Below are 115,343 nucleotides of genomic sequence, written 5' to 3'. Positions count from 1 at the left end.
AAATAGGTGTTCTCTAGATCACTTGTGCGTATTACAATATCGATAATAGCGACCTCTCCTATTTGTATTTCATCAGGAACAATGCTTGTTGTAATCTTCGCTTCTTGGCTATGTAGAGCTTGAGGGAGAAGCGTAAAGAGCAGTAGTACAACTCCCCAAAGATGCTTAGATAGGTTGTGTGTGTCTATTCATAAACCAATAACCTCGATACTCCGTATTCATCTTGCCTAGCGGTGCGAGAATATTTTGAGCAAAGCGCGTACAAAATCCTCTCCGGTGGCAACTTCGGCATAGTCTATGCCGTAGAGTTTCATGGAGTTCCTACGTTCCTCTTGTGCCATGGAAAAACCCTCGGCATAGGCACGACGCACTTTTTTCGAATGGGTGTCAATCCAGCGTGTAGCTCCGGTCTCGGGGTCTTCAAACTGTACCAATCCCATTTTGGGCAGTGCCTCTTCTCGGGGATCTCGCACTACAATGGCAATTAAATCATGCTTACGTGCAGCAAAACGCAGGGCATTACGATAGCTTTCTGCCTTGCCGTCGGTCATGAAGTCACTAATAATAAAAGTAGTGGAGCGCTTTTTGACAATGCGGCTGAGGTACGTTAGCGGGATCTCTAGGTTGGTACCACGACCTTGGGGGCTAAAAAGCAGTATCTCGCGTATGATGTAAAGAATATGTTTTTTGCCCTTACCAGGGGGTATATACTTCTCTACCGTATCGGTAAAGAGGAGGACGCCCACTTTGTCGTTGTTCTCAATAGCCGAGAACGCGAGGGTGGCGGCAATCTCGGCAACCAACTCGCGTTTGGTCTCCTCTTGCGTTCCAAAGTTGAGACTCGCGGACATGTCGATGGCAAGCATCACGGTCAGTTCACGTTCCTCTTCGAAGATTTTGATGTAGGGATCTCCGAGGCGAGCCGTTACGTTCCAGTCAATGTCGCGTATATCATCGCCCACTTGGTACTCACGTACCTCACTAAATGCCATACCCCGACCGCGGAACGCCGAGTGGTATTCTCCTGCAAAAAGCTCCTGAGACAAGCCACGCGCCTTGATTTCCACACGGCGCACACGTTGCAATATATCGCTCTGGAGCAATTGTGATTGGGTACTATTTGTGGGCATAATGCCTATCCTCGCCTCTTAGGGCACTACTACCTTATTTATAATCTCTGTAACGATGGTATCGCTGGAGAGTTCGTTGGCTTCGGCTTCGTAGCTCAGGGCAATGCGGTGGCGGAGTACATCGTGTGCCACGGCTCGTACATCCTCGGGGAGTACATAGCCTCTGCCATCTATAAAGGCATAGGCGCGAGCTGCGAGAGATAGGTTGATGGAGGCTCTTGGAGAAGCCCCACAAAGTATCATAGGACGGAGGTTCGCCAAACCTACTTGTTCGGGTTCACGTGTTGCAAAAACAAGGTCTACGATGTAGCGAAGTATCTTATCGTCTACATAGACCTTGCGTACTACTTCGCGCGCGTGGAGTATATCGTCGGTCGTCACTACGGGGCTGATCTTGGGGAGAGAGCCCTGCATATTGAGGAGAATAACGCGCTGCTCCTCTTCTCGGCTTGGATAGTCAATGTGTACTTTGAGCATAAAACGATCCACCTGAGCCTCGGGAAGGGGATAAGTACCCTCCTGCTCCAATGGATTTTGGGTAGCCATTACAAGGAATGGCTTAGGAAGAGGGTAGGTAGTATCTCCGATGGTTACTTGACGCTCTTGCATCGACTCGAGTAGCGCACTTTGCACTTTGGCAGGGGCGCGATTGATCTCATCTGCCAAAACGAAATTGGCAAATACGGGACCTTTCTTTACCACAAACTCCTCTTTATTACGGCTGTACATCATCGTGCCCACTACGTCCGCAGGGAGAAGGTCCGGCGTAAATTGGATACGACTATAATCGGCACGAATAAGGTCGCTTAGCGTCTTAATTGCAAGGGTTTTGGCAAGCCCGGGTACACCCTCTAGCAGGATATGCCCATCGGCAAGTAGCCCAATAAGGAGGGCGCGCACAAGATGATCCTGACCAACGATGGTCTGTCCCATACCTGTGATTATCTTTTCTACAAAGCGGCTCTCAGCCTTTATTTCGGCATTGAGTTGCTGCAAGTCTTGTTGTTCCATAATCAGAGTCTGGCTGTATTTTACAGAGAATGACAACTTCCGAAGAGGCAATGCTCACCGGTTACCACCCACAATCGTCTCTCCGAGAGGGGAGGTAGGAATGCCTCTTTCCGGATACAAAAGTACAAAAGTTATTGTGACTCTCGGGGCTTCGCTAGGGGAGACTTCCGAGAGAGGGAAGGGGTACCGTTAATACTTCCGAGGGAGGGAGAGAAGCGATATTCTCTCTCCTAGTTCATTGTAATAGGGGGATTCTCCTCTTTGGATACAAAAAAACTCCAAGGGAAATCCCTTGAAGTTTCTCTCTTGTGAACCGCCTGGGGCTCGAACCCAGGACCCCAACATTAAAAGTGTTGTGCTCTACCTACTGAGCTAGCGATTCAACCCTAAAAAGTGACTCTCGGGGCTGCATTGTAAGAGCTCTTACAGCACTATCTGCCGCCCAATCACCGTGCAAAGGTACTACTTAATTTGTAACTTGCAATACTTTTCTCTCTGCTTTTTCGTGATTTCTCTTCCTATCCATTTGCCTTTTTGGACTGTAAGTGTTTGTTCTCTAGGTTGTTATTTTTCTCTTTTGGGGCGAAAGAAGCAGTGCTATTGTAATAGAAAAAAGAGAGGAAGTGCGGCTGCCTCCCTCTCTTTCTATCTTTAGCGGAGCTAATTTTCCCCCTCTTGCCGGACTATTCTCTAGCAATCTAGAGAGACAAGAGTAGAGGAGAAAAGCTCATTGCATTACCTTAGTCGTGATGGTTTTCGTTGCGATCTTCGCGTGGACGGCGGTCTTCGCGGCGAGGACGATCCTCACGACGGGGGCGACGCTCAGGCTCTACATACCCTTCCGGTTTGGGGAGGAGTACTCGATGCGATAGCTTAAACTTGCCCGTCTTGGGGTCTATCTCTAGGAGCTGGATGCGGATGTTGTCACCTTCGTGGAGGTTGGTATCCTCAATCTTTTCGAAGCGACGCCACTCAATCTCGCTGATGTGGAGCAAACCTTCCTTACCGGGGAGGAACTCAACGAAGCAGCCGTAGGGCATAACGGAGGTAACTTTACCGTCGTACACTTCGCCTACCTCGGGCATAGCCACAATACCGCGTACCATAGCCAAAGCTGCATCGAGAGATTCTTTGTTGGCAGAGGAGATTTCTACATGACCTTCACCATCGATTTCTTCAATGCTCACCACAGCACCACTCTTTTCTTGGATTCCTTGGATGATCTTACCACCAGGGCCAATAATAGCACCAATAAACTCTTTGGGTACACGGAGCTTCTCAATGCGTGGAGCTTGGGGCTTGAGGTCGGGACGAACGGAAGGCATAGCCTCCTCTATCTTGCCGAGGATGTGCATACGACCCTCACGAGCTTGTGCCAAAGCACGCTCCAAGATTTCGTAGCTCAAGCCGTCTACCTTGATGTCCATTTGGGTAGCGGTGATACCATCGCGGGTACCCGTTACCTTAAAGTCCATATCACCGAGGTGGTCTTCATCCCCGAGGATATCGGAGAGAACGGCATAATTTGTTCCCTTATTTTCACTGATAAGCCCCATGGCAATACCCGAAACAGGCTTTTTGATCTGTACCCCGGCATCCATCAAAGCAAGTGTGCCGGCACAAACCGTTGCCATAGACGACGAACCATTGGACTCGAGAATGTCGCTGATTACACGTACTACGTAGGGATATTCGTCTGGGATCATACGCTTGAGGGCACGGAACGCGAGGTTACCATGACCGATCTCGCGGCGACCCGTAGCGCGTTGTGGACGAGCCTCTCCTGTAGAGAAGGGAGGGAAGTTGTAGTGGAGGAGGAAACGCTCTTTGCAGCGGCAGAGTACATCGTCTACCAACTTTTCGTCGGCTTTGGTACCGAGGGTTACCGTCGTGAGCGACTGAGTTTCTCCACGAGTGAAGACAGCCGAGCCGTGAGGCATAGGTAGGCAGTCGGTCTCAATCCAGATGGGGCGAATCTCCGTTGTCTTACGACCATCGAGACGTTTCCCCTCATCGAGGATGGCACGGCGCATTGCTTCCTTTTCTACATCGTGGTAGTAGCGAGCAATCATAGACTTCTTAGCGGCCAAATCCTCTTCTGAGAATTGAGCCTTGTATTCCTCAATGAGAGCCTCGAACGAAGCTGTACGCTCCTGTTTGCTTGTGCCACTAGTGGCAATGGCGTACGCCTTGGCATAGCACTTATCGTGTACGTCCTGGCGGAGAGCGTCGTCGTTTTCTTCGTGGCAATAGGTACGCTTAACGAGTTTACCTACAGCTTCGGATAGCTCAAGCTGGGCTTGGCACTGCTTCTTGATGGCCTCATGGGCTACCTTAATAGCCTCCAGCATATCTGCCTCTTGTACTTCGTCCATCTCGCCCTCTACCATCATGATGTTGTCGATAGTAGCTGCCACCATCATGTCAATATCAGCATTTGCTACTTGCTCATAGGTAGGATTGATGAGGAACTCACCATTGATGCGAGCTACACGAACTTCGCTGATAGGACCTTCGAAAGGAATGTCCGACACGGCAAGAGCAGACGAAGCTGCGAGTCCTGCAAGGGCATCGGGCATATCAACGCCATCGGCGGAGAACAACGTTATATTGACAAATACTTCTGCGTGATAGTCAGCAGGGAATAGGGGGCGTAGTGCACGGTCTACAAGGCGGCTGGTAAGGATTTCGTAATCAGAAGCCTTGCCTTCGCGACGGGTGAACCCACCCGGGAAGCGACCCACAGCAGAATATTTTTCTTTGTAGTCTACTTGTAAGGGCATAAAGTCGCAATCGGGGGCAGCATCAGCAGCTGCACAAACAGTTGCGAGCAATACGGTATTGCCCATGGTTACGGTAACGGCACCGTCGGCCTGTTTGGCCAATTTTCCCGTTTCGACCTTGATCGTACGTCCATCACCAAGGTCAATCGTCTTAGATACGGGTGTAATCATAATCTTTTTCTTTTATCTTGCATCTTAAATATATTCTAGGCAAAGGTACGCAAAATGCCCTTTCCGTAGTATATTTTCTCGGACTTATTCGCTGGTGCAGATTCCAGTATCAAGTGCAACGGTGTGACAAAAGTAGTGGTAGAGCTTCATTTCAGTAAGCCTACTAATCAAAAGTTTTGGCTCTAGAGGAGGCTTCTCCTTTGGAAAATTGCCCTCTAGTTATGTCCTAGATGATTAAGGGTTGCAGAAATCTGCATAGCAATCAGCTTAGCGGCAAGCGCAGAGAAACCACCCCACAGCCACGTCAATCTACACTTAAGACAGGCTGCAGTTTTTCTTAGGAAAGGCGGTAAACCACATATAACCAAGCAGTGTTACAACACCCCATGATATTATATTCACAACATCTCTTGTTGTATATCTCGTAAGCTCCTCTATAGGACGAATAGAAGCGATATAGGTATAAGTGACAAATGGCAAGTAAGAGCCGAGAGGATCATTTGTGACAAATAGGGCAATAGCTGTAAGGAGAATGCATGAAAGTATGGGCAACGTAAAATTTCGAGACAGCAAACTAATTAGCAATTGTATTGCCCCTACAGAAAATGAAGCTAGTAAGACCCTTGATGTAACCTGCATTGATGGCAACCAAATGGTGTACTCAACAAATCTATATGCCGGGATCAAAATACCCAGTAGATATCCTCCCAATACAAAGCACACCCACACAATAACACAAAGAATCATTATCAGTAATTGTAACACAAATACCTTTGATAAGTACGACTTCCATCTAACAATGGGAAATGAAAGAAGCGTTCGTATATTGTCATTTTGAAATTCAATCTCACAAATCAAATAGGATAATATCGTTACAGATAGAGGTAGCATAAACGAAAAAATGGGGAGCACATGGCGAGACCAAATTAGCATCCATGGATTTTCGGTATAACGAGGTTGAGCATAGTCAAATAGTCCACTCCACCCTTTGAAGGTCAAGTAGAGAAGAACTAATAAATAAACGATCAGAGGAGATAATAGGAGCATTACAACGAGCTTGTTGTGAAAAACCTTATAGATCTCTGCACTCAAAAAGTTTGAAAGAGAAATATTGGACTTCATAATTATCTATTCTGTAAGGTGGATAAAAGCAGTCTCAAGAGCCGATTCTTGATAGGTTATATTGTATATAGCAATTCTCTCTTGGCTCATTAATGCAATCAATTGAGCAAATTCATTTTCATTTCTAATTTCAAAGGATACATGATTCGCATCATGAATCTCCACCAAGGAGAACTTTGAATCATAGCCTAGTTGAGTTATAATGGAAGTGTTATCAATTTTGAACTTTACAATATTCGACTGTTTCTTTACCAATCCGCTGATATCTCCTTGATAAATAACTTTGCCTCCATGGATGATAGCAACGTGGTCAGCCAATTTCTCAAGTTCCTCTAAGATATGGCTAGAGAGGAATATGGTCACCCCCTCCTCTTGGTTTAATATCTTTAAGATAGATCTTAGTTCGTATATACCCTGAGGATCTAGTGCGTTGAGAGGTTCGTCTAAGATCAACATTTCTGGGCGATTGAATAAACACATCGCCAACCCGAGTCGCTGTTTTAGTCCAGAAGATAGAGATTGTGCCTTCTTATTGGCATGGTCATTAAGCCCCATCAAAGACAAAACCTCTTTTTTCCGACCTTTCCCCAATCTAAAGATATGATCAAGGTAGTCTAGATTCTCTGACACGGTAAGAAACGGATAAAAAAAAAGGATGCTCTATCATGCTACTGGAGTAAGAACGCAGCAGCAAAGGAGCCTCTCTAAGGCTAACTCCTCGAAAGAAGATCTCTCCTTCTTCTATTGGGAGAAGACCTAATAACAACTTGATTGTAGTAGATTTTCCCGCTCCATTTTTTCCAAGATAACCAAAGATTGATCCTTGAGGAATCTCTAGATCAACTCCCCGAAGAACTTGGTTACCCTGATAACCAAACGATAATCCCCTTACCGATAATATATTAGCCATAGTAGAATATCTAAGTCATACCAAGTATATGCAGCACATGTCTATGCAGCAGAGATAACTTAGAAAATCAAAATGGACAAAATCTAGCAAACTTTACAATTCTGCAGATTTCTGTATCAAGTGTAGTAGCGTCGCAGAGGGACGGTTTGAGGTGTGCTTGTCTCTCCTTTCTCCGTGAAAAACGGAAGAAATGGAGGCTGAATTTTTTTTCGTTGCAGCCCAAGAAATCTTTTCTTTTCACTCAAGAATGGAGGGTATCTCTGCCCTAGTTTTTTTTGTTTTAGGGCAGTAACTTTTTAGGGTATGGAGTCTGAGTAATAAATCTCTAGGAGATAGGTGGTTTAGAGATGGGGTGTGTTTCCCTCCCTCCCCCCCATGATTCTAGTGGGGGATATGGGGAGGACTGCAGGGGTGATGTCTTGAGGGGTGTCGGAGTCTACTCGTAACTCTGGGGGGGCTGTGGAGAGGGAATAGGAGGGATGTGCTTAAAGCGAGAGGAGCCCTTGGGTGATCTCTGCATCCTGCCGTAGGGCTTGTGATAGCTCTTCGTAGGAAGAAAAACGGGCTTCGCCTCGCGTATGGGCGATGAGCTCCACGGCTATCTTTTTGTCGTAGAGATTACCTTGGAAATTGAATAGATTTACCTCAATGGTGCGTTCCAACCCGTCGGCAATGGTGGGGCGATTGCCGATATAGAGCATCCCTCCGTAGCGAGCTTCGCCCAAATGTGCCCACACGGCGTACACTCCGAGAGGGGGGATTAGCTTATGAGCATCCTCCGGTTGGATATTTGCCGTGGGGAATCCTAGCGTTTTTCCTATGCCTAAGCCTCCTTTTACCTCCCCTGTGATGCGGAAGTTATACCCCAAGAGTTGATTGGCAAGAGAGAGATTATCGGCTCGTAGGAGCTTGCGTATCCGGCTCGAACTGTAGGGCTTCCCCTCCTTTTCGTCGAAAAAAGGCTCTTGAGGGAGCACGCGCACGCCCCATTTCTCCCCCAGACTTTTGTAGTCCGTTGGTGGATCTCCTGCCTTGGGAGGGCGACCGAAGTGATGGTCGTAGCCCATGAGGAGAGTATGAACGTGAAGTTGCCGGGTGATGATATGCCGGAAAAACTCTTCGGCAGAGAGGGCTGCCAATGCCCAATCGAAGGGGAGCAGGAATAGGAAATCTACTCCTGTTTTGGCAAGGAGTTGCTCTCGCTCGGTATTGCTATTGAGTTTCTCAAAGGGATGATCGGGGCGAACCACCATAACCGGTGGGGTATCGAAGGTAATCACGGCAGAGGGGAGCCGGAGCCGTTGTGCCTCGTGCTTGAGTTGCTCTATAAGGAAGCGATGCCCCCCATGTACCCCATCAAAAACTCCAATGGTGGCTACAACTTGCTCGGGAAGAAGCTCTGGGGATTCGCAAGATAGCTCTCCCGAGGGCAGGCGAATGAACTTTATCGTATCCATGCTTGGGGGTTTTGTTTGCTACGCTCGTGCCATACTTGGAAGTTGAGTATGGCCTTATTGCTAAAGCTATCAATAGCCACCTTACCTAAAACCTGATGCGCCTTTACTTGTTGTCCCTTGCGTACTGTTACGCCTGTAATGTTGGAGTAGACGGTGAGGTAATTACCATGACGGATAATAATGGCAGCCTTATTCCCTTCAATTACGAATACACTGGTGACCTTCCCCTCGAAGACGGCGCGTGCACTTGTGCCCTGGGGTACCTCTAGGTCTATACCGTTGTTATTGGTTTGTACTCGGCTCAATTCGTTGTGTTGTTGCACGCCAAAGGTGCCAATAATGCGGTAGTTGTTATTGACGGGTGCGGGTAGATTCCCCTTGTTTTGGGCAAAGCTCCCCCCAAGGCGACGCTCTTCGGCAGTCATGGGATAGCCTCCCTTGGTGGCTGCTTTGCGCTCTTCCGGGGCGGGTTCTTTGCCGGCGGTCGTCTTGTCTTTACCCTCGGCTAAGCGTTTGCGTCGCTCCTCTTCTTCGCGAGCTTTGCGCTCTGCCTCGGCTATTTCTGCCGCAATTTGTTGCTCAATCTTGCGGTTGAGGGCTGCTACTTGCTGCTGCTGCTGCTTGCGTTGCTGTTGCAGATCTTTTTCTTGTCCCTGTAGCTGAGTCACCTCACCTATGCGCTGCTTGCGCTCCTTCTCGAGCTGAGCCTTCTCTTGCTCACGCTGTACGAGTAGTTGCGATTTACTCTTTCGGTTTACCTCAATGGCTTGGCGAGTATGCTCAAGGGCGGTACGCGTCTCTTTCAGCTCTTGGGCTGCGCGCTTGTGGGCGTTGGCATATTGCGAGACAAACCTCATGCGTCTGATGGCTTCGTCGAAGGCAGATGCCGACAAAACAAAGAGCATTCTGTCTGTACTGCTCTTCCTCTTCTGTAGGGCGAGAACAGAGCGTTCGTAGGCCGCTTTACGCTCTTCTTCCTCTGTGCGTAGCACTTGCTCCTGACGTGCGAGAGAGTCAATATCCGAACTAAGCTCCTTGATTTCGTTATCAAGAGCCACTACTAATTCCTGTCGTTGAGCTACCTTCTTTTTGAGGAGTGCTGCCTCTTGCTGCTTTTTATTCTTATCGTTTTTTATGCGGCTGAGTTCTTTGTCGGTCTTTTCGATAGCCTTGATGGCCTCTTTGCGCTGCTGCTCTAGTTGTTGAACTTTCTTCGACTTCTGCTGTGCCACCATGGGGAGCGACGCCAGAAGCGTGAGCATGAGGAGTAGGGTATAGCGGAGTTTCATTGATGAGAAATACTACTGGAATAGGCTAGAGATAAGCTGTAAAGCTTCTTTTATAGTGAGTTGACGATACCCCGAGGGGATGGTCACAATAAGATGGTCGTGAGCCTGCTCGCTGCGACGATAAGAACTGCCTTCGACCTCCAAAGAGAGCGTACTGGCACCATCTTGTAGCACTCGGTAGGAGCAACGGTCGGGTAAAAGCCCTTTTTCGTGTGAGGTGTAGTGGGTGTACGTTGCTTTTAGTACACCTCCATTAACCGGCGAACTCTCCAGGGCATTGGGGCGCATATTCTCCCCTATCGTATAGAGAAGAGAGAGCTTATTTTGGGGGAGTTTTACTAAGGCTTGATGGGGCGTTACCATCTTTTCCACCTCAAGCTCTTGAGGGAGGTAGCCCAGAAGCAACCCCTCTAAGAGAGGGTAAGATAGGGGGAGGGGGAATTGATCTTGGCAGGCGGCGTTGAGCTGCTGGTAAGAGGCGCGCAGGTAGGTTTTATTGTGTTTGTCGATAACAACAATCTCCTCGGGGAGCAGATACACTCGGGCAATTTCGAATAAAACGAAGGGACGAAGAGAGGCGTATATCCCCTCTCCTACTACTACAGAAGCATTGGCATCAAGGGAGATAGAGGAGCCTTCTACCTCTAAAGTAAGATTCGCTTTGACTTGCCAAGGTGCTGCTATGGGGCGCGCCGAAGAAAAAGCCATGGCCTCCCTATTTTGCCTTGAGGAGCTATTGGGAGTTACACTCGGGCGACGACTACCACAGCCCCAGAGGAGCAAGACAAGCGCCAAAAGACTCAAAATGGATGGGATAGAGAGCGATTTCTTCATGATGGATAGTTACTTAGAAGACTCCATACGTCGCTTTATTTCTTCGATAGCAAGGTCAATCTCGTCCGTAGAGATAAGTTGTTTTACTTTCTGAAGAAAGAGAAGACTTGTTTGTAGGTTGCCCACTTCTTCTTGCACCTTTGCATAGTGGTAGTAATACTCCGCAAGGCTGGCTATGCTGACACTCGATGGTTCCTCTTTTTGGGCTGCCTCAGCTCTCTCAATAGCTTGGCGTAAATAAATCTCTGCTTGTAGATAATCTCGCTGCAAAAAGAGGGCAAAGCCATAGGTGTCTAGTAGTCTAAAATCGTTGGGATGCAGGGCAACCGCTTTAGAGGCCAGCCTCACGGCTTTTTCTATCAGAGCGGGTTGCTCTAGTCCGAGTAGGAAGTAGGCGTAGTTGTTAAGTGCCGTAGCATTTTTTTCGTTGAGCTTGATAGACTCTTCGTATGCGGCTATCGCGTCCTGATTTTTGTGCTGTGCCACGCAGAGATCTCCCACCTGACCATAAAGATCGCTTAGCACTTCGGTTTGAGTGGTATCGGCTTGAGCAATCCCTTGCAGGGCTGTCCTTTTTGCCAGCTCTAGGTCTCCGGAAGTCTCTTCTGCCAGGCTCTTAAAGAGGAATAAACTCCCCTCGTGCGGGTATTGCTTGAGGGCTTGGGGGAAGTATTTGTATAGCTCGTCGTACGCCCCTCTTGAGAGCAGGTCCTGGAATAATCCGTTCCAAAGCTCGGGGTGCCCTGTGGGGAATAGCTCGGTCATTCGCACCAGTTGCACATGACGCTCGGAGTGCTTATCCAGCATGTATAGCAGAGACTGGAGATCGAGTTGCGCATCGAAGTTGGTGGGGTAAGCCGCAAGAAACTCCTTGTAAATGGGGAGGAAAGGGGCTAGATCCAGGTCTTTGCTAACAAACTCTGAGAGGAAAGCATGAAGAGCCTCTTGCGAAAATTCGGGCGTCATACCATCTGCTTTCCAAATTCGTTGTAGAACGCTAAATACCTCCGGATAGCGGTTCAAATCTAAGAGAATGGAGGCCTCGGCATAGCTGATACTGCCCGATGCGCGTTGTGATTGGGGTATCTTTTGCAAGAGATTATAGGCGACCTCTGCACTCAGATTCTGTTTGACATTAAAGAGCAGGCTCGTCAATTCGTTGAGGGAATTGCCGTTGTACTCTAGGGCTACATCTAGGTAGCGATTCATCGCTTCTGTATCGTGCGTTTCGAAGGCAACTCGCTGTGCTACCTGTAGGGCATGGGCATAGTATGGAGTGCCACGTGAGGCCTCGAGTAGAGCCGGTAGACGCTGCGAAACTTGATCGTACTGCCGCTCCTCCAGTAGTACCCCTAGGGCGAGAAGTTGATTGCGGCTATCGGAGGGCGATAGTTTTATATGCCTATCCAGCATGCGGAGAAGCTCGTCGGTCTCTCCTTTGCTGGCAAGGGTATAACCGTATTGAAAGGCGTATTCGTCGTGACTTGGGTCTGCTTCGAATGCTTTGTGGTACCATTCGGTCGCTTGTTCCACCGAGATGGGGCGCAATAAGTTCCCCAACGCAAAAGCCGAGGCTCCCGAGGGATCCAACTGATACGACGCAAGGATCTGATAGTAGGCAAGGAGTGGTTTTTCGGATAATAGAGAGGAAGCCCCCTCTGCAAAGAGCCTATCGGATAATGCCTTTTGCGTGCTGACCTCTTGTGCCGAGGCTGCTCCCAAGGAGCAAAGGAGCAAAAGAAGGGTATAAAGATACTTCATAAACGGGGCGTCTGTAGGGCTTTACTTTGTTGTTTGCATGCCGGTATGCCCAAAACCGCCTTCGCCTCGTTCGCTCTCCGATAGGGTCTCTACTTCGTGCCAATCGGCTGTTTCGTAGCGAGCAATTACCATTTGGGCAATGCGGTCTCCCGAGGAGATTTGTACCGGCTCCTGTCCCAGATTGATCAAGATAACCCCGATTTCGCCGCGATAATCGGCATCGATTGTACCGGGGCTATTGAGTGTTGTTACTCCCGATTTGAGAGCCCAACCGCTGCGAGGACGGATCTGTGCTTCGTAACCTGCTGGCAGCTCTATGTGTAATCCTGTGGGGACAAGACAACGCGCCCCCGGAGCCAATTGGATCGGTTGGGGGAGGTATGCACAGAGATCCACACCTGCGGATTGGAGAGTCGCATAGCGAGGTAGAGGGTTATCGGATCGGTTGATTATGGCTATCTTCATACTTGTAGACATCTCAAAAAGGAGCGTGGCAAAACTCGCGTTCTACTCCGCACTTGGCACGAAGTTACTTATTTTCTGCCATTTGCCGGTCTTCTCTCTGTTTGGGTTCTACCCAGTCTCCATTCTCTCGGATGAGGGCAATAAGAGCATCTACGGCGTCTTCCTCTGCAATTCCCCGCCGCATACACTTTTGTCCTTTGTAGAGATCGATTTTGTGCGGCGCGCCTCCTACATAGCCATAATCAGCGTCGGCCATCTCTCCGGGGCCATTCACAATACATCCCATGATGCCTATTTTGAGGTTGGAAAGATGGCTCGTTGCCTTTTTGATGCGGGCAATTGTTCCTTCCAAATTATAGAGCGTACGCCCACATCCCGGGCAGCTAATGTACTCGGTGTGGGAGAAACGAAGGCGGGTTGCCTGTAGAATGCCTAGAGCCAGTGCCTGTAGAGAGGAAAGGGGAAGGTGTGGGGCTGTGAGCATAATGGCGGAGCCGGCACCCTCTAGGAGGAGCGTTCCCAAGTCTGTTGCAGCTGCAATCTGTACTTTTTCTAGGGATTCGTGCGGCGCAAATTGCGCTTCTAGGGCGATGGGGGCGGTTATTCCCATTTCGGCAAGGAGGGCGATCGTTCTACGCCATAGCCCAACGCGATTGGCTCCACTTGCCCTCAATATCAAGAGCCTATTGGGCTGGTGCGTGAGATTGAGAGCTTCTGCTTTCTCACGAGAGAAGCTATCCGTTTCGATCAAAATAGCAGGGAGGGAGGAGAGATCCAGTGCCTCTACCGACGTGCCTACCCTGTCGCCTCCTGCCAAAGGGAGCTGAGGAGTGCCATCATCTTTCCCCACAATAAGGACAGAGGGTAAGAGGTTGGCTCCGTAGAGTTGCCCGGCAATAGAAGAGGCATTGCGTGGGAGCATTTGTGCTCGGTAGGGTAGGGGGCATAGGGGGGATAGTTGGGGGGCAGCGGCTCGCTCGGCAATGTGCTCCATAAGGAGGCGTGCAACGGGGAGTTCTGCCTCGGGGGCTTCGCTTAGGGAGACACGCAGCGTATCTCCCAACCCATCGGTAAGAAGGGAGCCAATGCCTACGGCACTTTTGATTCGTCCATCCTCGCCCTCTCCGGCCTCGGTTACGCCAATGTGCAAAGGATAATGCACCCCCATTTCGTCCATACGCTCTACCAAGAGGCGTACTGCTTGGGTCATTACCTGCACGTTGGAGCTTTTCATTGAGATGACAATATCCTCAAAGTCCAAGCTGCGAGCCACGCGGAGATACTCCAGACAACTCTCTACCATTCCCTCGGGAGTGTCGCCATAACGCCGGAGCATACGCTCACTAAGAGAACCGTGATTTACCCCTAGTCGAATGGCTCTTTTCAGGCGTTTGGCTTCGCGTAAGAAGTCGCCAAAAAGTTGCTGTACACGCTCCCGGCCATGAGCAAAGTCCGCATCAGAGAGGCTCTCTCCGCTCCATTCTCCTTTGCGATCTGCAAAGTTTCCGGGGTTGATACGCACTTTCTCTACATGCTTTAGAGCCTCATAGGCAGCTTGTGGATTGAAGTGAATATCGGCGATGAGAGGGATGGAGTATCCTTTTTTGTCGAGTGTTGCTCGGATGGTTTGCAGGCATTCGGCCTCGCGTACCCCCTGCGCCGTAAAACGCATATAGTCCGCTCCTGCTAGGGCTACTCGCTCTGTTTGGGCTATGCCGGCCTCGGTATCCGGAGTGGAAACGTTGGCCATGGTCTGAATGCGCAAAGGGTACTCAGACCCTAAGGGTACAGTGCCTATTGAGACGCTACACGTACAACGTCTACGATAATTGAGCGCATCAAGAGGGTAGTGCAGAGGGGTGGAACTGAGGGGGGGCATAGGGTTATAGATCTATCGTGTGCACCATATAGAGGTGCGCCACGGACTGCTGTTTATTTCGACTTCTTTCGGGGACTTGTCTTGTATTATGTGCAGTATCAGGGGACTGCTACTGCCTATGGGAGCAATTCTTTAGTTGGTCTTGAAGCGGTACTTTACCTCTTTGAGGTCGGCATTGGCGCGCACTACTTTTTCCTTTAGCCCCTCTTTGAAGGCTTTGAGACGCTCCATAAGATCGGCGTCGCCCAGCGAGAGCATTTGTGCCGCTAGAAGAGCTGCATTCTGAGCTCCATTGATTCCCACGGTGGCAACAGGTATCCCCGGAGGCATTTGTACGATAGCGAGGAGGGCATCCATACCATCGAGTGTTGCTTTGATGGGCACCCCGATAACGGGCAGGGGCGTCATGGAGGCAATTACGCCACAGAGATGAGCAGCCATCCCGGCTCCTGCAATAATAACACGTACCCCTTTTGCCTCGGCTTCACGGGCAAATTGAGCCACCTCATCAGGGGTGCGGTGAGCCGATAGAGCCAAAATTTCAAAAGGAATCGCGAGTTCGTCTAATTGGCGTACAGCCTTCTCCATTACAGGAAGATCGGAGGTGCTGCCCATGATAATACTTACAAGCGGAGTCATATGTAATACGATTGTATTGTGTGATAGATCCAAATATCGTTCTGTCTAGGACAATGCAAGCGAGGGCGAATCAAAAGAATCCTCTTGACGCGCCCTCTATGTTTTAGCTATACACACAACCTGCCCCTCTTTTGTGTTGAGAGAGGTGAGGTGTATTAGCTTAGCTTTTGATTGTGCCTCTATTAGCCGAGGAATGAGCTGTAAGCAGCAGCATCCATAAGGGTTTCTACCTTAGCGGGGTCTGCCATCTTTACCTTAATAATCCAGCCTTCGCCGTAGGGATCGTTATTTACAAGCTCGGGTTGATCTTCAAGGGCAGCGTTGAGTTCTACCACTTCTCCCTCTACGGGCATAAGTAGGTCAGCCACAGTCTTAACGGCTTCGATAGAACCAAATACTTCACCGGCAGCTACAGTTTCGCCTTCCGTAGGTACGTCTACATAAACGATTTCACCCAATTCGCCTTGAGCATAATCGGTAATACCGATAAACGCCATATCGCCTTCGATGCGTACCCACTCGTGGTCTGTAGTGTACTTGAGTTGTGCAGGAATATTCATACTTCCGTATCTCTATAATTAATGTGTTACTATTGTCTTTTTCTCTTTTGGGGCGGTGCCTTTCGCGTTTTATGGCAATGGCTTTGCATTCTCCCCGAATACAAAGGTAATAGTTACCCCACAATATGCAGCATGTTTGTTGCTACAATCTCTATTCTTTCTTGTTGTGCGATAAAACAAAAAGAGCCCCGGCGCATTGCCGAGGCTCTCTCCGGAATTATTCATCTTAGGAAACAAAGTGCCCGGAGCCGGGATCGAACCGGCACGGGTGTTACCCCATTGGTGTTTGAGACCAACGCGTCTACCAATTCCGCCATCCGGGCTGTAGACATCTCGTTCCTCCGACAAACCGAGTGCAAAGGTAATGAAAGACCTCGGATTGTACAATACTTAGATTACACATTTGTTCTAACTTGCTACCGGCTAGGATCCTATTTCTTTTTTTTGTTGCACTCTGATATGGAGAGCCCTCCGAGAGTTTTCTTTTCGGCTCAAAAGGGGAGGAGGAAAAATGGCTGCCTAGATTCTTACTTTTTCTCGGGCAGAAACCTCTCCCCCTTCTGCCCAAAACTTTTTTATTTTTCAGGTAGAAATGGAGTGCAATTCCAGGCAAGAACGGAATTTATTTCACCCTGTACACTTCTCTCTTTTCTCCTAGGGAGCCTATCCCGATAGTCTCTCGGCAAAAACAATAAACCCCTATTCCTCTCAGGAGATAGGGGTGATTCGGGAAGCTTTCTGTGGTTGTTTGAGAAATCTGTGTACACAGAAATTTATGTGCGTGTACACTAGTCCAGCATTAGGTCAATGTAGAAGGGGTTCTCCGCAAATAGCTGCTCCAGCAGGAGCGAAGGGGTGAGAATATTTTTTTGTAGAGACTTCGGGGGAAGAGGCGTGAAGAGGCATTTCCCTTTCTCTAATCGGTAGCGACCTGTATTGGGGAGGAGCATTGTGTCGAAGAGATCGAACTGCCATTCTATATTCGGGTGCTTCTTGGCATAGAGAGCGAGGAGCTGTGGGATTTTGACTACCCGCATCATGCCGTGCAGCTCAAGCCCTTTGCCTAGTGGGGGCGTTACTACTTGATGGTAAGCTAATCCCTCCTTTATGGGGAGTTGTATGGCAATGAATTGTGAGCATTCGTCCCCTTGTAGTAATCGGACTACCCCCTCGTGCGTGTAGCCGCCCCCACTGAGCAGGGCATCTTCTATTACACACTTCCACTGAGGGTAGGTGTGCTCCAGGTGTCCCATAGTCCAGCCTCGACGTTGCCGGATATAGTGTAGATATCCTTCTGCACTAGCTTGCCTGCAAAGTTGAGGTGGGGGAGTGAGGCGAGGGGAGTTCGGTTGGGATACGCTACGATAACAGACTTTGGCGTAGCCGAATTTGCGTTGATAGTAGTCGTAGAGCCACGGCTCAGCAGGGATAAGAAAGGCGAGCAGTTTACCCGTTTGGTACATTTTAGTATGAGCAGAACGCAGCAGGGCTGGCATTAGTCCTCGCTCGCGCTCGGTGGAGAGGGTGGCAGCTCCGGATATATAGGCAGCTTCTACTCGCTCTTCCCACAGCCTAAAGGTGTAGGAGACGCGGCCTGTGTGTGCAGTGGCTTTGGGCGCACCTCCATAGTCAATCAGTAGATCGGTCTCGTCATCTTGGTACACACGCCCGAAGTAAAGGTCGAGGAACCCGTCGCCGTCTCCAAAGACCTCTTGCCAAATCTCACGAGAGAGCTGTCGCCTATCCAGGGGATTCATACTTGTGCGTGCCTCCTTAGCAGAGCCGTTCCCTTGTAGAGCCGCAACTCCGGTTGATAGGATTCTTTGGCAAAACGTAGTCCGGGAATCCCCAAATCTTCCTCTCTATTAATGTAGATATACTGTTCAGGAATTTGTTTGGCAAACTCGTTGTTGATCACAGTGTAGGCTCCCTCAATAGCCGGATTGGCCTTCTCCACATGTACGTCAAACGTATTGTGGTTGATAGGGGAGCCTAGGGTCATGGCTACTATTTTGCCCTCAATCCAAAGAGCACCTCCCTGCAACTGCAACACCTCACAAGCATCGAGAATGCGGTGTACCATCCTATTTTCCTCTTGAATACCATCGCGCTGAGTGGTATCATCAAGCCATTGATCGGCAAAATCTTTGTACAGTTCTTTCTGGTCGGGGGTGAAAGGCCGGTAGGTGTAGTCCGGATAAAGTTTCTTGAACTTATTGATATGGTTGCGTTTGGACTGTAGTTTCTTACCCGACAGCGAGACGAGTCTCTCCCGCAGGTAGACGTAGTCGGCATAGTCTTCGTCCCAAAAGAACTGGAAGTCCTGCCCGAAGTCTTGCTCGAGACTCTTGGCACAACCCTCGGTTACGCCCATGCAAACGAGAGGGAATCCCTCCTTCTCCGCGTAATGGATAAGTTCGTTGATAGCCCCCTGCCAGAGAGCACGCTCTGTACAATAGGGGAGGAGGAAAACGGGATGGGAGCGCAGAGGAGAGCGAAATCGGATGATGAGCACCCGCTCTTGAAAGATAGTCCAAGAGGTCTCGTAGCGTTCACTCCAGCCGTATAGGTTGGTAAACGCAAGGTCGCAGATAGCCTTATCGTCTTGGTAAATAAGGGGGAAGATAACGTCTCTATCCTCTAGAGTGATAGGGAGAAAGCGTAGTTGGCACATGTTTTATCGGGATAGATAGGTGCGCGCCGAACGATGGATTTGCTCAATCATGGCCACGAGTCCATTACTACGCGTGGGAGATAAATGCTCACGAAGCCCCATCCGATCGATGAAGTATAGCTCCTGCGATAGAATATCTTCGGGTCGTTGCCCATCGTACACACGGAGCAGTAGGGCAGCAATCCCCTTGACAATGAGGGCGTCACTATCCCCTCGGAGGGCTAGAGTACCGTCTTCGTTGGGGGTAATTACAATCCATACTCGGCTTTGGCATCCCTCAATTATATGCTCAGGAGTTTTCTCAGAATCCTCTAGAGGAAGCAGTGTATTCCCCATGTCGATGAGGAGGGAGTATTTGTCCATCCAATCATCAAAGGGCTCGAATTCTTCTAGTATTTCGTCTTGTATCTCGTTGATTGACTTGCTGTTCATTGCCTTTTATTTACGTTCGTTTTCTCTCTCTTCGAGGTAAGCCATAAGGGTCTCGCCTACTGCTTTTAGAACTTCTTTGTCAATTACGTCCATGTTGTCTCCGTGTGTGTGCCAGTGTGCACCAAAACCATTGCTCCGGGCAGGATCGTAGTTTACTATATCTATAGTGGGGATGGCGAGGTTGTCTATAATGGGTTTGTGGTCGTCTGTAAGAGCAGCCCCATCTGCCTGAATAAAATAGTGTCCATAACCAAGACTTGCAGCCTTATCCCATAGCGAGGAGACAATGCTTGGGGCGTGAACTTTGGAGAAATACTCCCATCGGAATTTTGCGTCGCGCGCACCTACCATATCGAGAAGGATACCAAACTCAGCACGATAGTGCTCTACATGGGGATGCTTACTCCAGTAGGTGGAGCCAAGGCACCAAGAGTCTTCCTGTTCGCTAACCCCCATGTCTTCTGCGTCGACAAAGAGGAAATCGACCCCCAAGGTGCTCTTGCGATCGGCCAATTGGCGTGCAACCTCAAGCAACACTCCTACGCCACTTGCTGCGTCGTCAGCTCCCAAGATCGGTTCGCTTTTGCGGCTAGGGTTGGGGTCGTTATCCGCTGTGGGGCGAGTATCCCAGTGTGCTAAGAGCAGGATACGACGCTCTGCCGAGGGGTTGAGGCGACCTATTATATTGGTAATAGGGAGGGAAACGCCCTCGTGGGTTGATATGTTCGCTTGCTGCAATACTATCTCCAAACCAAACTCTGTGAGCTTGCTTGCGATCCACTCGCCGCACTCTCGGTGAGTAGGAGTGTTGGGGACACGCGTCCCGAAGGCTACCTGCTGAGCAATGTAACTATAGGCACTATCCGCATTGAATAGGTTGTGAGCTTCGTCGGGTTGTGCCGCTGTGGTATCATCAGTTGCACTCTCTTTCTTTCCTCCCCTACAGCCAGTGGCTGAGACGATGACGAGGGAGACGGAGAGGGATACGAGTAGAGTTCTTAATAGCTTGGGGCTTGTCTTCATACTTTTATAGAGTAATGGATATAGTTATCTAGAGGAGGAGACTTGGAGAAAGGAGAGTAGAGGGTAACTCCCTAGAGAGGACGCGAAAAGGCCGCTGCGCACCCCAAAAAGGAACAACAGCGGCCCAACACACCAACACATGAAACATGAAAAGCCCTTTCACAAGGGGATAGGGCAAATTTCTCTATCCTAGAAGCAATTACGCCTGTTGGAGGGCGGCAATTGCTCGATCGTAATCAGGTTCATGGGTAATGTCGTCTACAAGCTCTGTGTAAACTACCTTACCATTCTTGTCTATTACCACAACGGCGCGTGCGAGTAAGCCCTGAAGGGGACCATCCGTCATCAAAAGACCGTAGCCTTTTTCGAAGGAATCTCCACGGAATGCCGAGAGGGTTTCTACATTTGCAAGCCCCTCTGCTCCACAGAAGCGAGCCTGTGCAAATGGAAGATCCTTGGATATACATAGAACGGCAGTATCTGCCATCTCCGATGCAACCTTATTGAAGCGACGCACACTAGCGGCACAAACCCCTGTGTCAATGCTTGGGAAGATATTGAGTACTACCTTTTTTCCTCTATACTCCTCGAGCTTTGCTTCTGCGAGAGAAGCCTTGACTGCTGTAAAATCGGGAGCTATAACTCCCACTCGGGGCATCTCTCCTAGGAGGTTAATCGTAAGATCGCCTTTGAGTTTAGTCGTTGCCATATTTACAAATCCTACGCGAATCTTCTAAATTCGCAGCTAAGTTACATATTAATTTTTATACTACAAACTCTCGTGGAGTTATTCTTTGCTTTTTGAGATTATTTCTTGTATGTACTCATTGATTGTACCCTCGGGGATATTGCCCAATGTCTGTATGGGCATCCCTTTTGTGGGGACAAAGAGTACCATCGGGATGCTTTTTACACCAAAGTGCGCAGCCAATACTTCGTCCTTATCTACATTGACTTTGTAAAGGAGAACTTTGCCTTCGCTCTCTGCCACAATGCGCTCTAGCTTGGGAGCGAGCTGACGGCAGGGACCGCACCAATCGGCGTAAAAATCGATGATAGCAGGCTTATCGCCTTTATAAACGAACTCTGTGGGATTTTTTTCAAAGTCGTAGATATGTTCCTTCATGTACTTGGCGTCGATCACCATTACGTTGGAGTGGGAAGCCTCTTGAGTAGTCTGTTTCTTGCTCTTCGACTGGCAAGAAGCCTGAGTGGCAACGCCTACAAACATGGTTGCTGATAGGAGTAGCACTCGGAATAAAGAGTGGCGGAGAAGTTTCATAGTCTTCGTTTATTTGTTTTCTTTCTTATAGGTGAGAGGAGTCTTGGCTATCCTCTACTCTCCAAGAATAGTGGGAACGGGCAAAGAGTTCACTCCGGATCAATTTTTTTTCTGTGTTACGATAGGATGGTACACCCCTCGCAACGATCCCGAATCTGCTGGAAGAAGTCGTTGCCTTTGTCATCTACGAGTATAAAGGCAGGGAAGTCTTCTACTTCTATTTTCCAAATGGCTTCCATGCCCAACTCGGGGTATTCGAGGCACTCCACTTTCTTGATACTGTTTTGTGCCAAGATGGCGGCCGGCCCTCCGATGCTGCCCAGATAGAACCCCCCCGTGTGCCTTGCACGAAGCTGTAACTTCTGCGCTTCGGTTGCCCTTGGCGATCATGATAAGACTTGCTCCATGCTCTTGGAAGAGTTGTACATAACTATCCATACGCCCTGCTGTTGTGGGGCCAAAACTGCCACTTGGTAAGCCATCGGGAGTTTTGGCAGGGCCTGCATAGTATATAGGATGTTGCTTGATGTAGTCGGGGAGATCCTCGCCACGATCGAGACGCTCTTTGAGCTTGGCATGGGCAATATCTCGCCCTACTACGATGGTACCCGAGAGGGAAAGGCGCGTAGATACGGGGTATTTGGATAGCTCCGCACGGATCTCGTCCATGGGGCGATTGAGATTGATTTTTACAGACTCTCCCTCTGCTTTCCCCCTCAAAGCTGGCGGAATGAGTCGAGCCGGATGGGTCTCAAGCTTCTCGAGCCAGATGCCTTCACGATTGATTTTTGCCTTTATGTTGCGGTCTGCAGAGCAGCTCACTCCCATGCCGATGGGGCAGGAGGCTCCATGCCTTGGTAGGCGAATAACTCGGATGTCGTGGGCGTAGTATTTCCCCCCAAATTGCGCTCCAAAGCCTATCTTATATGCCTCTTCGAGGAGTTGTGCTTCTAGCTCTGTGTCGTGGAAGGCGTGCCCGAGTTCGTTCCCCTGGGTGGGGAGGTTGTCATAATATTTTGCGGAGGCTAGCTTTACGGTTTTGAGGTTCATCTCGGCAGAAGTCCCCCCAATGACAAAAGCAATATGGTAGGGTGGGCATGCCGCAGTGCCTAGAGTGCGCATCTTCTCTACCAGATAGGGGAGAAGTTTTTCGGGCGTGATGAGCGCCTTTGTCTCTTGGTAGAGGTAGGTTTTGTTGGCAGATCCCCCTCCCTTGGCAATGCAGAGGAATTTGTATTCATCGCCATCTACGGCCATCAAGTCGATCTGAGCTGGCAGATTGCAACCCGTATTGACCTCCCGATACATATCGAGGGGGGCATTTTGCGAGTAGCGCAGATTTTCTTGTGTATAGGTGTCGAACACTCCGTGGGAGAGAGCCTCTTCGTCCCCTCCGCCTGTGTATACATTTTGTCCTTTCTTGCCTAGGATGATCGCCGTACCCGTGTCTTGACAAAAGGGGAGCTGCCCCAAGGCTGCCACTTCTGCATTCCTCAAAAACGTGAGGGCAACGAAGCGATCGTTGTCACTTGCCTCCGGATCGGATAGGATCTTAGCCACTTGCTCCTGATGCTCGGGGCGTAGGTAAAAGGCTATGTCGTGGAAGGCTTGACGTGCCAGTGTGCGCAGAGCTTCCGGCTCTACGACGAGCATTTTGCGCCCGCCAAAGTCTTCTTCGTGTACATATTCACTTGTTAGGTGGTAGTATTCTGTGGTATCTTCCCTTAGGGGGAACATCTCTTGGTATTTGAATTCTTTCGTTGCCATTATTCTCTCTTTCCTTTTCTAAACTGCCCCCTAAGATACAAAAAGCAGATGATCTTACGTCTAAGGTACACGCCTGTAAGAAGAGATGCGAGAGAGAGGTCGATTGGTCGCTCTTAATTTGTCCCCTCCCTCCTCGTGGCTTGTAGGGAGTAGACCCAAAAATGAAAAGGACTGACTCCATCGTGTGAAGTCAGCCCTTTACTCGAAAATCAGAGCGAAACGAAACGCTTTTGGACGTGTTTGCGTTTCCTTTTACCTAGGAGGATCGTATTACTACTGTACCCCACAGGATATAGATATGTAGAGAAAAAGCTATTTAGCGCATGTCTCGAAGGCTCTTTTGCAACGCTTTGCGAGCAAAGAAGATTCGGCTCTTAACTGTGCCCTCGGGGATTCCTATCTTTTCGGCAATCTCACTGTACTTGTATCCACTCAGGAACATCTTGAAGGGGGTACGTGTATGTTCGCTGAGGTTGTCAATTGCCGAGTAGATCTCTCGAATATTCATTGCGCCATCAGGGGTACTATACCCACCCTCTGTCACCAAAGGAACATTCAGTATATCCACGGTTGTATCGAATATCTTACGACGACGCTCTACCCGATCTTGATTGTTGAGGAATATATTGTACATGATGGTCATCATCCAACCTTTGAAGTTGATGTCGCTTACAAACTTGTCTCTGTGGGTCAGAGCGCGAAGCGAAGTATCTTGTACGAGATCGTCTGCATCGTTGGTATCTTGCGTTAGTTTGAGAGCATAACGACGGAGATTCTCCTGCACCTCTTGGAGGTTACTCTGGAATTGCGTTCTGGTCATACTGTCACTCCTATTATATTTATCCTTACTATCTTTGTTTTATTCAGGGGGAGAGGCGGAAAAATGGTCTCTCCCTTTTTCTTGTAAGCAAAGATAGCCTATACATGATTTCTTCTTGATAGATGAAATCATCTAGTATTATTGATATTTTCTATATAGGCCTGTTTCGGATAGAGTCCTGCCTAGAAATAAAAAAATTGCAGGGCAAGATTTTCGCGAAATTTAGCTGATTCTTAGGAGTGTTTCCACCTGATTCCCTTTTTAATTTCAGCCATAAACTTTTGACGATGTCTGCCCAAAAAGAAACTTCGCCCACCAACTCCCCAAAAGAGGAGAGCCGTGAGCGAAGTTGTAGGGTGAGGGGTAAAAGGGAAGACCTTAGCGGAAGCTCCACTTGAGAGCCAGCGTAGGGGCTACGATCCATTGAGGAGCATCTACATTGCGCGAGATGCGGATCTCGGAGCCGATGCTAAGGTTTATATCATTGGGTATAGCCTCCAATTTATTGAGGTTGCACCAAAACTGGGGTTGCATCATTAGCTTAAAACGAGTATTCCACCCGGGCCTTTTGTCGGTTTGTTGCCAAAAGCTGATGAATCCGGTAGCTGAGAAAAGCCCATCCCCGGGAGCATACTTCCATACCGTACAAAGCTCGAAATTGTGGGGCTGAGGGGTAAGTCGGATATACTTATAGAGTAGGGCAGCACTGAGCATTAGGCGTCGGTCGCCTCTGAGGTAGGTGTACGAGCCTCCTGTCATAAAGGCGTCGTTCATAGAGATGGCTGTGTTACTTTGGGTTGCATTGACGAAGCGAAGCCCCCCATCGTAGCGTACATGCCAAGCAACAGGAGCCTGCCAAAAGCGAAGGTTGCGCATGAACTTCCAATTAGCACTTACAGCACCCTGCTGCAAAAAACTCATGTCGACAAAGTAAAAGGTATCGCCAAAGCGGTCTACACCCTGTTGCTCAATAGTCGCCGTGAGGGTGGGGCGAGCCATTTGCGTCTCTGGGTATAGATACCGCCCGAGGTCGTAGTGGAATTGTAAGTTTTGTGCATTTACAAGCCCGATACTGCACCAAGCAAGTATTGCGAGGAGACCATATAGTAGACGTCTTTTCATCGGAATGATTATAAGTTGTGCGTGATGGATGTTTGTGATGCGAATAAAAAAGGTACATCCCTCCCTCTCTTGGGAGAGATGTATCTTTCTCTCTTGAAAGCCTTGTTAGGCTTATTGCATGAATTCGAAGCTACCCGTAATGTTGATTTTTACACTCACCATGGTGCCTTGTGCTGCCATAGTACCCGATAGAGGGAGGGTGAGAAGTCCATAGATGGGAGCCCCGGTAGCTTTGTGAATCTCGTAGTTGAAGAGACCGCTACCCGAGAGGGGTATACCCTGCATAGACTGCTCTGCCGTGATCTTTGAGTCGATTACGTAGGAGTTATCACCTATAAGGGTAAGGGTAGATTTGGCTTTATTGTCACCGAATACGGTATCCTCCCAAGTGTCGCCTTGGGCTACGGCTTGTTTGGGATATAAGCCGGAGAGTGTGCTCGAAACAGCTTCGAATACCTTCTTTGCTGTCTCAGGAGATACGCTCTCATCCAGAGCTTTAGGTTCCCCCACAAGCTCGAAGTAAGGAGTTACTTCTGCTCGTACTACCTTGCCAGTATAGGCCTTTAGCTCCTTGTTATACTGTGTCTCCGTGGCGTCGGTAGAGCTTGCTGTAATATTGCCTTGGTCGCCTTTTACTTCTAGATCTGAGCGGTTGATGATCGCATCAATGATAAGGTTTTCGCCATTGAGGGATACGACAGAGAAAGCAAATTCGGTGCGAATCGTTGTTTTCGATTTCATGGTTTGCCCACCAAATGCCACCTCTTGATCCATTATTTGTTGGTAGCGGAGGGGAATCTTTTGTCCGGGTTGAAGCTTCAGACGAATATCTTCCTTCTGTGCATGCAACATGGCAATTGCTGCTACCATTGTAGCGAGAGAGATAATTAGTTTGCGCATAACGTTGATATTTTAATAGGTATTTATAGAGTTGTCTTTGCTTACTTTATGTTGTGCAACTTGTGCCCCATTCGCTCTTTTTTGGTGCGAAGATAGGTCGTATTGTAGGGGTTGGGTTCGATTTCGATGGGAACATTCTCTACCACCTCTAGCCCATAGCTCTCGATCCCCACACGCTTAACGGGGTTGTTGGTGATAAGCCGCATTTTGCCCACCCCTAGCTCGCGCAAGATCTGTGCTCCCACGCCATAGTCGCGTTCGTCAGCAGCGTGCCCGAGGTGCAGATTGGCATCAACGGTATCCATCCCATTCTCCTGTAGTTTGTAGGCTTTCATCTTCTCCATGAGACCAATGCCACGCCCCTCCTGGTTGAGATACACGACCATACCTTTCCCCTCTTTCTCTATGAGTTGCATGGCACGATGGAGCTGCTCTCCACAGTCGCAACGCTTAGACCCAAATATATCGCCCGTAGCGCACGAGGAGTGCATACGTACAAGTATCGGTTCGTCTTTGCTCCACTCGCCTTTGAATAGGGCAACGTGCTCCATGCCATTGGACTTCTGACGGAATGGGATGAGACGGAAGTCGCCATACTCCGTGGGCATATGTACTTCCACTCCACGCTCCACTAGCGACTCCTTTTGTAGTCGGTAGGCGATGAGATCTTTGATGGTGATGATCTTCATATCCCATTGCTTTGCTACCTCTACGAGCTGAGGGAGACGAGCCATTGTCCCATCTTCGTTAATGATTTCTATGAGGGCTGCTACAGGTTGCATGCCCGAGAGGCGAGCGAGGTCTATGGCAGCCTCGGTATGCCCGGCACGGCGGAGCACCCCACGAGAGCGCGCACGAAGAGGATTCACATGCCCGGGGCGAGCCAAATCCGTAGGTTGCGTTTTGGGGTCGGCTAGAGCTAAGATAGTTTGTGCCCTGTCGTACATCGAAACGCCCGTAGTGCAACCATGCCCGATAAGGTCTACTGTAACGGTAAAGGGGGTCTCATGTAGGCTTGTATTGTCGTGTACTTGCATATCGAGCTCGAGACGTGAGGCTACTTCTTCGCTGATAGGTGTGCAGAGTACCCCCCGCCCATAACGCATCATAAAGTTTACCTTTTCGGGGGTTATGGTTTCGGCCGCAGTGATGAAGTCGCCTTCGTTTTCGCGATCTTCGTCATCCACTACAATCACAAACTTTCCTTCCTTAAAGTCTGCTAGAGCCTCCTCAATTGTATTCAATTTATAGCTATCCATAGATGTGGTTTATTATTCTTCTTTATTTGTGGTTTCGTATATATTGGCAAGTTCGTCTAGGGTACGCCTGCATAGCTCCCATTGCTCCAAAAGCACTTTGCGTCGCCTTAATAAATACCAAACGTAAGGCAAAGATAAGGGTAAGATGCCCAATAAAACAATATATATTGCTTTTTTCTTGGGGAGTAGAGGGGCGAAAAGGCGGGGCAATTGGGGTAGATCCATTAGTTTGGCCAAGACCAATCTATTGTCTGTGTCTACAAGGCGATCTACCAAGCGATCTAGGCTTCGTGAGGTCTGACCATAGTCTCTATTGAGTTGAGACAGGGTCGAAAACCCGATACGGCGATGGGTAAAGAACGGATTCTTTGCCACCTCTTGCATTTTCTCTTGAGCCGTCGAGATAAGTTTTTTTGCCTCCTCGGTGGAGACGTAGTTGAGGATAAGTTCTTTGGGAATTATATTGCGGATACGCTCCGGACGCAGGAACTTTTTGAGTCGGAACATCAGCTCGTCAAGGTTGAGAGCCACGGAGTCTCGGGAGGCTTCGTAGGTGAGGAAGGCTCCAATGGGGAGGAGTATAAAGGTCGAAAACCACATCCCCAACCACGTGGGCCAAGTGCCGTTGTAGCTCAGGTTGAAGCCCAGAGTGTCTATCATATAATAGACAACAAAGAGCAGGATGCTAGCGACCATAGGCATCCCAATGCCCCCTTTGCGAATGAGAGCTCCTAGGGGAACTCCAATGAAAAAGAACACAATACACGCCACAGGGAACGTGAACTTGCGGTGTCGCTCTTGGCTGTGTGAACGGAAGTTGTACGCCTCGGCTTGATAGGCTCCATCCCAGAAGGTGGCAAGTTCTGTCATGTTGTGCAGCTTTTCGGAGGCGTTTTTGAGAGCCGTCTCTAGCTGCTCGGGGCTTGCCATGCGGTAGAGACTATCGAGCGTTATCTGCTGCCGTTTTGCCCCTTGCTCCAAAGCTTGCAAATGTTGCTTCGCCTCCGGAGAGGGATCTAAGGGGCGTATACTTGTTTGGGTGTACCTATCGGCCAACGAACCGGAGAGTGCCTCTCGGGCATTGCTGCGGCCTACACTATCGAGGTTGTATATGGCAGTATCTCGGATATAGCGATTGAGTTGCAAAAGGTTTTTTCCTACGAATTGGCTACGTAGCCCCTCATCGTCGATCATTTTGAAGTTCGTATCGAACCAAATAACAATGCGTTTATGCGAAAAATGCTCCTTGAGGTAGGAGGCAGGCAGGTCTCTATCGTAGGAGGAGGCATTGCTGGAGCCCTCGAAGAATGAGCCCTGAGAGAGTTGCTCAAAGCTCTCGCCCTGGTAGAGATCGAGGGTAAGGAATGTTTTGGAGGCATCCATTTGTAGTTTTCCCGAGTCTGCTAGTACGATCCGTGGTTGGCTGCTCCCCCTGGAGAAATCATAGATCATGAGTTCGTGTAGGGTGCGATTTTCATGATCTTTTTTCTTGACAAATAGGCTATATCCGGGTATCTGATTGTAGAAAACTCCTTGGGGAATTTCCAAATCGGGGCGTGATTGTTGTGCCGAAAAGATGATCTGAAAGAACTTTACTTGGGCGTCCATCATGGCTGTATTGAGGTAGACAAAAAGAGCTAACCCAATAGTAATACCCACAACAAAGAGGGGAGACATGATACGATATAGGGGAACGCCTGCGCTTTTCATGGCAAGCAACTCGAGACGTTCGCCCAACCCCCCAAAGGTCATTACGGAGGCGAGCAAAATGCCCAGCGGAGTTGCCGTAGGGAGTGCCATTACGGCAGCATGGAAAAGCAACTGGATAAGAACCCAAGTATCAAGCCCTCGCCCCACGATTTCATCGGCACGAGACCAAAGCATTTGCATCAGTACGACAAACCAGCAGATCACAAAAGTCATAACCAGCAAGGGCATGAACTGCTGGATTATGTACGTGTACATCCGCTTGGGAGGGGCTATCTTCATCTTGTACTAATTCCAATACGTCCTACAAAAGTACAATAAATGCTGACCATCCCTCACTGTCGTATGTTTCTAAGAACCATAGTCTTGAGGTGTGGTATGGGGGTTAGATATTCATCTCAAACCCAAAACTCAAGAGCTGATTAACCTGTATGCGCGACATTAAATCCGCTCCGTGAGATGCAGCATCATCGAAGCGAAGATGTAGATTCACTCGTGTTGAGAAAAATTTGGAGAAGGCAAAGATGAGGGCATTCTCCCATTCTGTTTCTACACGCTTGTAACTTGTATTGTAGTAGAAGCGAGATTGCCAACGGAGGCTCTGCGAAAAGTCCCAGGTGAGGTCGGCTCGAAGCATCGAACCAATCGCGGAGTAGAGCGTCTTTCCGTCCTTAAAGCCGTGGCGAGCTAGGTCTATATCACGACGTTGTGTCCAGCGGAAGTCGTAGGCAATAGGGGCTAGATTGACTTCGAAGTGAGCCTTACGGCCATAGTGAGTACTCGACTTGTAGTTATAGGCATACTTGAGACCAAGCCCCACTGTGGCAACGATGGGAGAGAGGGGGCCGCTCAGAGCCAATGTTTTATTTTCCTCTCGCATGTTAAATGCTTGCGTGCGTATCTCGGCATCTAGGGTATAGAAAAGATTCTTTACGGCTTGGATACCTAGGTTGCTATGGAGGCGGATAAGATCGTCTGCTATGCGGTAGCGTCCCACTGTATCCGAGGGACTCGTGAAAATACTCAGCCGCCACTCAAGTTCATTATTCCAAGAGAGTTTTTCCTTCTTGTAGTCGAGTTTGAAGAATTGACGGCTATAGAGATTGAGATTGCTGCTCCCCCCTTTGTGCCAATTGCTGGAGATATAGTTTTGAGAGAACTGAATAACACTATTCCATCCCGGGGTCCAATATTTGCGCGGAGCCATAAAACGTCTCAGACCGGATAGGGGACCTTTGTCTAATACTCCTACGCTGGGAGTTTCTCCAATGGCTACACTTGTTAGCGCAATCTTCTCTGCTGTTATGCGGTGTGCCTCTAGATCGGTATGAGTTTCACGAAAGATCCGAGGGTAGCGAGATTGGATCTGTTGAAAGAGCTCTTCATCAAGCTTATACCCCTCGACCATAGACTCTATCCCTCTGGGTTGTTTGAGGGGATTGGCTACAGAGAGATGGGTAAGAGGGATGGGCTGTAGGTGTGTCGCGTACTCATGCCGGAGCTGTGCCGGACGTGTGGAGGGAGACATGGAAAACCAGCCTGCAAGCCAGGACCTGTAGGGCGATTTCGGAACGGGTATGACCCTACTATCTTTTGTATCTTCCTCTATTTGTGGTGATTGCTCCGGACGTTGATAGAGAGAATCTGATGTTACAGGCTTTTGTGCATAAGCAAAGGAGGGAGTGGTGAAGGTCAGTATCGTTGTCCCAAAAACCATAGTACAAAGGAGCAACGAGCGCAATATATTTCGTTTCATTGGGTGAGAAATTTTTCCTTTCTAGAGTAGTCTGAATAAGTAAGAAACCTTGGCAACACCTGCCATTTCGCTGGCTTTGCTGTAGGGATCGGATACGGTGGTGTTGAAGATATCATTGAATCCGTAGTAAAAACGCCCCTCTAGTTCGATGCGGTGCTGACCGATAGTGAGAGCAACAAGAGGCCCTCCTATCACCCCCCAAGCAAAGCGGTGGGAGGTTGCTATAGAGTGTCGTAATGTTTCGCCTTCGGTGAATGAGTCTCCTTGGGCATGACTTTTCTCCCCCAGCATATACCCGATTTGTGGCCCCACTTTAAGCCCTAGACGTACCCTGCCTATGGGGTAAAAAAGCTGACATAGTAGAGGCATCTCGACAAAGTGTAAACGGCGTGTATAGGCAGTACCTGCGCGTGATGCCGAGTAACGTTCCGTCCAGCCTCTCTGTGCATAGTTAAGCTCAAGAGATAGGGCTGTATAGGGACTATTCTCTATCGAAACAGAGGCCCCTATCGTTGGTCCCATGCAGATGTCTTGTAGCACATTAGGCATAAAAGCAACCTGAGAGAAGGTCATGCCTATAGAGCCGCCAAGATGTAGAGAGGGATCTACAATGCTCGGGGTTTGAGTTTGAGCTGAGAGAGAAAAAAACGTACCAAGGGTAATGACCCCGATGCGAATTGTGCGAAATAGAGACATATCTCGGCGCTTACTACGAGGCTAGAATATGACCTTATGTCGTGTACCTACGCCATTGGCAGAGTAATTGATGAAGAAAAGCCCCACGCTCGTGAAGTGATTTTCTCCATCGGCTTTGCGGAATACAAAGTCACTCTGCAAGCCATCATGAGGGATTTCTCCGAAGGCTTGAGGTATCTGTATGCCATGCCAAGTCCAAGCTTGTACAAAGTACCGTGCTACATCATAGCCCAAAACGGCATACTTTGGGTAGCCGTCGAGGCGAGTCCCATTGAACCATTTGCTATATTCTTTGGCAAACTGAATGTTTTCTGTTTGGGTCTCGTCGAAGTAGAAAGAGGAGTAAATAGTGCTCTCTAGGGCTCCTATTTTTTTCAGGAAGTCAGATCCGTACGATTGCCACTCTGGGTAACCGAAAAGATGAATATGAGACGAGCCCCCAAAGGCTTTCTCAATGGATTTGAGCACCATCTGAGTTGGCTCTAGACGACCATCATTGAGCATAATGATGGTCTCTTTATTGTCTTTTTCAAAGTTCCAATTGCCTGTTTTGGCATCGTAGAAACTGCATACTTTGTATGAGACTCCCTCTTTGTCTAGACGTTTTTTGAGGGCGTTGATAACAGGGATATGGTTGCCCGATGGGTGCTCTACAAATACAATCCTACGGCCATGAGCCTTGTCGGCAAAGGCAAGGGATAGGTAGGGGTAGAGATCTTTCTGGTCGGGATTGAGTTGATATACCGTATTGGAGTATTGGTTAGAATGGCTTTGAGCAATAAAGGGGGAGACGTAAATGACTTCTTTTCCTCTTACATACCGACTCAAAATCCGAGTGGTACCATCGGTGTGTCCTCCTATGATGATATTGCAGGGGTCGAGCTTCCCCTCGTTGATAAGCTGCTGGACGGTTTGCTCATTTTCGGCATGATATGTATCGATGTGAGCAGAGATACCCCCCCTCTTTGAGCTTCAAAAGCCCCATCAAAAAGCCTTCGTAGAAGTGGATATAACGCGCTGGTCCATTTTTGCCCACAGGTAACAACAGGGCAATATGAGCCTTGTTAGTTTGGGTTTGCTCCTGGGTTTTTGTAGGAGTAGTTTGCTTTTGAATTGTTTTATTCCCAGAGGGAGAAGGGGCAATATTGATTACACTACCCACGGCAATTTGATCTGCTTCCAATCCCGGATTTAGTTTTAGGAGGGCAGGTACTGTAGTGCCATACCGGCGAGCAATAGCGTAAAGAGTGTCCCCACTCTGCACTACATGTTGGTTTGCTTGTGCGCCGGAGGTGGTAGAGGATTGCTTTTGTGTTTTCTCCGATTCGGTCTTTTGTGGAGAAGGTATTTGTAAGCGTTCTCCGATACGAATACCATACTCAGAACCGGGGTTGAGCCTATATATATCCTCTTCGGATACTTTATATCGGCGAGAGATTGAGTATACCGTCTCTTTTTCTTGTACTATATGGACGTATGTTTTTGCTGTTTGAGCAGAAAGCCACGTGTACGAAAAAGAAAGTGTCACAAAGAAGGTTAGGAGGAAAAGTGACTGCCTGACACCTCTCAGTAGGGTTGTTTTCATATCTAGTTTACTCTAGTTTCCTATACGATTTGGCAAAGATACTAATCACTGAGCAATGAGCCTTCTTTTCTCCTTTTAGTTGAGTCTGTTTTCCCTTTTTCATTCTTTATTGATATTTCTCTAGTCCGTTGATGGATAGGAATTTATCCTTGCTGTGCAGACGAGGAGGTTAGAGGAATAGAAAAATGTAGGGAGAAATGAAAAATAAATAGGGCAGAAATAAAAATGTTTCTGCCCTAGAATTATTTCTTTTTTGCTGAAAATCTATCCCAAAGGTCCAAAAAATGGCAGAACAGTGCAAATGAATTGTGAGTCAGTCAATTCTGATTTTTAAGCCATTTGGCGGAAAACCTTGAAAAGACAGGTTTATGCCAACTTCGGACAGAGCAGCGTTACCAAAACATTACCTCCCCTTCTGAAAACAGGGATTAGGAAAAGTGGTAACGAATAGAGCAAAATCCGATCTGAACCCATAGGATTATCTTCGGCAAAGATACTTTGATGGCAGGAAAGAAGCAAATAAATTGCACACAGTTTCTTTACCATTGAACGACAATGTTTTGCGTAGCAACAAATAACCTGACAATAAATAGTTTTGTAACCCATAAAAGGTCAGAGTTATGCGTAGTACGTTTAAGGTTTTGTTCTACCTCAAAAAGAACGCTCCCAAGAAGAACGGTTCCGTTCCCGTGATGTGTCGCATCACCATTGATGGTACGATAGCCCAGTTTAGTTGCAAATGTGATATTCATCCCGACTTGTGGAACATCAAAAGCAACCGAGCATCGGGCAAAAGTACTGTAGCATTGGAAACGAACCGTTTCTTGGACAAGATCCGTGTCGGCATCAATGCCAAATACAAGGAGATAGCCGAGCGGGATAACTATGTCACTGCCGAGAAAGTGAAAAACGCCTTCTTGGGCTTGGAAATGCGACACGAAACCTTGCTGAAAGTCTTTGCCCAGCATAATGAAGATTTTTTCAAACAGGTCGATGCAGGCTTGCGATGCCCATCCACCTACAACAAGTATTGCACGGTCTATAAACATTTGGAGGAGTTCATCAAGACCCGCTACCGTGTCAGCGACATTGCGCTAAAAGAACTCACTCCGGCTTTCATCACCGACTTCGACATCTTCCTGCGCACCGAAAAGCAATGCTGTAACAACACGGTATGGATTTACATGATGCCCCTGCGCCGTATGATTACCATTGCCCAAAATCACGGCTGGATAGTCCGCGATCCTTTTGTGGATTACAGCATATCCGCCGAAAGTACCGACAGGGACTATCTGACGAAAGATGAAATCCGCCAATTATTGGATTTGAAATTCCGACGCAAGTCAATGGAACTTGCTCGGGATTTGTATGTTTTCTGTTGCTTTACAGGCTTGTCCTTTACAGATATGAAGAACCTGACCAAGGACAACCTTCAAACTTCCTTTGACGGGAAACTCTGGATTATGACCAAGCGGCAAAAGACGGGTGTGGAGTCCAATATCATGCTCTTGGATATTCCGAAGCAGATTATCGATAAATACGATGGTATGGCAAAAGACAACTTGCTTCTGCCCGTTCCGACGTATATAACTGCTTGTAAGAACATCAAGAAAATCATCGGACTCTGCGGTATTGAAAAGGAGATTACGTGGCACACCAGCCGCCATACTATGGCAACGGAAATCTGCCTGACCAACGGCGTGCCCATCGAAACCCTTTCCAAGATGCTCGGACACACGAATATCCGAACCACGCAGATTTATGCCAAAATCACCCACGAAAAGGAAAGTCGGGACATGGCGGCACTTTCCGATAAACTGAGTAAGATAGAGCAGTTCAATGGGATCACTATATAATAAGGAGGACGAACGATGAAAAGAGAAATCATAACCATTGAGGAGAATGGGAATGTACACGTTCCTACGGCTTCCATTTGGATGTCGGCTTGCGAAATAGCCGCCTTGTTCGGGGTATTCTCTGGTAAGGTAAACAGTCACATCAAATCTGTCTTCAAAGAGGGTTTACTCAGAGAAGATGAGGCGATGCAAACCCTATTGTTCAAGGGCGGTGCGGTGGATTTATACAATATTGAAATGGTAACGATGCTATCGTTTCGATTTGCCTCTCCACAAACCAAGAATTTCCGTCAATGGATAATCGGAAGACTGACCGAAAAGAAGAGGACAAGTCCTTCATTACTTGTGTGTTACGGCAAAGGTGGATGGTACAACTGAATATGAGAACAGGCAGTAAAAAAAATGTTTCTTACTGCCTGTTTCTCCGTCAAGGCTTCTCAAACCGAGGACGGTAATTCTCCTGCAATAGCTTTTCCACATCTTCTTCTCTGTAGAGAACTTTCCCACCCAGTTTAATAAAAGGGATTCTCCCTACATTCCGATAGTCTTGTAACGTGCGTCGGTTAATATGCAACAGGCGGGAGAGTTCGCCATCCGTCAGGTAACGATGCCCGCCCAATAAGGGTCTGTTCTTTTTCCTTAGAGCATCTATCCCTTTCATCATACGGTCGATGGCACTGAAAAAGAGCCTGATTTCTTCGTTGTTCTTTGTTTTTACGTCATTGCTCATCTGCTTACATTGGATTTAGTGGTGATAAATTCTTTGATTATGGAGAGGCGGATTGTTCTATCAACCGCTCTATATCTTCCGGTTTATAGTACATCTTATAGCCTATTTGCGTATAGGGTAAAGTGTGGTTATCCCGATAGGTTTGCAGGGTGCGCAAACTGATGTTCAGGATTTGGCAGACATCCTGATTGTCCAACCATCTGCCCATACGCCTTTCGTCGCATTCCCGACACAAAGCATCCACTTTGGCGGTCAAAATGCGAAAACGTTCCATTATGGCTTCATACGTTTTCTTCTCGATTGTTACAACTTCCATATTCTTGTCTGTTTTTGATTTTACACTTTGTGCAAATGTACTTATGGAGTAGGTACTCAAAAGCCGCTTTTCCCTTACTGCGTACTTGTGGCTTCGATATGGAGGCTTTTGTCAATTCATAGGTCTATCGTTACATAAAAATCTTTCACATGTTATTAACAACCAGTGAAAAAGAGCAAAAGTATCTCCCGAACTTTGCATCATAATCAAATTCAAAGAGCTATGGATGTTATTACAATCGAAAGCAAAGCCTACTACGAACTGATGGGCAAAATAGAGAAGATTCTCCGGTATATAGAGAAGGAAGAAAAGGCAAAGGCAGCGTACGAGAACTGCCTCGTTACCAACGATGAGTTAGCCGAGATACTCGGTATCAGTAAGCGCACGCTTCAGCGGTTACGCAGCGCAGATAGAATCAATTACAAGCTGATTTATGGGCGTTGCTACTACGACCTGCATGACATTGAGGAAGCGATACATAACAGAAGCCTCTATTGTAACCCGAAAAATATGGAAGAGCTACGACACAATTTCAAACTCAAAAGCAGGAGGATTAAGGATGGAACTATTGGATAGAGAGACCTTCCTTGAATGGATGGAACGCATCATGAAGCGCTTCGATGACTTGAAGCAGACGACTGCCGACATCCCCCAACGTCCGATGATAGATGGAGAACCGCTGCTGGATAACCAAGAGGTCTGTCTGATGCTCCAAATCAGCAAGCGCACCTTGCAACGTTATCGGGCATCGGGTACACTTCCTTTCCACATTGTTTACCACAAGACGTGGTATTTGGAATCGGAAATCCTTGCCTTTATGCAAACCCACTTTACGGAGAACCTCAAACGCAAGAGGAAGAGACCGCCCAAAGACACGTAATTTCGGATTGTACGCAACAGCAAAGCCCCCGTTTTGTCGTAATGACAAGTCGGGGGCTGCCGTTTGAATGTGATGATAACATTACAGATTATATTTTCGGTCTGACAACGAACACCTTTTCTGCCAGAGACGGCGGCAGTCCGTCCATAGAGGGCTGTGTAGCGGAGATACTCTGCCCGCTGCTTTCCAACGGTCTGTCGGTTTGAGCCGCAGAGGTGCTGACGAAGGGAGCGGTGACAGTCGGCTCAATCGGACGTGGCCGTTCCAATTCTTCCGTCTTTCCTTCGCCGTCCTGCATCACCTCCGTTCCTTCTTGCTCACTCTCTCCCTGCTCAATCGGTTTTAGAGATAGCTGTATCTTGCGGTCAAGGGCGGCGAGTTCCGTTTTGAGGTCTTTGAGTTGCTCTTCCTTCTTCCAAGAGCCGTTCACGACCTCCTGCAAAACCGGAATATCCTTGGCTATCTTTTCCGTGTCCGCCTTAAACTTCTCAATCAAGCCGGGTATCTTCTCCAAGGCGTTCAGGAAGTTCATGCAGGCGAGTTGCGGGTCTGCCGCAATCCTGCCGTTGTTGTAGCTGTACTTCATTCCGCTTTCTCCCATCACGAAGAACTTGTTCTGCGAAAAATCGAAAAGGTCTTTGGAGGAAGACTCCGTCTTGACCACGAGGTTAAATCCGTAGAGTGTTCCGATATTGAAATACTCTCCCCGTGTGCAGGCTTTCTCGTTGATTTCCGCGAGTTTGGCAGCAATGCGTTTCGGGTCGCTTCCTTCCACCCCTTTGAGCGTTATCGGATTGAGAATATTGCCGTCCTTATCCTTTTGCACACGGCTTTGGTACAAATCCCAGTCACTTTGGAAACGGGCAATCAGCTCCTTGTTGCCGCCCACCGTCCGCATAACTTCATCCAATCGGCTTCGGGAGGATGACTTACTGCGAATGAACGCCTGCCGTTCGCTGTCCAAGCCGGCAATCTTCTTTTCCAACTTTGCCTTTTCCAGCAAGTCGGTATTCCCCGAGAGGATGGCTACATATTCGGAGAAATTCATTCCCGACTTCTCGTCCATACTTCCCTCATCAATGGTACGGCTACCCATACGGTTGTTTTTAAGCTGTTCGATGAAGAGTTGCTTGTTGTGCAACAGATTGAATTTATAGCTATCGAGCGACTTCTCCACGGCGTAGATGATGACATCCACCTTATTGTCCGCATGAAATTTGGCGACCTCGTTCCCCTTACGCACGGCTCTCCCGTCCCTCTGCTCCAAGTCGGAAGGACGCCACGGTGTGTCCAGATGATGGATGGCAACGGCACGCTTCTGGGCGTTCACACCCGTGCCGAGCATACTCGTAGAACCGAAAAGCACTCGAATTGAACCTTCATTCATTCCCGCGATGAGCGTCTTTCGAGCCTTGTCGGTCTTAGCTTCCTGAATGAAGCGTATCTCCTGAGCAGGAATGCCGTGATCTTCCACCAACTTTCGTTTGATTTCGCTGTAAGGATTCCATTCACCGGGCTTATAAGTACCGAGGTCGCTGAACACAAACTGCGTTCCTTTCTGCTCATTGAACTTCCGGTAGTACTCCGCTATCTTGGCGGCACAGTGGGAAGCCTTGTTGTCCACATGATCTCCGTACCTGTTCGGGTCAATGAGCCTCAGATCCAAGCTCATCTTCCTCGCCATATCTGTGGCAATGAGCATCTTGGCTTTTTCCTCCCGTTCGGAGAGTTTGGGACGTCCCAGCAGTTCCGCGTTGCCCGTCTTGGCAAATTCCACCAACTTGGTGATGAATTCCTCCTGTTCGGGAGTGGGCGGTATGTTGTGCATAATCTCATTCTTTTCCGGTCGGTCTATGCCGATGTCCTGCGCCGTCCTGTAATCAGTGATTTGAGCGTAGAACGCCGCCAGCTCCGGTACTTTGATAAAATAGCGGAAACGCTCCTTCTGCACGATTTCATTGGTGACGGAGAACTCATAGTCCACAGACTTCTTGGCGAAGATGGCAGCCCACGCGTCAAAGGTCTTGATATGCTGGGCTTCGAGAGCTTGGGGACGCAGGTACTTGAACAGCAGATACAACTCCGTGAGGGAGTTCGATATGGTCGTACCCGAAAGGAAAGTGGCTCCCAAGTCTTTTCCCGTCCGCTCCTGTATTGTGCGGATGGCAAAAAGCATATTCAAGGCTCTTTGGCTCCCCTCACTGTTGCCAAGCCCTGCCACTCTGTCGTGGCGGGTGTTGAACATCAGATTCTTGAACGTATGCGACTCGTCCACGAACAAATGGTCTATACCCATTGTCTTGAAATCCACCACATCGTCCTTTCGGTTCTCTATCTTGAACTTGATTTCATCCAGCTTCGCCTGCAAGTTCATCTGTCGCTTGACAAGTCCTTTCTCCATTGCACGGGAAATACTATGCCCTTGTCGGCGCAGAACTTCCAAGTTCTCTTCCACGCTGTCCAGTTCGTCCTGAAGGATTTTCTGCTGTATCTCGTCCGACTGCGGTATCATGCCGAACTGGTCGTGCGTGAGTACAATGCAATCCCAGTTGTTGTTCTTGATGTCGTGGAAAATCCGCTGCCGCTTATCGGGCGTGAAGTCGTTCTTGCCCGGATAGAGCAGCTTGGCATTCGGGTAAGCCGTTTGGAAAGTCTGTGCTATCTCCTGTACGTTGGCTTTTAGAGCGAGTATCATCGGCTTGTTCGCCAAGCCGAGCCGCTTCATCTCATAAGCTGCCGTACACATGATGAGCGTTTTTCCCGCTCCCACCTGATGGTCGCAGATCCCTCCTCCATTGAGTTTGAGCATCCACACAGCATCTTTCTGACTATCGTACAGGCTTTCGATACCCAAGCCTTTCAGATTAAGGTTGGGGAATGTCTGGTGGGAACCATCATACTGGGGACGAACAAAACAATTGAAAGTGTCATTGTAGAGTTTCTCCAACCGCTGCTTGAACTCATCGCTCTGCTCGTTCAGCCAATCAGTAAAGCCGTTTCGTATCTCATCGATTTTAGCGTTTGCCATCTGTATGGCTTCCGTGTCCCGTACCTTGACCTCCTTGTCGCCGACCATGATTTTCTTGGTGATGTCGGGCGTTGTATTCAGCAAGGCGTGCTTCATCAGGGTAATACCATCGTAGCGACGATGCTGTCCCCGCACACAGAACCTGTCCCAGATATTGGCATTGTGCATCCGTGCCTCCACAGAGTATTCGTCCGCACTTGAATTGTAGCGTATCATCACCTCCGTGTCGAAGAGGTACGAGGCATAGTCTGAGTAGAGATTTACGGGAATCCATCGTTCCCCGAAGTTGAAATCCAAGTCCACGAAGGGTATCGGTTCGGGAATGGCATCTTTCAGTGCCTGCAAGGAGGCTTGCGCCCTTGTGTCTTCCGGATGCTCCAAAAGATATTGTCCGATACGCTCCGAAGCGGCAACCACATTGCCCGATATGAACTTCTCGGCGATTTCATACTCTCCCTCCAAGGGATTGTAGTAAATCCTGTCGTGCAGCTCGAAGAGCATCTCTTCCTCGGAGGTGTCGGGGAGCAAAGAGAGCATATACTCGGTGTCCACCGCTCCGAACTTATTGAGTGACGCCGAGAGAGCCTCTTGGGCATTGCTCACCTCTGTCACTTCGTGCAGGCTGAACGAAACGGGCTGACGGAAAATGTCGGCTTTGAGCGTTTCTTTATCCACCTTCCGTTCCAAGAAGAGGATTTCCCTGCCACCAGCATCCATCAGGATCTGCTCGTGGTTCTTGCGGTCATTCAAATGCCCGTACAGCCGCACGAAACGGTCGTACAGTTCATTGAGGTTCTCTCGCAAGGATTCATTCGCCACCTTGCGTTCCGCCTCATAATCATAGAGGGCGTGGTAGGCATCCCGTAGGTCTATGTAGAGCAACATTTTCTGTCGTTCTTGGGACGGGAGGTCTATGGGCTGGAACATTCGGTTGTCCTCCATATCACGGACAAGCATTCCGACTTGAAAGTCCGAAGCCAGCAAAGACCCCTCTCTGAGGTGTTCGTGCCATTCCCCCTCATAGAGGCGCTGCTGCATCCCTTTCTCCTTGTCCTGCTGCCACCACAGCTCTCCCGTGTCTTTCAGCCCCAGTGCCGTATCATTGCTTTGTGAAGTCTCGGAAAAGATGGAGGGTGATACGACAGATTTCAGTTTTGCAGCAGCTTTACGTTTGGGCTTTTCCTCCGGGATAACATTGCCGAAAAGGTCGAGCAGTTGTACCTGCGGTGTGACACTGCTTCGGGCTTGCTCCACAGGCTGTTCCTCTTTCGGTTGCACCTCCTTTTGGTGCGGTTGCTCCTCTGTCGAAGCGGCAGGCGTAAGCGTAGCTTCTTCCTGCTTGACTTCGGGAGAAACGGCAACTTTGGGCTGCTCCTGAATGGAGATATGCTTTTGGTACAATGCCATGTCCAAGCGTTTGGCTAAATCCGCCCGCAGGATTTTTCCCATATCGGTGGCGATGCCTTCCGCTCCGCCCTCGTGATGGAACAGGATGGCGGGCTTGCCGTAAGGGTCGGTATCCTGCTTCCACTCGGTATGCACGATTTGCGACATACTTCGCAGATAGGTGTTGAACAGCACTCCACTGGGGCGTTTCTCGCTCTTGATGAAACGCTGTTCCTCTTCGGTCAAACTTGTCTTGCCGCTCTGCTTTTGCAGGACAATCAGGTCACTGCCCACTTCCGTCCCTGCATTCTCCGAGAAGAGATTGTTGGGCAGACGGACTGCCGAGACAAGGCGGGTATGGCTCATCAGCCACTCCCGTACAGGCTCGTTCGTTGGAGCGTTCATAACTCCTTGCGAGGTGATGAACGCCAGCACGCCACCCTCACGGAGCATATCCACCCCCTTGACGAAAAAGTAATTGTGCAGGGACATGCGGGCGATCTTTCGGGCAGGTTCGTCCGTCTTGCTGAAAACAGGGTCGAAGACGGCCACATCTCCAAAAGGAATGTTGCTGCTGACCACATCGAAATAACCTCCGAGCTTGGATTCGATTTCCTCGAAGCCTCGGATGCGTATCTTGTCTTCGGGATGCAGAGCGGAGAGCATCTGTCCCGTAAGGATGTCTTTCTCAAAACCGAAGGTCGTATGCCCTTCGGCTGCAATGCCGTCAAAAGAGCGGATGAACTCGCCCATTCCTGCCGAAGGGTCGAGGATGCGTTGAGGGACGATGCCTGCCTCCCGTAAGGAAGCGGCAATCTCCCGTACTACGGGTGCAGGAGTATAGAAAGCGGTCATCACGGAATTTTTCAGGCTCTGCATATAGCTCTTGTATTGCGATTCGGAGGTGGTGTTATCCCGAATGGTGCGATGCAGTTCCATCACCAAGGAAAATAGCTCCAACTCCGACTTGTTCCACCGGGCGATGTCCTCCATCGTGTTGGCGGGAGAGAGGATACACTTCAAAGCCCCGAAGCCCGTATAAGCTCGCAACACCTCCATTTCCTCCTCCGTTGCCGTGCGTTGTTCCCGATGCAGGGCAAAGACCGTCTTGATGGCTTCTATGTTCGCCCTTAGATGCTCCTTCTTGTTATAACTTGCCATCTTCTTCGAGTTTTAGTTGAACAAAACCCGTAATCTCCGTATAGAGGGAGTTGTATTCGGGCATATAGGCGAACTCGTCCGAAATAGGATACTTGGCGAAGATGCTTTCTAAGAGCGGGCGCAGGCGGATAGCGGTCTCCCTGACAGCTTCAAGCGGCACTTCAGCAGAGAACTCGTTCCAAAGAACAGAGGAGATGGTATCGTGGTGGGAAAAGTGCAGACCCGCATAGAGCGTCTTATTGGCGACACCGATACATTCGGCTATGGGAAGTCCGGCATTGAAGGCTTCGGCATAGACTTCGGAAGCGGCTGCCGCACGCTCTTTGACGAAGGGAATGTCATCGGCTTTTTCGGGATGGCTTTCCCGAAGAAAAGAGAGCAGGGATAGCTCGTAATAGGAAAATCGAATGGCTGTCATATCTGTGATTTTAATGGGTATATAATGCAAAGGCACTCGACGTCCCCGCCGAGTGCCACCACTAAAATCCGCAGTAAAAACAACAGGATTGTTTATGACCGCTTCATTCAGTGGCAAAATTAGCAAATTATGGGGAGTTACTTTCGGGATTTGCCCGGTTTCTTACGTTCGGGGAAGACAAAGACCGTCTTGAACTCTCCGTCCAAGGAGAGAGAAGCCTCGAAGCTCTTGCCCGTTTTGGAGGTAAAGCCCTTGATGATGCCAGTCTCTCCGTTTACCGCCAACTGCGTCAGTTGTTCGTCCGTGAGGCTCTTGCCTGCCACGCTGCGGAAAAGGGTCAGACCGCAATCGGCATCCGAGCACTTGGCACATCGGGGATAGAAGACCAGTGAGCCTTTGCCGCATTTGGGGCAGTTGATGTCGCTTCTCTTTTGAGGGAAGAGGATTTTGGACGAGAGCAATTCGTCCGTAATCTGTGTGGCATAGCTTTCGATGCCCTTGCGGAAGTCCCGCTCTTTCAATTCTCCCCGTTCGATTTTCGCCAAGTCCGCTTCCCACTGTCCGGTCATCTCAGCATTGCCGATTTTCATCCCCTTGACGATGGAATAGACGGCAAGTCCTTTCTCCGTGGGGACGAGCGACTTCTTTTGGCGCACCATGTATTCACGGGCAAAGAGGGTTTCGATGATGGCGGCACGGGTTGCAGGTGTGCCGATACCGCAATCTTTGAGCTGCGCACGCAATTCCTCGTCCTCCAACTCCTTGCCCGCCGTCTCCATAGCAGCCAACAGCGAACTTTCCGTGTGCAGGGGCTTGGGCTTGGTCGTTCCCTGTGCCAACGAACAGGCGCAGAGCGGAAGTTGCTTACCCTCCTCCCATTGAGGGATGATGATGCCTTCTCCATTCTCCCGACTTTCCCGTTCTTCGGCTTCTGCCTGCTCCTTGTCTTTCTTCCTGCTGTTTTTGAGGACGGCACGCCAACCCTCTTCCTTGATGATTTCACCTTTGAGGATGAACTTCACGCCTTCACAAATGGCAGTAACCGTACTGACATCTTTCACACAACGGGCGGAAAAGGCTTCGAGCATACGTCCGGCTATCATATCATAGATGACCGCTTCCTCTCCAAACATGTCTATCGGTTTCTTGCCCGTAATGAGCAGGGCGTGGTGGTCGGTCACTTTCTTGCCGTCCACCGAATGCGCATTAAGTTCGGTCAGTCGGCGGGCATGGACACCCCAGACGGGATGGTCGTGTAAAAAGGCTATCAGGGCAGGTATTTCGGCAAAGACATCTTCGGGAATATATCGGCTGCCCGTGCGAGGATAGGTGATGTATGCCTTTTCGTAGAGTTTCTGCGCCAAGGAAAGGGTCTGTTCCGCCGAATAGCCGAACCGGCTGTTCGCTTCTTTCTGTAGGGTGGTCAAGTCGTACAGAAGCGGTGGCTCCTGTCTGGTCTCCTTGCGCACAATCGTTTCCACGGTGGCAACAGAAGCTTGTTTGAGCTTTTCATACAGGGCGGAGGCTTCCGTCTTATCAAACCAGCGGTCGGCAGAAGAGAAACGGAAACTCTCATCACCTTCCTTTACGGCAAGGCTGAGTTGCCAGAATGGCTGCGGCTCGAACTTCTTGTTCTCCAAGAAACGGGAACAGACCATACAGAGAGTCGGAGTCTGTACCCTGCCCAATGAATAAGTGCCTCGTCCTGCCGCAATGGATATGGCTTGGGTGGCATTGATGCCCACTAACCAGTCGGCTTCGCTGCGGGCACGGGCGGCATAATAGAGATTGTCATACGCCGCTCCGTTTTGTAGACGGGCAAGCCCCTCTTTGATGGCTTTGTCCGTCAAGGAACTGATCCACAGACGGTCGAAGGGTTTGGCGATGCCGAGATACTCATAGATGGTAGGCTCGGCACTCGGCGCCATGCCGTCTTGCGACGGTAGGTTTCCGAGAGCCTGCCCCCGAACCGTACGTACAAGTCTCCTTGTATACGGCTCTCCGTTGGTTTTTCTCATTTTAGCGAACATGAATTTTAGCATTACAGGTTTCACAAACTGCCAAAGTTTTACGGTATTTTTTGAGCATCTGTTGTTCCCACTCGTTCTCTCCCTTGAGGTCTTTGAGTGTACGCACGTGATGCATCACCGTTTTACCTTCTGCTCCACATAATTCACACCTTTCAGCCTTCAATCTCTCAACAAGACTCGGATAAGGACTGATGTTTGTGTTCGGAATGTTGTCGCATTGGGCATAATCTTTAGCTGTCTTTCGTCTAAAACCTTCATTATAAAGCACTCTGATTTTCTTTTGCCCTCTCTTGTCTATGTAGTGTATGATAAAGTCTTTGCCTTTGCGGAGTTTCTTTATCATCTGCGCCATAGTCATGTTTTGTTTTTGAGCAATAGTTTTGAACATACTGTACTTCATATTGAATCCGAATGAATTGCCGAGATATGAGATGTTATTGGCAATAGAATAGTAGTTGTAGAATCCTCTTATTTCCGCATTGTATTGTGCAAGAATATCTTCAGGCTTCATTCCTATCATGTATGAACGAGTTTTCGGTTTCCAGACTTCTTTACCCTTAACTTGCTTGATGCATACAGCATCATAGTCCAGTAATTTTCGTCTGACCGTCTCGTTGGATACGTTTAGGACAATTCTACCATTGAAGGGTCTTCTTAAAACTCCATTTCTATTACGCCTTAGAGCTTGGGATTTGCGAACATAGATTTCATAACCGAGAAACTTGGCAGGATTTTGTGCATGCGTTATTAGCGTTTTCTCTTCTGACAACTCCAATTTGAGTTGCTCACTCATGTATTGAGCGATGTTCGCTTTGATTTGCATGCATTCAGCCTTGCTGCCAATAACTCCAACAAGGAAATCATCAGCATATCTCACATATTTCAATCTCTTGAATGTTTCGTCCATATTTAAGCCATAGGGCGTATTAATCATCTCTTTCTCGACTTTACGAATCTCATCCATCAGTTGTTCTCTGACAGATTCATTCTGTTCGGATTTGTTTTTTGCTACCAGCCTGCTTCTTTTATTTTCAAGACGTTTATACTCCGTGCTGCTCCGTCTTTCCTTGCCTATATCGAAAGATTTGGCATACTCCTTCATATACTTATCGAACTTGTCAAGGTAGATGTTTGCCAAAATTGGGCTTATCAATCCTCCTTGAGGTGTTCCGCTATATGTTTTGTGGAATTTCCAATCTTCCATGTATCCTGCGTTCAGAAACTTCCTGATTAAACGTATAAACCTTTCATCGGCTATTCGTTCTTTCAAGGTCTTTATAAGGACTTCGTGGTTGATGTTGTCGAAGAAGCCTTTAATATCTCCTTCAACGAACCACTTTGTCCCACTGAACGATTTTTGAATGTGGGTCAGTGCAGTATGGCAACTCTTATTGGGTCTGAAACCATGAGAGGTGTACTCAAAATACCCTTCATAAATGGCTTCAAGAATCATTCGTGTTACCTCTTGTACCAACTTGTCTTCAAAAGAGGGAATTCCGAGTGGTCTTTTCTTGCCGTTCTTCTTTGGAATATACACCCTCTTGGCAGGATGTGGTTTATAAGTCTCATTTTTGAGACTCACGATAAGGTCATCTATTCTCTGAATACTCATCTGGTCAATTGTTTTGCCATCTGTTCCTGATGTCATATTGCCCTGCTTAGCGTAAATGCGCTGGTAAGCAGTATAAAACACCTGCTCATTAAATAGATTACGGTACAGCCTTTCGTACTTGTAGTCCGAATCAGTGCTGTGTTTACTTAAAATGTTTAATACATTCTCTGAATTTCTCATACGTCTCACACGTCTTTCTTTGTTTGTATTAAAGTTTCCAACTGCTTCCCTTCGCCATGTACAGGACGTTATCCTGCTCGGACTACTACGGAAGCTCCGTTGCCATATCGGGTTTTCAGAGACTATACCTCATAGCCTTTCGGCTCCCCGACTTAGGCAATCCCCATTTAGCTTGCATAATAACTATTAGCGCGACAAGCTGTCGGATGCGACGTTCGACCTTTTCTCCGCATATTGCGGCTGTGCCGTAGTCTGTCCTTTTGCTCAATCCGTCCGGCTACATCGGAAGAGTACTACGGCGTGACGTTTGTAATTGCCTTCCGTCACTGCTCATTTAACAGCCACTGGACTATCGTTCAACCAATTCAGGCTTCATCCTTGTGCTTGTCTTTCTACCTCGTCATTCAGTCGCCACATGGCAATTTGTGGACTTATGCCTTTACCGACATGCTACACTCCCCATTGGGTTTCCCCTTTGGATAAGTCGGTTGGTAGTAGGTTATTTCAAAGAACACGAACCTAATCTCTTGCTAAGGAGATTTTATTATACAGCCTTATGGGCGCACAACCTGAAGATCAACTCACCTTCCCTTCCGGCATCGGTGGCTACGATAATGCCTTCGCACGCTCGGAATAGTTTTTCGATAACTTTCAATTGTGCGACTGCCCCAGCGTCGGCTTTATAGCCTTTACCCTCTTTGATTTGACGGGGAATAAGGGTAAAGACGGGAGGAAGAATCGGCAGGTTCTCTTTGTGGAAACCCTTGATGCCGTAGGCTTCGGGCATGGCTGCCGTTATCAGGTGTCCCAGTGCCCAAGTGACGGCATAGCCGCCTCCTTCGATATAACCCTCTTTCTTGTTGGTTGCCCGAACGACACGGGCGATTTCACGAGCTACGCTCGGCTTTTCTGCTATGATGACTTTCATTTGTTCTTACTTTTTGGATGTTAGTGGTGGCGGATTACATTTTCATTCCCTTGGAACGCTTCTTCTCTTCTTCCTTTTGTTCCTGCTGGGCGGTAGGTTCTGTCTGCCCCTGTTTGAGTGGCTCTTTCACATGCTTGGTAGCCTCGTTGGTCTTGCCTTCGGAATTGACGGCGACTTGCGTGCGGGAAGCATTGTCTGGAGTAACTTCTTTGGCTTGGGATTCGGGATTCCATTTGAGGAAGTCAAACTTGTTCTTCTCGAAGTTTGGACGTACATAGGCATTGAAAGACTCTCCCTTCTTGTCGATAAGCCCGGTCATATAGACCGTCTGACCTGATTTGAGCTTTGCCTGCTCTTCGGGAGAGATGTCGCGTCCCAGCATCTTCTTGGGGACACGCAATTCTTTCTGCTCTGCCTGTTCCTGTCCTTCGGGGGCTTGTCTTTGGCGTTGTTCCTGCTTGGGAGAGCCGAAACGAAATTCAATCGACCGCTTGTCGGCATTGAATTGAAGGTTGGCATTGAAATGCTTTCCCGTTTTGGAGGTCATCCCCTCCACATAGATGCTTCTGCCTTCCGAGAGTTCCTTTTTCTGCTCGTCGCTCAGCTTCACGCCCTTGATTTCATCGGGGATGCGTACCCTATCTGCACTCAGGGCAATGATGTCATTCGTCAGGCGGTCGATGCTCACGAAACTGCGGGTCGGTTCATCTTTGCCGGGGAAGGTCAGCTCCACGGTACGACCGAGGTTGCCCGTTTCCTTGAGGGCTTTCTTGTCCTCGTCGGTGAAGGTATGCCCGAAGAATTCACGCTCCAATTGAGGCTCCTTGCGGATGGCGTGGACAACGGGGATAAACGTACCGTCTCCGGAGGCTTTCAGGGAAAGACGGGCATCGGTGTAGAGGGAAACTTCCCCAATTTTGATACTGATGGGAACAAGTGGAGTCTTTCTGTATTGAAGTAGGTCATCAAGATGCTTGCCCTTTTCGAGACTCTCACGGCTTACACCCATCTGCTCGAACTGCTCCCACTTCACCTTGTCGGGGTCAATGCCTTGGAAGGACTGTTTCTGCTCCCCTGCATAGTCCGCAGGATTGATACGGGCAGAGTCCAGCATCTCCTTATTGGAGGGGACATCCGGAGCTTTGAGCATCTCCGAGAGTACACGTGCACTGGCAACGGCACTCTCGAAGGGGACTTTGAAGAAAGTCAGCGGTGTGGGATTCTTGAACTGCCGCATGAAGTTAGAAAGGAAGTTTTCCAGCGCATTGCTGTGCTTGTCGAACTTCAGGAAGCTCTGTTCATGCTCGGCGGTGGGCGGAACGGTTTTCAGCTCGCCTTTCTCGTCCGTTCCTGTGACGGCTTTGAGGTTTTCGCCCTTTTGATCCTTGACCAAAAGGACTTCTTGGTCTTTGATTTTTTCGTCCATATTATAATGTATTTAATGACACCAACAGCGGTGCACGGACAAAAGTAAACCAAAGAAACCGTGTATGTTAGAGGTATTGGATAACTGCGTACTTGTGGCTTCGATATGGATAGAAGTGGCCTCTCATAAGGGTTCTCTAGTGAGAAGAGCATCACTGATTATGGTAGGATTGTATTTCCGATTGTCGCACATAACCTTATGTTGTTTTCCCGTATAGACAAAAAAAACTGCTTTTTTTTTGCGTGAACAAATTTATTTGCTTATATTTGCAGGCACGTGACATAACACTCTATGTATGAAGTTGGATAAATACAATGTAGCACAGTCTTCTCAGTCTATTGAAGAGCTTACAAAAGAGTTCTTTCAGTATAAAGGAAATTATAGAGACGAAGTCGGGCAAGTTTATTGGAAAGAATCTGATTCTGCGGTATCTTCCAAAATGTCTTTGAAGAACCGCCCCAATTCTCGTATGGTCAGTTTTGTTTCCAATGATTATTTGGGGCTTTCCCAACATCCTCTCGTGCAAAGTGATGCTATCAGAGCTATTAATCAGTTTGGAACAGGGTTCTGTGCCGCTCCTAGTATCGGAGGCTACTCTTCATTGCAGAAGAGATTGGAAGACGGAATCTCAGCCCTATTGAAGACGGAGGATACTTTGGTTTTTAACTCGGGCTTTTCAGCTAATATTGGACTCTTTTCTGCTTTGGCAAAGCCTAATGATATTGTATTCCTTGACAAGGGGGTTCACCGGAGTGTATTTGAAGGAGTGAGACATTGTACTTGTAAGATACTACCTCATAATGATCCTGAAGCTCTAGACTCAGCCTTACAACGTTACAAAGTTGAAGGGTGCAATTTGTATGTTGTGATAGATGGGGTTTATTCCCAAGACGGAGACCAAGGTTTGGTTCGAGAATATTTAGAGATTTCTCAAAAGCATGGAGCCTTGCTTATCGTGGATGATGCCCATGGTATAGGGGTATTAGGGGAAAGTGGTGCCGGTCTTTTGGAAGAATTGAATTTATTGGGACAGGTTCCTCTTGTTACGGGTACACTGAGTAAAGCATTTGGAAGTATAGGAGGGTATGTTTCCGGGCGCAAGGATTTAATTAATTACATCCGTTACTATGCTGGAAGTTGCTGTTTTTCTGTTTCTCTTCCTCCTCCCTGTTTAGCTGCTGCTTTGAAGTCTTTGGAGCTAATCCCTAAAGCGACCTCTGAGCGAAAAGAGTTGTTGGCAAAAGCTCAATATGCAAAAGAGAAGCTACAAGAAGCAGGTTTCTCTACGACAGATTCCACCACTCCTATCGTTGGAATACTGACCCCGAGTTATGATGAAGCTATTTTGTGGGCGGAACGTTTACTCCAACACGATGTTTACATCGTTCCTATCGGATATCCGGCTGTTTCAAAGCGTTGTCCCAGATTACGCTTAGCCCTTTCCAACTTGCACTCATATAGGGATATAGACTTTTTGATTTCAAAATTACTTACAGTAACAAAAAAGGATTATAAATACATGCCAAGAAAGAGACGCTCTTCTGCCGAGATTGCTCACTTGATAGATAAAGCAACAGAGGATATTGTACGAGAAAAAGGATTTGGGGGACTTTCTATTCAGGAAGTTTGTGACCAAGCTGAAATAGAACCTGCATTGTTTTACAGGCGTTATCCCGAGGGCTTTGCCTTTTATGTAGAGAAATTTATCCGAGACCATGATTTTTGGCTCTCTCATTATGAGGAATTCCCAGTCGAAAAGCTGAACAGAAGTCCGGAAAATTTGACACAGATTTTACTCTATTTATGGAAGCAAATCGCAGAAGACGGACTATTAAGTTCTTTGCTTCGCTTAGAACTTCAAGATTCTCCATTAGACGCTGCTGTTGAAATAGCAAAGGTGAGGGAAATCCAAACAGAAGATTTAGTTGATTTCTTTACTCAAGCATCAGAATCTCCGAATACACTGAAGATACAATTAGCTATTCTTACAGCAGGGATACAGTACTTGGCACTGCATAAAAATATATCTACTTTTTGTGGAATAGATTTTACGAGTATTCCAGAAGGAGAGATAGAAACAGCTCTCATGCAGATGCTGAAATGTATTCTAAGAAGCAAGGATAAGTAAAAACATAATAATGACTATTATGAAACATAGTTCTTTTCTCGGTTTTGTTTGTATGCTAATGAGTGTTATCAGCACAACAGCTAACGCTCAAAGTACAAAAGATATCTCAAAAATCAAGATAGTATATGTAGATAGTCTAACTTCTCAGACTGTTGAAAATGCAACTACATTGCTTTTTGACAGCAATGATTCTATAACACCCATTACGTATGCTTACTCCAACTATTTAGGAGAAGTATATTTCAGCGTCAAAAAAGAGCATAGTTATCGAGTTATAGCAACCCTTTGGGGTGATGTTGTCTATAAAGAAGACTTCATAATAAACAACAACCAATTACAGATAGAGCGAAAAGTACTAATATCTTCCACAAAAAACTTGGGCGAGATTGTAGTTCAGCCTAAGCCAATTAGTGCAGCAAAAGGAAAGATGACATTTCAAGTACAAACTGCGGGATTGGGCAATTCTCTTGCAGCATACAGTACTTATGACATACTAACTCGAACTCCTCGGATTCAAGTCGTGGGCAATCAGGTATTAATTGACGGGAAACCTGCTGAGGTACATGTTGATGGCGTCAAAAGAATAAATGCTCAAGAATTGTTGTCTATGATAAGTGCAGATGATATCAAAAAGATCGAAGTACAATTTGGCAGAAATGCCTCAACGTCAGGACAAACGTCAGGAGGTGTCGTGAAGATTTCACTAAAAGAACAACGAGGATTTTCTTCTACTATCAAGAACTCTTTATCACTTACTGGTAAGCCTCTTAATCCATCTACTACTGCTTTAATGCAAGATGGGAATTTTTCTCTATTGTACGGAACCGATAAATGGCAATTGTATTCACGATTCTCTACTCAGAATGGTGCTTACACGGGAATAAATTATGAATCTTCTTATCATATATTGGGCAATTCCGAGAGAATTAACAAAAATACAGAGGGGAAAAACTCTGAGAATAATTCATGTGTAGGAATTATAGGAGTATCTAGTATTTTAGGTCAACATCGCTTGTTAGCAGAGATTGAAGGCGATTTTGTTTTTCAAGACAAAAAAAACAAAACGACGAATTTAATCAACCCAATCGAAAAGACGAGTATCTACATTATTACACACAATCTTTACGAAGCAAGAATTCTGATTTAGGTTCTATCACTGTAACCCATCTGTGGGAATCAAAAGAACTTAAAAAGAAAAAGTTGCAAACATCAATGGCGTATATCTTTTACAAGGACAAAGAAATATCATTGATTGACACCAAATTTGAAAAAAGAAGTCAATTGAGAAAAGAAGAAGGTATCAGCAAGGCTTTCAATAACCTTCTGTTTCTCAAGAGTGAATGGAGTTCTGTTTTTAATGAAGCAATAGATTTAAATGCTGGAGTTGAGTTGAATCTAACTTCGCGAACAAATGATTATAAACATAGGACAGAGAGTATAAACGATGCCATAGAGTATTATCGTTATCGAGAATTACTTGGTGCTGCATTTGTGTCACTATCAAAATCTTGGGACAAGTTCTTTATCTCAGGAGGAATACGTATAGAACACACCTATTTGCAGAGCAAAAATAAAGGTGTTTCACAGGGTTATATAAATTGGCTACCCTCCTTGTCCATAAGTTATACTACCGATAAGCTTAATGATCTTTCATTCTTCTATTCTCGCTATTTACTTCGTCCATCGTTTGAGTTGTTGAGCAATTACAAGATTAAAGTCAATGACTTCCTTTACTTTGTAGGAAACCCTTTGTTGAAAGCACAACAAACAGATCAATTTACCTTATCGTATACTACTTCTAATTTTTCAATTTTCACTGATTATCAATCACATAGAGATGTCATAGAAGAGATGTTTTTCACGAAGGATAACATTGTATATTTAACTAATGACAATATGGATACAAGGCATGAGGTCAGGTTCGGTGGAGGATACAATGGGAAATTATATCCATTTTGGCATATTGCACTAAATGGAGGCCTGCAATATATGTGGATTCCCAATGGATATGTTCAAAAAAATATTATACAAGGATACGCCTCTCTGTACAATACGCTGACAATAACTCCAAAATGGCAAGTGAATATAAATCTCGACATGGCGTCACCTTGGATCATGCAAACACGTAGAGTAAGTGGACGATTCACTTCTGGGATAGAAGTGAACTATACCACTTCTAATAAGCGATGGAATTTGGGTTGCAAAATAGAAAATTTGTTTGCCAAGCATTCTAGTTCGACCAAAACAATAAGTCCCTATATTGTCAATACTGAGAGGTCTCAAGTAGCAATACCGAGCCTATTATTTCGCATTTCATATCGTTTTCAAACACAAAATAAAACAGGAACACCTGTAAAGAAAATAACAACAGAGAATAGAGATAGACTCTAATGGCGGAAACCGAAAAGCCAGCAATGAGTAGGTATAATCAAAAATAAGATGACTATGAACGCATTGGATCAAGCAATTGAACAAATGTCTGTTTTGTCTTCGGATGAAATGGGACAAATGCATGGTGGTTTTGCTTCAGGCACAACAACATTAGGTTCTTTTGAGCAGAACCTCAATGTTAACGTGAATGTTAGCAATGGCTCTCGCTGTCGCTGTGCATGTAAAGAAAATGGTCAAACTGTAGTAGTAAAAGGTTGATCATGTCCTAAAAAGAACTTGGATGGTCTGTCAGATTTCGTTATAACGGTTTGACAGACCGTCCTTTAGAAAAAACAACAATAGATTATGAAATACAGTTTATACAATACGCATTTTCCCTATAAGCAGCACATAGTCATATGCAATACTATCACATTAGGATATATTGTGCTAACCCAAGATTTACATAATCTTATTGTAGAATTGCAAGTGGAAGAATTGCAGAAAATGCATAATTCATTGTATGTAGCTTTTATCGACAAAGGAATTATTATAGAAGATTCTGTAGATGAGCACTTAAAACTAAGAGAGATTGAGAATAGTGCGGACTTTAGCAAGGACTCTTATCACTTAATTATCAATCCAACTCTTGATTGTAATTTCAAGTGTTGGTATTGTTTCGAAAACAAACATAAGGGGTCCGTTATGTCTGAATCTGTTTTGACAAATGTTTGTGCACATATTAGGAGGATTCTTAAAGAGCAGGACTTAAAAAAGTTTACTCTGTCTTTTTTCGGGGGAGAGCCTTTGCTGTACTATAAACGAGTGGCTTTTCCCTTAATCCAAGAATTGAACAAACACAAAAAAGACGTCATTGCAAATATTCATTTTACAACAAACGGTTTTTTATTGTCAGAGAAAATAATTACACAGATGAAATTGTTGGGTGTTTCGAGTTTACAAATTACTCTTGATGGAGATAAAGCACATCATGACAAAACTCGTTATGGAAATTCTGGAGGCTCATTTGATAGAATTATGTCAAATATCCAACTAGCGATAAACAACAATATAGATGTTATTGCACGGTTTAATTTCACTAAAGAGAATATTTGGGGAATTCATTCTGTGCTAGAAATATTATCTTCTTTCTCAAATAAAGAAAGGATTACTATTGCCATCAATCGAGTTTGGCAAGATGAAGATGAAAAATGCAGCATATCCCAAAAGAAGAAAATAGATGATGAAATAGACCGAATAAAAAGAAGCATTATAGAATTAGGGATGCAAGATGTCCCTAAAGAATTAGGGATAGCGTTTGTAAATTCTTGCTATGCAGATAAAAAGAATGAGAGTCTCATTAATTATGATGGTAATGTTTTCAAATGCAATGCTCGTGATTTTACAAAAGAAAGGCAGTTGGGAAAATTGATGCCCGATGGGAGTATACTATGGAATGAAAAAGAGTCTGTATGGATGGCAAGCAAGTTAGATGATCCAATTTGTCTAAAATGTTTCCTTGTTCCTATTTGTGGTGGTGGATGTAGGAGAATATTATTTGAGACAAGTGGACGACATTATTGTTTATACAATGACGACATAGAAGAGAAAAACAAAGTACTACTGGAATTATTAAAATCATAGAACTATGCGTATAACCCAACAACAAGATGCTATGGATTGTGGACCTTCTTGTTTGGTAATGATTGCCAAGTATTATGGGGTTCAAAAGAATATTGAGACAATACGGCATACTTGTGCATTAGGGAAGGATGGTGTATCTCTTCTTGGTATAAGCAAGGCTGCGGAAGAAATCGGCTTCAAAACTATTGGAGGTCGATTAGATTTTGATACTCTTGCTCAAAAAGTTCTTTTGCCTTGTGTCGTTCATTGGAACCAAAACCACTTTGTTGTTGTCTATAAGGTCAAGAAACATCGGAAAGGACATTATACAATCTATGTAGCAGACCCAGGGAAAGGACTTGTAACATACAGTAAAGAAGAGTTTTGCGGGCATTGGATAAGTACCAAAACTGAAGGCGAGGAAAAAGGTGTTGCCCTTCTTCTTGAACCAACAGAGCAGTTCTATGCTCATACAGATACAGAAAAGGCTTCAATACAGAATCGAGCAAAGTATCTGTGGAGTTACCTCAAAAAATACAAACGCTTCTTCCTCCAATTGATATTGGGCTTATTGCTTGGCTCGCTCCTGCAACTCATTTTTCCATTCCTTACACAGGCTATAGTAGATACAGGTATTGGAGGAAAGGATATAGGCTTCGTGTGGCTCGTGCTGCTGGCCGAAATGATGTTACTATTCAGCCGTACTGCCATTGACTTTATTCGATCTAAGATACTCCTGCATATTTCAACTCGAATTAACATCTCCCTTATTTCGGATTTCTTTATCAAGCTGATGAAGCTACCGATGAAGTTCTTTGACACTAAACTGATGGGCGATCTTTTGCAACGCATCGAAGACCACCATCGGGTGGAGCAGTTTTTGACTTCAAGTAGTCTGAGCTTACTTTTTTCTTTCTTTACTTTCCTTGTTTTTGGAGTAGTTCTTACCGTCTATAATCTCGGTATCTTCTTCGTCTTCCTCTTGGGAACATCACTGTATGCAGGTTGGATTATTCTCTTTCTCAAAAAGCGTAGACAGCTGGACTATAAATACTTTGAGCAATCAGGACGCAATCGAAACATCACCTATCAGCTCATCAATGGAATGCAAGAAATCAAACTGCAAGGATGTGAACAACGTAAAAGATGGGAGTGGGAAGACGTACAAGCAGACCTATTTAAGGTCAATCTGCAAACCCTTAACCTGCAACAGATTCAGCAGGTGGGGAGTATTACTATCAACGAAGTAAAAAATATTCTTATCACTGTTTTGGCAGCTACGTCTGTTATACAAGGCAATATGACCCTTGGTATGATGTTGGCAGTGCAATACATTATCGGGCAGCTTAATAGCCCTGTAGAACAACTTATTCAATTCATCTATTCTTGGCAGGATGTGAGTATCAGTTTGGACCGTATGAATGAAATACATACCGAGACCAACGAGGAAAATGCAGAGAGGACACGGAATAACTATACCGAAGAGTCTACAGATGGGCATTCGATCGCCATCAAAGACCTCTCTTTCAAATATGACATATATAGCCCTAAAGATATTCTTTCGAACATCAATCTTTCCATTCCCAACGGCAAGGTTACAGCTATCGTTGGGGCTAGTGGAAGTGGAAAAACCACTCTCATAAAACTCCTATTGGGATTCTATGAACCATTGAATGGGAGTATTCAAATAGGTACTACCAATCTGAATGAATTCAATCTCGGCTGGTGGAGAAGCCAATGCGGAGCAGTGATGCAGGAGGGGTATCTCTTCTCGGATACCATCGCAAGAAACATCGCCATATCAGACGACGAACCCGACATCGAACGCATCCGCCATGCAGCTCGTGTAGCAAACATAGCAGATTACATCGAAGCCCTACCTTTAGCTTACAATACTATGATAGGGCAAGACGGACAGGGTATCAGTCAGGGACAACGACAACGCATCCTCATTGCGAGAGTCGTTTACAAGAACTCGATGTTCGTTTTCTTGGACGAAGCGACTAATGCCCTTGATGCCAACAATGAGCGAGCCATCACCGAAAATCTGTCAGATTTCTATGAAGGGAAAACCGTAGTTGTCGTGGCACACCGCCTTTCCACCGTCCGAAATGCCGGCCAGATCGTGGTTTTGGATGAAGGAAAAATTGTAGAGGTGGGAACACACGAAGAACTGACAGCAAAACGAGGTAAATATTTCTCCTTAGTGAAGAATCAATTGGAATTGGGCAACTGATATGGAAAAAGAAAAGAAACAAGAACGAAATTTTGAGCTTCGTAGCGAAAAAGTTCGTAGCATTGTCGGAGAAATTCCCTCCTCATTGGTTCGCTACGGCATTACCGCTATCGGGGTGGTACTGCTTTTTCTTTTTGCTGTAGCCTATTTCCTGCCTTATAAACAGGTCTATTCCGGGACAGCAGTTATACATGACATTGCTTGTGAACAGAAAACGGACACTACGGAAATAAATGTACTGCTAAAATTTGGAGAAAAGCGTCCCAATATACTTACTGAGGAAGTATCCATTGATTTTCAATCGGCTGTAGAAGTAGCAAATGGAAGCATTCTATCTCTTTCGATGGAGCGTGATACACTTGGTCGGCAAAAGGCTTTTTGTCGTGTACCCTTACAAGCTATGCAAAAGATGGAGCATAGTGAAGTTGATTTTATATTGACACTCCAATCGGGCAACTTATTAAGTCGTTTTTTCTCTGAATTCACGGGGAAATAACTATCTTATATAACCTTCAACTCAGGGCAAATCTCAAATACATTAATGATATGAAAAGACTAACCCAAACACATTCGTTTAAGACTCTTTCGAAGAAAGAGTCCACTGCCTCACAGATACGTAAGGCAACTGATGAGTTGATTGAAAAAACAATTGAATTGAGCGATTCGGGAATTGATGCAACTTTCCTCTTTCGCACTATAAGCTACACGCGATTCATACTCCAAGTTCTCCAAAAAAAATCATCCCGGAAATTCTTTTGTCCAAGACTGCTTCCATGAATTGCAGCAAGTCCTTTCCACTGAGTTGGAGATTTTAGAGAAAGGTTTGAGAAAAAAAGATTTTTTCAGACCTCCTGTTCAGGCGAGATCGTCAATCTGTTGGACCGGAAAAATTGTAGACTTAGTAGAATTACTCTATGCCCTTGATACTTGCAACTGCATCAATAATGGGGAAATCGGTGTGGAGGAATTGGCAGAAGCTCTTTCCAAAATCTTCGGAGTGGAAATCAAAAACTGCTTCAGTGCTTATATTGATATGAAACGCCGCAAGGCTGACAGCCGTACCTATTTCCTCGATGAACTTCGAGAGAAATTGAATAGGCGAATGGTCGAAAGCGATCTGAAAGGAGGGAAATACAAAAAGAGATAACAAACACGGGAAACTTTCCTCACAATGGAAGGAAGTTTCCCGTGTTATTCTATATAGTTTATATCAACGGAAGGCTTTAATAACCCGTATAACAGCCCACAAACAAGTAAAAGGAGCGGTGAAAACACCGATGATGACAAAGAGGAGGAGTTTGAAGATATAGTAAAATACCCATTGCCAGTTTGTTCCTGCAATCATTTTATAGGGAATGAACTTCTCAGCGAAGAGATAGCCTGACCATATCGCCATCAGCACATATCCGGACATCCATCTCATATCCTCAAAACCTTTGGTCGCTAAGAAATTCCATCTGAAACCTATGACAAACAAGGCGATGAGAAACAACAGACTGAAGATGCTTCGCCAAATCTCACTACGTTTTCTTTTCTGAAAACAAGGTGTACAGAGTATCGGCTGATACCTTTCCGCACATTCTGAGCATAGTCCTTTCCCGCAATCTGAGCATTGGGCAACTGCCGGTTCTTGGGTATGATTAAAACAATTCATAGTGTAATCAATTAGCGTGTTCAAAAATACAAAAATCCTGCCTTAGAGCCAAGAAAAACAACCGTTATTTCTTGGTATTGAGTAGTTTGGAAAGTTCCGGATCATCGGCAATCCGCTGCAACTCCCGTTCCACGATTTCCCGCACCTCCGTCTTGACATGGTCATAGTTCGCCTTGATTTCCTGCTCCATCATATCCTCTCCGTTTTCATTCGTGAAGTCTGTCAGAATGGGTATCGGGCGGTAAGCAGCCGTTTCCTTTGCAACTTTCGCATTGTCCACTACAATCTCACAGTGGAATATCTTCTGCTCGATACGTTCGGAGAAGTTGTCGGCAACTGCTCCCACGAACATACCCTGTGTGAGCGTGGAAATCTTGCTCTGCGGAATCAGGCTGTCCATCTGTGTGGAGATGGAAGTGGTCTTATCGCTACGGGTGATGCTCATGCTCTGTCGTTTCTGAAGCACCTTGCCAAACCTCTCCGAGAGCGTCTTTGCCGTTTCGCCGACCACCTGACCGGAGAAAATGTTTCCGACAGTGTTCATCACCACGGCAGCTTCTTTGTCTCCATAATCCCGCTTCAACTGTGAGAAGTCCTGAAAGCCCAAGCATACCGCCACCTTGTTGCTTCGTGCGGTGGCTATCAAGTTGTCCAATCCCTTGAAGTATATGGTGGGCAGCTCGTCGATGAGCACGGAACTTTTCAGCATTCCTTTCTTATTGATGAGCTTGACAATGCGCGAATTATACAACCCCAATGCTGCTCCGTAGATATTCTGTCTGTCAGGGTTATTCCCTACACACAGGATTTTAGGCTCTTGGGAATTATTGATATCCAGTGTAAAATCATCTCCTGTCATAATCCAATAGAGCTGCGGACTTATCATCCTTGACAAGGGTATCTTGGCGGAGGCTATCTGTCCCTGCAACTGGTCAGCCGCCCCTCCGAGCCAAGCATCCATGAAAGGAGAAAGATAGTTCTCCAATTCAGGATATGAGGTGAGTATCGGAAAAATATCCTCGTACTTGCGGCATAGAAACTCTATGGCATGCGGAAAGGTGCAGTATTTCCCTCCCTCGAAAATGCGGAGATACCAAATGATGGCGGCAAAAAGGACGATGGGAGATTCTACGAAGAAATCACCCTGCTTCTGTACCCATGTCTTGTTTAGGTTGAGCATAATCGTATAAGCCGATTCATAGGCATCCGATATGTCGCTCATAAAGTCGGGGTGTATCGGGTTACAGCGATGCGACCGACGAGGGTCATCGAAGTTGATCACGTAAAACTTCGGCTTAACCCTATATCCTTCCGAATGATGCAGCAGATGGTTGTAAACAATCGTGGAGAGGTCGGGATACTTGAAGTCGTAACAGTAGATGGCAAATCCTTTCTCGATTTGCTGTTTGATGAAATTATTGATGATAGCATAAGACTTACCGCTACCCGGCGTTCCCAATACGGAGACAGCTCGGAAAGGATTGACCACGTTTATCCAGCCCCTGTTCCATTTCTTGCGGTAATAGAATCGGGTCGGCAGATTGACCGAGTACTCGTTTTCCAAAAGTCTTGTTTCTTGCATAAAGGATTCGTTCTCCTGATTGAAGACATCCTCCATCAGGTTGTTCTTCAAGAGTCGGCTCATATAGAGTCCCGCCATCAGCAGACAAACATAGCCTACGGTTATCGTAAAAGTATAGAGAGCCGCGTTCGCCTCTATGGGCAGAGGCAAGGCGAGTATCCACCAATTGAGGAAGAAAAAGACAAAGCCGGCGCCCATGAATGCCCATATCTTCGACCAAGTGATATGCTCCTCTTTCACACCTTTCGTACCCAGACATGAAAGCCCCATCAGTACCAGCGCAAAGAGTTTGGTGTAAAGCATATTTCCAAATAGTCCCGCCGTGCGATGGAAATTCATCAGTATCCTATCTACCACTCCGATATTCACGCCCCATAGCCGTATCGTTTCATAGCAATACCAATAGAGATGGACAACCACCAGTATGATACTTACGGCACGCAGAAAATCCATGATTTTCGCCAGTGCTCTCAAATCGTCTTCTTGTTGTGACATGATCTTTCTGTTTTTAGAGTTTACGTTGTTTTCTTTTCTTGCGCTGCATCCGTCTGCGGAACTGCTCTTCCTCCCAATCCGTTCCGTGTGTCTCCAAGGGCAGGTCAAGTAAACCGCCCAAGACGGAATCTCCGTCCGAAGTCTGAGTTTGGGGAATACTGCCTTTCTCACTCTGCTGTATAGGAGCAGACAGTTCGGGATGCGGGCGGTCGAACCACTCGGCAACGGCGTTTGCCGAAAGTTCCTTGCCCAATCGTGAGCCATTGACGACACAGCCGTTGTTATGGTCTATAAAGGTGACACCATAGAGCCGCCCTTCCTCGTTCTCTCGGAAGATGACATCAATACCCCTGCGATGAAGGTTCCCACTGAAATCCTCTTTTGTGGCAGAACGCCTCAATGCTTCGGCTACGACCGCTTTGGTCTTGGGGGCAAGATGCTTTTCTTTCAGTTTCTCCTTTGAAGCCTTGAAGCTTTTTTGCAAGGCTTCATATCCGACAGCCTTCCCGAAAAGGGAAGCCTTGAAAGGATTACCCACCTTCTTACCTTTATCATCGGTAGCAAAATAGACCAATCCGTTATAGGGCTTTCCATACATTTCCCCCTTGAGTTCCTCCACACATATATTATAGGTGGAGAGCAAAGCACGGTATTCCTTAAAACTCGGACAGTGGTAGAATTTCGCTGCCGGTTTGATAACCGAAGCCAATTGTTTTTTGATATTTCCCTCTTGGGGTTGGACTTTTTGCAGTCGAAAAGCCTCCTTTGCCCGTTGCCTCTCGGCAGGCAACAAGCCGTATTTCTGCTCTATCTCCCGTGTGATATGCTTACTCCTGTAGAAGTTGTTGCCATCGTTAATCTTCTTTCCTTGTTCATCGACGGCTAAGGTGACAATATGCAGGTGATGCCTGTCTATGTCCTCGTGTTTATACACGACAAAGGGCTGGTTGCCATAGCCCATCTTTTCGATATACTCCTGTACGATGGCAGAGAACTGCTCATCGGTGATTTTATCATCGGGATGCGGATTCAGAGAGATGTGTATAATAGGCTTTTTGGTATGAATCAGACTCGGCATATATGCCAGAAAGTCCTGCATACAAGCCGCAATATCGTGTGAGCCATCAGCAGAACAAAACACTTTGTTGGTCTCCAAAATCTTCGCAACACCCTCGTTTACCTTCTCTCCATTGTACGCCAACGCCCCGAAAAGGGAACTCCCATAGCTTATCTTTGCGACCATTTCTCTTGAAATTCACGGGTGAGTTGTACGATTTCACCTCCGATAGTCGCCAATTCGAGTGTCAGTTTCTCCAATTGGGCAAGCATGGCGAAGGCTTTTTTCTCGGTGAAATTGCTCTTTAAGGCAACCACGACTTGGTTGTAATTGACCCCTACGCTGCGAAACTGTCCGTACAAAGTCGTCAGTTTTTGATAGTAATCGAGCAACGAACGATCGACTTTTATCACTCGGAATGTCTCATTAAAGATTCTTGCTTTGATGAAAGCCGACTGACTTTGTACGCCCGCCGTTTCTTTCATGGAGAGAAATTCGGCAAATTCCATCGCCGTAAAATTGACTGAAACCCGTTTCTCGGTCTTCACTTTGGAGCTTATGCCCCGCATTTTCTTTTGTTTCATTTTCTACTTTGGATTTTAGTGTTTCACGGCATCACTGGCATTCGAGACAAGGCTTTCTCTCTTCCAAGAAAAAACGACTTCGGAGTTTTTTCAGCCCTCTCGGAGAGCAAGGGTTTTATGCTGCAAAAACGGAGTCGTGCTGCATAAAACATACCTTGCTATTTGCTCCGGCGCAAATAAATCCGTCTGCGAAGGACGGAAGTCGAGTCTCTCAAAAAAGAACGCTTCATGCCTCGAAAACTTCGGCTTACCGCTTGGGTGCAAAGTTACTAAGCCTTGTGCCTAAATCACTTACCTCTTACGGAGCCACAAATACGCAAATCAGAGCCACAAGTACGCAGTTAGCAAAAAGGGTGGGAAAAGAGCTTTGAAGGCATCTATATTTGCTCCGTCGAAGAGCAAATCGAAGATGTCCGCCATCGCAAAAATCCCTGATTGGGATGCGTTCCTTTTCGAGGGTATGTATAGCGAATACGTATGGAACTTCGACAATGCAATCGAAGGGATGTATCTGCGAACGACGGTACAATTGTCCTGACGCAGGCAGAGGGAAATCCGCGATGGGATTCCTGAATGAAGGGATGGACAACTCCACTTTTTATGCAGGCGAGGACAGCCGTCATCATCGGCATATATCCCTCTGCACAAACGGAGTTCCCCGAACGTCGGGACATCCGAACAGATGAGGAAGCCGGTATTGGAAAGAATCAACTGACACGGGCAGATTCCCGTGATGAAGCATATGTAGAACAAAACTCTAAAAGACAATGAAAAAGAAACCTGTTTTTATCGCCTTCTCCACCCAGAAGGGAGGCGTCGGCAAAACGACCTTTACGGTCCTGACGGCAAGCTATCTGCACTATGTCTGCGGATACAATGTGCTTGTTGTGGATTGCGACTACCCGCAGTTCAGCATCAACGAGATGAGAAAACGAGATGCCAAAGGCTTGGAAACGAACAGCTCGCTACAGGAATTGGCGGTCGCTCAATTCTCCCGGCTTCAAAAGCCTACCTACAACATTCTTTGTACGACCTCGGACGAAGCCATAGGCGTCGTACAGGATTATCTGGAACACAATGAATCGGAAACAGATTTCGTGTTTTTCGATTTGCCGGGCACCATCAACACGAGAGGCGTCATCGACACGCTTGCCGGTATGGACTACATCTTCACACCTATCTCTTCCGACCGTATCTCCTTGGAAAGCACGCTGAGTTTCTCCGCCGTTATCAAGCAGGCGGTCACTGACAATGCGGACACGGACAACAAGGGGATTTACCTCTTCTGGAACATGGTGGACGGCAGAGAGAAAACACCCCTCTATGCAATGTATGAGAAAGTCATTGCTGAGTTGGGACTTCCCATCCTAAAGACGGCAGTCCCCAACACGACCCGCTACAAAAAGGAGATCATGGATGAGGGTACGACCCTCTTCCGTTCAACTATCTTCCCCGCATCCCGAACGTTGCTCAGAGGCAGCCGCCTGAAAGAACTTGTGGAAGAAATCCTGTCCATTGTAAAATCTGAAGCGTATGGCAGAGAAGCATAAAGAAAAAATAAATCCTGATGCTATCAGGGAGCTGATCTCGCAAGGCATTCCCATGAGACGAAAAGATAGTTCTCCCTCTGCTTCTTGCGAGGAAAAGGAGTCAGTCGAGGAAACTCAGGAGGAAGAGAGAGAACTTTCCGAGGAGGTGAAACGGCCTCTTTCCCGTACACGTCGCAGAATACCGAAGGGGGACTATGAATCCTTGTTCATCTACCGCAACGACCTGAAAGACCGTAAGACCATCTATGTCGCCAGAGAATTGCAGGAAAAGCTGGCAGAGATAGTCATGTCGATGAAAAACAGGGAGATGACCATCGGAATCTATGTCGAGAACATCATCCTCCACCACTTTGAAGTCTATAAGGACGAAATAAACAGATTAAATGAACTCAAATTCAAAAAACTATTGTAAGATGAAAAAGCAAAACGTAAGACAGAATGCAGGGCAGACAGCCCGCATGGAAAACAAGAGTGTATCCTCCAAGGTGACCATCCGTAATTCCACCACGCTGATAGAGCGTTCGGAGACAGGAAAGGAAAAGCAGAAACCGGAAACAAACGATTACGAGGAGACCTTTCTGAAACGGCATATCATGGAAAAGGGAGTGTCCGTATATGTTTCCCAACAGATCAAAGATGAGATAGCCTGCATCGTGGGCACAATCACAGGCAACAGCCTGCCTCTCTCCGCCTACATCGACAACATCATCCGTCATCATCTTGACACCCATCGCGATGAGATAGACGCCTTGTTCGAGCAACAGTTCCGTAAACGTTTCGAGCGATGAAGCAGGTGATTGTCATTCTGCTGTCGGTCGGCTTAGCCTATCTCGGCAGCGTGCAGGTCACCCGCTTCCTGTACGGACGCTATCGGAGTGCCGTGAAACTCTATCGTGACTTGCGGCTCTTTTTCCGGGAACGGGGCAAGGGGAAATTCGTCGTTACCATCCGCATCCCCAAAAAGGGATCCTCCCAAGAGGAGAATATCCTTTTAGCCGAGTTGCCCATCGAAGAAGAGCAACAGGAACAGACGCCTGAAACGGGAATGTCGGAAGAAACCTCTCCTTTCATCCCCGAAGAAGAGGATTATGTATTGGTGGAAGTCCAAGGTGAAAGCCACTCCCTTTCGGAAAGTATCACCGTGGAAGAACTACAACAAATGGGCAATGTCCTCTCCTGCAAGAATGCTCCGATAGAAGAAGCTGCAAAAGCTGCCGAAACCATCTATAAGATACACGACTCCCCGATGTTCCAAGCGATTAAGAAAGCAGCCGGGGAACGTGTCCGCGAGCTGCTGGAGCGCGTTGCCGAAGAAGCTCCGAAAGAGGTTCACTCAGGCAGTTTCGATTACAAACGATTTATCAAGACATAGTATTCACCCACTCAAAGCAAAGAGAAAATATGAGTAAACCCATTTATCTTGCCATCGCTTCCCCCAAGGGAGGTGTCGGCAAAACCTCGCTTACGGTACTTTCCGCAAGCATTCTGCATTACCACAGAGGATGCAATGTCGCTGTCGTGGATTGCAACCATCCCGTCTATACCATCGCCCGTCTGCGACAGCAAGAGTCGGAAGATCTGAATCATCAAAGGCTGATGCGCCTGAAACATCGGACAGCCTATGCCCCTTATCCGATTATCTGCACTCCGGTGCGGGAAGCCCTGAACAGGGTGGAGCGACATTGTGCGGACAATCCCCCTCGCTGCATCCTCTTCGACCTCCCTCCATTGATGCGTACCGAAGGGACGGTGGAGCTGCTTTCAGCAATGGATGCCATCGTCTTTCCCGTTACGGGCAGTCCGATGGATATGGAAGCCGTCCGACATTTCATCGACATCTTGGGAGAGCAGATACAGACGATGGGCAAGGGCAATATCCGTGAGCTTTACCTGCTCCGCAATATGATACAGGCTTGGGAACGCGAGGATGCCGATGAACGCTGTCGAACCCTTGCCGATGAAACGGGAGCATTGCTGATGCAGACCTCATTGAGCCACTCCCGTTTGTATCGTCCGCTGCTTTCCGAGCATAGGAGAGGGGTCTGTACCCTCCTTCCGCCCTATGGAGGGAAGTTGAGCTGGCTCTGTAATCAGTTAGGTGATGAACTTCACGAAATCCTGCAACGCCTATGTACCGAATAGTCCTTGCCGCTCTCTTGCTCTATCTCCTGTGGCTATTTCTTTTTCTCTCGTATGAACGAAGAAAAAGGAAGAACAAGGCAATAGAAAAAAAGCCTTGCCAAACGGTCTCCGAAGCTGAAATCATCGGTAAAAGTCACTTCAAACTCAGCCATTCGAAGCCACAAGTACGCAGTTATCCAAAAGGCGAGGCAGAAGCAAAAAAGGCTTCTACATTTGCTGCTGAAAACGGACAAGATCCATCGGAAGATCCGGATGAACAGCCCGACATAGATGAGATTCCTTTAACGTATGAGTCCTCCGATTCTCCACCCTTTGAAGAGGAGGACGAGGAACTTCCCATACAGGGAGAAAGCGAATATGCCACGGGAATTGATTTTGAACGGGTGCTGGAAGCCTTGTCGGTCATTCACCGCCACGCCCACACCGAAGCAGAGCGACAGAGTACCGGCGATACGCTGAGAGCGTTGGAAGGAACCCGCCTGATGGAAACGCTCAGCCACGATCGATGAAATCGTCCGTGCCCGTTTCGAGGAGCTTTACAGCGGCGAAAAGGCGTAACGCCCCTTCCGAATGGTTTTGTCCCAATAGTATGAACCCTTTAATGCAACAAGCAATGAAAGAAAAAGAGTACGGCTGACCCCAAGAGAGCCACCACTAACATCCGAAAGTAACAACAGTATTCATCCGTCGGGAGGCCCTATCCAATCCTCTCGGCACAAAACAAAGACTTATGACCAAAAGACATTTTCTTATCGCAGCCGTTCTGCTGCTTTCCATTTCCTCTGCCTTTGCCCAAGGCAACGGCTTGTCGGGCATCAACCAAGCCACCAACATGGTAACGTCCTATTTCGACCCTGCCACGAAACTCATCTACGCCATCGGTGCGGTCGTGGGACTTATCGGTGGGGTAAAGGTCTATTCAAAGTTCTCGTCCGGAGATCCCGACACCTCGAAGACCGCCGCAAGCTGGTTCGGAGCCTGTATTTTCCTTATTGTGGCAGCCACCATTTTAAGAAGTTTCTTCCTCTAAGCCTATGGAGACCTATCCCATCAACAAGGGAATCGGTCGCTCGGTAGAGTTTCAGGGACTCAAAAGCCAGTATCTGTTCATTTTCGCCGGAGGGCTGCTTGCCCTTTTCGTGCTGTTTGTCATCCTCTATATGGTGGGTGTCAACCAATGGATCTGTATAGGCTTCGGAGGGACCGCCGCATCCGTTCTGGTATGGCAGACCTTCTCCCTAAACAGAAAGTACGGGGAACACGGGCTGATGAAGCGTTCCGCGCTGCACAGCCATCCCCGCTACCTCATCAACCGACGACGCATCCCCCGTCTCTTCCGCCATCGAGAGCGGAAAAGAGCGGTAACCCGACCGATGAAGAATCTGCAAAACAGAAAGGAGGAAAAGCAATGAGAAACCTATTGAAAGTCACCACGCTGGAGAACCGCTTTCCGCTGCTTGCCGTCGAAGAGGGCTGCATCCTCTCGAAAGACGCCGACATTACGGTCGCCTTTCGGGTCGAGCTTCCCGAACTCTATACAGTGACAAGTGCGGAGTATGCCGCCATCCATTCTTCTTGGGTAAAGGCAATCAAGGTGTTGCCGACCTACAGTGTCGTGCACAAGCAGGATTGGTTCGTCAAGGAGGGCTACCGTCCGGACTTGCAAAAGGAGGATATGAGTTTCCTCTCCCGCAGTTTCGAGCGACACTTCAACGAGCGACCCTTCCTGAATCACGCCTGCTACCTGTTCCTGACCAAGACGACCAAGAACCGCAACCGGCAACAGAGCAACTTCTCCACCCTCTGCCGGGGACATATCATCCCCAAGGAGGTACGGGACAAGGATACCGCCCGCAAGTTCCTCGAAGCCACCGGGCAATTCGAGAGGATTATGAACGAGTGCGGCTTTGTTCGCCTTACCCGATTGAGCGATGAAGAGATTGTCGGCACGGAAGAAAAACCGGGACTGATAGAGAAGTATTTCTCGCTGTCTCTCTCCGACACGACGGTCTTGGAGGACATTGATCTGAGAGCCAACCGGATGCGTATCGGCGACAAGCGGCTCTGCCTGCATACCCTCTCCGATACGGAAGACCTGCCCGGACTGGTCGGTACGGATATGCGCTATGAACGCCTGTCCACCGACCGCAGCGACTGCCGCCTCTCCTTTGCCGCTCCCGTGGGGCTGTTGCTGCCGTGCAGCCATATCTACAACCAGTATGTGCTGATTGACGACAGTGCGGAGAATCTGCAACGCTTCGAGAAGAACGCACGGAACATGCACTCGCTCTCCCGTTACAGTCGCTCCAATCAAATCAACAAGCAATGGATTGACGAATACCTGAACGAGGCACACAGCTTCGGGCTTACCTCCGTCCGCTGTCATTGCAACGTCTTGGCGTGGAGCGAGGACGAGGAGGAACTCCGCCGTATCCGCAACGACGTGGGCAGCCAACTCGCACTGATGGAGTGTAAGCCACGACACAACACGGTGGATGTGCCGACGCTCTTCTGGGCGGGCATTCCCGGTAATGAAGCAGACTTCCCCGCAGAAGAAAGCTTTTACACGTTCATCGAACAGGCGGTCTGCCTCTTCAACGAAGAGACCAACTACCGCGATTCGCTCTCGCCGTTCGGCATCAAGATGGCAGACCGCAGCGGCAAGCCCATCCATCTCGACATCTCCGACCTGCCGATGAAGCAAGGCATCATCACGAACCGAAACAAGTTCATCTTGGGTCCTTCGGGGTCAGGAAAATCGTTCTTCACCAACCACCTCTTGAGGCAGTATTGGGAACAGAACACCCATATTGTCTTAGTGGACACGGGAAACAGCTATCAGGGCTTGTGTGAGATGATACGCCACAAGACACGGGGTGAGGACGGGGTCTACTTTACCTACTCGGACGAGAGTCCCATCAGCTTCAACCCCTTCTACACGACGGATAAGGTATTCGACGTGGAAAAGCGGGAGAGCATCAAGACACTGCTGCTCACGCTGTGGAAGAAAGACAACGAGCCTGCCACCCGTTCGGAGGAGGTCGCCCTTTCCAATGCCGTGTCGCTCTTTATTGAGCGTATCAAGGCGGACGATGGTATCGTACCCTCGTTCAACAGCTTTTACGAGTATCTCACCACCGACTACTCGGCATTGCTCCGTGAGAAAAAGGTCAGGGAAAAGGATTTTGACTTGGCCAATTTTCTCAACGTGCTGGAGCCGTACTACAAAGGTGGCGAATACGACTACCTGCTGAACTCGGACAAGCAGCTCGACCTGTTGAACGCCCGCTTTATCGTCTTCGAAATCGATTCCATAAAGGATCATCCCATCCTTTTCCCCATTACCACCATCATCATTATGGAACTCTTCATCAACAAGATGCGACGTCTGAAGGGGATACGGAAAGTCATCCTTATTGAGGAGGCTTGGAAAGCGATTGCGTCCGCGAATATGGCGGGATATATCAAGTATCTCTACAAGACGGTAAGAAAATTCTTCGGTGAGGCGGTCGTGGTGACGCAGGAGGTGGATGACATCATCTCCTCAGACATTGTCAAGGAGTCCATCATCAACAACTCCGACTGCAAGATACTGCTTGACCAGCGCAAGTACATGAACAAGTTCGACCAGATTCAGGCACTCTTGGGACTGACGGACAAGGAGCGGGGGCAGATACTCTCCATCAACCAGAGCAACGATGCCACACGGTCGTACAAGGAGGTGTGGATCGGACTGGGAGGTGTGCAGTCTGCTGTCTATGCCACCGAAGTGTCGAAAGCCGAATACCTCACCTACACGACGGAGGAGACCGAGAAAATGCGCGTACTTGCCCGTGCCGAGCAACTCGGCGGGAATATGGAGCTTGCCGTCAGGCAGCTCGCCGAAGAAGAGTAATCAATGAATGTTTAACCGCGTAATACAACAAGTCCGAAAAATATGACGTCATATTTCAAGAAAACAGTCGACTGATTTTCAGATTTACTCGACTGATTTTTCCGAGTGGCTCGAACGGCATTGTATCCACGCAAAATCAATTCGTAAAATGAGAAAGAGAATTTTAATGCTTATGGCGTGCGGTTGCCTCTTGGCAGGCAGCGCACACGCCCAGTGGGTGGTCACAGACCCCACCAATCTTGCACAGAGTATCATCAACACGACCAAGGAAATCGTGCAGACCTCCAAGACGGTCAAGAACACGCTTGACAACTTCAAGGAGGTCGAGAAGCTCTACAATGAGAGTAAAAAGTACTACGATGCCCTGAAAAAGGTGAACAACCTCGTGCGGGACGCCCAACGGGTAAAGGAGACAATTTTGATGGTCGGAGAAATCTCCGATATCTATGTGAAGAACTACAAGAAGATGCTCTCCGACCCGAACTTTCGACCGGAAGAGCTGGTCGCCATTGCCAACGGCTACACCAAACTGCTCGGAGAAAGCAACAACCTACTCAAGGAACTGAAGCAGGTGGTGAACATCACCACGCTGAAGATGACCGACAAGGAGCGTATGGACGTGGTAGATCGCTGCTACAAGGAAATCAGGGACTACCGCAACCTTGTGCGTTACTACACGAACAAGAACATCTCCGTGAGCTATCTCAGAGCCAAGAAGCAGCAGGACACTGACCGAGTACTCTCGCTTTATGGAACGGATAACGAAAGGTATTGGTAGGTATGGGAGCGGAATTTGACAACCTGCATCAGGTGCTCCGTTCGCTTTACACGGAGATGATGCCGATGTGCGGTGACATGATTGGCGTCGCCAAAGGCATTGCGGGCTTGGGCGCACTCTTCTATGTGGCACTCAGGGTATGGCAGACACTTGCTCGTGCCGAACCCATCGACGTCTATCCTTTGCTCCGTCCGTTCGCTCTCGGTCTCTGCATCCTCTTCTTTCCGATGGTGCTGGAGACCATCAACGGCGTGCTTAGTCCCGTCGTGCAGGGTACGCACAAGATGCTCGAAAAGCAGACTTTCAGCATGGACGAATACCGCAAGTTGCGGGACAAGCTGGAATACGAGGCGATGGTAAAGAATCCCGAAACAGCCTATCTGGTGAGTAACGAAGAGTTTGACAAGAAACTGGATGAACTCGGTATCTCTCCCTCGGATATGGCGACAATGGCGGGAATGTACGTGGAACGCAGCATGTACAACCTCAAGAAATGGTTCCGCAATATGGTGCGGGAGCTCTTGGAACTGCTTTTCGCCGCTGCCGCCCTGCTCATCGACACGCTTCGGACATTCTTCCTGATTGTCCTCTCCATCTTGGGACCGATAGCCTTTGCCATCTCTGTGTGGGACGGTTTCCAAAGTACCCTAACACAGTGGTTCACGAGGTATATCTCCATCTATCTGTGGCTACCTGTGGCGGACTTGTTCAGTTCGATGCTGGCAAAGATTCAGGAACTGATGCTCAAACACGACATCACGCAGTTACAGAATGATCCCACCTATACGATAGATGCTTCGAATGGGGTGTACCTCGTCTTTATGATTATCGGTATCATCGGCTACTTCACCATTCCGACAGTTGCGGGCTGGGTGATACAAGCTGGAGGAGCAGGAAACTTCGGAAAGAATGTGAATTATGCCACCACCAAGGGCGCAGGCATCACGGGTGCTGTTGCCGGGGCCGCAGGAGGTTTTGCAGGCGGACACGGAAAACAAGTATTGCGCAGTACCGGACAAAAAGCCAAAGATGTGGCAGGACGACTGTTCCACAAGGGCGGCAATTCCCACGAATAATAAACAAGAATGAAAAGCTATGGAATTTAAGTCATTAAAGAATATCGAAACGAGTTTCAAGCAGATACGCCTCTTTACCTTGGTCGTCGTCTGCCTGTGCGCTCTTCTTGCGGGGTATTCGATATGGAGTGCCTACTCCTTTGCCGAAGCCCAGAGGCAGAAAATCTATGTGTTGGACGGCGGTAAGTCGCTGATGCTCGCCCTGTCGCAGGATCTGTCGCAGAACAGACCCGCGGAAGCCAAGGAGCATGTGCGCCGCTTCCACGAGCTGTTCTTCACCCTTTCGCCCGACAAGAGTGCCATTGAGGGGAATATCTCCCGTGCACTACTCTTGGCGGACAAGAGTGCCTACAATTACTATCGGGATTTCTCTGAGAAAGGGTACTACAACCGTATCGTGGCGGGAAATATCAATCAGGTCGTGCAGGTGGACAGCGTACTCTGCGACTTCGACCGCTATCCCTATGCGGTACGGACGTATGCCCGACAACTGATTATCCGTGCCACCAACGTGACCGAGCGCAGTCTCGTGACCGTATGCCGTCTGCTCAATACGAGCCGCAGCGATGACAATCCAAACGGGTTCAATATCGAGGGATTCGAGATTGTGGAGAACAAGGACATCAGTACCCGTAAGCGATGAAAAAGAAAAGTCTGTTCCGAATGATGCGGGAGGGAGCAGAGGCAAGACTCCGCCGCCTGTGCGGACGCATCCCCACTCATCTGAGGCTGTATGTCGTCCTGACGATGCTTCTCTTTTTCGCCATACTTGCCAACTATGTTTTCTTCAACGGTTTGTACCGTATCTTCTCAGACGGAGACTCTGAAGAGGAAACGTTACCGGCAATCGAGCATATAGAAGCCCCTGAAGTAAGGCGGCTCTATCCCAACGACAGTATCAACCTATTAAAGTATTACGATTATGTTCCCATTCAAAAGAAAGACAGCCTCCGATACGAGCACCTCGCCTGAGCTGACGGAGGAAGAGAGACAAAGGCGAAAGAAGTTTATCATTTACCCCCTGATGTTTCTGCTTTTTGCAGGCTCTATGTGGCTCATCTTCGCTCCTTCGGAGAAAGAAGGGCAGAAACAGACAAAGGGCTTCAACACGGAAGTGCCCGACCCGACAGCAGCCGAACTGATCGGTGATAAGAAGAAAGCCTACGAGAAGGAGATGATGGAGGAGAAAGAGCAGGAGCGCAGCCGCGCGATGCAGAGTCTGAGTTCCATGTTCGGGGAGATGACAGGAGGACAACCGAAGCAGAGTTCCGAAGAGTTGGCATTAAAGACGGATTTGTCGGAAAGAGATAACGGCTTTGGCTCTCGCACTGCTGCTCCGCAAGACGGCTTTCACGCCTCTGCATCAGCCTATCAGGACATCAACCGCACGCTCGGCAGTTTCTATGAAGCACCGAGGGAAGACCCTGAAAAGGAAGAACTGCGTGCCCGATTGGCAGAGTTGGAAAACCGTATGAGCAGCGAACAGCACTCGCCCGCCATAACCGTGAACGACCAGATGGCACTACTTGAAAAGTCCTATCAGTTGGCGGCAAAATATATGCCGTCGGGTGGTGGACAGTCCTCTTCCAATATGGCATTGGCATCGGACGGGGAGACGGCTTCCGAAGGGAAGGCGGTAGCCTTTCCCGTTTCCCCCGTGAGCGAACAAGTGGTGTCGGCTCTGGCACAGCCGATGAGCGACTCGACTTTCCGTTCCGAATATGTCAAGGAGAGGAACTACATATTCCATACCGCCATCGGAACAGCCCCGCTGACGGAGAAGAATACCATCTCCGCCTGTGTACATACCCGGCAGACGGTTACGGACGGGCAGACGGTACGTTTCCGTCTCTTGGAACCGATGCTGGTATCCGGCAAGGAAATCCCTCGGAACACCTCGGTGGTCGGCGTGGCGAAGATACAGGGTGAACGCCTGAACATACTCATCTCTTCGCTGGAATATCACGGGAACATCATCCCCGTGGAGTTGGCGGTGTACGATACGGACGGACAAGCTGGGATATTCATCCCCGGCTCGATGGAGCGCAGTGCCGCCAAGGAGATTGTCGCAGGAATGGGTACTTCCGCAGGCAGTAGTATGAACTTCTCTACCAATGCGGGCGCACAGCTTGCCGATGATTTGGGGAAGGGACTGATACAGGGAACATCGCAGTATTTCTCTAAGAAAATGCGTACCGTCAAGGTGCATCTGAAGGCTGGTTACAAGGTATTGCTCTACCAACCGGACAACAAGTAATTCACAGTTATTATTCACCACTTTAATCCAAAGTAAAAATGAAAAGAACAGTTTTAGCCATCGCCCTGATGCTGGGCGCAGTCTGTGCCAACGCACAGGAAACAACTTCAACGGGAGACCTCTATGAGGGGCTGACCCGCAAAATTGCCTTTGAGCGGATGATACCGCCTCACGGCTTGGAAATCACCTACGATAAGACGGTGCACATCATCTTCCCCTCTGCCGTACGCTATGTGGATTTGGGTTCGCCCAACCTCATTGCGGGAAAGGCGGACGGGGCAGAAAACGTTATCCGTGTGAAAGCGACGGTCAAGAACTTCCGGGAGGAAACGAACATGAGTGTCATCACGGAGGACGGTGCATTCTATTGTTTTAATGTCAAGTATGCCGACGAACCGTTGCTTTTGAATGTGGAGATGGCGGACTTCATCCACGATGGGGAGAGCGTAAACCGTCCGAACAACGCAATGGAGGTCTATCTCAAGGAACTCGGAAGCGAAAGCCCGATGCTGGTAAGGCTCATCATGAAATCCATTCACAAGGAGGACAAGCGGACGGTGAAGCACATCGGCAGCAAGTCTTTCGGTATCCAGTACCTGCTCAGAGGGTTGTACTCGCACAACGGACTGCTGTACTTCCATACGGAACTGCGCAACAAGTCCAACGTGCCGTTCGACATCGACTTCATTACGTTCAAGATTGTGGACAAGAAGGTCGCCAAACAGACGGCCATGCAGGAGCAGGTACTGCTTCCGCTGCGTGCCTACAACTACACCACCTGCGTGGCGGGGCAGAAGAGCGAACGCACGGTATTCACCCTGCAAAAGTTCACCATCCCCGATGACAAGCATCTCATTGTGGAGATACACGAGAAGAACGGCGGAAGACACCAGTCTTTCATTGTGGAGAATGAAGATCTTGTGCGTGCGAGGGAAATCAACGAACTCAAAGTGAAGTAGTATGAGAAAGTCTTTGTTTTTCCTGTTTGTCGTGTCGCTTGCCCTCTTTGCAGGGCAGGCGCACGCCCAGCGTTGTCTGCCCAAGATGAAAGGTATACGCCTGACCGCAGGCATGGCGGACGGTTTTTATTCTCCCTCTTCCAAGAATGAAACGGGCTATACGTTCGGGGCTTCGCTTGCCACCTACACCAAAGGCGGGCATCAATGGGTGCTTGGGGCGGAGTATCTCCGAAGATACCACCCCTATCGAGAAAGGCGTATACCTGTGGAGCAGTTCACGGGCGAGGGAGGTTTCTTCTGTTACTTGCTTTCGGACGGGAGCAAGACCTTCTTCCTTTCCGCAGGCGTTTCCGCCTTGGCGGGATATGAGACGGTCAATGGCGGAGAGAAACGGCTCTTTGATGGTGCTACATTACGCAATAAGGACGGCTTTATCTATGGAGGGGCTATTACCTTACAGGCGGAGACCTTTCTGTCGGACAGGTTGGTGCTACTGCTCTATGGCAGGGAGCGTTGCCTGTGGGGAGGCTCTACGGAGCGTTTTCATACACAATACGGTGTCGGACTGAAAATCATGCTGGACTGATGGATGCACGACAGATGAGAGAGATTCCCATTGCGGACTTCCTCAGCGCAATGGGGATTCATCCGACTAAACAGAAAGGAAATGCCTTGTGGTATTCCGCTCCGTACCGCACGGAGCGGACGCCCTCGTTCAAGGTCGATACCGCCAAGAATGTTTGGTTCGATTTTGGGACGGGCAAAGTCGGAGACATCTTCGACTTGGCAGGAGAGTTTATTGGAAGCGAGGATTTCCTCCTGCGGGCGACTTTCATCGCCAAGAGCGGCACGTGTCCGTTTCCCGTTATAGAACGCCCACAAAGGAATGAAGAGAAAGAACCCATCTTCGAGGATATATGGGTACGCCCGTTACAAGATGCCAGACTGCTGGGCTACTTGAAAGAAAGAGGCATCAATGCCCATGTTGCCATCCCAAACTGCGAGGAGGTTCGATACCGGGTGCATGACAAACGGTACTATGCCATCGGCTTTCGCAACGATGCCGGAGGATTGGAATTGCGCAACCGCTTTTTCAAGGGCTGCATACCGCCAAAGGACATTTCCTTAAAGTGTAACAGCTCGGACGTATGTGCCGTATTCGAGGGCTTTATGGATTACCTCTCGGCTATGCAACTCGGCATCATCTTTTCGGATTGGCTTGTCCTTAATTCCGTTTCCAACGTGGAGAAGGCGGTGAAAGTCTTGCAGGGCTATGAGAGGATAGAATGCTTCCTCGACAATGACGAGGCGGGGAGAAGGACTTTCCAAAGCCTGCACAACTGTTTCGGAGAGAGGGTCATCGACCGTTCCTCCCTGTATGCCGACCATGAGGATTTGAATGACTATCTGCTGTCTCAAAGGCAGGTGTGAGTGTATAATATTAAAATGTAACGAACAATGAAGAAGAATATATTGAATACGATTTGGGTAATGGAGGTACTCTCCATTGCCGTGTTTTGTCTATCTGCTTGTGATAATGAGTTGGATATTCAGCAGGCATACCCGTTCACGGTAGAGACAATGCCAGTACAGAAGCACATCACAAAAGGGCAGACGGCAGAGATACGCTGCACGCTCAAACGGCAGGGACGGTTTGAAGAGGCACGCTACACCATCCGTTATTTCCAACCCGATGGCAGGGGGAGATTGAAGATGGATAACGGTACGGTCTTCAAGCCCAATGACCGTTATCCGCTTACGAAAGAGGAGTTCAGGCTCTACTACACATCCGCTTCCTCTGAACAGCAGACGATAGACGTGTATGTGGAGGACAATTTCGGACAGACGGTGAAACTCTCGTTTGAGTTCAACAGTCAGAAGGACGAGGAAAAGGAGAAGAAGGATGAGGATAGGAAGTAAACTTGTCGTCTTGTGCCTTGTCTGCCTTCCCTGCTTGCGGCTTTCCGCTCAGGACGGTAGGAATGCTCTGCTTTCGTTGCCCCCTTTCGAGCGTGGCGTGGTCTGTATCAAGCACTTCGAGAGCTTACACGGGTTCAAGGACGCACCCTATGTCGGATATGGTCATCAGTTGCAAAAGGGAGAACGCTTTACGGCAGCGATGACGGAACGACAGGCGGACTCGCTACTTCGGGCAGACCTGATGAAGCGTCTGATGATGTTCAAGGACTACGGAAAGGATGCCTTGCTGCTTGCCGTCCTGTCTTATAATGTCGGGACAGGCAGGTTGCTCGGTTATGGCAGACATCCCAAGAGCCGATTGCTGCGGAAGATAGAGTCGGGAGACAGGAATTTCTACTGCGAATTTGTCTCTTTCTGCCGATACAAGGGCAAAGTCCTCAGAGGACTGGTTAAACGACGAAAAGTGGAGTTTGCCCTATTTTATGTACCCTGATTACCAAATACGCCTCTTGCGACATTTTTATGCTCCGCAAGAGGCGTTTTCCTGCCGGTTTATTCGTGCTTCTCGCTATGAATGAGTAACTTTGCAGAAAATGCTGTAAAGTGAAATTTATGAAGCCTCCCTTCTTCAATATTATAATTCATAAAGACGACACTTTCCCTGATTTACATGGATTGTGCGCAGGATTTGAAAGTCGTCAGTGGAGAAAAGACCAGTTGGTAAATTATCTTTTTGAATATTTACCAGAATTTGCTTTGACATATTCTGAATTAGGCAACCTTACAAGCGAGAACATGGTTGCTAAAATGCGACAAGTAGCCGCAAGTATCTATCAATCAGAAAAATTCAAAAATAGAGGTGAATTCGGAGAATTGTTATTACACGCTATAATCCGAGAAATGTATGATACGATTCCTGCTATCAGTAAGATATATTACAAAGATGGTCCAAATGAAACGGTAAAAGGATTCGATGCAGTACATGTGATAGTTACAGATAAAGCATTAGAACTGTGGTTAGGTGAGGTTAAGTTCTACAATAACATATCCAATGCCATATCTGATGTGATTGAAGAATTAAATCAACATATAAAGACAAGGTATGTAAGAAATGAATTTATTGCCATTACAAATAAGATAGACACTAAATGGCCTCATGCAAACATATTAAAAACTTTACTTCATCCCAACACCTCATTAGATGATGTATTCTCAAATACATGTATTCCAGTACTGCTAACATATGATTCTTCCGTACTTACAAGATATGATAATAAGTGCGATGAATATATTCAGGAAATATCCGAAGAGTTTCAGAGATTCCATAAAAAATTCTGTGATAAGTTGGGTGAATTCCCTTTGACGATACATCTATTTTTGTTCCCGCTAAATACGAAAGCGGAACTAATAAACTCCCTTGAGTCTAAACTTAAAATCTGGCAAAGCTTATGATAATAAAAGAGTTGCGAAATATATTAAGAAGAAAGTTTCCTGCTAATACAGATAGATTTCAAATCATAAAAGAGGTCGCAATTCTCATTGTTACAGAAGAATCTGTAGGGCAGGAGTTTGTTCTTCGATTATTGTCAAGGATTGAGGATTTTCAAGGGATGGAGACTATGATTCATAGTTTGGTTCGTCAGGTAGGACTTTTTCCCTATCTGGAAGAAGAAAATTTATCTTTAAAAGATACTATAGCCTATGAAGTACATCGTCCCTCTGGATTCAAAGAAAACATTGTTTTTCATCATGCACAAGCAGAAGTCTATTACACTCTTTTAAGAGGGGAAAATGTTGTTCTAAGTGCTCCTACAAGTTTTGGGAAAAGCCTTATTATTGATTCCATCATAGCCTCACAACAGCATTCAAATATCTTCATTATAGTTCCAACAATCGCATTGATTGATGAAACCCGAAAACGATTATCTAAATTTAAAGACTCATATAAAATAATCACTCATCCAAGCCAGTCTTTTTCTCAACGCAATATTTTTATTTTAACGCAGGAAAGGGCAATAGAAATAATCCCCGATGTAAATGTAGACTTCTTTGTAATAGATGAGTTCTACAAGTTAAGTCCTCAAAAAACTGATGAGGAAAGATGCCACGTTTTAAATCAAGTGTTCTATATGTTGGTAAAGAAAGACGCCCAATTCTATCTTTTAGGACCCAATATAGAACAAGTGACAACCTCCTTATTGGATAACGTTAAATTTAAATTTATAAAAACCGATTACAAGACTGTCGTCTCAGAACGCCATCAGGTAAATCTGAAAAATGGAGAAGACTCTATTGAACGGCTTATTGAACTGAGTTCTTCTTTGGAAGATCCGACTTTAATTTTTTGTCAATCTCCGGCAAGTGCCAATAAAGTAGCCAAAGCATTTTTCAATAGCAATAAGTTTGAAAGGACAGATGAAAATAAGGATTTGGCTGATTGGTTAAGAAGTAATTATCATTCCCAATGGATTCTACCAGATTGTTTGGAATATGGGATAGGCATACATCACGGGAAAATTCCACGAGCAATAGCCCAAAAATGTATCAAGCTGTTTAATGAGGGGAAAATCAGATACCTTATTTGTACATCCACTTTAATAGAGGGTGTAAATACAAAGGCAAAGAACGTAATCGTGTACGACAACAAAATTGCAAAAACAAAAATTGACTATTTTACATTTAATAATATATGCGGTCGCTCTGGCAGAATGTTTTCTCATTTCATTGGACATATTTATCTTTTTCACGAACCTCCTGTCGCCGAGTTGCCTTTAGTAGATTTCCCGATTTTCTCACAAGCTAATGATGTTCCAGAAAAACTACTGATTAATGTTGATATTGAAGATTTAAACGAATCCTCTAAGCGTAAATTAAACAAGTATTTTGAACAAGACGTTTTGTCTCAAGAGACATTAAGGAAAAATTCATATATAGATTTAGACAAGCAGTTGGAATTGGCAAGTTTCATTCAAAGCAAGCTGAATAGAATTCACAACTTAATGAAATGGGAGCAATATCCAACCAATGAACAGTTAAAATCAGCATGTAGGTTGATTTGGAATTATTTTGTTTCTTCAAGGAAACGAATATATGGAGTAAGTTCTGGAGAGCAATTGCATTTTAGACTTAATCAATTTAGAGGAGCAAAAAACATTAAGAACTTTATTGCTACAATTATAGAAGCAGAAAATGCCCAAACTCCAGACTCTATTAACAATGCTATAGAGTTGGCTTTTGATATTCAGCGCCATTGGATAAATTTTCAATTTCCTCGTTATCTGATGAGTTTAGGAGATATTGCAAATGATATTTTCAGAAAGAACAACCTACCTTTGTGTGATTACTCCTACTTTGCCAGTTTGGTTGAATGTTATTTTATGTCTCCTTATGTAATACCAATGGATGAGTATGGCTTGCCGATACAAATATCAAATAAGGTCGGAGAAATAACTGAAATTTCTTCAAATATAGACGATGCATTGGAGCAACTACGCAGATTTATTCCATCTCAATACAAATTTTCAAGTATAGAACGGGAATTTATTGAGGACTTTAAGATGTATATATAATTTCTTACAATACATTTCATGAATTAGATGCAAGACTGTTTTTATAGTGGCTTTTTGTTACTTTTGAGCCGTCTCAACTCACCGTCAAAAGTAACGAGGTGTTTTTTCATCGGGGTTTCTTTGCTCCTTTCTTTGTCCGCCCGAAGCTCACGAAAGAAAGGAGCGGTCGGCAAATCTGCCGACCGCATTACTCTGTCTGCTTTTCTTGAACGGTTATCCGTCCCGTCCTTACTTCGGGGTGCGTGGAGAAAGCCCAATTGATTTCCTCATCGGGCAGGGTGCTGTGAACGTTTCCGCCCATCACCATTCCGCAATCCTGAATGACTTTCTGCCGTGCGTCCTCTCTGCTCTCGGCAACCACCTCAAAAACTCCCTCGAAGACGTATTGCGTCCGTACTCTGTAAACTTTCTTCTTCATATTCTCAAAATTCAACCTTTAATAATCTGTATTCCTTTGGCTCTCCATTGGATAACCTGCGATGGGTAAGCCAAAAATGGTGTGCGCCATAGCCGTATGCAAAGAACTTGTCAAGTTCCGTTTCTTCGGCTATCCGCTTGACGGCAGTCCTTAGTTCCTCTTCATTGGCGGATAGAGTAATGGCATTGATTACCCTTATAAAGATATGGGGTATCTCGTCCGCCCAATTGCATACGATGCTTTCTATTTCTGCTTTCATTGCTGTGATAGTTTTATGGTTTATACTTTATGCTGTTTGTCTCATTCGCTGACGGATTAGCCGTTTGTTGGCATTGACAAGGCTCACGATTTGGTCGTGATATTCCGTATTTTGGTTGCATACACCACGACTTTGCACCACTTTGAGCGTGTCCAGATTGACCTCAATCGTTTCTATCCGTCTACCCTCAATGGTCGCCGAAAGGATAAGCGAGTTCTCTTTGAGATAGTAGGCATTGTCGAACACACAATGGTGCATTGCCACACCCTCATCCAAATGTTCCTGCACGCTCTCCAAAACGTGGACTTGGATTGTGCCATCCGTGAATGAGATACCGAAGAACTTTGATTTGAGTTCGTGGAAACGCTTTTCATCCTCCATTGCCTTTTTGCGTTTCTTCTCCTTTTCTTCCTTTTCCCTTTGTCTGCGGAGTTCGTTTTGTCTTAGGTCGTGTTCCCTATGCAGGTCGGTGGGGCAAACATACTTGGGGCTGTGTATGTCCTTGCCCAATCTGCGGAGCATATCCACATAGTCGCACCAAATTGAAATGTCCTCTATGTCATAGCCGTTGCGAGTGGCGACTTTATAGGATTGCCAACAAGCGTCAAATGCCCTCGAATTGTCAAGAAAGTATTTCAGATGCTCGGTTCTACCTGCTTTAATCAATGTTTCCGCACGGCTGTCGGACAATAGGGCTGGAATGAGAACAGTTGGTGCGATGTCGTGAAAATCATTCTTAAATCCATTCCTGCGGAATGCTTCCGTTGCCTTGAACTTCGGATATATCGGAGAGTACGATATATGGCGGTAGGCTTCGTTATCGTTTCTCACTGCCATAGGCGAGCAATAGGAAAAGGTGTCGATGTATCTGCCCAATACTCTCTGAACGGCTATCACGGCTTTCCGTCCTTGTGCGTTCCACCAATACTGACCGATTTCAATAACGTAGGACGTTGGTTTGCATCCTTTCTCGATTTCTGCGGAGAGGAGGAACATTCTTAATACTTGGTACTCTCCACAAGTAGTAAGTATCGTAAAGTATTGCCTCTGTCTTATCTTACGTTCAAAAGTTGTTCGGACTTGCAACTTTGCTCTACAATGAGGGCAAGTGCCATGTTCGGTTGTCTTCTCCATTGTCCAACTATGCCCACAATCCATACACGTGGTACGACCTTTGGGAAGTCGGTAGGCGAAATGGTCTATACACTCACGGAATGCCCATTTGCTCTGTGTCTTGGTTATCGGTCGCAGGTGCTTGCTCTCGGCAAGTACTGCTTTCTCGAACTTGTTTCTCGGTTTCATAATCTGTCCTCCTTAATCAGTTATTGCGAAATACATAACCGTCATTGTACCAAAAGTCCATATCGAAAAGGTCATCGGCATATTTGGAGAAGTCGAAGTAATTCAGTGCAAAATCGGATAACGCATTCTCCATTTTTGCAAGTTCCTCCGCAAAATCCTCCCTGCTTGCATAACTTCCGATGTAGTCAGATTGGAAAGACTTCACAAGGCTGTAAGCGTCTTGTGTGAGTTGAGAGCTGTTGCCGTCTGCCCATACCCAAAAGGCTCCTTTCTCCTTGTCGTTCAGTCTGTCCAATTCGTCCCGAAGTTCAAAGAAGGTTTCCTCCAAATGCCCCTCGTCTATCAGTCCATCGGGGATTTCCTCCCACGCTTGGAACATATATTCGGGGGCTTCCTCGTCCTCGTGTATCTCGGCACAACGCTCCATAAAGCCATCCAAATCGTAGAAGTCCGAAAGTTCCACCCATTCGCCCTGCAATGAGCCGTTGTTGTACTTGGCATAAGTGCCTACATAGATGCGTGCTTCGTTCAAATCCGTTGCTTCCATTTTCTTTTGTTGTTTTAGGGTTAAAACTCGAATAATGAAGGTTGGGCTATCTGCTGTTCCACCTGCTTCTCCGCTTTTGGTTTCTTGGCGGTAAGTTTGCGGTATTCCTCCGCTTGGTATCGCTCAATAGCCTTTTTCCGTGCTTCTGCCTTTTCCTCCTCCGTGAGTTCGATAGTATGGTTTACCACGACTTGGCAGTTGATGTACTTGCCCACCTCGATGTTATCTTCATCATAATAGTGGACGGCGAGGGAATATACCTCCTCATCGGACAGACCTGCACACCCCATTCTTTGGACTTCTGTCAAGATGTAGGTAATGCACTCGTCTATGTTCTTGTTCTCTTTGCGAAAATTCTCGGCAAAGAGTTCATCGTATGATGCTCTCGTTTCCAAATAGTTTTGGATAACGTCCTTGAAATGTTCTGTTCCTTTCATTGTCTTATATAGTTAGATGGTTTCTAAAATGATTTCTTGGATATGAATAGGTTCAACTTCTGAAAAGAGATAGAGTATAAATTCCTTTCTGTCCTTCCGATAGAGTTCCTTGTATAGTTCCCCAAAGGTGGATATGTTTCCGTTGAGGTAAACCGATACCATATACTCGAAGATGTTGTCCACTTCGTAGTATCTGCATTGCTGTGCGATTGTCTTGCTTCTTCTTTTCATATATCTGTCTGTTTAAGAAATGAGTATCCAAAGTATTGTCCCGATGATGAGGGCATGAGCCAAAATGTATGCGGCGATTGCCAAAGCAATGGTAAGGAGTAGCCGAATGAGGAGTTTTCCCACACATATCCATGCCAGCCAAAGCCAGACGCTTCCGCCACAAAGGAGAGAGCCTGCGAGTGCAAGTACCACCCAAATTGATATTTTGTATCTCAGTTTCATCTTGTCTGATTTTTTTGATTTTATGCGGATTTTAGAGGTGAGGGAGTTGAGTTCCCATTTTCTTTTTCCCTGCTTCTCGCATATCCGACATTTTTTTATGCGTCTTTCCGTCGGGTCGGTCGTTTTCGTTTCAGTGGCGTAAAAAGGTAGGGCTTAGGACAAACAAGGTTTTATGGCGAGAATACTACCTGCAATGAAATGGAAGTGTGGAGATTGTCGTCTAAACGGCTTGCCGCCCCGACCTTTTTTGTCCGTGGAAGCCCGGAACTACCTTTGCCGCTGACAACGAACAACCGATCCCGACATAATACACGGGCATAAGTGGAGGATGTGCAGACGGAGAAGCGGGGCGAAAACAAAAAACGCAGTTTTCGAGACTGCATCTTATCATAAAAACGGAATACACGGAAAACAAAAAGCCGCCCCAACGGACGGCTCTATGAAAATAATTTGGAGAAAATTCTTTTTTCTCACGATATACCTTTATCTTTGCAATAGGTTATTCGAGTTATGCAAAGCGTTGTATATCACTGTTGAAGATAGGTCGCTAAATCATTACCTACTGCATTTCATAACTCATAAGGCTGTTCATAGCCAATTACTTAGACCTAAATGATAGATTTTTGCCTGAAAATGGAGTACGTTTCCACCCTGTACTTTTTTAGAAATTAGGCAATGCTTTTTACGTTGCCGGGAGAGAAAAACACCTTAGGCTGCACGACTTCCTCCTTTCACCCCCCTTATCTTCTCTTGCCTCCTTGGGGTCGTAGATAAAAGTAGGGGTGTCGAAAACAATCGTCTACAGACTAGAATTCACATCCTTTTTGTAGTCGGTAGGGGTAATACCACAGACATTCTTGAAGGCTCGTACAAAGTTGGAATAGTTATTGAATCCACATTGATCTGCCACTTCCGAAAAACTTATGTTCGGATCTCCATCTAGTAGGATCTTCGCTTTTTTGATCTTGATACGTTGGATATAAGCGGCGGGTGTATAGCCGGTAAGAGCCACTAGTTTACGATAGAACTGACTGCTACTCATGCACATGTTTGAAGCAATTAGCGAAACATTGACTTCCTTGTGACGGTTGAGTTGCAGGTAGACAGTATCTGTTATCTTAGTAAGGAATCGGAGGTCGGATTCATCGGGTTGGGTAGCCTTCTCCTCTCTATTTTCCTTAGATTCTATCACAGTTTGCATGAATTTTTCCTGCAAGAGACGTCGTCCTTCGAGTAGTTTTTCCACTCGAGTGCGCAGTTCGTCGCTGTTGAATGGCTTAGCGAGGTAGGCATCTGCTCCGGCTTCTATCCCTTTGATACGCTCCTCTTCTGATATCTTAGCCGTTACTACAATGATAGGTATGTGGCTAATAATTTCATTTTTGCGCACTTGCCGGCATAGCTCCAGCCCATCCATTTCGGGCATCATTAGGTCGGTAATGATTAGGTCGGGCACCAGTTCTTGTGCCTTTTCTAAGCCTTCTAACCCATTGGCGGCATAGGATATGGCATAATGGTTTGCAAGCTGAGAGCCGATGTAGGCGGCGATATCGCGGTTGTCTTCAACGATGAGTAGATGGCAGCGGCTATCCTCTGGAGCGCTATCCTCAAGGGGTTCTGTGCCTTCGGGCAGAAAGGGCTGATTATATTCCATCTCGTCAGATAGTGGCTGCTGGCAATAGTTGTGAATGGGCACACTGATATAGAAAGTAGTACCCTTCCCCTGTGCGCTTTCTACCCTTATCTTGCCATCTATGGCATCCATTATCTGCTTGACAAGGGCTAATCCTACGCCTGTGCCTATATGATATACGTCGCTTTCTGCTTGGTAAAATGGCTCGAAGATGTAAGCCAAAGCCTCCGGGTCGATTCCTTTCCCTGTATCCGATACTTCGATTTGCAACAGATCTCCTTCGCGCCATACGACCACACTCACCTTCCCATATTCGGGTGTGAATTTGAAGGCATTGGACAGAAGATTGTTCATAACCTTCACCACATAGTCGGGGACAAAGTCCATCTCTACATCGTCTTTTGAGAAAAATTGTAGATCAATGTTGCGGCTGAGGGCGAAGTCGTGGTAGCTTTCCGCAATCATACTGAGGAAGGCCGAGATATTGCCACAGCGCCAGTCGGGATTGCCTACCGACGATTTGATCTTGGAGATGTCGAGGAGTTGATTGATAAGTGTGAGCAATCCGTTGCCTTGTCGCTCAATAACTTTTGCCTTTTCAGTAATCTCTGTGGGAGAATCTGCACACTCTTGGAGATCGTGGCTTAGACCAAGTATGACGGTGAGTGGAGTACGAAACTCATGGGTGATATTAGTGAAGAATACCTCACGCAATGCGGATATCCTTTTCAAAGTCAGGTGGTTGCGACGGCGTAGTCGGTTGGTGTAAAGTAGCATCGCCAGCAGTCCTGTTAAGATAAGTAGTATAAGCCCTAGGATGGCGAAGCCAACGTAACGCATGGTGCGTTCCTGCTCCAACTTCTGCCGTGCCTCGCCCATCTGCCTCGTTTGGCGGTTGCGCTCGATCTTTAGACTTGTGTTTTGGATTCGGTTCATCTTCTCCATATCCAATACGCTGTCTTGCATAGCAACGGCCTGTTCGTAGGATGTTAGTGCAGATCGGTAGTCTCCGGCATGTTTGTAGTGCTTATAGTATAGGGTATGTATCCTTGCTTGATGCTCCGGAGACTTGATGCGATCGGCCATTGCCTTAGCTTTGCTGAGGAACTCCATCTCTTTTTCTTCCTTGCCGGTGGCATAACAAAGTCCGGCAAGGGCTATGAGAGAGTTGATTGCATGCCACTCGTCCTTCGAGTCTTTCATCAGTTCGTAGGCAGCTTCGTACTCTTTCATGGCCTCGTCGTACTGCTGTGTTTTTTCGTAAAGTGATCCGAAGTAGGTGTGGCAGAGCGATATCCCGAGTTCGTTGTTCACCTCTTTGTTGAGAGCCATTGACTTTTGGTAGTAGAGTAAGGCAGAGTCAGTCTCTCCGCGGCGCTCGAAGATGGAGCCGAGATTGGAGTAGTTAATGGCTTGCCCTACCGCACTCTGCAATGCTCGTTCCCCCGCTAATGCCAGGCGTAGTACACTATCGGCACGATCGTAATTGCCTAAGGTCATGTAGATATTGCCCAGCCCATTGAGGGATACTACTTGGTTTTTCTTAGCAGTAAAGGAGGTATCTGAGCATTCCTTGCTTAGTATCCACGCGCTGTAATGGTATTCTTGTGCTGCGTCAAGTATGCCCATTCTTCGGTAGTCCGTACCGGTATTGTTTAGAGCTTGTATCCACTCTAGTGTGTCCCCGATAGCCTCCGCTTGGCGTAGTCCCTCGCTATGGGCACTTAGGGCCTCGTCAAAACGACTTTCTCTACGTAGAGCCTTGCCCAACTCCCTAAGAGCAACGATGCTACCGAGCCGGTTGCCTTCGCTTTCTAGTTTTTTCTGTAGAAGGATGAGGGAATCAACACTATGCGTAGAGAGAACGAGCTTGTCTACCTCCTCTCGTTCCTCAGGAGTAAAAGATATAGCTTCCTTTTTACAGGAGACAATCGAGAAAGAAATGAGAATAAGTAATCCTAGTACGCTTAGTACCAATTGGTTGATCTTCTTTTCTCCCTTTATGATTTTGAGTGTATTGCAGAGGGAGAATTGCATTTTTTCATAGCCGGGTTCATCGAGTCTTTCTCTTTCCATAGATGCCTCTGTGGGATTAAAATCTTCTGCAAAGATGCAGGTTTAATGTCGAATGGCAAAACGTTTTATGCATTTTTATTAGCCTGAAGATGATGCTTTATACCTTTCTTGTTTTCTCCTTTTTAGGGAAGAGTCTTTCCATGAACAACTCAAAAATAGCTATCCGTTGAGGTTTGTAAATATGTCACTTCTAACTCTTTTGTATACAGGTGATTAATGTATGTGTCATGAATGATATTGCAAGAATCAAAAAAATGAAGAATGCACGATATCGCAAGATTTTTGATTGATTTTGCAATGTTTCTTCTTTGTCAAATATGTAACTTTGTGGACAGAGATATGATGATAAAACACAAGTCGGTCGGCAGCTTTCTTTTCTTTGAGCGTCGGTTGACGTAAGGAAGAGAAAAGAAAGATGAAACAGCAATCGGATGACAACCTTAGTCGGCGACAACAAGAGGGCTTGCAGCATATGGAAGATCGTATGCAGTTGCTTGATATGGTGCGTGAGATGATAGATGCCGAATTCGACCGCCGCGATCAGAGCCAGAGGGATTGCCTTCGTCCCGAGAAACAGCCTCCCAAATTATTGCGAAAGCCCACATTATGGGAGTGTATTCGTGCGTTTTTTTGTCGATCAGGGAGAGGACGAAAGAAGGCATAGAGTATGAGACATTGAATTGATAACCCAAACGCCCGAGCCTCTGATACGGCGTTCCCTTTAAATCTAGGACTAGGAGAAGTAGCAACTTACAAGCCTTCGGAACAGAGGCTCTTGCCTAGGTCGGAAAATCAGCCTAATTTTGTACCTATGAACTGGCAACGAATCATTACTGTCTTGGCATTTGCTCTTGCCCTGATTGTAGGAAAGAGCACCTCGCTTGCTCAGCGTGTAGCTTATTCTCCTTCGCTATTATCCGATGTCGCACAAGGGGGCGGGGAGCGGGAAGTAGAGGAGAGGATGCGCAGCATGAGCCTAGAAGAGCAGATAGGGCAGCTTATTATCCCCATTATATACCCCTCTAGTGGAGCTTCACAGATGGCGGATGCCGCGCGCGTTGTTGCTCGGTGCCACGCCGGGGGGATACTCTTCCAAAAGGGCGAAGTGTATGACCAATGGTTAATGACTCAGCACCTCAACAAGACCTCTAAGCTCCCTTTGCTCATCACGGCAGACGCTGAGTGGGGGCTTGCCATGCGCCTATCCAATACCATTCGCTACCCACGCAATCGCGCTCTTGCCAATGTACGAGATCTCGGTCTCATCACAGAGTGGGGGCGGAGTATGGCAGAGCAATGCAAAACTGTAGGTATACACGTAAACTTTGCTCCCGTGGTGGATGTCAATAACAATCCTAAAAATCCCGTTATTGGCACTCGAAGTTTTGGAGAAAAGACTCAAGATGTAATTGACTACAGCCTCGCCTACTCTCGTGGGCTAGAGGAGGGGAGGGTGCTCTCCGTGGCAAAGCACTTCCCGGGGCACGGCAATACGGCTCTTGACTCCCATAAGACGCTCCCCACGATCAAAGGCTCTCGCTCGGAGCTTGAGAAGACTGAGCTAGCCCCCTTTGCTGCTTATTTTCGTGCCGGTTTGGGCGGAATAATGGTAGGGCATCTCAATGTCCCTGCCCTCGATAAGTCGGGTACTCCGGCTTCTCTTAGCTACGCCATTACAACCCAACTCTTGCAGCAAGAGATGGGCTTCTCGGGGCTTATTTTTACTGACGGAATGCAGATGCAGGGGATGCAGCAACGTGGGGCAACCCCGATTAGTGTACGCGCCCTACTTGCCGGCAATGACCTCCTATTGGGACCCACCGACCCCGTAAAGGCTCATGCGGAAATACTGGCAGCCGTGCAGCAAGGTGTGCTTTCTCGCAAGCAAATAGAGCAGCATTGCCGCAAAGTACTCCTTTATAAGTGGGCACTGATGGGGCAGTCTCTACAGCAACCTCAGTTTCCTAAACTATCCCGAGACGCCTTTTATGCCTCCCTCAATACCCCAAAAGCCCTCCATCTTGCTAATGAATTATGGTATCAATCCATATCTATTGAGCGAGATGATGAGCAGCTAATCCCACAGAGTCGTAAAGGTGATATTTCCATAGGGGTGCTGGATCTTAACAGCTCCTCCAAACCGGCATTTGTTTCAGCACTCCGCAAGATGGGCATCACCCTGAAGGCTCACTATACGCTGGCAGATAAGAACGGAAAAACGTACTCTGAGGCTCTGGAAGCTCTCTCCAAGTGCTCTTTGGTCTATGTCAATTGCTATACAAAACATAGTAGCACGTTGGCTCAACTTGTGGAGCAACTCTCCGCAAAGACGCGCGTCGTTTTTACTCTTTTTGCTTCTCCCTATCAGCTCCCCTCTTGGCACTCCGCTCTCAAAAAAGCCAAGGTGGTAGCCGTAGCCTATGAGTCGAACGACGAAGCTCTGCGCGCCGTGGTGGCTCGGTACCATAATATAGAGCCCGACGATTTGGAGATTTGTCGCCCTCCTAGAGGAAAGAAAGAGGGGCAGATCGCTTCAAATGCGGAGGTCGTAAAGCCCATTCGTACTTTTGCGTCGCTCGATAGTATTGTGGAAGATGCCCTTAGGCGAAAAGCCTTCCCCGGTTGTCAGGTTGTGGTGCTTCATAAGGGAGAGACAGTATACAATCGCGCTTTTGGTACCCTAGACGGGTCGGCTCGTTCCCCTCGTGTTACCGAGAATACACTCTTCGATATAGCCTCCGTAACCAAGGCTTTTGGTACTACGCCGGTCATTATAGATCTCGTGGGCAAAGGAAAAATAAAGCTGACAGATAGGGTAGATAAGCATCTCCCGGAGATGGCAGATTCTCGTGTCGGCTCCATTTCCATCAAAGATCTATTGCTCCACCAAGCTGGGCTGACCCCTACCATCAACTTTTATCTCCAGCTTATTGAGCCAAGTAGCCTCACCACGGGTTCCTATTTTTCCTACGCTTATCGCCCGGATTGGGTGCAGATTGACGAAAATATATGGGTAGATCCAAATGCCAAATGGCGTGATAACCTTGTACGTGATGAGAAGGGGAATGGATTTACTCTGCGCTTTGGGCGTCAGTTTATACATCAATCGTTTCGCGATACGGTACTGCAAAAAATTGCCCAAACACCCCTCAAGACGCCCGGGGTATATCGCTACTCCGATGTGAGTTTTATCCTACTTGGGATGATTGCTGAGAGAGTATCGGGCTCTTCGCTCGATAGTTACCTTTTCCAATTGATAGCGCAACCGATGCACCTAGAGCACTACACCTACGACCCTCTTGCGCATGGGGTGGATATACAAGAGATTGCGCCCACACAAGCCAAATGCCCCCTTAGAGGCGTTGTGCGCGGTAGTGTAGACGACGAGTCCGCAGCCGTATTAGGGGGGATTGCGGGCAATGCCGGGGTATTCGCCACCGCCACAGATCTTGCTCAAGTGGCAGAGATGATTCGCTGCAATGGCTCCTATCGGGGTAAAGAGATACTTCCTCACAAAGTGGTACAGCAGTTTGTAACCACTCTAGGGCGGCAGGGGAGACGAGCTCTCGGCTTCGACCACAATACAAAAAATAACGCACAAATCCCCTCCAATGCCTCTGCCGGTACCTATGGTCATACCGGCTTTACGGGTTGCTCTGTATGGATAGATCCCAAACGAGAGATGGTGTGTGTATTCCTATCCAACCGCACCTATCCCACTCGGCTCAATAAGAAGTTAATTTCGCTCAAGGTGCGCCCTCGCTTACTAGAGGCTGCCATCAACACCATCGATGCCCAAAGCATCCCTACCACATAGCATAGTAGATACCTATTTTCCCCTTTTAGATCGAGAAATAAGATGATCAACGGACACGGAGACGAACGCCTAAACGACGGCAAAAAGCCCTTCCTCAACTTTAGCAACACCGTATGGTACGGTGCGGATCACACACTGCTTGGCGAGCATCTATCCCGCTCGTTGGTAGATTGTATGAGACATTACCCCGAGCCGGATGCGACTACGCTGCGTAAAATGATCGCTCGGCGCCATGGGCTGAATGAGGAGTCTATCATCGTAACCAACGGCCCCACTCAAGCTATCTATTTGCTTGCAGAAGCTTTTGCCGAGAAGCGCATCTTGATTCCCTCTCCGGCCTTCGCCGAGTACGAGGATGCGGCTCGTCTATACCGCTCGGAGGTGCGACTGATTGCCGGTAATACGCCTATCTCCGAATGGCCTTTGGACGAGGTGGATGTCTGCTATATAGCCACTCCTAATAACCCCGATGGGCATATTATATCGCATGCCGAGCTTATGCTCATCATTGATAAGTACCCCAAGGTCACCTTTATACTTGACCAGTGTTATGCCAATTACACAACGGTAAACAAGATAAAACCAAGCGATAGCAAGTCGCATCCCAATTTGATCTCCTTCTGGAGTTTCAGTCATGCCTATGGTATTCCGGGGTTGCGTATTGGCTATATCGTGGCTCCCAGTCAGTACTCGGAGGCGATTCGTAGGTTGGTAGTCCCCTGGTCTGTCAATAGCATTGCCATAGAAGCTGCCAAGTACATCCTCATCCATCCGGCGCAATTCACGCTCCCCATCCGTAAGTGGCAACGCTCTGCCCAAGAGCTTATGACCAAACTTAGCGCCTTCAACGAGATTGATGTACTCCCCAGCACTACTACATTCTTCCTCATCAAACTGAAGAAAGGTACAGCGGCTGCACTCAAGGAGTATCTAGCCACGGAACACAATATGCTCATACGGGATGCGAGTAATTTTGCAGGACTAGACGCTAGCTACGCTCGTATCACCTCACTAGACGAGGCGAGCAACAATCAACTAGTCAACGCTATTGCCCTCTGGTTGGAGCAACAAGCCTGAGGAATCCTTCTGGTGTGAGTCGCTTTCATGCTCATATCCACCCGCGCTATCGTACTTACCACAAGGGCGTACAACGATAAGTTTGCCATCGCACACCTCCTCACAGAAGAGGAGGGGATGGTAGCTTATAAGATACCTAAACCCTCTCCCTCTAATCGTCGATCTTCGGCTACGGCTCGGCTACAGCGGATGGTACACCCGCTTTCCGAACTCTCCATTGTGGCAGATCATCGCCTCCAAAGAGGTCTGCAACAGATAGACGATGCTGAGTACTACCGGCTGAGTCTGAATCTCATGCTGTATGACCAAATCAAGGTAAATATTGCGTACTTCTTAGCCGAGGCTCTCTATCATATTTTGCGCAGTGCTCCTCCCGATCCCGAGGTGTATCGTTACATAAGTCGTAGTATAGAGACCCTAGAGGAGAGCGAGAAGAGTTGTGCCAACTTCCCCATTACCTTCTTATTTGGACTATTGGAACCCCTGGGAGTTCTTCCCCCTGATGTACTGGAGCAGGAGCCTAAAGGTTACTTCGATCTAGTAGAGGCCTCCTATACAATGCACCCCTTGCGCAATAGTCACGTCATTCCGATTCATGAGACAAAGGCTCTGCGTTACTTCCGCCGCATTAACTACCAAAATATGCACCTCTTCCGCTTCCATCGGGAAGAGAGGCAGCGAATCCTAACCTATCTTCTCGATTACCTTCGTCTGCATTATGCCCCTATCGGAGAACTAAGCTCCCCCACCATCCTCTCCCTCCTTCACTCGTAAGCCTCTGCCTCCTGCTACGAAACCTCGAGGGAATACCGCCTCGGCTCGTTGTTGCTAAGACTCGTTATGTCCTACTCGAGATAAGATTGAGGACCGCGCATGTAGGAGAGGTCCCCTCTTGAATTATCGCCCTTAAAACTAACCTAAGTCCAAGCCCTTTTAGCCTCTTAGCAAAGGCCGAAAAAGGAGCCGTCCTATTTTCGTTTCTCTGTTGCCTAATTTCTGCTCGGGTTGTTGCCCTAAAAATTTTTTGTTCCTGCCCATGAAACTTTATTTTTCCACCCTATAAGGAAAAAAGTCTAGGGCAGGTTTTTTTCGCTGTTTCACAGCGAGACTTCCCCCTCTTTCCACTAAATCTCCTCCTCTTGCCTCCCCGAAAGTTGTACCTTTGTGGTCACATTACCATTGTTTTGAGGAGATGATTTTGTCGTTTTAGACGATATAGATAGAAGTAGGAATATATACAATAATGAGTAGTTATAATTACATTTCTAAAGACCCTTGTGGCGAAGATCTTTTTGCGGGGAAAGTTCATGAAAGAACTGCAGATCATATTGCCTCTTTGTTGAGAACCGAAGGATCTTTAATAATAGGGATTGATGGGGGATGGGGTGCAGGAAAGTCGAATCTTATCCAGATGGTAGAAAAAAAAGTTGATGGACAAGCTATCTTTTTTACTTATGATGCATGGGGACACCAAAATGATATGCCTCGTCGCTCTATACTTGAGGAGCTTACAAGTAAGATAACACGGTCTAATGCTCTCTCTAAAAAAGATAAGACAGAATGGGAAGATAAACTGAATTTATTGATGTCTCAGAGGAGGGAGATCAGTACTGAAACTATCCCAAAACTTAGTACTGGGATTATCTTATTATCTTTAGTTATGATCCTAACTCCTATATTTTCTAGTATAGCTGAGTCACTGTCAAGCTCTGTATGGAGGTGGAAAATCGCTATAACTAGTCTACCTGTAATCATCATACTGTTTTATTCGCTATACAGATTCTTTCGTTTGAAAGAGAGAAATTTCGAAACACTTCTGAGTGAGTTTGTATGCTTATATCAAGAGCGGACAAGAAGAGAATCATCTTATGAGACTGTTTTTTCGAAAGAACCATCCTCTACGCAATTTAAACAGTGGATGAACGAGTTGGACGCCAGCCTTCAGTCTCCGTTAATTCTTGTCTTTGACAATATGGATAGGCTACCAACCTTGAAGGTCCAAGAATTTTGGGCTGCTATTCATTCCTTCTTTTCAGAAGTGAAGTATGAAAAGATTAAGGTAATTATTCCCTTTGATAGGAAACATATCATATCAGCATTCAAGGGTGAAAACTCTGAAGATAATCGCAGTTACGGAAATGATTTTATAGACAAAACTTTTGACATCGTTTATCGTATCGCTCCTCCAACATTATCGAATTGGAAGGGGTATTTTTCTAGCCAATGGCAGACTGCTTTTGGGGCACAGTTGTCGTCAGAACATTCTATTAAACAGATTTATGACTTACTAACGGAAAGTAAAACTCCTAGAGAAATCATTGCTTTCATTAATGAATGTGTCACAATAAGAAAAACGTGTGGAGAGTCTATTCCTGATGAATATGTTGCCCTATTTGTTGTTGGAAAGCATAAAATTAGCGACTCCCCACAGAAGGAACTTTTGGAGTTAACTTTTTTAGAAGCTTTGGCATATAAGTATCGTAATGAAGAAACCTCTAAGTATTTATCAGCACTATATTGTCAGCTTTCTCCGGATGAGACCTTAGATATAGTTTATGCGGACCAGCTTAGACGTGAACTCGAAAAAGGAGAGACTAAATTGCTCCAAAGCCTCGTAACACAATCTGTGTTTTCAGATCTCTTAGAGCATGTTATCGTAGATGTAAGTAATGTAGAGGGGACTGTCCTTGCATTCGCAAAGGTGGAAGAAGTTGCTCCAATTAAACCTATATTTTGGAATCAGTTGGTATCAAAGGCCTCAGAAGAGAAGGAGAATCCTAAGCAGTATCAGATAGATCTCCTTAAACATGCAAGCGAGGATCACTCAAAAAAATACTTGCAGAAGATAGTACAATCTCTTTATGCCCAATGTGGATATATAAATGAAAGTTCTTCTAGACCAGCAGAGTTCAACGCTCCTCAATTCTATCAATCCATCAAAAGTATTGAGGATAAACTTACTGAGTACAATTATCTAAACCCTTTGTCTCTATTGCATAACGTTAAAACAACACCTAAGCTATTTGTGCTATTTGTGCAACTTGCAAAGGACTCGTATTCTAAATATAAAATAGAATGTTCGATAAGTAATCTGGATTCTTATCTGGAGAGTTTGTCTGTTGAGATCCAAAATTATTTAGAGATGGGGGGGGCAGTGAATTATCTCCCAGAAGATACTCGAAGATCCCTTTCTCTGTATCAAGATGCATTGAAGGAGAAGATAAGCAATACTCGGAGTATTGAAGTAGCAGAGATTTTACTGTGTCGATGGGTAGAGTTGGGAATAATGGAAAAAGAATTGATGGATGATGAGAGTATTAGCTATCTTCTGAACTCTGCAAACGAAGGGACTCTTTTATATTATTGTCTCATCTGTATGCGTTTTTCCCGTGGTGGTTCATTTTCTTCTTATTCGAATCGTATACCTGAAGATGGGGATGAAGAACTTCTTGAGAATTTAGCAAGATATATCAATCTGTTTGCTACATATACAGAGCTCCTCTTAATGTGTCAAGATATGACTGATTATCCCCTTTATGGAAAATTGCTTCGTTACCTTGTATCTAATAATCTAGGGGAAGATTTATCAATACATGAGGTCCTACCTCATTATAGGGAGATTTCTAGAACTTTGAACATCAGGGTGGATGATTTACTGAAAGACTGGGACAGAATGGGGGTTGAGAACTCTGTCATAGAAGAGACAATACCCTCTCTGCCAGTAGACTTTTTTGAGGAGACCTCAGAGATGAAAAACTTGAAAATTGTATCTCATTGTCATCTCATCGCAGAGAGATATCTACAATCTATTTCGTGTTCTGATTGGAAAGCTTTCCTTATGGAAGAGAGTCAAGAATACCAGCTTTTAATGTGTTTGAGGTGTGATTGTCCTAATGCTTTTGAGGCTTTCAAACGGGTTGTTGAGACAGAATTTGAATACCAAGAGCTGAAACTTCACGATGAAATTTATAGTCGTTTAGTGGCTCTCTTCGAAAGTCAGGGAAAGACTTGGGGATCCACTTTTCAAAACGTGCGAAATATGTATGGGACTTCAGGAAGGAATATAACAAAAGCATTATTTGTCCGCTATGGAAAAGAGTTATTCGAGAGTGCAGATCTCTCAAGGAATCAAGATGCTATCCGAACTATACTACCGACAAACCTCTTAATAGAAGAAGAGACACGTAATATTTTGATTGAGAGAGGTTCTGATCTCATTCAAATCCTCAACTCTGCTGAGGATAAATATAGAAAGGAGTTCGTAAGAGCAGCTTTTTCTGTCTACAACTCTTTGGATATTGAATCAAAGGAAAGGATGAAAGAGCTTCTTTCTGAATTAAAAAAAGTCTCCCCCTTAGGCGAGGAGAAAGAGTAGGACTATCTTCGTTCTTTCAGTCTTTCTGTTATTTGTAAGGGGGAAGGAGAGTCCTTTTTAATCTGTTTAGAGCTTACTTCTTGGAGAGAATCTGTGCGATAGGATCGGTGTTATCTCATGGCTCTGAGCCAAAGTCTTTATTCGGAAGCTAGATGAGCTTACTATGGGTACACCGACTTAGCGTATCTTGGTCTTTTAGTTGGGGTATCAATCTGCATTTAGGGGCGATGTAAACTTTTTACCTTAACTTCGTGCTCTGTTAGTAACATGAAAGAAGATAAAAGACTATGAAAACCGTATTAACGAGAGTATTCTCCGTCATGGTCATGTGTGCGTTTTTCGCATGCAGTGCGGGAAAGAACAAAGAGAATAATCAGGAGAAGGATTCTCTTGAAGTGGGAGCACCATCATATAATTATACTAATTTCACTTCCTCGAATGTGATTGCTTATCAGGATAGTCTCCTCTTCTTCTATAATGTAGATGAGGATATGACCATCCCATTCCATCTACTGGAGCCGGATGAGATTTTTAATTTTGTTTTTGATCCCGATGGCAAGGCCCTATACTATACCGTGGTGCGTAATGGGATGCTCTGGTTACGTCAAGCGACCTTTGGGGGAGAGGAGCCCCAACTTGAGGATTTGGTGAATCTCAATATTCCCAAGGAATCCTCTATCTCAGAAACCAGTGTGGAGCATAGCCGCCTAATGTACAAGGATGGCAAGCTACTCATCCCTAATGGGTTCAGTTGGGAGGCCTACTGTTTCACCTCCTTCCGTATCTATACGATTGCAAGTCGTAAGCTCCAGGATGCAGATTGGGATAAGTACGTCTCTCTTATGGGGCTAGGGGAAGAACGGAACTCCCACCTCTTTAGCACAAAGTCGGATCAATTGTATTACCGCAATGGGGGTAAACTCGTGTGTGTGACCGATAAACTCAATCTTGAGGAGCAGAAGGAAGAGGAATCAATCGAATATATGCAATACAGCATTAGTCCTGACCGTAGTAAGGTGGCTTTTGGAGCTATGCTAATGTTTGGCGACATTGCCCATGGTCCGCTCTGCATTGCCAATGCCGATGGTTCACAGCAACAGATCCTTGTTGAAGACGGCGTCTCGGACGAGCAGCCGACACTCTGGATTGGTAATCGCTTGTTCTTCATTGATGTGGATGATGAGCTTACTTCTGAAAACGATGGAGACTGTGGATTTTCTCTATTCACCATCGATCCCTCGACCAATAAACGCACGCGTATGTTCGATAGAGTTAGACGCTTCGATATCAAGCAGCCTGCTAAGTAATCAAGATTTCATAATCATATAAAGACAAATGAATTCATACTTCAATTCTATGAAGCCAATCCTTTCTCTATTGCTGTTAGGAGTTGTACTATTGACAGCCTGCCAATCCTCAAAACAATCTGAAGGAGCAGCCCCCAACATCGATAGCTTGGAACAAGCTCTTGCCCAATCGACCGATCCCCTAGAGCGTATTGACCTCAAACGTCAGATCCTAGACCTCACGATGGAAACTGCAACGCCGGAAGAGCGATGCCGAATATTTGAGGAGTTCGCTACTCTAGTGGAAGAAGAGGTGGGTATGCTCAATCAGCGTGAGAGCGACTATCTAGAGCATTACTACGAGTATCGTTACGATGATGATGCCAATCCAATAGAGCCCCATGATTCCATCAAACAGAAAGAACAGGGCTACATACAGCGAGGGCTACAGTTTGATGAGGTAGGAGAGGGGATTGTTCTGCTAGCCCCAGCCCCCACTCTGTTTGCCAAATACCTCAGCCAGCTACCTGCCTACTATCAAGAGTACTGGCAGCTTTTAAGGGATAGTGAAAACATTGCTCCGGATGCTTGCCTCGTGCTAACTTGGCGTGAACTGGGGGATTTAATCGCGCGATACGAGGCCTATGCCGAGTCCAACCCTGAGCAGAAAGAGCTATTCGTTAGACTTAGTGATAACTATCAATACCTTCAGATGGTCTATATGACCGGTACGGACAATACACCTATCGCAGACGAATCCGGGTCGATAGATCCCGATCTCAAGGGCGAGTGGCAGCGGTTTATGAAGGCTTATCCCAATAGCCTAACCACAGAGCTTATCAAGGAATTCCTCCAACGAAAGAACTATAGCGATCTAAATGCCATGCAAGAGCGGGTCGAAGAAGTTCAGAAGGCTTCGAATTATCCCTTGCTCTCGGCTTCCTCATTCCTATAATTAAGATTACCATTGATTACTGTACACATTATGAAATATAAGACTTTAAGCCTAGGCGTTGCCCTAGCATTTAGCCTCCTATGCACGGCGTGCGGAGGGAAGAAAAACGACCAAACGACCTCAAACGATAGCGCGCAAATAGAGGCTATTCCTCTTCCTGAACTCGCAGAAGGGGAGGAAGTGGTTTTCGAGAATGACGATGTGCGTATTGTCGAGAGAGACATCTCCACAGACGATATTCCCATGTACAATAACTTTGAGATCCAACCTAAGCACACCGGCATCGAAGGCTTCGAGATATCGGGTAGTGTGCTGGATTTTGAGGGGGTAGTCGGTAACGTTTTAATTACTAGTGAAGGTACGGGCGTGGTGAGTACTCTTTGGTTATACGATATGACTACGGGGGAGGTTCTAGTACCGGTAGATATGGCATTCTTGTCCGGTACTCTAGAGATCCAAGGAGAGGATGCTGTTTTCTTTTATTCCCAAGAGGATAATCTCCCAAGAGTGCAATGGAATGAGAAAAAAGGGGCATGGGTGGATGCTAATGAAGTCCCCGACTTACTACGCAATGATCAACTAAAGGAGGCTCAGCAAGAGGTCAAAGAGCACCTCTTTGAGGGCCTCACACTAATGGCTTTGCAGAAAGTAAAGATTGATATTAAGGAGCGTAAAGTCACCCCTCTCCAAGAGTACAAATGGAGCTACATTGAGTAAATAGAGGCATCACTTTATGTATGCTATGAAATCTAAGACACTAAGCCTAGGCATTGCCCTAGCATTTACTCTCCTATGCACAGCGTGCGGAGGACAGAAAAACGACCAAGCAGGCTCAAGCGATAGTACTCAAATGGGGGCTATTGCCCTGCCTGAGTTGGCAGAAGGGGATGAAGTGGTTTTCGAAAACGAAGACATGCGCATCGTCAAGGGCGAGACCATCGAGACAGAGGGTGGAGTCTACAATATCATTGAGGTACAACCCAAGCGTTCGGATATCAAGAACTTTAAGGTCGAAGGGACTGTGCTCGACTTTGAGGGAGTGGTGGGGCATACATTGCTCACGAGTGAAGGTACAGATGTAGTGGGGGCACTCTATCTACACGACTTGACTACGGGCAAAGAGGTGATGCCTATTGACCTGCCTTTCGACTCTAGCTTAGGGGTTGAGGTTGCAGACGACAATATGTTTTTCTTCTACACCAACGACTCCGAGTTCCCTACGATGAGTTGGAATGAGCGAAAAGGTGTGTGGGTAGATCAGAACGATGTCTACGACTTCCTCCGCAACAATCAGCTCAAGGAGATGCAAGAGAAGGTCAAGGAGTACATTTTCGACGGCTTCACTTTGAGAGCTTTGCAGATGGTAGAGGTCAAGATCAATGAGCGGTTGGTCAATCCTCTTTCGGAGTATAAATGGAGCCCTATTGAGTAGCTCCCAAAAGTATAGCTTAAGTACATCAATCCTATGAGAAGACTTATTCTTATCATGCTATGTTCCCTCTCGCTTTTTAGTCTAGAGGCACAGAAGAATAACCAAGGGGCCAAGAAGATCAATATACGAGATATCTTCTTGATGCTCCCCGAGAAGGCTGTAGATAATCGCTGGTCCGTAGAGGAGCGCAAAAAACTTCTCACGCATGTTGGGGTGCCCGCCGAAGGGCAGGAGTGGATAGAGCCCTATGTGGAGGTCTGCGACGAGCGCAATGGCTATCTACGAGCTTATCTTTCCTATCCGGATCCTACGCTAGAGGTTTGCTATTGGAACCTCAAAGATGGGCGTAAGTTGGTCGGTGTCAATAATGCATTTGGGTATAGTGATCTCAAATTTTACATCTACGACCGAGGTCGCTTGCGTGAAGATCGATCGTTGGCACCGAAGGTCTCTGAGGTGAAGGTTGAGGATTTCTACGAAACTTCGCAGCTCTCTCCTAAGCAACGAGCCAATCTGACTGATGCTTTTAAGCACCGTCTTGTCTTTCTTTTCAAATTGCCACAAAAGGGTACTTCAATAGAGATGTATGTTGGCGCAAGAGAGCAGGATGCGGAGTACGATACGATGTTTGACGATCTTGGTCTAGGGGATCTTGTTGATACTAAGTATGTTGTTTTCCGTTGGGTCAATGAGCGATGGGTCAAAGAGGTCAAGCGTATTCCCCGAGAGGACTAGACTAAACACTTCTAGGATGATACAATAAGTTGGATACACAATAAGCATTAATAATCTCCATGAAACTAAAGCGAATTTTATTGGCACTACTGTGCCTATTTTCCGGTGTATCTACCGGGTTTGCACAAGACCTACCCGCAGTTTGCTATGTCTATCGGATTGGGGAAATCAATGTTGTCTTGTACTATGATGCAGAACATCGTGAGCCTTTTGATGTGCATCTCGAGTATCCCGAAAACTTCACAGATACATTATTCTGTACCACTTTTGATAAGCAACGAGCTCGGTATGAATTCAAGAGTAAACAGACCGATAGCTTTGCCACTCTCCCGGCTAGCTCTGAGAAGGATCCTCAGCAGCTAGAGCTCACCCTCACGATCAAGGGTAAGACCCGTAAGCTCCTGCTCGATAACTTTGAGAATACTCTCTTTGTTTATGTTTACGATGAGACAAAAGGGGATACCAACATCCGTAATGCGCCCAAGGGTACTGTGGTGCATAAGCTAGATAAGGATGGCTCGCATATGCTCAATCTCGGCAATAATAAGGATGGATGGTGGCGTATCTGTGGTAATTTTGTCGCTTCCTATGGCGAAGTTTACGAGGGCGAATTGCCTATTCGTCAAGACGGAGAGAGTTGGATACACTACTCAGTCGTGGCCGTAGGCACACGTAACTATGGAGAGCAAACTCTCAAGCTTAGAGAGCAACCCTCTGGGCAGGCTCGGGCTGTCTACACTTTCTCAAAAGAGATCACTTTGCGCCCTCTAGACAAGCGGGGTGAGTGGGTCAAGGTACAGACTCTTGACAAAAAGCATCAGGGCTGGATAGAGGAAGAATGGCTTTGCGGTAATGCTCTGACAACCTGCCCATAGGTTTAACTGTGTAATAGTACAAACTACTGAAGAAATCAAATATGAAGAAGAACATCTATTATCTTTCCATTGTGCTAGGGCTAAGTGTATGCTTACCGGCACAGGCTCGGCAGCTTAACGCCTCCACCCAAAACGCTCTCAGCCGAATGATCTACGAGGGAACAAACGACTCTGAGGACACCTCCGACAGAGAGGGAAAAACCACGAGTAACCCTACCTCTGCGGCTAAAACCTACTATGTTAGCGCCAACGGAAAGACTCGTGCTGATGGTTTGAGCAAAGAATCGCCCCTAAAGGACCTACAGAAAGCCATTGATCTCGCAGAGGATGGCTCAACAATCCTCGTGGCAGAAGGTAACTATCTAGGTAATATGGATCGAGGATATATTGAGTGCGGACGCTTCGGAAATGGCGCAGATAACGGCAAGTTCCTCAAGTTCTATGGCGGCTACTCGTCCGACTTCTCAGAGCGCAACCCTCTTAAGTACATCACCAAGATTCAGCCCAATGAGAAGTCGCCCCGCGTTCTCGGTTCGGCACTCTTTCACATTACGGCACGCCGTGCTTATGGGGATAAAACTCCTGCCGGAGAAGTAGTGGTGGATGGTTTTACTTTCGATGGAGGGGAGCTTATCATCTACAACAAGGCCGACGTGAAAGACCTACGCACGGGTACGCCTAATACGGAGGTGCTCACGGGTATGTTGGTACACCCCGATGGTAGCCCCATACAGCCCTCTGGCTACTCTAAGGCTGATTGGCGTGCGCTACACCTAACGGTTGAGGGGAAGGTGCGTGTCTCCAACTGTGTTTTCGTCAATTGTCGCTTCTTTGGATTGCAGGCGGCCATGGGTGCCGGGCATATTGAGGTCAGCAACAATGTATTTGTGGCTAATCGCTATGCCGCTTGTGAGGTCTGGGGTACCCTATCCGCAGGGCGTGAGGGTGAGATTTCGTTAGACTTTCACCATAATACCGTGCTATTCACTTGGCCTATCACCAAGGAGTTTGAGTCGATGGGGCAGGGCTTCCGCTTCATGAATGGTATCCGTACCATCAATGTTTACAAGAATATATTCGGCTTCAATTCTCGCTGTGGTGTAGAGCGTTGTCGCTATGAGGCAAGGCAGGAGTATGAGAAGCTAAAGCAAAGCAATCTCTATGATAATTATTTCATTGGTAATAAGTACGACCTAGAGATCTGTACCAAGTCCAACCCCCTTAACGTACCCGCCTCTCGCATTGAAGAAGCCGAAGAGATCGGGCCCAAGTACGAAGGAAATAAGGAGATGCCCCTTGATAAACGCTTTATCGGAGCCATTGATGCTCCCTACCTTAAGGGCTTCATGAGTCTCAAGATTGTATCTTCGGAGGACTACGACCGCAACTCAACGGCGAATCAGGTCAATCGCTACCTCGGACAAAATCAGCAGGCTACGCAGACTACCCGCGTGACCATGTTTGCCAATAAATACCCCTGGGAAAAAGCGCGCAAACTCTTTGGCGCAGTACCCGGGTATGGTGCTCAGACTCCCAAGAAATAGGGCGATACAACGCTAACGAAAAAGGCAGTGCAGAGGAAACTTCTACACTGTCTTTCTTTTTGTTTGAGAGGGTGGGTTAGAGCTTAAACTCCGCCCATAGGGGATAGTGGTCGGATAGCATAAAGGAGAGTTTTTGCTTTGTCAGACCTCTGTTTTTGAGTGCGGTAGCAACAAAGTCGTAGCTGCCTCCACGTACAAACTCCAGGGAGAGTTTGGGCTGGCCATTCGAGCCGTTGAACCACGCAATCTGATCGTAGAACTTTGTATCGTTGAAGATGGAGCGACTCACTTCTTTGCTTTGCAAACCCTCAGGAATGTATAGCCCCTCAGAGAGGAAGGTCTCAGCCAGTAGGTCTCCTCGTGCCTCAATGTTGAAGTCGCCAAGGATAATCAGATTTTGGTGATAGGCGTTGATGTCTTTCGCCCAAGACGATAGCCATTGAGCAATTCCCTTGAGTTCTTTTATGCGGTCGCTCGACTTCTTGCCGTAGAGCACGTGAAGTGTGACGAGAATGAAGGTCTGATGTTTAGATCGGAAGCTCACGGCATAAGGCGAGCGAACGAATTGCTCCTGCATTACGTTCTTGGATACTCCGCTGCGCCATTCGTCCGGCACGACTAGCTCCCCTGCTAGCCCCGAGAGATTGACTCGGCGCGTATCGAATAGATAGGCCATGCGTTCGCCATTGCCGGCACTTCCTTGGTTTACGTCGGTTAGAATCATAGACCATTCGTCCCCTAGTATCTTGAGTGTGTCTCTCAAGGCTCTGATATTGGATTTGACCTCTTGTATAGCGATAACGTCGAATCGTCTTAGAATCTCGGCAATACAATGCACCGAATGAAGGTCGCGTCGGGGGCTATCGCCCTCTTTACTCATCCAGCTACGTGTTAGGTCGCCAAAGCCTCGGATATTCCATGTGGCGATGAGTAGGTTGCGGTCGAGTTGTTTGGGTGGAACCTTTTCGTCCAAGTCCCTAAGTAGCTCCTCAAGGTTCTCTTTTACTTCTTGAGGTTGTGGGTCTAATGCTTTCATAATCCTTTTATTTTGAGGTTGGTAGATGATTGCTCTTGTACGCCCTTACTATATCTAACGCAAATGTAAGGGATTGCGGCTAATAAACAATCCATAGAGTAGTCGTGACTGTGTAGACCCATGCTCAAAATGGGCGCTGCGGTTGTGGCTAGCTTCGAGAGGGGCTTATGCGATGATTCAAGAGCTTATCCCAAGCCTTGTTCTCTACCTAAAAAGGGACAAAACCCTATTCTCTTCTTTCCCTTGGCTGATTTCCTCCCGGATTTGAGGCTGGAATTTTTTTATTTTTAGGCTGATAATGGGGGAACATTCTGCCTGAATTTCTTTCGAATTTAGGCCTAAATCCCCCGAAATCTTAGCCGGCAGATTTTCCCCCTCCCACTAGAGCCCCCCCTCGCATGCCCCTCGCTTCAGAATACGCCCTCCTCAAAGCCTCGCATTTTACTTTTATATTTCCTAACTTTGTTGTCGAACCAAGAGAAATGGATAGCAGTGTCCATAATATCGTGGTGCAAAGGATGAGAACCTCGAGAGCGTTTTTATCACTTCTAAATGTCAAAATGCAGATCAAAAAAGAGATGAAATATTTTTGTATTCTTACTTTTCTCGCATTCCTTTTTACTATACAAATGTCAGCGCAAGAGGGGCGCTATGAATTGAAGGGCTCCATTTCTACTAAAGATCAAATTTCTGTACCAGCGGCAACTATTACATTACAGCGAGATACTACAGATCGTGCTTTTACAGGAGCTATCAGCCAAGCCGACGGGAGTTATACTCTAGAAGTGGAAAAACCAGGAATCTATTTCGTAGAAATCCGTTGCATAGGCTATAAAACTTTGCATCAAAGTCTCATAATAGACCGACCCCTTACCCAGTATGATTTTGTGCTGTCGGAGAATGTTGAGGAACTTTCAGAGGTCGTAGTAATAGCCAAACATACTAGATTGAAACCCAATGGTACTATTCGAGTTGAGTTTAAGGGAAATCCTATTACTCGTGGGAAATCAATGGCAGAGGCGCTTCGCTTTGTGCAAGGAGTAGAAGTAAATGGAAATAACTTGTTTATAAATGGGAAAGAGGACAATCAGATTATACTAAATGGGCAAACTATTACATTGCAACAGCTGAATACTATTCCCACTTCTATGATTGACCATATTGATGTTATTCCTAATCCCGGAGTATCGATGGGGAGTAACATAAAAGGAGGAATAATTCTTGTTACACTGCGTGTACAGGAGGGCACTCTAGGATCTATAAGTTTACCTCTCCAGTTTGACCGATTAGGCTTAGTAGATGTTATTCCGACGCTATTTTTCCAGCATCAGAGAGGTAGTGTGACTTTTTACAATACGCTACGAGGAGGTGCTGGACGCTATACAACAAAGTATGAACGGCAAGATAAGTATATGGGCTCCTCGCCTCACACAATACAAACTATTACAGAAACTCAACAGAAAGATTATGCTGTCGTCGATAACTTCGGGGTGCAATACCAAATCAATGCCCAACATCGCATAGGTCTCTTCGGAGGCGTGAGCTATGATACCCCCAATAGCACAACGGAAGACAACGTTGTGGGAAAAGATAATACATTGAAGCAACGAAATAAATACCAATCGTTGAATCTGAATGGAGGCTTGAGCTATAATGCCCGAATCAACATTTTTGAAGGGGCGAATATATCTTCTACAATGAGTTATAGTCGAATGCAAAACAACTCAGAGAACCATTATATTTTGGATAAGGAAGATATTGCTCTAGCTGATAATAATACACATTACCTACAAATAAACCCTAGAGTCTCTGTACAATTTGCAGGTGCACATTCTTTTATTAGTGGCATTAACTATGCTTATGCTTTAGACCAAAATAGAACAGGAGGAATTGAAAATGAGAAATTAAAAGCACTCTCTAAGAGACAATTTTCAATATCAGGTTTCGATTTTGCGCCCTTTGTGGAGTATAGTAAAATGTTTGGTGAGAGGCTTTTTCTTCAGGCTGGGCTACATTATCAAAACACCGTAATGCAGTACCAAGATTTACTATTACCCGACCGCAGTTATAGGGTTTCCAATCGAGGTTTTTACCCTAATATTCTACTTCAATATATGATTAGCACAGAACGTAGCTCAGGTATTGCTCTTGCGTATCGACGCTTTTTTTCTTTGCCTAACTACGGCTACTATTCCCCTATAGCTACCTATCAGACAGAAAATCTATATAGTATTGGGAATCAAAAGTTGAAGCAAGAAACCTTTGATGAGGCAGAGCTAACCTATTACATCAATAGGGATTGGAATGTAACCTATCGAATGCGTTATGGAAGGGATATTGTGCAGATTATGACACATCTTGATGAGAGCCGTCCCAATCTATTTTACACCCAACCTGAGAATGTAGGCAGTCTTCTGTATCATTATCTTTCATTCTCGTTTAACAAGAGATTGTTCTCATTTTGGCACACCAACAACGTTCTCTACCTCCGTCACAATCAAGAAGAAATGCCCGAGCGTTCTGTTCGTAATTTTTTGCTCGGGGGGACATCCACACACCAACTCTCTCTATCTAATAATTGGGGCGTAACGATAGCTTTTTCGGGACAAACGGCGCAACAAAAGTTAGGGTATCGCTTAGGAGCAACCTTTGCACTTGATGCAGGTTGTTATCTTTCCCTCCTTACTGATAAATTACAGGTGAGTCTTTTGGCTAGTAATATAGTTTATGGGAGGGAGTCTCTTACCATTCAACACCCGAACGCAGAATTAGTACGTTATAATCTATCCCCACGTACTCGCCTGAAACTCACCCTCTCCTATGCATTCTCCCTGGGAGATCAAATCAAGAGAGCTCGTACCGAAAGTGCGGCGACAATCTCCCTTGACAAACCCATTTTGTGAAATATTTTCGATTAGATGATACACTTCGAACAACAACGCGATGCAATAGACCGTGGTCCATCATGTTTAGTGATGCTGGCTGAGCATTACGGACAGAAAGTCAATCGCGACCAATTGCGTGAGTGTTGTGCATTGGATAAAACTGGGTCTATCTCTCCTTGGCATTTTCAGATAACTCTCATCTTTCATGCCTGCGGGCTTTGGAGCAATGGGCCAACACAGGTAATGAAGGAATGCGATGTCTCTGTCGTTAAGTATTCCCGTCACCCGAATGCGGGTGAGTTCTTCGGCTCCCGGTCCTATCACATCCTGTAACGTCCCCGGAGTTTCCACATGATATTCCTGCGCTTGGGCGGTTAGTGTGAATATCAGCAACAATAGTATTGAGTAAAGTTTTGAAGTCATGGTTGTTTACATTAAACATTATAATGAAACCTTGTAGCTTCTTTTTCCTATCTGCACAACATAGAGCCCTTGGGGCAAGGGAACTTCCATGCGATTAGTCACCTGACCTTTCCAAACAACCTGTCCATTGATGCCATATACATTGACGAATACAGGTCCTTGGGCACCACCTGTTGTCTCGATATGCAGCGTGCCAGCCTTTCCGTACACTTTGTATGCATCGGTCGGCATGGTTGGCGTACTGATGGAAGTCGGCCATTGCCAAGCCTCCAACTCTACAATATTCTTGAACTCCGAAAACACCATGGACGTGCGGTAGGCATCGGCAGAACCCTTTGGAACATAAAGAATAGCAGTTTCCATCGGACAAGAGTGGAATGGCAGATATGGGCCATCGCCATTTGTCCATTCTGTAGTCACTGGTGGAATTATAGGCCGTGCGTAAACCTTTTGCAATTTACTATTATTCCAAAATGCGTTCCTACCTATAAAAGTCACACCTGCCGGTATATCGATGGAATCCAAGGGGGCACTATCGAAAGCGTGTTTCTCAATACGCGTAACCGTGGAAGGAATGTTTATTTTACGGAGCCTGAGGTTCCAGAAGAAAGCTCCTACGCCAATTCGCGTAATTCCGTCCGGGATATTGACCTCCTCCAAAGCACTGCACCAAAAAAAAGCATCATCTCCAATCTCCGTTAATTTATCGGTGAGGATCGTTGCCTTGCGCAATCCTGCCATACCTTCGAAAGCACCCCTCAATACTCTCACATTCTTGGGAACTACCACTTCTTCAATCGTACTAAGCCCATAATACGCTGCACCATCCAAGATTTCAACGGTTTCGGGCAAGATTGCCACAGAAGGAGAGACTTCAAGACAGTTATAAAAAATACAATCATACATTTTCCGAAGATGGGAAGGGATATTCACCTCTTTGAGCTTTCTGCATTCTGCAAAAAACAAATCATTCATTACCTCAAGATTGTCCGGAAGTCTCACTTTTTCTATTCCTATACTGAAAAAAAGAAAATTTCTCCCGATCTCTTCCACGCTTTCAGGTACAATTAACTCTTTAAGAAGCACATTGTAACTAAAGGCCTCATTGCCTATTTTCTTGAGTGTCTTGGGTAGTTTATAGTCTTTGATATAACTCCCATAAAAAGCCCTGTCGGGTAGAGCATCATTCACCATGCGTGCATCCTCCATGTCCAGATGCCTCAGGCATGTCTTGAGGGTATCCTCTTTCTCCATCGCTATTTTCAGATAACTCTCATCTTTCATGCCTGCGGGCTTTGGAGCAATGGGCCAACACAGGTAGTGAAGGAATGCGATGTCTCTGTCGTTAAGTATTCCCGTCACCCGAATGCGGGTGAGTTCTTCGGCTCCCGGTCCAATGACTTCCTGTAACGTTCCCGGGGTTTCTACATGATATTCCTGCGCTTGGGCTGTCATTGTGCATATCAGCAACAATAGTATTGAGTAAAGTTTTGATGTCATGGTTGTTTACATTGAACGTTATAATGAAACCTTGTAGCTTCTTTTTCCTATCTGCACAACATAGACCCCTTGGGGCAAGGGAACTTCCATACGATTAGTCACCTGACCTTCCCAAACAGCCTGTCCATTGATACTATATACATTGACGAATGCAGGTTCATGGGCACCACCTGTTGTCTCAATATGCAGCGTGCCAGCCTTTCCGTACACTTTGTATGCATCGGTCGGCATGGTTGGCGTGCTGATGGAAGTGGGCCATTGCCAAGCCTCCAACTCAACAATCTCCTTGAACCCTGCGAAGACCTCGGATGCACGATAGGCATCGGCAGAGCCTTTGGGAACATAGAGGGTGGCTTCGTCTGCAGAATTGAGGAAAGGGAGGTATGAAGATTCGTCTGTCCACTCATTGGTTATCGGAGGCATAACAGGGCGCGAGTAAACCTTTTTCAGATTGCGATTATTCCAAAACGCATTCCTGCCAATAAAGGTCACACCTGCAGGAATATCAATAGAATCCAAAGGTGCACTATCGAAAGCATTTTTTTCAATGCGCGTGACCGTGGAAGGAATGTTTATTTTACGGAGCCTGAGGTTCCAGAAGAAAGCTCCTTCGCCAATTCGTGTGATTTTGTCCGGAATATTCACCTCTTCTAGAGCACTGCACCAATAAAAAGCATCATCTCCTATCTCCGTCAGTTTGTCGGTAAGTATCGTTGCCTTGCGCAATCCTGCCATACCTTCGAAAGCCTCCCTCAATACTCTCACATTCTTGGGAACTACCACTTCTTCAATCGTATTAAGCCCATAATACGCTGCACCATCTAAAATTTCAACTGTTTCGGGCAAGATTGCCACAGAAGGAGAGACGTCAAGGCAGTTATAAAAAATACAATCATACATTTCCCGAAGTTTGGAAGGGATATTCACCTCTTTGAGCTTTCTGCATTCTGCAAATAACAAATCATTCATTACTTCAAGATTGTCAGGGAGTCTTACTTTTTCTATTTGTACGCTAAAAAAAAGAAAATTTCTCCCAATCTCTTCTACGCTTTCAGGTACAATTAACTCTTTAAGAAGTACATTGTAACTAAAGGCTTCATTGCCTATTTTCTTAAGCATTTTGGGTAGTTTACAGTCTTCTAGATAGCTTCCCGCAAAAGCCCTATTAGGCAATGCATCGTTCACCATACGGGCATCTTCCATGTCCAGATGTCTCAGACATGTCTTGCGGATATCCTCTTTCTCCATCGCTATTTTCAGATAACTCTCATCTTTCATGTCTGTGGGCTTTGGAGCAATGGGCCAACACAGGTAATGAAGGAATGCGATGTCTCTGTCGTTAAGTGTCCCCGTCACCCGAATGCGGGTGAGTTCTTCGGCTCCCGGTCCTATCACCTCCCGCAACGTTCCCGGGGTTTCCACATGATACTCCTGTGCTTGGGCTGTTATTGTGCATATCAGCAACAATAGCATTGAGTAAAGTCTTGATGTCATGATTTATTGAATTTATGATTAATATAAAAAGAGGAGAGGAAGTGACATAAAGCACCTCTCTCCTCCAGTAGAATTTATTCCTTTACAAACTTTACAGATTCTTTGATCTGGCCATTTCGTTCGGTAATTGTGGCAATATAGATACCCTGTGGCAGGTGGGAAACATTGATTCGCACTTCTTTCTTCGTACTGTCAATACTGTACTTCCCGTAATTTAACCAATTTTGGGCACCGGTAATGCACAGTTCGTATTGTCCATTCGGAAGATCATACGAAACTGTCAATTCTGATTTGACGGGAATAGGAGAAACCTTCATTTTTCCTTTCCCTGCTTTCACGAAGAGTTCAGAGGAAGTGAGATAGCCATCTTTCTTTGCCGTCACTTCAACCCTATAGGTCTCATCTCGAGTGGGAGCGCAGGTCATTTCCGCCCCTTCGGCAATCATTTTTCCATTGGAGTCAAACCATTGGTAAGTGGCCTCCTCGTCCACCCCCGTTACAGAAAGTTTTACCTTTCCTTCGTTCTCATTCTTGATTATTTGCGGATGTATTACCAGTCTCGGCTCGCGGATGATCTCGAAAGTCTCTCCTCCGACAACTTCTCCATTTTTGTCCTTCTGGCGTAGGAGTATGGTATACTTTTCCGGACTGCTTCCGAAAGGAAGAACGGTCTTGAAGTTCACACTCAGCTTGACGAGATCAATATCCCTGGGTGCAAGTTTAATACTGTCCAGGGAGCCGTTCGATGAGATAAGCTCCTGTATGTAAGGATTGCCTGTGGATTTTATTTTTACGCCCTTATTGCCTCCTTCGTTCCAAGCAGCGAGGATTTTAGGAGCCATACGAAGCTGCACTCTTGCATTATCAAAGAGGGTGTTTGAACTTCCATTAATTGCATTCGGCAACTCTATCACATCAAGACTGTAAGCCTCCTTGGTCTTAAGATGATTTATGACGGAAACAGCTCCTTCATAGGAAGAACCAGTACCAATATTCACTATCGTCACATTCTTTTGTACTACATTATTATTGTATGTAACATGTCTGTAAATATCAGGGAGTTTGGGATACGTGAGACTGTCATTCCTGTCAGAAATCATCAGCAATAGGCAGAAATGCCAAAGGTTCCTTCCTCCAACGGCCTCATTAGTTATGATTGAGAAGTCTTCTGGATTTGGAGTAGGCCATTTAATAACAACTTTTGCAGACTGTCCTGGTTCCAACGGAGGCACAATGCCTAGGCTGGGAACGGTGCCTCCTACAGGAATATTCTCTATCATCATTTGACCAGTCCAAGCCTCGGGCCATTGTAGGTTTGTCCCTGCTTTTGCCCAAAAAGCGGACACTCTTGATTCTGGAGATTTTTTCTGCCCCCTGTTCCAGACCCTTACGTAAATGTAATTATCCTTACCTCCCAAAGGGTTCTGATGTTCTTCTATACCATCTTTTTGATGTCTGACCCAAACCTGAGGTGCGCTCCAAAAATTTTTTTCCTTAATAGTCGTATTAGGCTCAAAACCCATATCTTCAGTATTGTCCTTGATGTATAGGTCGTAATCTTTCAAAAGTGTGGGGAAGCCATACTGGTTCATCGGCCCAATGGAAGCATCACTGTCGTCGCTGTCCTCCTCCAATTTAGCACTTGCTGGGAGGTTTTTGGGACGCGGTCCGATTCCCCACCAATAGTATCCATCGTTATCCTTATCATAGGCCGGTGTCGGTTTGGAAATTGCCGAAATCAACTGACTATAGATAGGAAGATAGCTGGGCCAATCGTAATTGTACTTGTATTCAAAGGGAAGTGTGGGAGCCGCAGAAGAAGCCATATTGTTGATATTCACAAACGCATACAAGAACCCATGGTCTCCCCAGTTCTCTCCCCAACTGTTTTTGAAAATCCAAACAGTCTGACCTATGTGAGGGTCGCCAGGTTTAATCACAATCCGTGTGTTATAGTGCTCATAAACGATGTCTCCCGCCTTTATCGTCTTGTAACCTACCAAAGTCATGGCATGAGACCAAGAACTGATACATCCGGCAAGTGGGCTCTTAATCAGCATGGATTTCAATTTCTCAATTGAGGCGAAATCATTGCCTTTGATAGGGCTGAATAATTCTTTCCCCGCATTTTTTATCGTATACAGAGGTTTACCTTTTTCGGAACAGGGACGATCCTGCGCTTTGTATCGGAACGACATCTCATCCTGAATCCACTTGCGGCTGGTGTAGTCCAATGCAGAAGACGGCCATCCTCCGTTGCAACTTCCTGCATTGGAACAAGACACCAATTCTTGTTCGGAAAGGTCAAAATTGCAGTCCGCATTCTTGTAGAGTTTTGCAACGGCTTCCATAGCTCCTATGGCAGAGAAAGCCCAGCATGAACCACAGCTCTTTTGATCTTTTACCGGAGTAATCCATCCTGTAATCTCATTCTGGAAATAGGGAGAGCCCTTGACGGTAGCACTGTGCCGTGTCCTCCAGTCGAAATCAGGAACATAAGAGGATTTTTTAGAGTTGACATTCGGAGCATCAATATCAAGGATACCGCCGATATAGTATTCCGCCCCCTTGAAATTGGGAACCACTCCTCCATACATCGCTTTCTTCTCTTCGTATGAAAGCCGCCCGAACGGCGTGTCGCCTGCCCTCCACAGTGCACCAGATGCCTCTAGTTTCAAATTGAGCCGATAGATCAAAAACTTAATTCGAGTGTCTTCATCAATGAAAGTAGGTGGCAAGGGGACAGTCCTTGTACGAGCCTGAAGGGATGCAGCAGGTGCCTGTTGAGGGACCGAGATGCCTGAAACGGTGATTTTAAGATGCTCCACTATAGCATCAGAAATGAGAATATGGATTTTCTCAGGAACAAAATCCTTTATTTCCCCTGTTTCAAACCCCATAAGTTCAAAACTGTCCTTACCTTCTTTGAAGGCAAGGAGGGGAAACGATTCATAGACGAGTTTCTCATACCCGTACTGATCTGCCACCAATATCCTAACATATCCATTGGAGGAGGTAAACTTTATATTTCCACTTGCGAGGATGCCGGAAATGTTCCTTGCCTCATTTTTGTTGAATGATAAGACAGTTTCATCCTGAGACAAAACCTTCGTGATATCCGTTTCAAAACTCTGTGCTTGCATATTCAAAACACAGGCAAAGATAAAGACGAAAGTCAAAAAAATGTAATTCTTTTTCATAACCATTGTGTTTTTAAGAGTGAAAAAAATAGATTCCATAATCAACGTGTCCTCCTTTCTATAACTATGGCTTTGAGATGAAATATTTACAATCTATATGCTTTACTAAGTCTGTCAATCTAAGACCTCTCGCCACAAATATATATAAATAATTTTACTTCCGCAAATTTCCCCCTGTTTTTTTGGAGATTGTATTTTCCAGTTGTAAGTGCAACGCTTAGATAAACAAAAACCACCCTGGGGCTAGCCCCAGGGTGGTTGAACTCAAAAAGTTTACATTTGCGTTATTATGAAAACCTACAACCATTTGAGCCGAGAGCAAAGATACACAATTGATCGACTTCTCAAAAGCAAGGTAAGTCCTATTCTTTCATTGCAGAAACCATTGGAGTGGCCACTAGTACTATCTCTAGAGAGATCCGTAGGAATCAAACCCCACGCGGAAAATATTCCTGTCGGCAGGCGGAGACATATGCCTCAGAACGCAAGGATTGGCGTTATTATCCGCGCAAATTCACCCCGAAGATGCGACACGATGTCGAACAAATTATTCGGCAGCAACAATGGTCGCCCGAGCAAATTGTAGGTCGCTTTCGATTGAAGGGAATTCCCATTGTGGGCAAAACTACCCTATACACCTTTCTCCATAGGGACAAAGAGAGCGGTGGGGATCTCTATCGCCACACGAGGCACCATCTAAAATACCGTCACAAGTCTTTAGCTT

The 115,343-nt window shown here is 46.7% G+C and carries 97 protein-coding genes, 2 tRNA genes and 7 pseudogenes; 49 read left to right on the top strand and 57 right to left on the bottom strand.

Translation table 11 applies throughout. The annotated features are described in order from the left end of the window. Window positions 1–227: 227 nt before the first annotated feature. From POREN0001_RS02910 to POREN0001_RS02760, 32 genes and pseudogenes are all read right to left on the bottom strand, one after another. Entirely contained in the window at window positions 228–1,130 is a 903-nt protein-coding gene (locus POREN0001_RS02910; protein ID WP_004332889.1) for a DUF58 domain-containing protein, read from the bottom strand. A gap of 18 nt (window positions 1,131–1,148) precedes the next feature. Beyond that, window positions 1,149–2,141: an AAA family ATPase gene (locus POREN0001_RS02905; RefSeq protein ID WP_004332781.1), complete on the bottom strand. Its 993-nt coding sequence runs from the start codon at window positions 2,139–2,141 to the stop codon at window positions 1,149–1,151. A 309-nt stretch (window positions 2,142–2,450) separates the two neighbouring features. Next, window positions 2,451–2,523 (bottom strand) — tRNA-Lys (locus tag POREN0001_RS02900). 358 nt (window positions 2,524–2,881) lie between these two features. Then, window positions 2,882–5,095 carry a polyribonucleotide nucleotidyltransferase gene (gene pnp / locus POREN0001_RS02895; RefSeq protein ID WP_004332839.1) on the bottom strand — a complete coding sequence of 738 codons (2,214 nt, stop codon included), beginning with the start codon at window positions 5,093–5,095 and terminating at the stop codon, window positions 2,882–2,884. A 315-nt stretch (window positions 5,096–5,410) separates the two neighbouring features. Next, window positions 5,411–6,142 carry an ABC transporter permease gene (locus POREN0001_RS02890; RefSeq protein ID WP_233429182.1) on the bottom strand — a complete coding sequence of 244 codons (732 nt, stop codon included), beginning with the start codon at window positions 6,140–6,142 and terminating at the stop codon, window positions 5,411–5,413. Window positions 6,143–6,223: 81 nt separating this feature from the next. After that, window positions 6,224–6,847, bottom strand: a complete 624-nt coding sequence (locus tag POREN0001_RS09545) for an ATP-binding cassette domain-containing protein (protein WP_004332795.1) — start codon at window positions 6,845–6,847, stop codon at window positions 6,224–6,226. Beyond that, window positions 6,822–7,127, bottom strand: coding sequence for an ATP-binding cassette domain-containing protein (locus tag POREN0001_RS09540; RefSeq protein WP_407676175.1), 306 nt, complete (start codon window positions 7,125–7,127; stop codon window positions 6,822–6,824). The genes POREN0001_RS09545 and POREN0001_RS09540 overlap by 26 nt, the downstream gene beginning before the upstream one ends. Window positions 7,128–7,612: 485 nt before the next feature. Next, window positions 7,613–8,584 carry a riboflavin biosynthesis protein RibF gene (gene ribF, locus POREN0001_RS02880; RefSeq protein WP_004332937.1) on the bottom strand — a complete coding sequence of 324 codons (972 nt, stop codon included), beginning with the start codon at window positions 8,582–8,584 and terminating at the stop codon, window positions 7,613–7,615. Beyond that, window positions 8,572–9,873: a murein hydrolase activator EnvC family protein gene (locus POREN0001_RS02875; protein ID WP_004332899.1), complete on the bottom strand. Its 1,302-nt coding sequence runs from the start codon at window positions 9,871–9,873 to the stop codon at window positions 8,572–8,574. The genes ribF and POREN0001_RS02875 overlap by 13 nt, the downstream gene beginning before the upstream one ends. A 12-nt stretch (window positions 9,874–9,885) precedes the next feature. Further along, the gene (lolB1, locus tag POREN0001_RS02870; protein ID WP_004332817.1) at window positions 9,886–10,707 is read right to left on the bottom strand and encodes a lipoprotein insertase outer membrane protein LolB1; all 822 of its coding nucleotides are present in this window, start codon (window positions 10,705–10,707) and stop codon (window positions 9,886–9,888) included. A gap of 9 nt (window positions 10,708–10,716) precedes the next feature. Next, complete coding sequence (locus POREN0001_RS02865) at window positions 10,717–12,468, bottom strand: tetratricopeptide repeat protein (RefSeq protein WP_004332930.1); 1,752 nt, start codon at window positions 12,466–12,468, stop codon at window positions 10,717–10,719. 21 nt (window positions 12,469–12,489) lie between these two features. Next, complete coding sequence (dut, locus tag POREN0001_RS02860) at window positions 12,490–12,933, bottom strand: dUTP diphosphatase (RefSeq protein WP_040580356.1); 444 nt, start codon at window positions 12,931–12,933, stop codon at window positions 12,490–12,492. Between the two features lie 64 nt (window positions 12,934–12,997). Next, entirely contained in the window at window positions 12,998–14,812 is a 1,815-nt protein-coding gene (ispG, locus tag POREN0001_RS02855) for a (E)-4-hydroxy-3-methylbut-2-enyl-diphosphate synthase (protein WP_004332753.1), read from the bottom strand. A gap of 132 nt (window positions 14,813–14,944) precedes the next feature. Continuing rightward, window positions 14,945–15,451, bottom strand: coding sequence for a 5-(carboxyamino)imidazole ribonucleotide mutase (gene purE / locus POREN0001_RS02850; protein WP_004332822.1), 507 nt, complete (start codon window positions 15,449–15,451; stop codon window positions 14,945–14,947). 182 nt (window positions 15,452–15,633) lie between these two features. Beyond that, complete coding sequence (gene gcvH, locus POREN0001_RS02845) at window positions 15,634–16,011, bottom strand: glycine cleavage system protein GcvH (protein ID WP_004332891.1); 378 nt, start codon at window positions 16,009–16,011, stop codon at window positions 15,634–15,636. A gap of 239 nt (window positions 16,012–16,250) precedes the next feature. After that, window positions 16,251–16,334, bottom strand: a tRNA-Leu gene (locus POREN0001_RS02840). 465 nt (window positions 16,335–16,799) lie between these two features. After that, a complete protein-coding gene (locus tag POREN0001_RS02835) occupies window positions 16,800–17,768 on the bottom strand; it encodes a GNAT family N-acetyltransferase (RefSeq protein WP_004332847.1) in 969 nt (322 codons plus the stop codon). Further along, on the bottom strand, window positions 17,765–18,685 hold the full coding sequence (locus tag POREN0001_RS02830) for a DUF2156 domain-containing protein (protein ID WP_004332842.1): 921 nt from the start codon (window positions 18,683–18,685) through the stop codon (window positions 17,765–17,767). The genes POREN0001_RS02835 and POREN0001_RS02830 overlap by 4 nt, the downstream gene beginning before the upstream one ends. Window positions 18,686–18,688: 3 nt before the next feature. Continuing rightward, window positions 18,689–19,117 carry a SufE family protein gene (locus POREN0001_RS02825; protein WP_004332964.1) on the bottom strand — a complete coding sequence of 143 codons (429 nt, stop codon included), beginning with the start codon at window positions 19,115–19,117 and terminating at the stop codon, window positions 18,689–18,691. Between the two features lie 6 nt (window positions 19,118–19,123). After that, on the bottom strand, window positions 19,124–20,140 hold the full coding sequence (locus tag POREN0001_RS02820) for a M28 family peptidase (RefSeq protein ID WP_004332863.1): 1,017 nt from the start codon (window positions 20,138–20,140) through the stop codon (window positions 19,124–19,126). A gap of 199 nt (window positions 20,141–20,339) precedes the next feature. Further along, window positions 20,340–20,849, bottom strand: a complete 510-nt coding sequence (gene tpx, locus POREN0001_RS02815) for a thiol peroxidase (RefSeq protein ID WP_004332949.1) — start codon at window positions 20,847–20,849, stop codon at window positions 20,340–20,342. Between the two features lie 78 nt (window positions 20,850–20,927). Further along, the gene (locus POREN0001_RS02810; RefSeq protein WP_004332880.1) at window positions 20,928–21,422 is read right to left on the bottom strand and encodes a thioredoxin family protein; all 495 of its coding nucleotides are present in this window, start codon (window positions 21,420–21,422) and stop codon (window positions 20,928–20,930) included. Window positions 21,423–21,538: 116 nt separating this feature from the next. After that, window positions 21,539–23,189: pseudogene (locus POREN0001_RS02805) on the bottom strand (fumarate hydratase). A gap of 316 nt (window positions 23,190–23,505) precedes the next feature. Beyond that, window positions 23,506–24,009: an RNA polymerase sigma factor gene (locus tag POREN0001_RS02800; protein WP_004332802.1), complete on the bottom strand. Its 504-nt coding sequence runs from the start codon at window positions 24,007–24,009 to the stop codon at window positions 23,506–23,508. 378 nt (window positions 24,010–24,387) lie between these two features. Next, window positions 24,388–25,131, bottom strand: coding sequence for a DUF5020 family protein (locus POREN0001_RS02795; RefSeq protein ID WP_004332759.1), 744 nt, complete (start codon window positions 25,129–25,131; stop codon window positions 24,388–24,390). Window positions 25,132–25,242: 111 nt separating this feature from the next. Next, window positions 25,243–26,031 carry a hypothetical protein gene (locus POREN0001_RS02790; RefSeq protein WP_004332870.1) on the bottom strand — a complete coding sequence of 263 codons (789 nt, stop codon included), beginning with the start codon at window positions 26,029–26,031 and terminating at the stop codon, window positions 25,243–25,245. 41 nt (window positions 26,032–26,072) lie between these two features. Continuing rightward, window positions 26,073–27,290 (bottom strand): bifunctional 3,4-dihydroxy-2-butanone-4-phosphate synthase/GTP cyclohydrolase II, encoded by a 1,218-nt coding sequence (locus POREN0001_RS02785; RefSeq protein ID WP_004332943.1) that lies wholly within the window; start codon window positions 27,288–27,290, stop codon window positions 26,073–26,075. 12 nt (window positions 27,291–27,302) lie between these two features. Further along, complete coding sequence (locus tag POREN0001_RS02780) at window positions 27,303–29,279, bottom strand: LptF/LptG family permease (RefSeq protein ID WP_004332814.1); 1,977 nt, start codon at window positions 29,277–29,279, stop codon at window positions 27,303–27,305. A gap of 103 nt (window positions 29,280–29,382) precedes the next feature. After that, a complete protein-coding gene (locus tag POREN0001_RS08985; RefSeq protein ID WP_004332887.1) occupies window positions 29,383–30,753 on the bottom strand; it encodes a DUF3078 domain-containing protein in 1,371 nt (456 codons plus the stop codon). Window positions 30,754–30,774: 21 nt separating this feature from the next. Beyond that, on the bottom strand, window positions 30,775–31,449 hold the full coding sequence (locus POREN0001_RS02770) for a porin family protein (protein WP_004332742.1): 675 nt from the start codon (window positions 31,447–31,449) through the stop codon (window positions 30,775–30,777). A gap of 21 nt (window positions 31,450–31,470) precedes the next feature. Further along, window positions 31,471–32,313 carry a type 1 periplasmic-binding domain-containing protein gene (locus POREN0001_RS02765; RefSeq protein WP_248616545.1) on the bottom strand — a complete coding sequence of 281 codons (843 nt, stop codon included), beginning with the start codon at window positions 32,311–32,313 and terminating at the stop codon, window positions 31,471–31,473. A gap of 52 nt (window positions 32,314–32,365) precedes the next feature. Then, the gene (locus POREN0001_RS02760; protein WP_004332925.1) at window positions 32,366–33,034 is read right to left on the bottom strand and encodes a LysM peptidoglycan-binding domain-containing protein; all 669 of its coding nucleotides are present in this window, start codon (window positions 33,032–33,034) and stop codon (window positions 32,366–32,368) included. 620 nt (window positions 33,035–33,654) lie between these two features. On the opposite strand from POREN0001_RS02760, the gene POREN0001_RS02755 reads away from it, so the two are divergent. Together POREN0001_RS02755 and POREN0001_RS02750 are read left to right on the top strand one after the other, a co-directional pair. Beyond that, window positions 33,655–34,890, top strand: a complete 1,236-nt coding sequence (locus POREN0001_RS02755; protein ID WP_004332764.1) for a site-specific integrase — start codon at window positions 33,655–33,657, stop codon at window positions 34,888–34,890. A gap of 15 nt (window positions 34,891–34,905) precedes the next feature. Further along, window positions 34,906–35,268, top strand: coding sequence for a virulence RhuM family protein (locus POREN0001_RS02750; RefSeq protein ID WP_004332947.1), 363 nt, complete (start codon window positions 34,906–34,908; stop codon window positions 35,266–35,268). Between the two features lie 49 nt (window positions 35,269–35,317). Here POREN0001_RS02750 and POREN0001_RS02745 read toward each other — a convergent pair whose 3' ends face one another. Together POREN0001_RS02745 and POREN0001_RS02740 are read right to left on the bottom strand one after the other, a co-directional pair. Then, window positions 35,318–35,620, bottom strand: a complete 303-nt coding sequence (locus POREN0001_RS02745) for a helix-turn-helix domain-containing protein (protein WP_004332951.1) — start codon at window positions 35,618–35,620, stop codon at window positions 35,318–35,320. Window positions 35,621–35,657: 37 nt separating this feature from the next. Then, window positions 35,658–35,936 carry a helix-turn-helix domain-containing protein gene (locus POREN0001_RS02740; RefSeq protein WP_040580319.1) on the bottom strand — a complete coding sequence of 93 codons (279 nt, stop codon included), beginning with the start codon at window positions 35,934–35,936 and terminating at the stop codon, window positions 35,658–35,660. A gap of 222 nt (window positions 35,937–36,158) precedes the next feature. On the opposite strand from POREN0001_RS02740, the gene POREN0001_RS02735 reads away from it, so the two are divergent. Beyond that, window positions 36,159–36,512 carry a helix-turn-helix domain-containing protein gene (locus POREN0001_RS02735; protein ID WP_004332745.1) on the top strand — a complete coding sequence of 118 codons (354 nt, stop codon included), beginning with the start codon at window positions 36,159–36,161 and terminating at the stop codon, window positions 36,510–36,512. Further along, window positions 36,496–36,816, top strand: a complete 321-nt coding sequence (locus POREN0001_RS02730) for a helix-turn-helix domain-containing protein (RefSeq protein ID WP_004332869.1) — start codon at window positions 36,496–36,498, stop codon at window positions 36,814–36,816. The genes POREN0001_RS02735 and POREN0001_RS02730 overlap by 17 nt, the downstream gene beginning before the upstream one ends. Before the next feature lie 88 nt (window positions 36,817–36,904). On the opposite strand, the gene POREN0001_RS02725 is transcribed toward POREN0001_RS02730, so the two are convergent. From POREN0001_RS02725 to POREN0001_RS02700, 6 genes and pseudogenes are all read right to left on the bottom strand, one after another. Further along, complete coding sequence (locus POREN0001_RS02725) at window positions 36,905–42,391, bottom strand: helicase-related protein (RefSeq protein WP_004332809.1); 5,487 nt, start codon at window positions 42,389–42,391, stop codon at window positions 36,905–36,907. Then, window positions 42,378–42,809, bottom strand: coding sequence for a DUF1896 family protein (locus POREN0001_RS02720; RefSeq protein WP_004332923.1), 432 nt, complete (start codon window positions 42,807–42,809; stop codon window positions 42,378–42,380). Before POREN0001_RS02720 ends, POREN0001_RS02725 begins: the two co-directional genes overlap by 14 nt. Window positions 42,810–42,946: 137 nt before the next feature. Next, window positions 42,947–44,713, bottom strand: a pseudogene (locus POREN0001_RS02715) (type IA DNA topoisomerase); the annotation flags it as partial. 115 nt (window positions 44,714–44,828) lie between these two features. Continuing rightward, window positions 44,829–46,631 carry a reverse transcriptase domain-containing protein gene (locus POREN0001_RS02710; RefSeq protein WP_040580312.1) on the bottom strand — a complete coding sequence of 601 codons (1,803 nt, stop codon included), beginning with the start codon at window positions 46,629–46,631 and terminating at the stop codon, window positions 44,829–44,831. A 556-nt stretch (window positions 46,632–47,187) separates the two neighbouring features. Then, window positions 47,188–47,559 (bottom strand): annotated as a pseudogene (locus POREN0001_RS02705) (toprim domain-containing protein); the annotation flags it as partial. Window positions 47,560–47,593: 34 nt separating this feature from the next. Next, on the bottom strand, window positions 47,594–48,985 hold the full coding sequence (locus POREN0001_RS02700; RefSeq protein WP_004332894.1) for a DUF3945 domain-containing protein: 1,392 nt from the start codon (window positions 48,983–48,985) through the stop codon (window positions 47,594–47,596). A gap of 295 nt (window positions 48,986–49,280) precedes the next feature. On the opposite strand from POREN0001_RS02700, the gene POREN0001_RS02695 reads away from it, so the two are divergent. From POREN0001_RS02695 to POREN0001_RS02655, 8 genes are all read left to right on the top strand, one after another. Further along, complete coding sequence (locus tag POREN0001_RS02695; protein WP_004332904.1) at window positions 49,281–51,113, top strand: aminotransferase class I/II-fold pyridoxal phosphate-dependent enzyme; 1,833 nt, start codon at window positions 49,281–49,283, stop codon at window positions 51,111–51,113. A 19-nt stretch (window positions 51,114–51,132) separates the two neighbouring features. Then, window positions 51,133–52,260 carry a TonB-dependent receptor gene (locus POREN0001_RS02690; protein WP_157597627.1) on the top strand — a complete coding sequence of 376 codons (1,128 nt, stop codon included), beginning with the start codon at window positions 51,133–51,135 and terminating at the stop codon, window positions 52,258–52,260. Between the two features lie 53 nt (window positions 52,261–52,313). Continuing rightward, window positions 52,314–53,504, top strand: a complete 1,191-nt coding sequence (locus tag POREN0001_RS02685; protein WP_004332852.1) for an outer membrane beta-barrel family protein — start codon at window positions 52,314–52,316, stop codon at window positions 53,502–53,504. Window positions 53,505–53,552: 48 nt separating this feature from the next. Next, the gene (locus POREN0001_RS02680) at window positions 53,553–53,762 is read left to right on the top strand and encodes a hypothetical protein (protein WP_147286684.1); all 210 of its coding nucleotides are present in this window, start codon (window positions 53,553–53,555) and stop codon (window positions 53,760–53,762) included. 87 nt (window positions 53,763–53,849) lie between these two features. Beyond that, window positions 53,850–55,127, top strand: coding sequence for a radical SAM/SPASM domain-containing protein (locus POREN0001_RS02675; RefSeq protein ID WP_004332856.1), 1,278 nt, complete (start codon window positions 53,850–53,852; stop codon window positions 55,125–55,127). A gap of 4 nt (window positions 55,128–55,131) precedes the next feature. Continuing rightward, a complete protein-coding gene (locus POREN0001_RS02670; protein WP_004332886.1) occupies window positions 55,132–57,342 on the top strand; it encodes a peptidase domain-containing ABC transporter in 2,211 nt (736 codons plus the stop codon). Window position 57,343: 1 nt separating this feature from the next. Further along, on the top strand, window positions 57,344–57,838 hold the full coding sequence (locus tag POREN0001_RS02665) for a hypothetical protein (protein WP_004332865.1): 495 nt from the start codon (window positions 57,344–57,346) through the stop codon (window positions 57,836–57,838). 282 nt (window positions 57,839–58,120) lie between these two features. Further along, window positions 58,121–58,489, top strand: a complete 369-nt coding sequence (locus tag POREN0001_RS02655; RefSeq protein WP_083797826.1) for an RteC domain-containing protein — start codon at window positions 58,121–58,123, stop codon at window positions 58,487–58,489. A 63-nt stretch (window positions 58,490–58,552) separates the two neighbouring features. Here the strand turns inward: POREN0001_RS02655 and POREN0001_RS09530 are convergent, their stop codons facing one another. The 4 genes from POREN0001_RS09530 to mobA all read right to left on the bottom strand — a co-directional run bounded on the left by POREN0001_RS09530 (window position 58,553) and on the right by mobA (window position 62,714). Continuing rightward, window positions 58,553–58,756 carry a hypothetical protein gene (locus POREN0001_RS09530; protein ID WP_004332841.1) on the bottom strand — a complete coding sequence of 68 codons (204 nt, stop codon included), beginning with the start codon at window positions 58,754–58,756 and terminating at the stop codon, window positions 58,553–58,555. 304 nt (window positions 58,757–59,060) lie between these two features. After that, entirely contained in the window at window positions 59,061–61,073 is a 2,013-nt protein-coding gene (gene mobC, locus POREN0001_RS02645; RefSeq protein ID WP_004332845.1) for a conjugal transfer protein MobC, read from the bottom strand. Between the two features lie 13 nt (window positions 61,074–61,086). Next, on the bottom strand, window positions 61,087–62,316 hold the full coding sequence (gene mobB / locus POREN0001_RS02640) for a conjugal transfer protein MobB (RefSeq protein ID WP_004332893.1): 1,230 nt from the start codon (window positions 62,314–62,316) through the stop codon (window positions 61,087–61,089). Beyond that, window positions 62,301–62,714 carry a conjugal transfer protein MobA gene (gene mobA / locus POREN0001_RS02635; RefSeq protein WP_040580303.1) on the bottom strand — a complete coding sequence of 138 codons (414 nt, stop codon included), beginning with the start codon at window positions 62,712–62,714 and terminating at the stop codon, window positions 62,301–62,303. Before mobA ends, mobB begins: the two co-directional genes overlap by 16 nt. A 367-nt stretch (window positions 62,715–63,081) precedes the next feature. Between mobA and POREN0001_RS09360 the strand changes: the two genes are divergently transcribed. The 22 genes and pseudogenes from POREN0001_RS09360 to POREN0001_RS02525 all read left to right on the top strand — a co-directional run bounded on the left by POREN0001_RS09360 (window position 63,082) and on the right by POREN0001_RS02525 (window position 80,860). Then, on the top strand, window positions 63,082–63,252 hold the full coding sequence (locus tag POREN0001_RS09360) for a hypothetical protein (RefSeq protein ID WP_157597626.1): 171 nt from the start codon (window positions 63,082–63,084) through the stop codon (window positions 63,250–63,252). Window positions 63,253–63,481: 229 nt separating this feature from the next. Beyond that, the gene (locus tag POREN0001_RS02625) at window positions 63,482–64,264 is read left to right on the top strand and encodes a ParA family protein (RefSeq protein ID WP_004332926.1); all 783 of its coding nucleotides are present in this window, start codon (window positions 63,482–63,484) and stop codon (window positions 64,262–64,264) included. Next, window positions 64,248–64,676 carry a DUF3408 domain-containing protein gene (locus POREN0001_RS02620; protein WP_025002766.1) on the top strand — a complete coding sequence of 143 codons (429 nt, stop codon included), beginning with the start codon at window positions 64,248–64,250 and terminating at the stop codon, window positions 64,674–64,676. The genes POREN0001_RS02625 and POREN0001_RS02620 overlap by 17 nt, the downstream gene beginning before the upstream one ends. 1 nt (window position 64,677) lies before the next feature. Further along, window positions 64,678–65,052, top strand: coding sequence for a DUF3408 domain-containing protein (locus POREN0001_RS02615; protein WP_040580296.1), 375 nt, complete (start codon window positions 64,678–64,680; stop codon window positions 65,050–65,052). Continuing rightward, window positions 65,049–65,636 carry a hypothetical protein gene (locus POREN0001_RS02610; RefSeq protein ID WP_004332878.1) on the top strand — a complete coding sequence of 196 codons (588 nt, stop codon included), beginning with the start codon at window positions 65,049–65,051 and terminating at the stop codon, window positions 65,634–65,636. The genes POREN0001_RS02615 and POREN0001_RS02610 overlap by 4 nt, the downstream gene beginning before the upstream one ends. 29 nt (window positions 65,637–65,665) lie before the next feature. Then, window positions 65,666–66,406, top strand: coding sequence for a ParA family protein (locus POREN0001_RS02605; protein WP_004332747.1), 741 nt, complete (start codon window positions 65,666–65,668; stop codon window positions 66,404–66,406). Next, window positions 66,394–66,964, top strand: a pseudogene (locus tag POREN0001_RS02600) (conjugal transfer protein). Before POREN0001_RS02605 ends, POREN0001_RS02600 begins: the two are co-directional and overlap by 13 nt. A 172-nt stretch (window positions 66,965–67,136) precedes the next feature. Then, window positions 67,137–67,436, top strand: a complete 300-nt coding sequence (locus tag POREN0001_RS02595) for a DUF4134 domain-containing protein (protein ID WP_004332848.1) — start codon at window positions 67,137–67,139, stop codon at window positions 67,434–67,436. A 4-nt stretch (window positions 67,437–67,440) separates the two neighbouring features. Then, on the top strand, window positions 67,441–67,818 hold the full coding sequence (locus tag POREN0001_RS02590) for a DUF4133 domain-containing protein (protein WP_004332846.1): 378 nt from the start codon (window positions 67,441–67,443) through the stop codon (window positions 67,816–67,818). Next, window positions 67,815–70,301, top strand: a complete 2,487-nt coding sequence (locus POREN0001_RS02585) for a TraG family conjugative transposon ATPase (RefSeq protein ID WP_004332768.1) — start codon at window positions 67,815–67,817, stop codon at window positions 70,299–70,301. Before POREN0001_RS02590 ends, POREN0001_RS02585 begins: the two co-directional genes overlap by 4 nt. Before the next feature lie 148 nt (window positions 70,302–70,449). Continuing rightward, window positions 70,450–71,079 (top strand): DUF4141 domain-containing protein, encoded by a 630-nt coding sequence (locus POREN0001_RS02580; RefSeq protein ID WP_077110496.1) that lies wholly within the window; start codon window positions 70,450–70,452, stop codon window positions 71,077–71,079. Between the two features lie 2 nt (window positions 71,080–71,081). Then, the gene (gene traJ / locus POREN0001_RS02575; RefSeq protein ID WP_040580292.1) at window positions 71,082–72,155 is read left to right on the top strand and encodes a conjugative transposon protein TraJ; all 1,074 of its coding nucleotides are present in this window, start codon (window positions 71,082–71,084) and stop codon (window positions 72,153–72,155) included. 19 nt (window positions 72,156–72,174) lie between these two features. Then, on the top strand, window positions 72,175–72,798 hold the full coding sequence (gene traK / locus POREN0001_RS02570) for a conjugative transposon protein TraK (RefSeq protein ID WP_004332850.1): 624 nt from the start codon (window positions 72,175–72,177) through the stop codon (window positions 72,796–72,798). After that, on the top strand, window positions 72,795–73,127 hold the full coding sequence (locus POREN0001_RS02565) for a TraL conjugative transposon family protein (RefSeq protein WP_021666058.1): 333 nt from the start codon (window positions 72,795–72,797) through the stop codon (window positions 73,125–73,127). Before traK ends, POREN0001_RS02565 begins: the two co-directional genes overlap by 4 nt. Then, window positions 73,078–74,412 (top strand): conjugative transposon protein TraM, encoded by a 1,335-nt coding sequence (gene traM, locus POREN0001_RS02560; RefSeq protein WP_004332874.1) that lies wholly within the window; start codon window positions 73,078–73,080, stop codon window positions 74,410–74,412. Before POREN0001_RS02565 ends, traM begins: the two co-directional genes overlap by 50 nt. A gap of 38 nt (window positions 74,413–74,450) precedes the next feature. Then, window positions 74,451–75,371 carry a conjugative transposon protein TraN gene (gene traN / locus POREN0001_RS02555; RefSeq protein ID WP_004332928.1) on the top strand — a complete coding sequence of 307 codons (921 nt, stop codon included), beginning with the start codon at window positions 74,451–74,453 and terminating at the stop codon, window positions 75,369–75,371. Between the two features lies 1 nt (window position 75,372). Beyond that, complete coding sequence (locus tag POREN0001_RS02550; protein WP_040580282.1) at window positions 75,373–75,957, top strand: conjugal transfer protein TraO; 585 nt, start codon at window positions 75,373–75,375, stop codon at window positions 75,955–75,957. Then, entirely contained in the window at window positions 75,957–76,802 is an 846-nt protein-coding gene (locus tag POREN0001_RS02545) for a toprim domain-containing protein (RefSeq protein ID WP_004332941.1), read from the top strand. Before POREN0001_RS02550 ends, POREN0001_RS02545 begins: the two co-directional genes overlap by 1 nt. 27 nt (window positions 76,803–76,829) lie before the next feature. Next, a complete protein-coding gene (locus POREN0001_RS02540) occupies window positions 76,830–77,291 on the top strand; it encodes a DUF3872 domain-containing protein (protein ID WP_004332896.1) in 462 nt (153 codons plus the stop codon). Continuing rightward, on the top strand, window positions 77,275–77,784 hold the full coding sequence (locus POREN0001_RS02535; RefSeq protein ID WP_004332956.1) for a glycoside hydrolase family protein: 510 nt from the start codon (window positions 77,275–77,277) through the stop codon (window positions 77,782–77,784). The genes POREN0001_RS02540 and POREN0001_RS02535 overlap by 17 nt, the downstream gene beginning before the upstream one ends. Window positions 77,785–77,903: 119 nt before the next feature. Then, window positions 77,904–78,743: a HamA C-terminal domain-containing protein gene (locus tag POREN0001_RS02530; protein ID WP_004332754.1), complete on the top strand. Its 840-nt coding sequence runs from the start codon at window positions 77,904–77,906 to the stop codon at window positions 78,741–78,743. After that, window positions 78,740–80,860, top strand: coding sequence for a DEAD/DEAH box helicase (locus POREN0001_RS02525; RefSeq protein ID WP_040580279.1), 2,121 nt, complete (start codon window positions 78,740–78,742; stop codon window positions 80,858–80,860). Before POREN0001_RS02530 ends, POREN0001_RS02525 begins: the two co-directional genes overlap by 4 nt. Before the next feature lie 187 nt (window positions 80,861–81,047). On the opposite strand, the gene POREN0001_RS02520 is transcribed toward POREN0001_RS02525, so the two are convergent. The 8 genes from POREN0001_RS02520 to POREN0001_RS02485 all read right to left on the bottom strand — a co-directional run bounded on the left by POREN0001_RS02520 (window position 81,048) and on the right by POREN0001_RS02485 (window position 87,985). Further along, window positions 81,048–81,278, bottom strand: coding sequence for a hypothetical protein (locus tag POREN0001_RS02520; RefSeq protein WP_040580277.1), 231 nt, complete (start codon window positions 81,276–81,278; stop codon window positions 81,048–81,050). A gap of 4 nt (window positions 81,279–81,282) precedes the next feature. Next, a complete protein-coding gene (locus POREN0001_RS02515; RefSeq protein ID WP_004332736.1) occupies window positions 81,283–81,537 on the bottom strand; it encodes a hypothetical protein in 255 nt (84 codons plus the stop codon). A 27-nt stretch (window positions 81,538–81,564) separates the two neighbouring features. Continuing rightward, entirely contained in the window at window positions 81,565–82,839 is a 1,275-nt protein-coding gene (locus tag POREN0001_RS02510; protein ID WP_004332779.1) for a PcfJ domain-containing protein, read from the bottom strand. Between the two features lie 16 nt (window positions 82,840–82,855). After that, complete coding sequence (locus POREN0001_RS02505; RefSeq protein ID WP_004332859.1) at window positions 82,856–83,386, bottom strand: antirestriction protein ArdA; 531 nt, start codon at window positions 83,384–83,386, stop codon at window positions 82,856–82,858. Window positions 83,387–83,406: 20 nt separating this feature from the next. Continuing rightward, window positions 83,407–83,823 (bottom strand): PcfK-like family protein, encoded by a 417-nt coding sequence (locus POREN0001_RS02500; RefSeq protein ID WP_004332785.1) that lies wholly within the window; start codon window positions 83,821–83,823, stop codon window positions 83,407–83,409. Between the two features lie 12 nt (window positions 83,824–83,835). Further along, window positions 83,836–84,054 (bottom strand): hypothetical protein, encoded by a 219-nt coding sequence (locus POREN0001_RS02495; protein WP_004332867.1) that lies wholly within the window; start codon window positions 84,052–84,054, stop codon window positions 83,836–83,838. A gap of 12 nt (window positions 84,055–84,066) precedes the next feature. After that, window positions 84,067–84,276: a hypothetical protein gene (locus tag POREN0001_RS02490; RefSeq protein WP_004332769.1), complete on the bottom strand. Its 210-nt coding sequence runs from the start codon at window positions 84,274–84,276 to the stop codon at window positions 84,067–84,069. Between the two features lie 799 nt (window positions 84,277–85,075). Further along, on the bottom strand, window positions 85,076–87,985 hold the full coding sequence (locus tag POREN0001_RS02485) for a hybrid sensor histidine kinase/response regulator transcription factor (RefSeq protein WP_004332864.1): 2,910 nt from the start codon (window positions 87,983–87,985) through the stop codon (window positions 85,076–85,078). 415 nt (window positions 87,986–88,400) lie between these two features. Between POREN0001_RS02485 and POREN0001_RS02480 the strand changes: the two genes are divergently transcribed. The 12 genes from POREN0001_RS02480 to POREN0001_RS02425 all read left to right on the top strand — a co-directional run bounded on the left by POREN0001_RS02480 (window position 88,401) and on the right by POREN0001_RS02425 (window position 104,081). After that, a complete protein-coding gene (locus tag POREN0001_RS02480) occupies window positions 88,401–88,649 on the top strand; it encodes a hypothetical protein (RefSeq protein WP_004332739.1) in 249 nt (82 codons plus the stop codon). A 147-nt stretch (window positions 88,650–88,796) separates the two neighbouring features. Beyond that, window positions 88,797–91,802, top strand: coding sequence for a serine hydrolase domain-containing protein (locus POREN0001_RS02475; RefSeq protein ID WP_004332970.1), 3,006 nt, complete (start codon window positions 88,797–88,799; stop codon window positions 91,800–91,802). 42 nt (window positions 91,803–91,844) lie between these two features. After that, the gene (locus POREN0001_RS02470) at window positions 91,845–92,879 is read left to right on the top strand and encodes a pyridoxal phosphate-dependent aminotransferase (protein ID WP_004332877.1); all 1,035 of its coding nucleotides are present in this window, start codon (window positions 91,845–91,847) and stop codon (window positions 92,877–92,879) included. Between the two features lie 27 nt (window positions 92,880–92,906). Beyond that, on the top strand, window positions 92,907–93,653 hold the full coding sequence (gene recO, locus POREN0001_RS02465; protein ID WP_004332953.1) for a DNA repair protein RecO: 747 nt from the start codon (window positions 92,907–92,909) through the stop codon (window positions 93,651–93,653). A 469-nt stretch (window positions 93,654–94,122) separates the two neighbouring features. Next, a complete protein-coding gene (locus POREN0001_RS02460; RefSeq protein WP_004332967.1) occupies window positions 94,123–97,254 on the top strand; it encodes a P-loop NTPase fold protein in 3,132 nt (1,043 codons plus the stop codon). Window positions 97,255–97,541: 287 nt separating this feature from the next. Next, window positions 97,542–98,561: a hypothetical protein gene (locus POREN0001_RS02455; protein WP_040580272.1), complete on the top strand. Its 1,020-nt coding sequence runs from the start codon at window positions 97,542–97,544 to the stop codon at window positions 98,559–98,561. A gap of 28 nt (window positions 98,562–98,589) precedes the next feature. Next, complete coding sequence (locus POREN0001_RS02450; RefSeq protein ID WP_224208851.1) at window positions 98,590–99,495, top strand: hypothetical protein; 906 nt, start codon at window positions 98,590–98,592, stop codon at window positions 99,493–99,495. Window positions 99,496–99,525: 30 nt separating this feature from the next. Then, window positions 99,526–100,212: a hypothetical protein gene (locus tag POREN0001_RS02445; protein ID WP_004332890.1), complete on the top strand. Its 687-nt coding sequence runs from the start codon at window positions 99,526–99,528 to the stop codon at window positions 100,210–100,212. 25 nt (window positions 100,213–100,237) lie between these two features. Continuing rightward, window positions 100,238–100,927 (top strand): hypothetical protein, encoded by a 690-nt coding sequence (locus POREN0001_RS02440; protein WP_115321437.1) that lies wholly within the window; start codon window positions 100,238–100,240, stop codon window positions 100,925–100,927. A gap of 33 nt (window positions 100,928–100,960) precedes the next feature. Then, complete coding sequence (locus POREN0001_RS02435; protein ID WP_004332902.1) at window positions 100,961–101,662, top strand: hypothetical protein; 702 nt, start codon at window positions 100,961–100,963, stop codon at window positions 101,660–101,662. A gap of 59 nt (window positions 101,663–101,721) precedes the next feature. Continuing rightward, complete coding sequence (locus tag POREN0001_RS02430; protein ID WP_004332783.1) at window positions 101,722–102,537, top strand: SH3 domain-containing protein; 816 nt, start codon at window positions 101,722–101,724, stop codon at window positions 102,535–102,537. Between the two features lie 41 nt (window positions 102,538–102,578). Further along, complete coding sequence (locus POREN0001_RS02425; protein WP_004332861.1) at window positions 102,579–104,081, top strand: hypothetical protein; 1,503 nt, start codon at window positions 102,579–102,581, stop codon at window positions 104,079–104,081. Between the two features lie 76 nt (window positions 104,082–104,157). Here the strand turns inward: POREN0001_RS02425 and POREN0001_RS02420 are convergent, their stop codons facing one another. After that, window positions 104,158–105,117, bottom strand: a complete 960-nt coding sequence (locus POREN0001_RS02420) for an endonuclease/exonuclease/phosphatase family protein (RefSeq protein ID WP_004332844.1) — start codon at window positions 105,115–105,117, stop codon at window positions 104,158–104,160. A gap of 629 nt (window positions 105,118–105,746) precedes the next feature. Here POREN0001_RS02420 and POREN0001_RS02415 point away from each other — a divergent pair. Continuing rightward, on the top strand, window positions 105,747–108,020 hold the full coding sequence (locus POREN0001_RS02415) for an outer membrane beta-barrel protein (protein WP_224208850.1): 2,274 nt from the start codon (window positions 105,747–105,749) through the stop codon (window positions 108,018–108,020). Window positions 108,021–108,035: 15 nt separating this feature from the next. Then, window positions 108,036–108,110 (top strand): annotated as a pseudogene (locus tag POREN0001_RS09655) (hypothetical protein); the annotation flags it as partial. A gap of 39 nt (window positions 108,111–108,149) precedes the next feature. Here POREN0001_RS09655 and POREN0001_RS09350 read toward each other — a convergent pair. The 4 genes and pseudogenes from POREN0001_RS09350 to POREN0001_RS02395 form a co-directional block, all read right to left on the bottom strand. Then, window positions 108,150–108,425, bottom strand: a pseudogene (locus POREN0001_RS09350) (leucine-rich repeat domain-containing protein); the annotation flags it as partial. A gap of 18 nt (window positions 108,426–108,443) precedes the next feature. Beyond that, window positions 108,444–109,925 carry a leucine-rich repeat domain-containing protein gene (locus POREN0001_RS02405; RefSeq protein ID WP_004332895.1) on the bottom strand — a complete coding sequence of 494 codons (1,482 nt, stop codon included), beginning with the start codon at window positions 109,923–109,925 and terminating at the stop codon, window positions 108,444–108,446. An 18-nt stretch (window positions 109,926–109,943) separates the two neighbouring features. Further along, window positions 109,944–111,419 carry a leucine-rich repeat domain-containing protein gene (locus POREN0001_RS02400; protein WP_040580255.1) on the bottom strand — a complete coding sequence of 492 codons (1,476 nt, stop codon included), beginning with the start codon at window positions 111,417–111,419 and terminating at the stop codon, window positions 109,944–109,946. A gap of 74 nt (window positions 111,420–111,493) precedes the next feature. Then, window positions 111,494–114,619: a C1 family peptidase gene (locus tag POREN0001_RS02395; protein WP_224208849.1), complete on the bottom strand. Its 3,126-nt coding sequence runs from the start codon at window positions 114,617–114,619 to the stop codon at window positions 111,494–111,496. Window positions 114,620–114,908: 289 nt separating this feature from the next. On the opposite strand from POREN0001_RS02395, the pseudogene POREN0001_RS09650 reads away from it, so the two are divergent. Beyond that, window positions 114,909–115,343, top strand: a pseudogene (locus POREN0001_RS09650) (transposase); the annotation flags it as partial.

Source organism: Porphyromonas endodontalis ATCC 35406 (assembly GCF_000174815.1).
In the GTDB taxonomy this organism is placed as follows: domain Bacteria; phylum Bacteroidota; class Bacteroidia; order Bacteroidales; family Porphyromonadaceae; genus Porphyromonas; species Porphyromonas endodontalis.
The sequence above is the reverse complement of the archived record's forward strand: the minus strand, read 5'-3'. Positions and strand labels throughout refer to the sequence as shown.

What these genes read in the sequence shown, in the direction of transcription:
- POREN0001_RS02910 (WP_004332889.1), bottom strand. Translation starts at nt 1,130, where the DNA reads ATGCCCACAAATAGTACCCAATCACAATTGCTCCAGAGCGATATATTG.
- POREN0001_RS02905 (WP_004332781.1), bottom strand. Translation starts at nt 2,141, where the DNA reads ATGGAACAACAAGACTTGCAGCAACTCAATGCCGAAATAAAGGCTGAG.
- pnp (WP_004332839.1), bottom strand. Translation starts at nt 5,095, where the DNA reads ATGATTACACCCGTATCTAAGACGATTGACCTTGGTGATGGACGTACG.
- POREN0001_RS02890 (WP_233429182.1), bottom strand. Translation starts at nt 6,142, where the DNA reads ATGCTCCTATTATCTCCTCTGATCGTTTATTTATTAGTTCTTCTCTAC.
- POREN0001_RS09540 (WP_407676175.1), bottom strand. Translation starts at nt 7,127, where the DNA reads ATGGCTAATATATTATCGGTAAGGGGATTATCGTTTGGTTATCAGGGT.
- ribF (WP_004332937.1), bottom strand. Translation starts at nt 8,584, where the DNA reads ATGGATACGATAAAGTTCATTCGCCTGCCCTCGGGAGAGCTATCTTGC.
- POREN0001_RS02875 (WP_004332899.1), bottom strand. Translation starts at nt 9,873, where the DNA reads ATGAAACTCCGCTATACCCTACTCCTCATGCTCACGCTTCTGGCGTCG.
- lolB1 (WP_004332817.1), bottom strand. Translation starts at nt 10,707, where the DNA reads ATGAAGAAATCGCTCTCTATCCCATCCATTTTGAGTCTTTTGGCGCTT.
- POREN0001_RS02865 (WP_004332930.1), bottom strand. Translation starts at nt 12,468, where the DNA reads ATGAAGTATCTTTATACCCTTCTTTTGCTCCTTTGCTCCTTGGGAGCA.
- dut (WP_040580356.1), bottom strand. Translation starts at nt 12,933, where the DNA reads ATGAAGATAGCCATAATCAACCGATCCGATAACCCTCTACCTCGCTAT.
- ispG (WP_004332753.1), bottom strand. Translation starts at nt 14,812, where the DNA reads ATGCCCCCCCTCAGTTCCACCCCTCTGCACTACCCTCTTGATGCGCTC.
- purE (WP_004332822.1), bottom strand. Translation starts at nt 15,451, where the DNA reads ATGACTCCGCTTGTAAGTATTATCATGGGCAGCACCTCCGATCTTCCT.
- gcvH (WP_004332891.1), bottom strand. Translation starts at nt 16,011, where the DNA reads ATGAATATTCCTGCACAACTCAAGTACACTACAGACCACGAGTGGGTA.
- POREN0001_RS02835 (WP_004332847.1), bottom strand. Translation starts at nt 17,768, where the DNA reads ATGAATCCCCTGGATAGGCGACAGCTCTCTCGTGAGATTTGGCAAGAG.
- POREN0001_RS02830 (WP_004332842.1), bottom strand. Translation starts at nt 18,685, where the DNA reads ATGTGCCAACTACGCTTTCTCCCTATCACTCTAGAGGATAGAGACGTT.
- POREN0001_RS02825 (WP_004332964.1), bottom strand. Translation starts at nt 19,117, where the DNA reads ATGAACAGCAAGTCAATCAACGAGATACAAGACGAAATACTAGAAGAA.
- POREN0001_RS02820 (WP_004332863.1), bottom strand. Translation starts at nt 20,140, where the DNA reads ATGAAGACAAGCCCCAAGCTATTAAGAACTCTACTCGTATCCCTCTCC.
- tpx (WP_004332949.1), bottom strand. Translation starts at nt 20,849, where the DNA reads ATGGCAACGACTAAACTCAAAGGCGATCTTACGATTAACCTCCTAGGA.
- POREN0001_RS02810 (WP_004332880.1), bottom strand. Translation starts at nt 21,422, where the DNA reads ATGAAACTTCTCCGCCACTCTTTATTCCGAGTGCTACTCCTATCAGCA.
- POREN0001_RS02800 (WP_004332802.1), bottom strand. Translation starts at nt 24,009, where the DNA reads ATGACCAGAACGCAATTCCAGAGTAACCTCCAAGAGGTGCAGGAGAAT.
- POREN0001_RS02795 (WP_004332759.1), bottom strand. Translation starts at nt 25,131, where the DNA reads ATGAAAAGACGTCTACTATATGGTCTCCTCGCAATACTTGCTTGGTGC.
- POREN0001_RS02790 (WP_004332870.1), bottom strand. Translation starts at nt 26,031, where the DNA reads ATGCGCAAACTAATTATCTCTCTCGCTACAATGGTAGCAGCAATTGCC.
- POREN0001_RS02785 (WP_004332943.1), bottom strand. Translation starts at nt 27,290, where the DNA reads ATGGATAGCTATAAATTGAATACAATTGAGGAGGCTCTAGCAGACTTT.
- POREN0001_RS02780 (WP_004332814.1), bottom strand. Translation starts at nt 29,279, where the DNA reads ATGAAGATAGCCCCTCCCAAGCGGATGTACACGTACATAATCCAGCAG.
- POREN0001_RS08985 (WP_004332887.1), bottom strand. Translation starts at nt 30,753, where the DNA reads ATGAAACGAAATATATTGCGCTCGTTGCTCCTTTGTACTATGGTTTTT.
- POREN0001_RS02770 (WP_004332742.1), bottom strand. Translation starts at nt 31,449, where the DNA reads ATGTCTCTATTTCGCACAATTCGCATCGGGGTCATTACCCTTGGTACG.
- POREN0001_RS02760 (WP_004332925.1), bottom strand. Translation starts at nt 33,034, where the DNA reads ATGAAAACAACCCTACTGAGAGGTGTCAGGCAGTCACTTTTCCTCCTA.
- POREN0001_RS02755 (WP_004332764.1), top strand. Translation starts at nt 33,655, where the DNA reads ATGCGTAGTACGTTTAAGGTTTTGTTCTACCTCAAAAAGAACGCTCCC.
- POREN0001_RS02750 (WP_004332947.1), top strand. Translation starts at nt 34,906, where the DNA reads ATGAAAAGAGAAATCATAACCATTGAGGAGAATGGGAATGTACACGTT.
- POREN0001_RS02745 (WP_004332951.1), bottom strand. Translation starts at nt 35,620, where the DNA reads ATGAGCAATGACGTAAAAACAAAGAACAACGAAGAAATCAGGCTCTTT.
- POREN0001_RS02740 (WP_040580319.1), bottom strand. Translation starts at nt 35,936, where the DNA reads ATGGAAGTTGTAACAATCGAGAAGAAAACGTATGAAGCCATAATGGAA.
- POREN0001_RS02735 (WP_004332745.1), top strand. Translation starts at nt 36,159, where the DNA reads ATGGATGTTATTACAATCGAAAGCAAAGCCTACTACGAACTGATGGGC.
- POREN0001_RS02730 (WP_004332869.1), top strand. Translation starts at nt 36,496, where the DNA reads ATGGAACTATTGGATAGAGAGACCTTCCTTGAATGGATGGAACGCATC.
- POREN0001_RS02725 (WP_004332809.1), bottom strand. Translation starts at nt 42,391, where the DNA reads ATGGCAAGTTATAACAAGAAGGAGCATCTAAGGGCGAACATAGAAGCC.
- POREN0001_RS02720 (WP_004332923.1), bottom strand. Translation starts at nt 42,809, where the DNA reads ATGACAGCCATTCGATTTTCCTATTACGAGCTATCCCTGCTCTCTTTT.
- POREN0001_RS02710 (WP_040580312.1), bottom strand. Translation starts at nt 46,631, where the DNA reads ATGAGAAATTCAGAGAATGTATTAAACATTTTAAGTAAACACAGCACT.
- POREN0001_RS02700 (WP_004332894.1), bottom strand. Translation starts at nt 48,985, where the DNA reads ATGGACGAAAAAATCAAAGACCAAGAAGTCCTTTTGGTCAAGGATCAA.
- POREN0001_RS02695 (WP_004332904.1), top strand. Translation starts at nt 49,281, where the DNA reads ATGAAGTTGGATAAATACAATGTAGCACAGTCTTCTCAGTCTATTGAA.
- POREN0001_RS02690 (WP_157597627.1), top strand. Translation starts at nt 51,133, where the DNA reads ATGAAACATAGTTCTTTTCTCGGTTTTGTTTGTATGCTAATGAGTGTT.
- POREN0001_RS02680 (WP_147286684.1), top strand. Translation starts at nt 53,553, where the DNA reads ATGACTATGAACGCATTGGATCAAGCAATTGAACAAATGTCTGTTTTG.
- POREN0001_RS02675 (WP_004332856.1), top strand. Translation starts at nt 53,850, where the DNA reads ATGAAATACAGTTTATACAATACGCATTTTCCCTATAAGCAGCACATA.
- POREN0001_RS02670 (WP_004332886.1), top strand. Translation starts at nt 55,132, where the DNA reads ATGCGTATAACCCAACAACAAGATGCTATGGATTGTGGACCTTCTTGT.
- POREN0001_RS02665 (WP_004332865.1), top strand. Translation starts at nt 57,344, where the DNA reads ATGGAAAAAGAAAAGAAACAAGAACGAAATTTTGAGCTTCGTAGCGAA.
- POREN0001_RS09530 (WP_004332841.1), bottom strand. Translation starts at nt 58,756, where the DNA reads ATGTCCGGATATGTGCTGATGGCGATATGGTCAGGCTATCTCTTCGCT.
- mobC (WP_004332845.1), bottom strand. Translation starts at nt 61,073, where the DNA reads ATGTCACAACAAGAAGACGATTTGAGAGCACTGGCGAAAATCATGGAT.
- mobB (WP_004332893.1), bottom strand. Translation starts at nt 62,316, where the DNA reads ATGGTCGCAAAGATAAGCTATGGGAGTTCCCTTTTCGGGGCGTTGGCG.
- mobA (WP_040580303.1), bottom strand. Translation starts at nt 62,714, where the DNA reads ATGAAACAAAAGAAAATGCGGGGCATAAGCTCCAAAGTGAAGACCGAG.
- POREN0001_RS02625 (WP_004332926.1), top strand. Translation starts at nt 63,482, where the DNA reads ATGAAAAAGAAACCTGTTTTTATCGCCTTCTCCACCCAGAAGGGAGGC.
- POREN0001_RS02620 (WP_025002766.1), top strand. Translation starts at nt 64,248, where the DNA reads ATGGCAGAGAAGCATAAAGAAAAAATAAATCCTGATGCTATCAGGGAG.
- POREN0001_RS02615 (WP_040580296.1), top strand. Translation starts at nt 64,678, where the DNA reads ATGAAAAAGCAAAACGTAAGACAGAATGCAGGGCAGACAGCCCGCATG.
- POREN0001_RS02610 (WP_004332878.1), top strand. Translation starts at nt 65,049, where the DNA reads ATGAAGCAGGTGATTGTCATTCTGCTGTCGGTCGGCTTAGCCTATCTC.
- POREN0001_RS02605 (WP_004332747.1), top strand. Translation starts at nt 65,666, where the DNA reads ATGAGTAAACCCATTTATCTTGCCATCGCTTCCCCCAAGGGAGGTGTC.
- POREN0001_RS02595 (WP_004332848.1), top strand. Translation starts at nt 67,137, where the DNA reads ATGACCAAAAGACATTTTCTTATCGCAGCCGTTCTGCTGCTTTCCATT.
- POREN0001_RS02590 (WP_004332846.1), top strand. Translation starts at nt 67,441, where the DNA reads ATGGAGACCTATCCCATCAACAAGGGAATCGGTCGCTCGGTAGAGTTT.
- POREN0001_RS02585 (WP_004332768.1), top strand. Translation starts at nt 67,815, where the DNA reads ATGAGAAACCTATTGAAAGTCACCACGCTGGAGAACCGCTTTCCGCTG.
- POREN0001_RS02580 (WP_077110496.1), top strand. Translation starts at nt 70,450, where the DNA reads ATGAGAAAGAGAATTTTAATGCTTATGGCGTGCGGTTGCCTCTTGGCA.
- traJ (WP_040580292.1), top strand. Translation starts at nt 71,082, where the DNA reads ATGGGAGCGGAATTTGACAACCTGCATCAGGTGCTCCGTTCGCTTTAC.
- traK (WP_004332850.1), top strand. Translation starts at nt 72,175, where the DNA reads ATGGAATTTAAGTCATTAAAGAATATCGAAACGAGTTTCAAGCAGATA.
- POREN0001_RS02565 (WP_021666058.1), top strand. Translation starts at nt 72,795, where the DNA reads ATGAAAAAGAAAAGTCTGTTCCGAATGATGCGGGAGGGAGCAGAGGCA.
- traM (WP_004332874.1), top strand. Translation starts at nt 73,078, where the DNA reads ATGTTCCCATTCAAAAGAAAGACAGCCTCCGATACGAGCACCTCGCCT.
- traN (WP_004332928.1), top strand. Translation starts at nt 74,451, where the DNA reads ATGAAAAGAACAGTTTTAGCCATCGCCCTGATGCTGGGCGCAGTCTGT.
- POREN0001_RS02550 (WP_040580282.1), top strand. Translation starts at nt 75,373, where the DNA reads ATGAGAAAGTCTTTGTTTTTCCTGTTTGTCGTGTCGCTTGCCCTCTTT.
- POREN0001_RS02545 (WP_004332941.1), top strand. Translation starts at nt 75,957, where the DNA reads ATGGATGCACGACAGATGAGAGAGATTCCCATTGCGGACTTCCTCAGC.
- POREN0001_RS02540 (WP_004332896.1), top strand. Translation starts at nt 76,830, where the DNA reads ATGAAGAAGAATATATTGAATACGATTTGGGTAATGGAGGTACTCTCC.
- POREN0001_RS02535 (WP_004332956.1), top strand. Translation starts at nt 77,275, where the DNA reads ATGAGGATAGGAAGTAAACTTGTCGTCTTGTGCCTTGTCTGCCTTCCC.
- POREN0001_RS02530 (WP_004332754.1), top strand. Translation starts at nt 77,904, where the DNA reads ATGAAGCCTCCCTTCTTCAATATTATAATTCATAAAGACGACACTTTC.
- POREN0001_RS02525 (WP_040580279.1), top strand. Translation starts at nt 78,740, where the DNA reads ATGATAATAAAAGAGTTGCGAAATATATTAAGAAGAAAGTTTCCTGCT.
- POREN0001_RS02520 (WP_040580277.1), bottom strand. Translation starts at nt 81,278, where the DNA reads ATGAAGAAGAAAGTTTACAGAGTACGGACGCAATACGTCTTCGAGGGA.
- POREN0001_RS02515 (WP_004332736.1), bottom strand. Translation starts at nt 81,537, where the DNA reads ATGAAAGCAGAAATAGAAAGCATCGTATGCAATTGGGCGGACGAGATA.
- POREN0001_RS02510 (WP_004332779.1), bottom strand. Translation starts at nt 82,839, where the DNA reads ATGAAACCGAGAAACAAGTTCGAGAAAGCAGTACTTGCCGAGAGCAAG.
- POREN0001_RS02505 (WP_004332859.1), bottom strand. Translation starts at nt 83,386, where the DNA reads ATGGAAGCAACGGATTTGAACGAAGCACGCATCTATGTAGGCACTTAT.
- POREN0001_RS02500 (WP_004332785.1), bottom strand. Translation starts at nt 83,823, where the DNA reads ATGAAAGGAACAGAACATTTCAAGGACGTTATCCAAAACTATTTGGAA.
- POREN0001_RS02495 (WP_004332867.1), bottom strand. Translation starts at nt 84,054, where the DNA reads ATGAAAAGAAGAAGCAAGACAATCGCACAGCAATGCAGATACTACGAA.
- POREN0001_RS02490 (WP_004332769.1), bottom strand. Translation starts at nt 84,276, where the DNA reads ATGAAACTGAGATACAAAATATCAATTTGGGTGGTACTTGCACTCGCA.
- POREN0001_RS02485 (WP_004332864.1), bottom strand. Translation starts at nt 87,985, where the DNA reads ATGGAAAGAGAAAGACTCGATGAACCCGGCTATGAAAAAATGCAATTC.
- POREN0001_RS02480 (WP_004332739.1), top strand. Translation starts at nt 88,401, where the DNA reads ATGAAACAGCAATCGGATGACAACCTTAGTCGGCGACAACAAGAGGGC.
- POREN0001_RS02475 (WP_004332970.1), top strand. Translation starts at nt 88,797, where the DNA reads ATGAACTGGCAACGAATCATTACTGTCTTGGCATTTGCTCTTGCCCTG.
- POREN0001_RS02470 (WP_004332877.1), top strand. Translation starts at nt 91,845, where the DNA reads ATGATCAACGGACACGGAGACGAACGCCTAAACGACGGCAAAAAGCCC.
- recO (WP_004332953.1), top strand. Translation starts at nt 92,907, where the DNA reads ATGCTCATATCCACCCGCGCTATCGTACTTACCACAAGGGCGTACAAC.
- POREN0001_RS02460 (WP_004332967.1), top strand. Translation starts at nt 94,123, where the DNA reads ATGAGTAGTTATAATTACATTTCTAAAGACCCTTGTGGCGAAGATCTT.
- POREN0001_RS02455 (WP_040580272.1), top strand. Translation starts at nt 97,542, where the DNA reads ATGAAAACCGTATTAACGAGAGTATTCTCCGTCATGGTCATGTGTGCG.
- POREN0001_RS02450 (WP_224208851.1), top strand. Translation starts at nt 98,590, where the DNA reads ATGAATTCATACTTCAATTCTATGAAGCCAATCCTTTCTCTATTGCTG.
- POREN0001_RS02445 (WP_004332890.1), top strand. Translation starts at nt 99,526, where the DNA reads ATGAAATATAAGACTTTAAGCCTAGGCGTTGCCCTAGCATTTAGCCTC.
- POREN0001_RS02440 (WP_115321437.1), top strand. Translation starts at nt 100,238, where the DNA reads ATGAAATCTAAGACACTAAGCCTAGGCATTGCCCTAGCATTTACTCTC.
- POREN0001_RS02435 (WP_004332902.1), top strand. Translation starts at nt 100,961, where the DNA reads ATGAGAAGACTTATTCTTATCATGCTATGTTCCCTCTCGCTTTTTAGT.
- POREN0001_RS02430 (WP_004332783.1), top strand. Translation starts at nt 101,722, where the DNA reads ATGAAACTAAAGCGAATTTTATTGGCACTACTGTGCCTATTTTCCGGT.
- POREN0001_RS02425 (WP_004332861.1), top strand. Translation starts at nt 102,579, where the DNA reads ATGAAGAAGAACATCTATTATCTTTCCATTGTGCTAGGGCTAAGTGTA.
- POREN0001_RS02420 (WP_004332844.1), bottom strand. Translation starts at nt 105,117, where the DNA reads ATGAAAGCATTAGACCCACAACCTCAAGAAGTAAAAGAGAACCTTGAG.
- POREN0001_RS02415 (WP_224208850.1), top strand. Translation starts at nt 105,747, where the DNA reads ATGTCAGCGCAAGAGGGGCGCTATGAATTGAAGGGCTCCATTTCTACT.
- POREN0001_RS02405 (WP_004332895.1), bottom strand. Translation starts at nt 109,925, where the DNA reads ATGACATCAAAACTTTACTCAATACTATTGTTGCTGATATGCACAATG.
- POREN0001_RS02400 (WP_040580255.1), bottom strand. Translation starts at nt 111,419, where the DNA reads ATGACATCAAGACTTTACTCAATGCTATTGTTGCTGATATGCACAATA.
- POREN0001_RS02395 (WP_224208849.1), bottom strand. Translation starts at nt 114,619, where the DNA reads ATGAAAAAGAATTACATTTTTTTGACTTTCGTCTTTATCTTTGCCTGT.